This window comes from Propionibacterium freudenreichii subsp. freudenreichii (assembly GCF_000940845.1).
Lineage (GTDB): Bacteria > Actinomycetota > Actinomycetes > Propionibacteriales > Propionibacteriaceae > Propionibacterium > Propionibacterium freudenreichii.
Map to the genome: position 1 here is coordinate 919,346 of NZ_CP010341.1, position 115,343 is coordinate 1,034,688.

Genomic DNA, 115,343 nt, shown 5'->3' on the forward strand with positions numbered 1-115,343 from the left:
CCTATGCTTGACCGGTGAGTCCTTCCCAACCCCTGACGTTGCATGTGAGGGCCCTGGTGCTCGACATGGACGACACCATCAACCAGACGACGCCGGCCATGCGGGTGGCATTGCGCACGGCCGCCGTCGGGCTGTGGCCGCAGGTCCCCGAGGAGCGGCTGCACGCCGCTGTCGAACGCTATGCATTTGATGGCGCCGGATGGTTCCAGCGCTTCTCCTCGGGCCAGATCGACTTCGAGACGATGCGCCGCGGCCGGCTGGCAGACATGGCCGCCCAGCTCGACAACCAGCTCTCGGATCAGCAGTACGAGAGCTTCGAGGAGAGCTATCGCGCGGTGTTCATCGACTCGTGTCGGGCCTTCGACGACGCGCTGCGCCTGCTTGACCGGGCCCGTGCCGCGCAGGTGCCCGTGGCCGTGTTGTCGAACTCCGCACACCACATGACGCGCAGGAAGATCCACCGGATCGGCCTGGACGATCGCTTCACCGCCGTACTGTGTGCCGACCAGCTCGGCGCCGGAAAGCCCGACCCGGGCGCATATCTGGCCGCCTGCCGGGCCATCGGCCACGAGCCGGGTGAGGTCGGTTACGTGGACGACCTGTTCCGCGACGCCCACGGCGGGGCGCAGGCGGGCCTCAAGGCGGTGTGGCTTGACCGCATCGGTGAGGACGGAACCCCGGACAGTGAACACCAGGTGCGCTCGGGTGACCAGGCCGTGCCGATGATCGGCGGGCTGGACCAGCTCGACGTCCGCCTGCCCTGACCGTTCGCGGCGTCGGATCACTGCCGTTCGGGTGATAACCGCTGGCTGAACGCCGCAGGGGGCGGACCCAACCACCTGGTCGGGCCCGCCCCCTGCGGGTGGAGCGTCAGTTCTTCTTTTTCTTCACCGGCGGCTCGCCCAGGGTGATCTGGGCGCCCACCTCGTCGCCGGCCTCCTGCCAGGCGATGTCGGTCTCGATATGGCCGACCGCGCTCAGGTCGGCGGCTGCCGACTTCAGGTGGGCCACCGCGGTGGCGGGGCCACTGAGCGTGATGTCGATCACCGGGGTCTTCATCGAGACCTTGGCGTCCGACTTGGCGCCACGCACCAGGATGAGCGCTGCGGCCACGTCGGTGACCAGCTGCGGGTCACCCGTGGAGGGCAACTCGTCGACGGTGGGCCAGCTCGCAGTGTGCACCGAGCCAGGCTTCCACCAGCTCCAGACCTCCTCGGTGACGAAGGGCATGAAGGGTGCCAGCAAGCGCAGGATCACCGACAGGGCCAGCTGCAGTGACGCATTGGCCGAAGCCGCGGCCCGGGGTCCCTGGGCGCCGTAGGCGCGTTCCTTCACCAGTTCGAGGTAATCGTCGCAGAAGCTCCAGAAGAACTCCTCGGTGACTTCCAGGGCGCTGGTGTAGTCGAACGCCTCGAGGTCCTTGGTCGCCTTGGCCACCACGGCGCGCAGGGCGGTCATCTCGGCGACGTCCACCGGCACGGTGATCTCTTCGGGATCAGTGGCCTCTCCCATGCCCAGCACGAAGCGGCTGGCGTTGAGCACCTTCATGGCCAGGCGACGCCCGACCTTCATCTGGCGCTCGTCGAAGGGGGAGTCGAGTCCGGGACGGGCCATGGCGGCGCGCCAGCGCACGGCGTCGGCACCGTACTTGTCGAGGATGTCGGTGGGAACCACCACATTGCCCTTCGACTTGCTCATCTTCTTGCGATCGGGATCCATCACGAAGCCCGAGATCATCGCGCGTGCCCACGGCACCTCGTTGAACTCAAAGTGCGCCCGCACCACCCGGCTGAACAGCCAGGTGCGGATGATGTCATGGGCCTGGGGCGCCAGGTCCATCGGGAAGGTGAGCTTGAACAGCTCCGGGTCACGCTCCCAGCCGGTCACGATCTCGGGGGTCAGGGAGCTGGTTGCCCAGGTGTCCATCACATCGGGGTCGGCCATGAAGCCGTTCGGCTTGCCGCGCTGGGCCTCCGAATAGCCATCGGGCACGTCGGAGGTCGGGTCGATCGGCAACTCGGCGGCGCTGGCCATCAGCGGCTCGTCATAGTCGGGGTCGCCGTTGGCATCCAGCCGGTACCAGATGGGGAAGGGGATGCCGAAGAAGCGCTGGCGACTGACCAGCCAGTCCCCGTTGAGGCCCTCGACCCAGTTGGTGTAGCGGTGGCGCATGTACTCCGGCACGAAGTCGATGTCATCGCCGCAGTTGATGAGCGTCTGCTTCAACTCGTCATCGCGTCCGCCATTGCGGATGTACCACTGGCGCGTCGAGACGATTTCCAGCGGCTTGTCGCCCTTCTCATAGAAGTTCGCCTTGCGCTGGGTCGGCTCGGGTTCCCCGATCATCTCACCGGACGCCTTGAGCGCCTCCACCATGGCCGCGCGGGCCGAGAAGACCGTCTTGCCGGCCAGCTTGTCGTCGTAGAAGGTCGGATCGGGCAGCCAGTCGGGGATCTCGCGGGTGAAGCGCCCGTCACGACCGATCACGGTGCGCGTGGGAAGGCGCAGTTCACGCCACCACAGCACGTCGGTGAGGTCACCGAAGGTGCAGCACATGGCGATGCCGGCGCCCTTGTCCATCTCGGCGGCCGGATGGGCCAACACGGGCACCTCGACGCCGAAGATCGGGGTCTTCACCATCGTGCCGAACAGGTGCTGGTAGCGGGTGTCGTCGGGGTGGGCGATCAGTGCGCAACAACTGACCACCAGCTCGGGACGCGTCGTCTCGATGAAGACGTCCTCACCGTCGGGGCGGTGGAAGGCGAGCCGATGGTAGGCGCCCGGGTAGTCCCGAGCCGCGAGCTCGGCCTGGGCCACGGCGGTCTGGAAGGTGACATCCCACATGGTGGGTGCCTCGGCCATGTAGGCCTCGCCGCGCTCGTAGTTGCGCAGGAACGCGAGCTGCGAGATGCGCTGGGTCTCCTCGCCGATCGTCGTGTAGAGCTGCTTCCAGTCCACGGACAGCCCCACCTGGTGCCACAACTGCTCGAAGGCCTTCTCGTCCACCTTGGTGAGCTGACGGCACAGGTCGATGAAGTTGCGGCGGCTGATGGGGATCTGGTGCTTCGCATCGGGCTTGGCCGGCGGCTGGAAGTCGGGGTCGTAGGGCACCGACGGATCACAGCGCACGCCGAAGAAGTTCTGCACGCGACGCTCGGTGGGCAGGCCGTTGTCGTCCCAGCCCATCGGGTAGAAGACCTGCTTGCCGAGCATCCGCTGGTAGCGGGCGATCACGTCAGTATGGGTATAGCTGAACACATGGCCCACGTGGAGTGAACCCGACACCGTGGGCGGAGGCGTATCGATGCTGAACACCTGGGGACGGCTCTCCGGCCGCTTGAAGGCGTAGAGCTGCTCATCCTCCCAGGCCTCGGCCCATTTGGACTCCAGGCCCTCCAGTACCGGACGATCGGGGACCTTCCAGCCCGACGATCCCGACGCGGGGGCCGAACGTGTGTCTTGTGCTGAGGAGTCAGGTGCTGCGGTCATGGCTGACATCCTATCGAGCGTGCCGAATGGCCCCCACGCCGTCGGCTGGCTCGGACGCACCCCGTGGACGTTGTGTCCTTTCCGGGTGGTCGGAGGCCTCAGACGCCCCGCACGAGCTTCATGATGTCATCCTCGGTGGGGTTGGTCTTGCGGGGCATGTCGATCTTCCTGTCATTGGCCAGGAAGGTCGGCGTGCCGTTGTATCCGTCGGCCTGGGCCTGACGGTCCACGGCGTCGACGAAGGCGTTCATCTCGCCCTTGTCGTAGCTGGACTGGAACTTGGCCAGGTCGTCGCCGGTGATTCCGGCCGCCTGCGGGAAGGCGTTGCGCAGCTGGTCATCGGTGTAACCGGTGCCCTCCTTCGCAGGCTGGTTCGAGAACACGGTGTCGTGGTACTCCTGATACTTCCCGAAGGTGTCCGCAATGGCTGCGGCCCGGGCTGCGCGCACCGAGGAATCATTCTTCAGGTTGATGTCCAGGAAATAGCGCGTGCGGTATTCCAGCCTGATCTCGCCCTTCTTGGCCAACGACTCGAACACCGGCCCGAAGACCGTCTCATATGTGTGGCAGATCGGGCACTGGAAGTCGTCGATCACGGTGAGCACCGGTGCTGAATCGTTGACATTGTCGGCGGAGAACACGCCCTTGTCGCCGGGGGAGGCATGTGGGGGACGGACACTCACCACCGTTGAGGTTGCCCCGGAACCACCCGACCGTTTCCCGAACACACCACCGGCGGCCATGGCGATCACGGCGACCAACACCGCTGCAACGACCACCGCCACGGCGACGACGGTGATGCGCTTGCGGCGGGCGGCCGCAGCCTCGCGTTCACGGGCGGCGCGCAGCTGCTCGCGGCGACTCGCCGACTTGGCGGCGTTGGATGAGGCCATGGTCAACCTTTCGTGGGATCACCGGGAATGCTCCATGTGCCCTCGTCAGGCAGGCCCGGGGCGATGTCACATGGAGACATCATCCATGAGGAATCATGCCGGATGGGGGATTTTCGGCAAGAGCGCAGGCCCGATGCGCCGCCCCGCCCACGAGACGTCCCGCCCACGAAAAGCGCGCGACGCGCTGACAGGACGCAAGCACCCCGCGTCGCTCCAGCGGGGGAACGACGCGGGGTGCGTCTCGAGAAGAGTGTCGGTGACCCTCAGGCTGCCTTCACGATCTGCATCACATAGTCCTCGGTGGGAGCCGAATTGGTGAACTTGATCTGCTTGTCGTTGGACAGGAAGGTCGGAGTCGAGTTGTAGCCGTCGGCGCTGGCGTTCTTGTCCACGGCGTCGACGAAGGCGTTCATCTCGCCCTTGTCGTAGCTGGACTGGAACTTGGCCAGGTCGTCGCCGGTGATGCCGGCTGCCTGCGGGAAGCTGTTGCGCAGCTGGTCATCGGTGTAACCGACTCCCTCCTGGCTCGGCTGATTCGAGAACACGGTGTCGTGGTACTCCTGGTACTTCCCGAAGGTGTCGGCAATGGCCGCGGCCCGGGCCGCGCGCACCGAGGAATCATTCTTCAGGTTGATGTCCAGGAAATAGCGCGTGCGGTACTCGAGCCTGATCTCGCCCTTCTTGGCCAACGACTCGAACACCGGCCCATAGACGGTTTCGTACTGGTGGCACGCGGGGCACTGGAAGTCATCGACCACGGTCAGCACGGGGGCGGAGTTGTTCGTGTTGTCGGCGGAGAACACTCCCTTGTCGCCGGGGGAGGCGTTGGGGGGCCGCACGCTGACGGTGGTGGCAGTCCCCTTCGTCGAGGAGCCTGACTTGCTGGAGAAGACGCCGGAGGCGGCCATCGCGATCACGGCAACCAGGGCGGCGATGATGACGACCACGACGGTCACGATGATGATGCGCTTGCGGCGGGCGGCCGCAGCCTCGCGTTCACGGGCGGCGCGCAGCTGCTCGCGGCGACTCGCCGACTTGGCGGCGTTGGATGAGGCCATGGTCAACCTTTCATGAGGGGTCAGTCGGGAAAGCTTCAGGAGCCCTGGTGGGGCGTCTTCTCGGCGTGGGCGGGCACATGGTCGTCGTCATCGACGGACAGCGGCCGGAACAGCCAGCCATCCACGGACAGGGCGGTGCGTGGCCGGATGACGAGCCAGACGCTGGCGGCAAGCAGGCCGATGTCGCGAATGATGTCCCACAGGTACTGGGGCTTCTGGTCCGAACTGAGGATGCCGCCCTGGCCGAAGCAGCCGCAGTCAAGGCGCAGGCCGTGCGCCCATGCCCAGGCGATGCCGAAGGTGAACACGATCATCGCCAGGCCGTTGAGCACCGAGGCGACGCGCGTGAACAGGCCAACGACCAGTAGCGCTCCGACGACGAGCTCCAGGGGCGGTTGGGCATAGCCGATCAGCGTGCTGAGCGTGTCGCCCAACCCCAACTGGTACAACTTCACCTGTTCCACGTTCAGCGGCAGGTTGCCGATCTTGGTGGCGCCCGCCCAGATCATCACGACGCCGGTCAGCAGGCGGAGCGCCAGTCCCACCCAATCGCGCCAATCCTGCGGGCGACGCAGTGCGCGCGGCGGGGTGACGCGACTCGGTTCGGAACTCACGGTGGGCAGCATACCCGGGACAATGGGGTGCATCGACCCGGATGAAGCGGCCGATATCGGGCCTGTGACCCCGCTGAGTGCCACGCGGACAAGACCGCGTGATGCGTCGGCGCCGAGCTCCACGGCCACTGGCTAGGCTTGCAGTCGATGAACAGCACCCAGGGGCTCCCCGCTGACAGCCCGCGACACAGCATTGTGACCGGCGGCTTTGATTCCGGCGATCCGCAACGTCACGCACATATCGTCTCCGAGCTCACCGGACGCTGGCCGGAGAACCGCGTGGGACCCTCCCTCGACCGCATTGCGCGACTGTGCGAGCTCCTGGGGTCGCCCCAGCGCAGCGCCCCGGTGATCCAGATCACCGGCACGAACGGCAAGGGCAGCACCGCCATCATGATCGATGCCCTGCTGCGGGCCATGGGCCTGCGCACCGGACGGTTCAGCTCACCCCACCTGCAGGACCTCACCGAACGGATCTGCATCGATGGCCAGCCCATCGCCCCCGACCGCTTCGACGAGCTGTGGGAACAGGTCGAACCGTTGGTCACGATGGTCGACGACCAACGCCTGGACGGCATCGAGATGACCTTCTTCGAGGTGATGACGGGGCTGGCCTACGCGGCGTTCGCCGACGCACCCGTTGACGTGATGATCATGGAGGTCGGCATGGGTGGGCGTTGGGACGCCACCAATGTTGCCGATGCCCAGGTGGCCGTGGTCGGTCCGGTGGCGATGGACCACATGCAGTACCTCGGGGACACGATCGCCGAGATCGCCACCGAGAAGGCGGGCATCATCAAGGCCGGTTCGACGGCCGTCATCGCGGGCCAGAGCGCCGATGCGGCACGCGTCCTGGCCCAACGCTGCCTCGAGGTGGGGGCCCCCATGGTGCGTGAGGGCATCGATTTCGGCCTGCTCGACCGTCAGCCCGCCGTGAGCGGGCAGCTGTTGCGCCTGGACACGGCCTCGGGTCCGATCGGCGACATCTTCCTTCCGTTGCTGGGTGCCCACATGGCCCACAACGCCGCACTGGCGTTGGCCAGTGTCGAGGCGTTCATGGGGGGCAAGGGCCTTGACCCGACGGTGATCGAGGCGGGATTCGGCCAGGTGGTGGCTCCGGCGCGCCTGGAGACGGTGCATTCCGAGCCCACCGTGGTGCTCGACACCGCACACAATCCCCATGGCGTGAAGGCGACCCTCGAGGCGTTGCGGGAGGCCTTCACCTTCCGTCCGCTGATCGCCGTGGTTGCAATGATGGCCGACAAGCAGGTCGACCAGGTGCTCGCCCAACTGGAGGCGGTTGCCGACATCATCGTGGTGAGCCATGTGTCGGGCAGCCGTCGCGCGATGTCGGTGGCCGAGCTTGCCGATCTGGCCACGGGAATCTTCGGTGCCAACCGGGTGCGCACCGCCGATGACGTCTCCCAGGCACTGTCCACGGCCATGGGACTGGCCGAGCAGTCCGGCGAGGGCGCCGGCGTGCTCGTGATCGGCTCGGTCTACCTGGCAGGCGAGGTCCGCGACATCCTGGTGGGCCACGACGTGACCACTGTCGGGCAGCCCCTGCGACTGGGCGCCGACGACCTGCAGGTCGGCGAACGTCGCCCGGCCATCATCGATGCCGACGACGAGGACGTCGACGACGAGGATTGAGGCGCGGCACGGCACGCCCAGCGTTGCTTGCGTCAGTCCGCGCTGAGCCGAACTCTGCCGGATACGGGCGCGCCACCGAGATCGACAGGCACATTGTTTAAGGTGTGGGAGTGAGTGAATCGCGCCACGACCCGCCCGGGGGGGTCTCCTCGCCGGAAGTCCAGTCCCCGGAGGCCCGGTCGGAACGAACGCTGGTCCTGCTGAAGCCCGATGCCGTCCGGCGTGGCTTGGTGGGAGAGATCATCGCCCGGTATGAGCGCAAGGGCCTGCGGATCCGCGCGATGCAACTGCGTCATGTGGATGCCGACTTGGCCGCCAAGCACTATGCGGAACATGTCGACGCGCCCTATTACCCGGCCGTCGAGGCATTCATCACCTGTGGCCCGGTTGTGGCCCTTGCCCTCGAGGGCGAGAATGCGATCACCATCGTGCGCGCCATGCATGGTGCCACCGATCCTTCCGAGGCACGTCCGGGCACGGTGCGTGGGGACTACTCCCTGAGCACCCGGATGAACTTGGTGCACGCCTCGGATTCACCCAAATCAGCGCAGCGCGAGCTGGCGCTGTGGTTCGGACAGGACTTATGAGCGAAAACAACCACCCCCAATCCGACGGCACGCCCGGCCCTTCACAGTGGGGTCCGCCACAACCCCGTCAGTTGCCTGAGCCAGCAGGTGTTCCTCACGGCCTCCCGGTGTCAGATTCATCGGTGTCGTCCGCGCCCGCAGGCGCCGCGCGCCTGCAATACCCGACGAGCGGATCCACCCCGGTGCCGGCTCGTGATCAGGCCGCAATGGCGTGGCAGTATGCCCCTTACCTCCCGGCCGAGCGCGATCTGCCGACAAGGCCGACCCATTACCACGGATTCTGGCGCACCGAGAAGTGGCGTTGGTGGCGGGTACTACTGGCTGCTGCAGTCACTCTGGCGGGCTTCTTCGGCACCGGGTTCGCCTTTGGGTTGTTCGGCTATGCCATTGATTTCGCGCGCACCGGAAAGATCGATGGTCCGGGAACGGGGCTGACCGCCGGACTGTTTCTGGGCAACAACCTCGCGCTCGCCAGCCTGATCCCGATTGCGCTGCTCGTCTCGCTGGTGTTCCGCCAGCCGATGCGGTGGATGTCAAGCGTCACCGGACGCTTTCGATGGCGGTGGTTCGGTGCCTGCCTGGCGTGGTGTTTGCCTTTCTGGATCGTGCTGGCAACACTCACCTCCTTGGTCGGCGAGAAGGGCGAGCTCGCAATGCACAAGGACACCGTGTTCATGATCTTCGCGGTGCTGCTGACCACGCCGCTGCAATGCGTCGGCGAGGAGTTCCTGTGCCGCGGCATCGTGAACCGTGGAGTTGCCAGCTTCTTTCCCCAAACCACGCGGCTGCTTCAGGTCCTGTCGGCGATCGCCGGCGGGGCTGTGAGCTCTGTGGTCTTCATGTTGTTGCACAACGCCGGTGATGTATGGCTCAACGTCAATTATTTCCTCTTTGCGTCGATCGGTTGTTACCTGGGCTGGGTCACCGGCGGACTCGAGGCGTCGTCCGCGATGCACATCATCAATAACCTGACAGCTATGGCGACACTGCCGTTCACCGATTTCAGCGGCATGTTCAACCGTGAGGCGGGCAGCTCAAGCCCGGCAATACTGTTGATCGACCTGACCCCGGTGGTGTTGGCCGCCATCGTGCTGACCTGGCGCGCCCATCGCAAGAAGATCACCAATGTCTCGGCGCCAGGTGCCGCCGGGCCGACGGCACCTCCAGCCCCGGCCCAACCGATCCAGCCCCCCGCTCCCTATGGCCAGCCCGGCTGGGCCACCGGTCCGCAGCAGGGCCCCTCGCAGGAATATCCCCCGCAGGGGTATTGGGGTCCCCGCCAGTTCTGCGGCAGCCCCGGGATGGTTCCCGGCAGGATCCGCTGGGGCAGCGCGTGACAGCCCCGTTTCACGGGCCTGATTACCCTGAGTGCTGGGTTGCGCCCAGATCGTGACCTCGACAGGAGTTTTCACAGTGAGCGGATATCGCCGACCCGAGCCGGCCTCGCAGTTTGAACAGCTCACCCCACTGCTCGCGCAGGTCTCCACCCCTGTGCAATATGTGGGCGGCGAGATCAATGCCCAACACAAGGCCTGGGACGACGCCCGGGTGCACTGGGCGCTGTTGTTCCCCGATACCTACGGGGTGGGCCAGCCCAACCAGGGCATGGCGATCCTCTATGAGGTGCTCAACGAACTTGACTGGGCCAGCGCGGAGCGCAGCTTCTCGGTATGGCCCGACCTGGAGCGCCTCATGCGCGCCAAGGGCGTCGGGCAGTTCACCCTGGAGAGCCATCGTCGGGTGTCGGGCTATGACGTGATCGGGGTGAGCCTGTCCACGGAGCTCAGCTACACGAACCTGCTCAATGCCCTCGACCTGGCGGGCCTGCCCATCCACTCCGCCGAGCGCGACGATGACGCGCCCCTGGTGGTGGTCGGCGGACACTGCGCCTTCAACCCCGAGCCGATCGCCGACTTCGTCGATGTCGTCGTGCTGGGGGATGGCGAGGAGGCTTCCCTCGAGCTGTCACGCATCGTGCGGGACTGGTTGGACGAGGGGCGTCCCGGCGGACGGGTGGGCGTCCTGGAACGCCTCGCGCACACCGGCATGTTCTATGTGCCCCGCTTCTACCAGGTCGACTACGCCCCTGATGCGACGATCTCCCGGATCGCCCCCGTGCGCGCCGACATCCCGGCGACCATCAACCGCTGGGTGCTCACCGGACTGGATGACTGGCCCTATCCCAAGGCACCAGTGGTGCCGATGGCCGAGACCGTGCACGAGCGCTATTCGGTCGAGATCTTCCGCGGCTGCACCCGCGGCTGTCGCTTCTGCCAGGCCGGCATGATCACCCGCCCAGTGCGGGAGCGCTCCGTGCAGACCATCGAGTCGATGGTCGACCGCGGACTGGCCGCCACCGGCCTGGAGGAGGTCGGACTACTCAGCCTGTCGAGCGCCGATCACTCCGAGATCGACCAGATCGCCGGCGGCCTGGCAGATCGCTATGCCGGCACCAACACCTCGCTGAGCCTGCCCAGCACGCGGGTTGACGCGTTCAACGTGCAGCTGGCCCAGGAACTGTCGCGCAACGGACGGCGCACCGGATTGACGATCGCGCCGGAGGCCGGCAGCGAACGGATGCGGGCGGTGATCAACAAGAATGTCTCGGAGGCCGACCTGATGGCCACCGTGACCGCGGCCTTCGAACAGGGCTGGCGTTCGGTCAAGATGTACTTCATGTGTGGGCTGCCCACCGAGACCGACGACGACGTGGCGGCAATCGCCCGCCTCGCCAAGCAGGTGGTGGCCAGGGGCCGCGAGATCTCGGGCAGCCGCGACATTCGGTGCACGGTGGGCATCGGCGGGTTCGTCCCCAAGTCGCACACGCCCTTCGAATGGGCGCCCCAGGCGACGCCCGAGGTGATCGACCACCGCATCGCCATCGTCAAGGACGCGATCCGCGAGGACCGCCAGTTCCGCAAGTCCATCACCGTGCGCTACAGCGCCGGCGAACCCGGACAGGTCGAGGGCCTGCTCGCCCGCGGTGACCGGCGCGTCGGTCGTGTCGTGGAAGCCGTGTGGCGCGCCGGCGGGCGTTTCGACGGTTGGAGCGAGTACTTCGACTACGAGCTGTGGACGCGTTGCGCGGCCGAGCAGTTGGCGCCGTTCGGCATCGACCTGGAGTGGTTCACCACCCGGGAACGTCCTCAGGTGGAGGTACTTGCCTGGGACCACCTGGATTCCGGACTCGACCGCACCTGGCTGTGGGACGAGTACCGCTCGGCGATCGCCGGCGACCAGCTGGCGGATTGCCGCTGGGACGACTGCAACGACTGCGGCGTCTGCCCGCTGTTCGGGGTGGACATCGAGCTGGCCACCGAGGGGCAGCGACCCAGCTCGCAGCAGGCCGCCTCGTAGGCCGGCGCCCCACGGACGTCACCCGGGCGCGGACCCGCGGACGTCTCGTGGGCGCCCGGATGCCTACGGGTTGGCGGCCAGGAAGATATAGGCGGCCAGGATCACCAGGTGCACTCCGCCCTGCAGGCGGGTGGCACGGCCCGGCGCGATGGTGAGCATGGCCAGCAGTACGGACATCACCAGCAACGCGATCTGGGTGGAGCCCAGGCCCAGGTAGAACTCGCCGGGGAACCAGATCATGGCCACGGCAAGGGTCGGGATCGTCAGGCCGATGCTGGCCATGGCCGATCCCAGCGCCAGGTTGAGGCTCACCTGCACCCGGTTCTGTCGCGCCGCGCGGACGGCGGCCAGCGACTCGGGTGCCAGCACCACCAGGGCGATGATCACGCCGACGAAGCCCGGCGGTAGTCCGGCGGCGGCCACACCGGCCTCGATGGTGGGGGACAGGATCTTCGCCAGTCCGACCACGGCCACCAGGGCGATCAGCAGGAAACCGAGGCTGCGCAGAGTGGCTGCGGTGGTCGGCGTCCAGGAGTCATCGTCGGTGTCGATCGGCATCCCGTCCTCGTCGATCGGCAGGAACGAACTGCGGTGCCGTCCGGTCTGGGCGGCGATGAACAAGCCGTACAACACCAGCGAGGCCACGCCGGCGAAGGCGAGCTGTGAGGGCGTGTACGAGGGGCTCGGGTCGCTCACGGTGAAGCGGGGGAGCACCAGGCAGATACCGGCCAGCGCCGTCACCGTGGCCAGGGCACCGCCACTGCCCAGGGCGCTGAAGCGCGATGTGGAATGTCGGGAGGCGCTCACGGTGAGCGACAGGCCCATGATGCCGTTGATGGTGATCATCACCGCGGCGAAGACGGTGTCACGGGCCAGCGTGGCCGAGCCCTTGCCGGAGGCCATCAGGGTGAGGATGAGCCCCACTTCGATCACCGTGACCGCGACGGCCAGGACCAGCGAGCCGAAGGGCTCACCGACCTTCTGGGCGATCACCTCGGCGTGGTGCACCGAGGCGATGATCGAGCCGATCAACAGGATCGTCAGCACCGCCAGCACGAGGGCTGCGGTGGGGTGGTAGATCCACGAGACGATCAGGGCGGCGAAGGCGAGGATCGGCAGCACCCGGGTCCAGTGCAGCCATTTGTGCTTGATCACTTTGCTCACGCGCGGCCCTCCGTCGTGCCTTCCTGGTCGTCGGAGGCCGGCGCGTCCATCGGACGCATCCCGTGCTCCTGGCGCCACCGGCCATGCACGTGCATGGCGCGGGCCACCCCGGCCTTCAATTCGGTTTCGTCACCGATGTGGTCCCGATGCTTCGGGGGGACGTCCTCCACCTGTTCGGCAGTGCGGACCAGCACGCGATAACGGTGCTCACGCTTGTCCGCTTCGGTGTCCTCGTCAAGTTTGAGGTAGCGGTCGGTCTCGGTGCGCAGCCGCGCGCCGGCGGCCTGGGCCTTGCCCGCGCCGCTCAGCAGCGAGGTGACGACCGTGATCACCAGCACGCCGATGATCACGCTCAGCGAGATGCCGGTGGTGATCTCGATCACCGGCACCGATTCGCCGTCGTTGATGAAGGGCACGGTGTTCTCGTGCAGGGCGTGCAGGATCAGCTTGATGCCGATGAAGCTCAGGATGGCACCCAACCCGTACGACAGGTAGATGAGGCGGTCCAGCAGTCCGTCGATGAGGAAGAACAGCTGACGCAGGCCCATCAGCGAGAAGGTCGTGGCGGTGAACACGATGTAGGTGCTCTGGGTGAGTCCGAAGATGGCGGGGATCGAGTCGAGTGCGAACAGGATGTCGGTACCGCCGATGGCGACCATCACCAGCAGCATCGGCGTCATCATGCGCTTGCCGTCCACCACCGTGAACAGCTTGTCATCGTCGTACTGGTCTGATGTGCGCAGCAGCTTGCGGGCCAGCCGGATCATGAGGTTGTCGGCCTCGGAGCCGTGTGACTCCTCATTGTCGGGCTTGACGGTGTGCCCGGCGGTGATCAGCAGGATCAGGCCGAACAGGTAGAAGACCCACGAGAAGCGGTTGATCAGTGCCGCGCCCAGGAAGATGAATCCGGTGCGGGCGATGATCGAGAAGACGATGCCCACCAGCAGCACCTTCTGCTGGTCCTTCCGGGGGACTGCGAAGCTGGAGATGATCAGCAGGAAGACGAACAGGTTGTCAACGCTGAGCGCCTTCTCGGTGATGTAGCCCGCGAAGTATTCACTGCCCATCTCGGTGCCACCGACGATCATCACGACGATGCCGAAGGCAATCGCGATGCCGATGTACACCGCCGACCAGACGGCGGCCTCGCGCAGCGAGGGGGAGTGCGCCTTGCGCACGTGGGCGAAGTAGTCGAACGCCAGCAAGCCGACGATCAGGATGATGGTTGCGATCCAGACGGCCGCTGGGACCATACAGGTTCCTTTCCGGTGAGTGGACAAGCCGGCGATTTGATTTGATAATACAAACCAATTGGATGTGGGCACAAGCGGGATGGCCCGTCCCAACGGCTTTTCGCGGCGCCTCCCGGGCGGCTCGTGGTGGCCCCTGGCGGGGCCGTCCCGCGGCGCACGGTGGGCCCACGGCAGGCGAACCACCCACGGCGGATGAGTCACGGAGAGGCAGTGCATGGCAACAGGGTCCGGTGTCGAGGACACCATGCTCGAGTTGGCGCGGGTCATGTCGCGCTCCTCGGTGCGTCGGCGTATCCACGGCAGCCTTGCCGACGAACTCTCGCCGACCGACACCTGGTTGTTGACCCACCTGTCCGAGGTGGGGCCCATGGCGATGACCGAGCTGGCCCAGTGGCAGGGGGTCGACCGCTCCACGATGACCGCCCAGACCCAGCACCTGGAGAAGCGCGGCTACCTGGTGCGGGAGCCGTCCCAGCGCGATCACCGGGTGATCATGGTGGGGCTGAGCGCCATGGGTGAGCGCATCGCCCAGGTGCTTCGCGCCGCCGGGCGCAGCGCCTTTGGCCGGGCCATGGGGGATTGGTCGCCCCAGGAGCGCGAGATGCTCGATCGCCTCCTGTCCCGGTTGCTCGCGGGGCTGGAGCGCTCCGCGCAGGGCGACCCGGGCTGAGCGTCGGACCCCACCCGCTGCGGCGCGGGATCTGGCAGCACCGGCTGTCCTAGGATCTTGGGCGTGCCAAAACGCGAACCACCCCGTCAGCCACCGCCGGTGCAACGCCTGCGGTTGCGCTATTCCAAGCTCGGCGTCGCCAGGTTCGCCTCGCATCGCGATTTCAGTCGGGCCTTTGAACGTGCCCTGCGCCGGGCCGAGGTGCCCATGGCCTATTCCTCGGGTTTCTCCCCCCACCCCCGCATCAGCTATGCCAACGCGGCACCCACCTCCGCGGAGTCCCACGCCGAATACCTGGACATCGCGCTGGTCGAGCAGGTGGACGCGGATCAGCTCGCCGACAAACTCAATGGGGCCCTGCCGGCCGGCTTCCGCATTGAGCAGGTGATCGAGTCGAGCAAGCCGAGCCTCACCGAGCTGCTGCAGGCCTCCGAATGGACGATCGACCTGGGCGCGGTCGATGCGGACGCCCTGCGCGCGGCCGTCGAGGCCCTGCTGGCCGCCCCCGGCCTGGAGGTGTCGCGGCGCACCAAGAAGGGCCTGCGGGTCTTCGATGTGCGCCCTGCCGTGCTGGCCGCCCACGTCGAGGGTGACCACATCTGGGTGCGGTTGCGCCATGGCGTGCCCCTGGTGCGTCCCGACGACCTGGTCACCGGCCTGCGCCAGCTTGTTCCGGGGCTGGGCGACGACCACCCGGGCCTGTTCGCCAGGCTTCGGCAGGGGCCCTTGGGTGATGATGGTTCGATCATCGATCCCCTGCTCGTCGCCGCGCCGTCCCGGGCCCCGCAGGACGAGTCCCCGACCGATCAGCCGTGACGATCGGCGTGGTCTTCAAGGCTGCGATTTTCGCTGCTCCCGCGTGGGTCGCGCTGGGCGTTATGCGTTCTGTGACATAATTGGGCTCAGGTAAGAGCGTCGTCCAGATGCTTGAACTCGCAGAACCTTGAAATCCTCACCGCGACGAGTGATCGACCGCGGGGGACTGTCGGGCGACTGCGGAATCCGCCAGCTTTTGTCACACCCCAGGTGTGATTGATCCGTGCCCGCGAGGGCGCAAGAGGAGCACTGCATGCTCGAGGAAAACCCCAGCAAGGAACCGACCGGCGCCGAAGAACAGCTTCTTCGACCCCCTGCGGGCAGGCGATCGAAGACCCGTCCCGCCGGGCCGCCCGCACCGGTGACCCAGCCACCAGCAACCCAACCACCCACGAACTCCCCGGCCACGTCAACTGCCGATGAGGCGACGACCAAGCCGAAGACCACCCGGCGAGCCACGACCCGCAAGAAGGCCGAAGCGCCCGCCACCACCCCGGACACCCAGCCCGCCGCGAAGCAGCCTGACACCACGGCCACCGCCGAGCAGGGCGAGGCCACCGCTCCGGCCGCCAAGAAGGCCCCCAGCCGCCGCAGCCGCACCACCAGGACCGCGGCCAAGGCACCTGAGGCCGAATCCACGACAAGCCCCGCCGCCGAGGGCCACGAGGGTGGATCAGACGACCCGGTCGTCGCCGCCATCGCCGCCGTGATGGCCCAGCGCGAGAAGCCGGCCCGGACCACCCGCACACGGGCATCCCGCAAGGCGGGCCCGGCCGAGCCGGTGAAGGCAGCTGCGTCCGCCGACCAGGCAACCGTCACGGAGACGACAACCGATCAGGCCACCGCCGACGAGAAGCCGAAGACCACCCGGCGTCGTCGCGCCACGGCCAAGCAGGGCCAGCCCGCGCCGGCCGCAACGTCCGAGAGCGGCGAGCAGGGCGCGTCCACCGACGAACGCCTGGACGCCGCACTGGCCAAGGCCCACAAGGCAGCGCCGCGCAACCGCCGCGGCAAGGCCACCGCCGCCCAGGACGAGGACGGTGCCTCCGACAAGAAGGCGGCCCTCGACTCGCTGACCGAGGCAATCGCCCACGGCGAGCAGGACAATGACGAGCATCACGACGATGCCCACGAGCAGGAAGCCACCCAGGAACAGCGTCCCAAGCGCCGTGGCAGGCGTGCCGAGCCGGCCAAGGCCGAAGCCGACCACGCCGAGGACGACCAGCACGACGAGGAGCACCAGGGTTCGCCGTCCGACGCCGAGGGCAATGGCGAGGACAGCTCCGAGGACGAGGGCGAGCACGGTTCGCACCGTCGCCGTCGTCGTCGCGGGGGACGTCGCCGCCGTCGCAGTTCCGAGGACTCCAACGACTCGGAGGACAACGGCGAGGACTCGAATGGTGAGTCGGGTTCGGGCCACGAGGCCGATGCCGATCATGGTTCGGACCACGGTTCGGACACCGACTCCAACGGCACCCAGCACCGCCGTCGCCGTCGTCGCCGCCGCAACGGCTCCGATGCCGACTCCGCCGAACTGCCGGTGCGCGTGCGCGAGCCGCGACACCACGGATCCGACGAGGTCACCGGCATCGAGGGCTCCACGCGACTGGAGGCCAAGCGCCAACGCCGCAAGGAGGGACGGGCCGCCGGCCGTCGCCGCGCCCCCATCCTGAGCGAGGCGGAGTTCCTGGCCCGTCGCGAGTCGGTTGATCGCAAGATGATCATTCGCCAGCGCGAGGACTACACCCAGCTCGCTGTCCTCGAGGACGGCCTGTTGGTGGAGCACTACGTCGATCGCAAGGCGTCCGCGTCGCTGATCGGCAACATCTACCTGGGCAAGGTACAGAATGTGCTGCCCAGCATGGAGGCCGCCTTCATCGACATCGGTCGTGGCCGCAATGCCGTGCTGTACGCCGGCGAGGTCAACTGGGACTCGATGGAGAAGGGCCACAAGGGCTCACGGCGCATCGAGGATGCGCTCAAGCCCGGCCAGACCGTGCTCGTGCAGGCCAGCAAGGACCCGATCGGCGCCAAGGGTGCCCGGCTCACCGGACACATCTCCCTGCCGGGCCGCTATGTCGTGTACTCGCCCGATGGGCACCTGTCGGGCATCAGCCGAAAGCTGTCTGACACCGAGCGCCATCGCCTGAAGAACATCGTCAATGACGCCATCGACGATTCGTCGTCGGTGATCGTGCGCACCGCCGCCGAGGGCGTGACCGAGGAGGCGCTGCGCCAGGATGTGGATCGCCTCAAGGCCCACTGGGATGTCATCGAGAAGAAGGTCGCCGAGGGCCATTCGCCCCAGCAGCTGTACGTGGAGCCCGACCTGACGCTGCGCATCGTGCGCGATCTGTTCACCGAGGACTTCAATGAACTCATCGTCGAGGGCGACGGCGGCCCGGAGGATGCCTTCGAGACCGTGCATGAATATGTCGAACACGTGGCCCCGAACCTGGCCGACCGGCTGGAGCACTGGGACACCACGAAGGGCGATCTGTTCACCAAGTACCGCATCGACGAGCAGATCTCCAAGGCCCTGGAACGCAAGGTCTTCCTGCCCTCCGGCGGCTCCCTGGTGATCGACCGCACCGAGGCAATGACCGTGATTGACGTCAACACCGGCAAGTTCACCGGGGCGGGCGGCAACCTCGAGGAGACGGTGACCAAGAACAACCTCGAGGCCGCCGATGAGATCGTGCGCCAGATGAGGCTGCGCGACCTCGGAGGCATGATCGTGGTCGACTTCATCGACATGGTGCTGCCCGCGAACCGCGAGTTGCTGCTGCGTCGGCTGGTCGAATGCCTCGGGCGTGACCGCACCCGCCACCAGGTCAGTGAGGTGACCAGCCTGGGCCTGGTGCAGATGACGCGCAAGCGGATCGGCACCGGCCTGGCGGAGGCCTTCACCGAGGAATGTGAGACCTGTGGGGGACGCGGCTATGTGCGCCACGACGAGCCGGTCGCCAGTCAGGCACCCGCCGATGGTGGGGAACGCCACCGTCGTGGTGGCCGACGCGGTGGGCGTTCGGGCAAGTAGTACTTCCCGGGCGGCGGTTTGACCGGGCATATCGGGGGCGAGTAATCTAGTCCCTCGGTGCTCTGTGAATGCGCCGCCCGGGTATGAGTTGGACGGCACCGATCCCAGGGATCGGGCGCCGGGCAAGGACCTGAAGGCCGGGCAAACAGGGCATTCGGGTGGAATTGGCCGATGAGAGTCGGTCGGGACAGACGTAATGCCGCAAGCTGCGGCGCGATACAGGAAGTGGGTCAGCGTGTACGCGATCGTGCGCAGTGGCGGCCGTCAGCACAAGGTTGCCGTGGGTGACGTCCTCGAGGTCGACAAGATGGTCGATGAGGTCGGTGCCAGTGTCAAGCTTGAGCCCGTTCTGGTGGTTGACGGCAAGGACGTCACCTCCGACAAGGCGGGTCTCGACAAGGTCGATGTCACCGCAGAGGTGCTCGGCCAGACCAAGGGTCCGAAGATCCACATCATGCACTACAAGAACAAGACGGGCTACAAGCGCCGCCAGGGGCATCGTCAGCAGTACACCCGTATCAAGGTCACCGGAATCAAGGCCTGAGGAGTAAACAGACATGGCACACAAGAAGGCTGGTTCCAGCTCTCGTAACGGTCGCGACTCGAACGCCCAGCGCCTCGGCGTGAAGCGCTTCGGCGGCCAGGTCGTCAACGCCGGCGAGATCATCGTCCGCCAGCGCGGCACCCACTTCCATCCCGGTGAGGGCATTGGTCGTGGCAAGGACGACACGCTCTTCGCTCTCGTGGGCGGAGCCGTGCAGTTCGGCACCCACCGCGGTCGTCGCGTCGTGAACATTCAGCCGGTGGAGACCACCGCCTGATCTCACACCCACATGCATCCTGCTCAGGGCCGGTCCTTCGGGGCCGGCCCTGAGCGCGTCCGCCGAGGGGCCTCGCCCGGCGAAGGACGTCGCATGGCGGGGCGCCAACTACACTGGAGCAATCCGCCCAACCACCGAAAGCTGATACATGGCTATCCCGTCTTTTGTCGACCGCGTCTCCCTCGAGGTGCATGCGGGTAAAGGGGGCAACGGCTGCGCCTCGGTGCTCCGCGAGAAGTTCAAGCCGCTCGGCGGTCCCGACGGCGGCAATGGCGGCCGCGGGGGATCGGTGATCCTTCGCATCGACCCCCAGCTGTCGACGCTGGTCGACTACCACCACCAGTCGCAGCGCTCCGCCACCAACGGCCAGCCCGGCCAGGGAAAGCACCGCTCGGGTGCCAACGGCGCCGATGTGGTGCTGCCCGTGCCCGAGGGCACCGTGGTCAGTGACCTGGACACCGGCGAGGTGCTGGCCGACCTCACCGGCGACGAGACCGAGTACGTCGTGGCGCGTGGCGGACGCGGCGGCCTGGGCAACGAGGCGTTGGCCTCGAAGGCCCGCAAGGCCCCCGGCTTCGCCCTGCTGGGCGAGGAGGGCGACGCCCGCAACATCCAGCTGGAACTGAAGGTGATCGCCGACATCGGCCTGGTGGGCTTCCCCTCGGCCGGAAAGTCCAGCATCATCGCCGCCATCAGCGCGGCGAAGCCCAAGATCGCCGACTACCCGTTCACCACCCTGGTGCCCAACCTCGGTGTCGTGAAGGCCGGCGACATCACCTACACGGTGGCAGACGTGCCGGGACTCATCCCGGGCGCGTCCCAGGGCAAGGGGCTCGGCTTCGACTTCCTGCGCCACATCGAGCGGTGCCAGGCCATCGTGCACGTGATCGATACGGCCACCTATGAGCCCGGCCGTGATCCGGTGCGCGACCTCGATGCCATCGAGGCCGAGCTGCACGCCCACGGCGGCCTGGACGACCGCCCCCGCCTCATCGTGCTCAACAAGGTGGACGTGCCCGACGGCAAGGTGATCGCCGACATGGTGCTGCCCGAGCTGGAGGCGCGCGGCCTGCGGGTGTTCGAGACCTCCGCCAAGACCGGCGAGGGCATGAAGCAACTCGTGTGGGCGATGGCACATCTGGTGGAGGAGCGCCGCAAGGAGCATCCCGCGCCCTCTGCCGAGCGCATCGTCATCCGTCCCCGCCCGGTGGACAAGAAACCCGCCTTCACCATCAAGAAGATGGGCGACGGCGAGGGCGGCTTCGTCTGGCGCGTGCGGGGCGAAAAGCCCGAGCTGTGGGTCAACCAGACGGACTTCGCCAATGACGAGGCGGTTGGCTACCTCGCCGACCGGCTCAACCGGCTGGGCGTGGAGGACGAACTGCTCAAGATCGGTGCCGAGCCGCACGACGCGGTGGCCATTGGCGCGGGCGCTCATCCGGTGGTCTTCGACTTCATCCCGCAACGCGAGATCGGGGCCGAGATCCTGTCGCGTCGTGGCGAGGACCAGCGGCTCAATGAGCTGCGCCCGGCCACCCAGCGTCGCCGGGCACGCGACGCCGAATACCAGGCAGCCCGCTCCGAGCTCATGGGCGACGACCGCGACGCCGACTGGCGCCGCATCCACGCCGCGGAACTCGACAAGCTGCGTGCCGGCGAGGGCGATGACGGCGAGGGGGTCGAGGTCAACTGGGTCGGTCACGACCCGAACGAGGACCTGGAGTCCTATACCGAGGGCGATGATGACTGACCAGGTTCCCTCGGTTGTTCCCGCCCTCGACACGGAGGAGAGCGTGCGCGCGGCGATCGGATCCGCACGGCGCATCGTGGTCAAGATCGGCTCCTCGTCGCTGTCGAGTGCCCGGCGTGGACTCGACGATGCCCGGTTGGCAGCACTGGTGGCCGCACTGGCCGATGTGCACGACGCGGGACGCGACATCGTGCTCATCAGCTCGGGGGCGATCGCGGCCGGACTGAAGCCATTGGGGCTCACCCGGCGTCCCCGCGACGTCGCCCACCAGCAGGCCGCCGCCGCAGTGGGCCAGGGCCTGCTCATTGAGCGATACACCGAGATGTTCGCCCATCGCGACATCCGTGTGGGCCAGGTGCTGCTGACGCCCGACGATGTGGCGGTACGCGACAATTACCACAACGCCCTGCGCGCCCTGGGCACCCTGTTGCGCATGGGCGTGCTGCCCGTGGTCAACGAGAACGACACCGTGGCCACCCAGGAGATCCGCTTCGGCGACAACGACCGGTTGGCCGCCCTGGTGGCGCAACTGGTCCGGGCCGACGCCCTGGTGATCCTGTCCGATGTGGACGCCCTGTACACCTCCCATCCCGACGATCCGGGCGCACAGGCCATCTCCTTCGTGCCGGACGTCGACGAACTGCGCGTGGACACCCACCGCATCGGCTCTGCGGTGGGAACGGGCGGCATGAACACCAAGGTGCAGGCCGCCCAGCTGGCGGCCTCGGCGGGCATCCCGGTGATGCTGGCGCGGGCCAACGCCGTCCTCGACGCCCTGCACGGCGCCCCGGTGGGCACCGCCTTCGCCCCCGTGGACCATGCCCGACCGCGCCGTCTGCTGTGGCTGGCCTATGCCTCACGGGTGAAGGGCTGCCTCAAGTTGGACGCCGGCGCGGTGCGCGCGCTGACCAACCGCAAGGCATCGCTGCTGGCGGCAGGTGTTACCGACGTGCGTGGACATTTCGTGGCCGGCGATCCGGTTGAGGTCGAGGGTCCCGAGGGCGATATCGTTGCCCGCGGACTGGTCAACTATTCAAGCGACGAGTTGCCGTCCATGTTGGGCAAGAATTCTGCCGATCTCGGTGTGGAGATGGGTGAGGGCTTCGACCGAGCCGTGGTGCACCGCGACATGCTGGTGCTGATGAACCACCCGGGGGTCTGAGCCACCGATATCGAGGGAATGGGGAACCCCTGATGGAGTGGACACTGGTCGTCGGCTACCTGGCGGCGATCATAGGGGCGTTCTATGTCCTGCCGCAGACCGTGCACGTGATCCGGGTGGGGTCGAGTGCCGGCCTGTCGCCGCTGACCTGGCAGCTCCAGGTGGGTGCCTCCACCGGCTGGACCGTGCATGGCTTCCTGACCGGGCAGCCCAATGTATGGGCGTGCAACATCGTCGTCCTGTGCTGCGCGGCGATCATCCTCATCGTGATCTGCCGCGACCGCAAGCTGTCGTGGAATGTGTGGGTGTTGTCGGTGCTGGTCGCCGGTGCGCTCGTCACGGTCGATTCGGTGTTCGGGGCGGTGGCCTACGGCATGCTCATCATCGTCCCGATGACGGTCTCGATGATGATCCAGTTCCAGGCGCTGTGGGTGGCCCCCGACTTCCGGGGCTACTCGTGGTTCTACAACGCCTTCGCCGGCTTCACCCAGATCCTGTGGCTCATCTACGCCTTCGGGAACCATGAGCAGGCAATCCAGATCGGGGCCTCGGCCACCTTCATCCTGCAGATGCTGTGCCTTGGCCTGCACATGGTCAAGCGGGCCGGCGTCCAGCTGCCGGGGGTTGCCGGCCACAAGCCCGCCGTGCCCGCCGGCTGAACGACAGATGGGCCACGGCCTGGCGCCATGGGGGCCCCTGTAGGCTTGAGCGGTGGAGGTCTACGAAATCGCCAGCCGTGCCCGCACCGCGTCGAGAACACTTGCCACGCTGACGCGTGAGCGCAAGGACGCCGGACTGAGGGCCATGGCCGCTGCGCTCGAACAGTCCAGTGACCAGTTGCTGAGTGCCAACGCACGTGATGTGGAGGCAGCCGTCGCCGCCGGCACGCCCGACGCGATGATCGATCGCCTGTCGCTCAACCCGCAACGCGTCTCCGGCATGGCCCAGGGCCTGCGCGACCTCGCCGGGCTGACCGATCCGGTGGGCCAGGTCGTCCGTGGGTGGAACCTCGCCAACGGCGTGCACGTCGACCAGCTGCGCGTGCCCTTCGGCGTGATCGGCATCATCTACGAGGCGCGCCCCAATGTCACCGCCGACGCGGCCGGCATCTGCCTGAAGTCCGGCAACGCGTCCCTGCTGCGCGGCTCCTCGAGCGCCCTGGAGTCGAACCGTGCGATCGTCACCGCGCTGCGTGAGGGGCTGGTGCGAGCCGACCTTCCCGCCGACGCCATCAACCTCGTGGAAGGTGGCCATGAGACCACCGGCCAGATGATGCGCGCCCGCGGCAGCATCGACCTGCTCATCCCGCGCGGCGGCGCCGGGCTGATCCGCACTGTCGTGGAGGGATCCACGGTGCCCGTGATCGAAACCGGCACCGGGAATGTGCATGTCTTCGTGGACCGCGCTGCCGACCAGCAGATGGCGGTCGGGGTGGTGCTCAACGCGAAGGTACAGCGTCCCACCGTGTGCAATGCGCTCGAGACCATGCTGGTACATCGCGACATCGCCGCGGAGTTCCTGCCGGTCGTCGTCGAGGCGCTGGGCGGTGTCGGGGTCACGGTGCACGGTGACGCCGACTCGGTGGCCATCGATCCGCGCATCGTGCCCGCCGGCGAGCACGAGTACGAGGCGGAGTACCTCTCACTTGACCTCGCCTGCAAGGTGGTCGACGACCTCGACAGCGCCCTGGAGCACATCCGCACCTATTCCACGGGCCACTCGGAGATGATCATCACCGATGACGGCATCGCCCAGCACCGGTTCACCACCGAGGTGGATGCGGCCTGCGTGCTGGTGAATGCCTCCAGCCGCTTCGTGGACGGCGGCGAATTCGGCTTCGGCGCCGAGATCGGCATCTCCACGCAGAAACTGCATGCGCGCGGCCCCATGGGGTTGCAGGAGATGACGACCACGAAGTACGTGCTGACCGGCCAGGGCCAGACCCGCCACTGAGGTGCTTTCCCGCGATGACGGGTCGCGACGGTAGGCTATGGCCCATGTCAGCCACGATCGTCGGGGGACAACGATGACCCAGGGACGTTCAGAATCCGCATCGGATGACGAGGAGGCAGGCCTCAACCTGGGCCTCGTGCGCGCCAACACCTGGCGGCGATATCGCCTCGGCGTCATGGGCGGCACCTTTGATCCGATCCACCATGGTCACCTGGTGGCCGCCAGCGAGGTCGCGGCGCGCTTCGACCTCGACGAGGTCGTCTTCGTGCCCACGGGCGTGCCCTGGCAGAAGGCGGGGCGTCGCGTCAGCAAGGGCGAGGACCGCTATCTGATGACGGTGGTCGCCACGGCGTCGAATCCACGGTTCACGGTCAGCCGGGTGGATATTGACCGCAAGGGCAATACGTACACCGTGGACACACTCAAGGACATCCGACGCGAGCGCGGCGGCAACCTCGACCTGTACTTCATCACCGGTGCCGATGCCCTGGCCTCGATCCTCACGTGGCGCGGTGCCAGCGAGCTGTTCGACCTGGCCCATTTCGTGGGCGTGACGCGTCCCGGGGTCAACCTCGGACAACGCGACTTCTCCCACCTGCCCTCCGACAAGGTCACCTTCCTCGAGGTGCCGGCCCTGGCGATCTCGTCAACCGAGTGCCGCAACCGCGTCGCCGAGGGACTTCCGCTGTGGTACCTGGTGCCCGATGGCGTGGTGCAGTATGTGGCCAAGCGGGGACTGTACGACGCCAACGACGGGGATGTGCTGGTGCTTGATGAACCGGTGGACGAGCGCGGATACACAACGGGCACCGACGAACCGGGCTCGGATGGGAGCAACTCTTGAGCGCCACTGAACATGCCGTCGAGATGACGCGCGTCGCCGCCGAGGCCGCGCTGGGCAAGCTGGGGGAGGACCTGGTGGCCTTCGACGTGAGCGAGCAGTTGGCCATCGCCGACGTGTTCCTCATCGTCTCGGGCCACAATGAGCGGCAGGTCGGTGCCATCGTCGACGCCATCCAGGACGCCCTGATCGACCGTGGCGAGAAGGTGCTGCGTCGCGAGGGGCAGGGCGGCAACCATTGGGTGCTGCTCGATTACGGCGATCTGGTGGTACACGTCTTCCGCACCGATGACCGCGCCAACTACGCCCTGGAGCGGTTGTGGCGCGATTGTCCGGAGATCCCGCTGCCGCAGGAGACTCCGACGGCCCGGGAGCAGAACTGATGAGCGCGCCCACCCGACTGGTGCTGTGGCGCCATGGCCAGACGGACTGGAACCTTGCCGGCCGTTTCCAGGGCCAGACCGACATGCCGCTCAATGTCGCGGGCCTGTCGCAGGCAGAGGCGGCCGCAGGCCATGTGGCGGCCCTGGGGCCGGAGGCGATCGTCAGCTCCCCGTTGCGTCGGGCGCTGGAGACCGCCGACACCCTGGCCGAACTGACCGGGCTGGCCGTCACCACCGATGATCGCCTGCAGGAGATCAACGTGGGGCAGTGGTCGGGGCTGCGGGCGGCCGAGGTCTTCGCCCAGGACGAGATCGCCCGGTTCCGGGCCACCGGACAGGACTTCCGCTATTCGCCCACGGGCGAGACGCGCTGCGAGGTGGGCGAACGGGTGGCGCCCGCGCTGCGCGAGATCGCCGCGGCCCATCCGGGCCAGACCGTGGCGGTGGTGAGCCATGGCGTGGCCATGCGCATGGGTGCGGCAAGGCTGTGCAACATCGACTATCAGGGCGCCCAGGACCTGGGCACCATGGCCAACTGTGCCTGGTCGATCCTGGAACCCGGCCAGGGACGCTGGCACATCGTCGATTGGAATGTCAGCGCGTCCTGACGACCAGGTGGGGCGCACGTCCCGGGCCCGACCCGACATCGGACACCTAGTCTGGGGCCATGACCGATTCCCGGGCCGAGATCCACGACTACCTGACCCGCTACGCGGCGTCGCTGGCCGCGTTCGATGCGCGGCGGGCCGCCGGGCTGTGGGGAACCCCCGGAATGATCCTCGACGACCGGTTCGCCGGCATGCTCGAGTCGCGCGAGGCGATGGTCAGGGGCCTGGAGCAGTCCTACCCGCTCTACCAGCAGCTCGGTCTGGACTCGGTCGGCTTTGAGCTGCTCGACCACCAGCAGCTGTCGGCCACGGTGGTGCTGGTGCATGTGCGGTGGTTGTTCCTCGATGCGACCGGTGAGCTGCTGACCGACGCGGTGAGCTACTACCTGCTGCGCGCCGACGATGACGGACTCCGCGCCTATGTGTGCATCGAGACCGACTCGGCCGAGAAGCTGGCGGAGCTGGCCGAACGGCAGGGGATCACGCTGCCCCGGTAATCCGCCGAACCGGGCCGTTGGCCGGTCACTGGACGCGACGGGCCTGCCCGTCCCCGGGGGAACGGGACGGCCGTCGTGGACCCGTGGCTTGGCGCGGCCGGGCAGGATGGACGCATGCAGACAGCGCTGGGCGCCAATGGCCAGATCGCCGAAGAACTCACCCGTGAGCTTCACCGCAATGTCACCCACGACATCCGGCTGGTCAGTCGCCATCCCCGCGCCGTGCACGAGACCGACGAGCTCGTGTCCGCCGACCTGCGGGACACCCGGGCCACCGCGGACGCCGTGGCCGGCAGCGACGTCGTCTACCTCACCGTCGGACTGCCGATGGATTCTGCGATGTGGCAGGAGCAGTTTCCCGTGATGATGGGAAATGTCATCGCCGCCTGTCGGCAACATCATTGCCGGTTGGTGTTCTTCGACAACACCTATATGTACCCCCGTACCGCGGCTCCCCAGACCGAACAGACACCCTTCGAGCCGGTGGGGCCCAAGGCCCGCGTGCGGGCCCACATCACGACGATGCTGCTTGACCAGATGGGCGCCGGCAACCTCGAGGCCCTCATCTGTCGCGCCCCGGAGTTCTATGGCCCCGGCCGCACGCAGAGCCTCACCAATTCGATGGTCTTCGGGCGGATCGCGAAGGGCAGGCGGCCCATGGTTCCCGTGAGCGCGCACACCCGCCGCACCCTGATCTGGACCCCGGACGCCAGCAGGGCCATGGCACTGCTCGGCAACACACCCGACGCCTATGCGCAGACCTGGCACCTGCCCTGTGATCCGGATCGGTTGACCTATCGCGGAATGATCGCGGTCGCCTCGGCGGCGGTGGGGCGCAGGATCGGCTACACCACGGTGCCGACGTTGGCGTTCCGCATCGGGGGATTGCTCAATCCGACCGTCCGCGAGGTGGAGGAGTTGCTGCCGCGCTACCGACAGGACAACATCTTCGACTCATCGAAGTTCATGTCACGGTTCCCGGACTTCCCCGTGACGAGCTATCGGCAGGGCATCCAGCAACTGGTGGAGGGCTGATGGTGGAACCCTCCCTGCCGCGCGGGACAATAAGACGTGGGGGACGGCAGGACGTGGGGGCGAAAAAACATGGGGACGGCAAAAGACCCCCGAACGAAGCGGGGGCCTGAGCACTGCGTCCTACTTGTGGAGCTAAGGGGATTCGAACCCCTGACCTCTTCCATGCCATGGAAGCGCGCTACCAACTGCGCCATAGCCCCAAACTGTTGGGCCGCTGCCCTTCTGCTTCGCAGCGACCCGGATAGATTACCGCGAGACGCACGGCTTGCCAAACCGGGGCGTCCACCAGGTGCCCCCGCGGCTCATGCATCCACGGTCAACGCGGTGATCTGACGGCCGTATGAGTTGGCCAGGATCACCAGGGTGGTCTGGTGCGATTTGTTGAAGTGCACCCGCCCGGTGGTCGTTCCGCCGGCCGTCACCGTTCCGGTGGCCAACGCACCGGAGGCCTTGTACTGGTTCGATCCGCCATCGGTGTCGAGGGCGAAGAAGCTGAAGCCCAGGGACCCGCTGGTGCCCTTGACCTCCACCTCGAGGTTCAGGCCGGTGGAATCCCAGGTTGACTTCGTGATGGTCCACTGGCCCTTGAAGCCTTCGTAGTCCACCGGGATGGTGTTGGAGTCCGGCAGCGCGGTCGGCGGCGTCGCCGGACTGGTCGCAGGCCGGGCGCTGGACGCTGCGGAGGGCGAGGGAGATGCCGCCTGCGCGCCCTGCTTGGGTGAGCGCACCGCGAGGGTCACCAACACCGCCACGATGATGAGTGCGACCACGACCACCAGGACCACCGGGCCGCGTGCCGAGCGCACCTGGAAGCGGTTGATGGCCGGGGGCGGGGTCTCCGGGGCCGGGGTATCCGTGCGGGAAGGCGGCGTCGCGGCGGGTGGTGGTGCCTGCCACGGGGACGGGGGAGTGGCCATGTCGGGCACATCGGGCTGATCTCCGTAGGGATCAATGCCCTGGGGCGGGCCCTGCACGGGCGGCGCGTCCGGTCCGGTGTCCTGCTCGTGGTCGCCGCGGGGATCGTGTGTCGGAGGTTCGCTCATGGTGGCCTCAGACTATGCCAGCGTGCCGGGGGGACGCCTGCGGCCGGGCCGGTCCCCGGATGCCGGCACACACCCCGGTCCCCGATGTCAGGCGACACGGGATGCCAGACCACACGGGATGCCAGACCACACGGGATCTGTGGGCGGTGCGCATCGGATCATCCACAGATGGCCGAGACGCTGCCCGGCGATGGTCGCGCGGCACATACAGCAGGCATGAATGATCATGAAGTTCACCTGCACATCACCACGCCCGACGAGCTGGTCGCGCTGATTCCCTACTGGTTGGGCTACCACCCGCATGACAACGTGGTGATCCTCGCCCAGCGCCACGGACGCGTCGAACTCGGCTGCGCGCTCACCACCGACCAGGTGGGACAGGCCGATGTACTCGCCGACCTGGCCGACATGCTGAGCACCCGGGTCGGCGACGCCATGCTCATGGTCGTCGGCTACGGACCTGCGCGCAGCACCGACGAGGCCGTGGCCTGCGTCGAGATCGCCCTGGGCGCCCAGCAGATCGACATTTCCCTGGTGGTGAGCGATCGACGCTTTTGGGTGCGCAGCGCCGGGGAACGGGTCGAGTGGTCGCCGGGCCATCGCTTCGATCCACGCGCCTCGGTGGCGGCGACCGCAGCGGTCAGCGCGGGCCTGCAGGTCCTGGGCGGCCGCGACCAGGTATCCGCCCTGGTGGCGGGGCCCGGAGCCGATGATCGCGCGATCGCCGACGCGTGGCGGACCGCCCGCCAGCAGGCCTCGGCCTGGTCGCCGGGTCAACGGGAGGAATTCCTGGACGATTGCCTGACACGAAGCGTCGACCACGCCGAGGACCTGTCGCGCGACGAACTGACGCAGTTGGGTGCCCTGGTGCAGTGCCTGGAGCTGCGTGACCGTGCATGGCTGGCCATGGACAGCGTGGGGGCCTGGCGCCATCAACAGCTCTGGTTGGCGGTGGTGGCACTCACCCCACCGTCCGCCGCGGCGCCGGTGCTGTGCCTGACCGCAGTGGCGGCCTGGCTGGGTGGGGGCGGTGCCGTCTTCACCGAATGCCTGGTGCGCTGCGAACAGGTCGATCCGGACTATTCGATGCTGGCGGTGCTGCGGGAGGTGCATGACCTCGCCGTACCTCCCAGCATGTGGAAGCGCATGGGGCGCGATCGGCGCGACCGACACCGCCGGCTGCGCCAACCAGCCCCTCCGGTGATCGCTGATCCGCAGGCCTCATGAGCGCTCACCGTCCCGCCGCCGGGCATGCGCCGCCACCGCGTCCATCGCCATCGTCGCGCAGGGGGGTTCGACGGGTGTCCTATAAGCTGGGGGCCACATGTGATTGAGCCGTTTTCCCGGCCGACCACGCTGCCGATTCCGCCCGGCACGCAGGTGATGAAGACCTGTGCACCACGGCCCCCGGGGGTCACGGGCGGAGCCGGCGCCGCGGGCTTCCCCGGTGCTGCCTGAGGGCATTGCCCTGACGAGGCATCGGGGTTTTGTGTGTCGGGAACTGCTTGATCGCTGAACAGCAGCAGCACAGGAGGCACAGCAAGTGAGCCAGGGCGAGCCGAAGCACGACGCCGCAACCGTTTCTGAAGAGCGTTCCGGATATGACGCTCCCGCGGCCGAGGCCAAGTGGCAGAAGTACTGGGCTGAGCACGAGACCTTCAAGGCCTCCGACGCGCCGGATGACAAGCGCCAGCGGCGCTATGTGCTGGACATGTTCCCCTATCCCTCGGGCGACCTGCACATGGGTCACGCCGAGGCCTACGCAATGGGTGATGTGCTCGCCCGCAGCTGGCGCATGCAGGGCTTCAATGTGATGCACCCGATCGGCTGGGACTCCTTCGGGCTGCCCGCGGAGAATGCCGCCATCAAGAACAACGAGCATCCCGCGCGCTGGACCTACGAGAACATCGCGACCCAGAAGAAGTCCTTCCAGCGCTATGGGCTGAGCCTTGACTGGAGTCGCGAGCTGCACACCAGCGACGAGGAGTACTACCACTGGACGCAGTGGCTGTTCATCCAGTTCTTCAAGAAGGGACTCGCCTACCAGAAGGACGGCTACGTCAACTGGTGCCCCAAGGACCAGACCGTGCTGGCCAACGAGCAGGTCAAGGAGGGCCGCTGCGAGCGTTGCGGCACCCTGGTGACCAAGCGCGAGCTCAAGCAGTGGTACTTCCGCATCACCGAATACGCACAGCGCCTGCTGGACGACATGGCCCAGCTCGAGGGCAAGTGGCCCGAGCGCGTGCTGGCGATGCAGCGCAATTGGATCGGACGCTCCGAGGGCGCCTGGGTGAAGTTCCACATCGACGGCCGCGATGAGCCCGTCACCGTGTTCACCACCCGACCCGACACGCTCTACGGCGCCACCTTCATGGTCGTGGCACCCGATGCGGCGCTGGCCGATGAGGTGGTCACCGACGAGCACCGGGCGGCCTTTGAGGCGTATCGCGAGAAGACCAACCACTCCACCGAGATCGAACGCCAGTCAACTGAGCACGTGAAGACCGGGGTCCCGCTGGGCGTGGAGGCCACCAACCCGGTCAACGGCGAGAAGATCCCGGTGTGGGCCGCGGACTATGTGCTGTCGGAGTACGGCTCCGGCGCGGTCATGGCAGTGCCGGCACATGACCAGCGCGACCTCGACTTCGCCCTGAAGTACGGGCTGCCGGTGCGTCAGGTGATTGACACCGGCGAGGGCGATCCGGCACAGACCGGCGTGGCCACCGCCGGCGATGGTGCCTATATGAACTCCGGGCCCCTCGACGGGCTGAAGGACAAGGAATCCGGCAAGAAGACCATTGTCGAGCAGTTGCAGGCGCAGGGCACGGGGGAGCAGACGGTCACCTACCGCCTGCGCGACTGGCTGCTGTCGCGCCAGCGCTTCTGGGGCTGCCCGATTCCGATCATCCACTGCCCCAACTGCGGTGACGTGCCGGTACCGGACGACCAGCTGCCGGTGAAGCTGCCGGACCTGCGCGGTGAGGCACTGGCTCCCAAGGGCATCTCCCCACTGGCCGCCGCCACGCAGTGGAAGTCCGTCACCTGCCCGGTGTGTGGCAAGCCCGCCGAGCGGGACACCGACACCATGGACACCTTCGTCGACTCGTCGTGGTATTTCTTCCGCTATTGCTCGCCCCATGATGACCAGGGCCCCTTCCGCGCCGAGGACGTGGCTCGTTGGGCTCCCGTGGACCAGTACATCGGCGGCGCGGAGCACGCCACCATGCACCTGCTCTATGCCCGCTTCTTCACCAAGGTGCTGAAGGACCTGGGCATGATCGACTTCGTCGAACCCTTCACCCGGCTGCTCAACCAGGGCCAGGTGATCAACCAGGGCAAGGCCATGAGCAAGTCGCTCGGCAATGGCGTCAACCTGGGTGAGCAGCTCGACAAGTACGGGGTCGATGCGGTGCGCCTGACGGTCGTCTTCGCCGGTCCGCCCGACGAGGACATCGACTGGGCCGATCTGTCGCCCAAGAGCTCACTGCGGTTCCTGCAGCGTGCCCACCGGCTCGCCGGCGAGGTCACCTCGCCGCTCGGCGCCGATCCGGCCAGTGGCGACCGCCCCCTGCGTCGCGCGACCCACAAGGCGATCTCGGAGATCACCGACCTGCTGGCCGCCGGCCGGTTCAATGTGGCCATCGCCCGCATCATGGAACTGGTGAATGCCACCCGCAAGACCGTTGACGGGCACAATGCCCCCAACTCGAATGCCGGGAGCGACGATCCGGCGGTCAGGGAGGCCGTCGAGTTCATCGCCCAGGCGCTGAGCCTGTTCGCCCCCTATGTCTCCGAGGAGATGTGGGAGGTGCTGGGACATGCCCCGTCGATCGCCGACAGCAGCTGGCCCACCGCCGATCCGGCACTGCTCGCGGCCGAGGAGGTCACGATGGTGGTGCAGGTGCAGGGCAAGGTGCGTGCCAAGCTGTCCGTGTCGCCCCAGATCACCGAGCAGCAGGCCATTGAGGCCGCCATGGCCGACTCCAATGTGCAGCGCGCGCTGAACGGACGTCCGGTGGTCAAGACGATCACGAAACTGCCCCGTATGGTGAGTCTGGTTCCCGGCAAGTAGCGCGTCCGGGCGCGTCGGCGCCCCATGGCGTGCCCGGGTGGATGGAGGAAGAACCAGTGAGTGAGCTGCTGCTCCACAACGTTGACCTGCTCGGCGAGGGCCTTGGCGACCTGTTCGTGCGCGGCGAGCGGCTGGCCGATCCGGCCGAAGCATCCTCGCAGGTGCCGACGGTGGATTGCTCGGGCCTCATTGCCCTGCCGGCGCTGGTCGACCCCCACACGCACCTGCGTGATCCCGGTCAGGGAAACGCCGAGACCATCGCCACCGGACTGCAGGCGGCGGTGCGGGGTGGCTACGGGGCCGTATTCGCCATGCCCAACACCGATCCGGTGGCCGACTCCGCCGAAGTGGTCGAATACGAGCTCGATACGGCACGGCAGGTTGGCATCTGCGACCTCTACCCCATCGGAGCGGTCACCACGGGACAGGCGGGACAGGAGCTCGCCGACCTCGAGGGGATGGCCGCCAGCGGGGCAGCAGTGCGCATGTTCAGTGACGACGGGCACTGCGTGTCGCGGTCGGACCTGATGCGTGGCGCGCTGGAACGCACCAGCCGGCTGGGCGGGTTCGTCGCCCAGCACGCCCAGGACCCGTTGCTGACGGTCGGCGCACAACTTGATGACGGCCCCCTGGCAGCTGAGCTGGGCAAGCCGGGCTGGCCGGGCATGGCCGAGTCGGTGATCATCGCGCGCGATGCGCTCATGGCCGGCTACCTGGGGGCCAGGCTCCACGTCTGCCATGTGTCGACTGCCGCCGGCGTCGAGGTGGTGCGCTGGGCCAAGCACCAGGACATCGACATCACCGCCGAGGCGACACCCCACCATCTGGCGCTCACCACCGACGAGGTGGCCAGCCAGGATCCCGACTTCAAGGTGAACCCCCCGCTGCGTGGGCCCGCGGATGTCCAGGCCGTGCGGGACGCCTTCCTGGACGGCACGCTCGATATGGTCGGCACCGACCATGCCCCCCATCCCGACGCCGCCAAGGCCTGCGGTTGGGATCAGGCCGCCAACGGCATGCTGGGGCTGGAAACCGCCCTGGCCGTGGTGGCCGACCTGTTCGTGCAGAGCGGGAGGATGACCTGGCGCCAGCTGTCCGACCGCATGAGTCAGGCCCCCGCCCGGTTGCTGGGCATCGAGGCCGAACACGGCGGGCACCTGGAGGTCGGCCGATTCGCCAACATCTGCCTGGTCGACCCCGACCACCCGTGGCGGGTTGATCCGGCGCGACTGGCGTCCATCGCCCACAACACGCCGTTCAAGGAACGCAACTACCGCACCAGTGTCGCGGCCACCCTGCTGCGGGGTCGGGCGACCTATGACCCGGGGAGACATTTCAGCTTGGCATAATGGGTAGTCAGGGCGCCATGTTGATGCCCCAACCATCGCATGGCATGGCAATGACGCCGGAAGGGGACTGCGTGTCTCAGGATTTCGAATATGTCCGCGAAGATGGCGAGGAGGTCGTGCGCATCGCCGCGCGTGGCCGTGAGGTGCTTGCCCATCCGATGATCAACTTCGGCACGGCGTTCACCCGTTCGGAGCGTGAGGAACTCGGCCTGATCGGGTTGCTGCCCCCCGGCGTCACCAACGTCTACGACCAGGTGAAGCGCATCTACCGCCAGTACAAGACAGAGCCGAATCCGATGGCCCGCTATGTCTTCCTGACAGCGCTCAAGGACCGCAACGAGGTGCTGTTCTACAGGCTGGTGTCCGAGCACATCGAAGAGATGCTGCCGATCATCTATACGCCGACCATCGGGCGGGCCATCGAGGAATTCAGCAACTGGTTCCACCGGCCCAGCGGAGTGTTCATCGACATCGACCACCCCGATGAGATCGAGAAATCGCTGCGCGCCTACAACCTGGCCTCGGACGATGTCGACCTCATCGTCGTGACCGACTCCGAGGGCATCCTGGGGATCGGCGACCAGGGAGTGGGTGGCGTGTCCATCACCGTCGGCAAGCTCGCGGTGTACACCGCTGCCGCCGGGATCCATCCCAACCGCGTGATGCCCGTCGTGCTCGACACCGGTACGAACAACCTCCAGTTGCTCAACGATGACGGCTATCTGGGGGTGCGCCATTCGCGGGTACGCGGAGAGCGCTATGACGAATTCGTCGACCAGTTCACCCGGACCGCCCATCGGCTGTTCCCCCATGCCATGGTGCACTGGGAGGATTTCGCAGCCGCCAATGCCCACCGCATCCTGGCGCGCTATCGCGATGAGCTGTGCACCTTCAACGACGACATCCAGGGCACCGCTGCCGTCGTGGCGGCCGCCGCCCTGTCTGCCGTGCGTCGCTCCGAGATCCCGTTGACCGATCAACGCATCGTCATCTTCGGTGCTGGCACGGCAGGAGTGGGAATCTCTGACCTGCTGGTGCAGATGATGGTCGACTACGGCATCGACGAGCAGGAGGCGCGCAAGCACTTCTGGGCGATCGGCAGCCACGGGCTGATCGTCGAGGGCATGAAGATGCGCGATTTCCAGCATCCCTATGCCCGCGCCGAATCGGATGTGGCCGGTTGGCGTCGCCACGACCTGGCCGAGGTGGTCAAGCGGGTGAAGCCCACCATGCTCATTGGCTCCTCCGCCCAGCCGGGCGCCTTCAGTGAGGACGTCGTGCGGGCCATGGCCGCCCAGCAGGAACGCCCCATCATCATGCCGCTGTCCAATCCCACCTCGAAGATCGAGGCCTTGCCCGCTGACCTGCTCAAGTGGACCGACGGGCGGGCCCTGATCGCCACCGGATCGCCCTTCGATCCCGTCACCTACGGCGGAACCACCCATACGATCGCCCAGGCCAACAATGCGCTGGTCTTCCCGGGCATCGGGCTCGGCGTCATCGCGGTGCGGGCCACCAAGGTTTCGGATGGCATGATCCTGGCCGCTGCGAAGGCCGTTGCCCGCGCCGGACTGAGCCGCTACTCGGGCGCCTCGCTGTTGCCACCGGTCAGTGAGTTGCGCTCGGTGTCGGCCAAGGTCGGCTTCGACGTCGCGCAGCGGGCCATCACCGAGGGCTTGGCGGAAGTGATTCCCGACGACCTCGTGCAGGCCATCTCCGATCACATGTGGCATCCCACCTACCCGCGCGTGGAAGTCGTCGACGAGGTCTGAACCGCCATCGGCCCCTGAGCCGCCGGGCGCCCATCCACAGGGCCGTCGCCCGGCGGGTTGGCCGTCCCCAGCCATGGGTTGATGGGTTGATCGCCCGCGGCGCGCACACAGTGGGTGCGTGCAGCTCTCCCCACGTGGTCGGATCCCGGATTCCGAAGCACTGGCCCATCGCCTTCGCGAGGTGATGGCGGGCCAGCGTATCGGCCCGCCCATTCCCGGTGCCGAGGAGGCGGGGGAGGGACAACCGCAGGCCCACGACCTGGCTGACGAGCTGCCCCAGCTGACGGTGGGCCGCGATGCCGGGTGGCGCGACGACTGGGGCGGGACCTCCGGGGGACCGGTCGAACCGGACCCGGACCCCGACCGGGCAGTGGACCGGACAGGTGAACCCTACGAGGAGTTCGCCCCCGCACCAGGTGGACGCTGGTCCACCATGGTCACTCGACTGGGTTCGTTCGGGCGTGCCCATTTCGGGGTCATCGCCGTGGTCTGCGTGGTCTTCATGGTGCTCGCCGGCGGTCAGCTCCTCAAGGCACGCAGCACCCGGGTCCCCGCTGCCACGGCGGTGCCGGTGGCGGGGTCGATGTCGCCATCGTCGCCGTCGGTGACCCCCACGCCCACGCCGCAGCTGCGCGTCCACGTGACCGGGGCCGTGCAGAATCCCGCCGTGCAATCCCTGCCGGCCCAGGCCCGCGTCGCCGACGCCATCGCGGCCGCCGGGGGACTGCGCGGGGACGCCGACGCGGGCGAACTCAACATGGCGGCACCAGTGTGCGACGGATGCCAACTCATCATCGGCACGAAGGGCTCACCCCGTGGCGAGCTGAAGAACCCCGACGGGGCTGGAACCGACTCCGGCCCGGCCGCCGGGGCCGGTGGTGGGGCGGGCGGGTCGCGCCCGGGGACGGTGAACATCAACACGGCGAACGCCGCGGCGCTCGATCAGCTGCCCGGGGTCGGACCGGTCACCGCCGAGAAGATCATCGCCTGGCGCACCCAGCACGGGAAGTTCACCCGGGTGGACCAGCTGCGGGAGGTCGACGGCATCGGGGCCAAGTCCTATGAACGGATGAAGGACAGTGTCACGGTGGGCTGATCAGCGCCGCAATCCATCTGCCGGACGCTCGGCGCAATCCATCCGCCGGCGGGCGAACCACCGGCGGGGGAGGCGAGGCATCCCTGACGGCGACGAACCCAGCCGGGCCCACCTGCGGGTGATCGACCTGCGGCTGGTCGCGCCAGCCCTCGTCGCCTGGGCCACGGCATGGATCGTGCTCGCTGACAGTGCGATGGCGACCACGATCATGGCGGTCGGCGTCGTGGTGGCATTCGGGGTGTTGCTGGCGATGCGGCGTTGGCGGGTCGCAGCGTGCGGATTGGTCGCGCTGTCAGCCCTGGCCTGTACGACGGCACATCTGCAGGCCGCCTCGCAGGGGCCCCTTGCCCAGGCCGGACGTGACCGCAGCGTCGTCGCCATCCAGGGCCAGGTGCGCAGTGATCCACGTGAGCTGCCCTCCCGATTCGGGTCCGCGTCCCATGTGGTGCGCATCGACGTGAGCCGGGTCGATATCGCCGGCGTCGGGTGGAACGTGGGATGTCGCGTGGAACTGAGCGGCCATGGGGACCCGGGCGACGCCATCGCCGGCCTGCAGGTGGGCCAGGCAGTGCGCCTGGGTGGACGTGCCGACCAGCCGCGTCAGGCCTCGCAGGGATTGTGCGCCCGCGTCGCCCTGTCGGCATCCCCGCAGGTGATCGCCCCGCCCGGCCCGATGGACTCCACCATCAACCGGATGCGGAGCGGATTGCGTGACGCCATGGGGTGGAACAGCCGGGAACAGGCCGGCCTCGTGCCGTCCCTGGTGGTGGGTGACACCGCCGGCCTTCCCGCCGACCTGGTCGACGACTTCAAGGCCTCAAGCCTCACCCATCTCACCGCCGTCTCGGGCACGAACCTGACGCTCATGCTGGTCTTCTTCATGGCCGTGGCACGCACGGCGGGAGTACGCGGCTGGTGGCTGCGCGGACTCGGGGTCGTGGTGGTGGCATTCTTCGTGGTGATCTGTCGGGCCGAGGCCAGCGTCGTCCGGGCCGCAGCCATGGGCCTGGTGGCGTTGGCCGCAACCGGACGACGCGGAACCGGAGTTGCGGGCCTGCGACAGTTGTCGGTGGCGGTCTGGCTTGTCGTACTCGTCGACCCGTGGTTGGCGCGCAGCTGGGGCTTCGCCCTGTCGGCGACGGCCACGGCCGGGATCCTGTGGTGGGCCGGGCCCTGGCAGGCAAGGATGCGGCGTTGGGCTCCCGGATGGCTCGCCGAATCGCTGTGCGTTCCGGCCGCCGCGCAACTGGCCACGCAGCCCCTCATCACGATCCTGTCCGGCGAGATCTCGGTGGTGGGGCTGGGCGCCAACATGGCCGCGGCACCCTTCGTCGGTCCCGTGACGGTCCTGGGGCTCGTGGCGGCCCTGATCTCGCCGGTGCTCGGCCCGCTGGCGCAGGTGATGGGTTGGCTCGCCGGGTGTTGCGTCCAACCGATCATTCTCATTGCCCATCTGGCGGCATCGGCGCCGATGGCCACCATGACGTGGCCCGTGTCGCCCGGCTCCATCACCTTGTTGATCATCTTCTGCCTGATGATCGCGCTCATCCTGGGGCGCCTGGTCGGACGCCGTCTGGGTTGCCTCGCGTTGGCCGGCGTCATGGTGATCGCCTGCCTGTGGCGACCGCCCCTGCCCGGGTGGCCGCGCGACTGGCAGGTCGTCAGCTGCGATGTGGGCCAGGGCGATGCCACACTCATCCGCACCGGGCCACGGGCGGCGATTGTCGTGGACACCGGACCGGAGCCGGACGCGATGGCCGCCTGCCTGACCACTGCCGGCGTCGACACGGTGCCGCTCCTGGTGCTCACGCATTTCCATGCCGATCACATCGATGGCACCGCGGGAGTGCTCGGTTCCGCGCGGGTGGGTCAGGCGCTGGTCAGCCCACTGGCATCCCCCGCCTCGGGGGCGGCCCGGGTGCGCAGCCAGCTGGAGCGCGCCGGGGTGGAGATCGCCACGGCGTCACCGGGGCAGGAATGGGCCATCGGTGAGGGGCACTGGCGGACCCTGCAGGCCGGTTCCGGGGATGTCCCCGGGCAGCCGACGTCGCCGGGGGCGGGTTCGGAATCGGCCGAGAATGACGCAAGCATCCTCGGGCTCGCGGGCAACGGGGACCTCAATGTGCTGGTCACCGGCGACCTCGAGCCGGACGGCCAGCGCAACGCCCTGCGGGAGGTTCCCCCGCAGTTGCTCCGCGCCGACATCGTCAAGGTGCCCCACCATGGTTCGGCGCGCCAGAGCGAGGACTTCCTGGCGGCCACCGGGGCCAGGGTGGCGCTGGTCAGCGTCGGCAAGAAGAACGGCTACGGCCACCCCGCGGCCGCAACCCTGGAGCTCCTCATGCGCCAGCAGATGACCATCATGCGCACTGATGAGCAGGGGGCGCTGGCGGTGGCCCGTCACAGTGACCGATCCCTGCAGGTGGTCAGCCAGCGGTGAGCGACCGGTCGGGCGGTGGTTCGATGTTGGGGGTGCTCGATGGCACGATGAAGGGGTGAGCGCAAAAACCAGCAGCAAGCCAGTGTTCGGGTCGGTGACCCTGGTCCATGGTTCCGAACAGCTGTTGTCGGAACGGGCGGTGGCTGCATTGCGCAAGCGCGCCATGGCGGAGGAGCCCGGCCTGCAATTGGTCGAACTCGTGGGTGGTGACATGAGCCCGGCCGACTTCGTCGAGGCGAGTGGTGGCTCGCTGTTCGCCGATCACAGCCTGGTGATCATCACGGGGGCCGAGTCGATGGTACCCGAGTCGGTCGACGCCCTCGTCGCATTCGCGGGGGCCCCCAGCCCGGAGGTCGGCGTCATCGTGGTGCACCCGGGAGGGAACAAGGGCCGCGGACTGGTCGACAAGTTGCGCAAGGCGAAGGCCGGTGTGGTCGAAGTGGTCGCCCCCAAGGCGTGGGAACTGCCGAAGTTCGTGCAGGCGGAGGCGCGCGCCGCCCGGGTGGGCATGGAATCCGACGCGGCCCAGACCCTGGTCGATGCCGTCGGCAACGACCTGCGGGCACTTGCCGGGGCGGTCAGCCAGCTGGCCAGCGATTGGGCGGGGGAGAGATTGTCCTCCGAGATGATCTCACGCTATTTCCAGGGACGTGCCGAGGTCACCAGCTTCGCAGTCAGCGATGCAGTCCTGGCGGGCCAGACCGGCCAGGCCCTGGAGCGCCTGCGCTGGGCACTGGACCTGGGCGTGGCACCGGTGCTCGTCACCAGCGCGCTGGCCAACGGCCTGCGTTCCCTGGGGCGCTATCTCGACGTGCGGGCAGAGCGGATGTCCGACATCGAGATGTCGCGCATCGTCGGCGTCCCCCCCTGGAAGGTGAAGACACTGGCGCGCCAGTCCCGGCTGTGGAGCGAGACGGCAGTGGCCCGGGGGCTCATCGCCCTGTCCCGCGCCGATGCCGCCGTGAAGGGCGCCGCAACCGACGCGGGATTCGCCCTTGAGCAGCTGATCCTCGCGCTGGACCATGCCCGGCGCGACGATGCGTCGGGACATCGTCGCAGTGCCGGTGTGCGGCGTCGTTGATGCGCCGTCGCGATCACGGGTGCAAGCGTGCACCCCGCTGGCGGGTGCCGGCCCCCGGACGCGACCTGCGGGCCGGCGGCAGGTGCCGTAGTCCGCGGTAGGTGGGATTTGCCCTGCGGAGTGCCATGTCAACGCGGCGTGCCCTCCGGTTGCCCAGGCCCACCATCAGGCGTACCGCGCGGTAGCCCTCGTCGGCCGCGGGGGATTCGTAGTCGGCCAGCTCCGGGTGCCGCGTGTCGAATCCGGCGGGCTGGTCGAGGGGTTGGCATTCCAGCCACACGCGGGTGCGGGGCAACACCCACCACAGTCGGTCGGGCTGCACCACCGTGCGAACCACGCCCAGTTCCGACCAGGGCAGGGCCAACGTGGGCAGCCTGCGTGCCTGCAGGGTGATCCCGCCGCGGTTCCAGCGAATGGTGCGGCGGGGGAGGTCGCGGACCTCGAGCAGTGCCAGGACCACGCAGATGGCAGCAAGCACGAGCCCGACAATGGTCACGGGTCGCACGGGACGCGACAGGCCACCCACGGCGATCAACAGCCACGCCAGGCACAGCCCCAGGAAGGATGGAAGGAAGGCCGAGAGATATTCGCCGGGTGTGGCACCGAGTCTCACAATGCCCCCGTCGGCGGTGACGGGATCAGGTCCGCTGGTGGACCCGGTCGGGTGCGTGCGCATGCGGGCAGCCTTTCATGCCCGGGGCCGATGTCGGCCCGGTCCGGGCGATGACCTGTTTGTGGACGCAGGACAACGCCCCGACCACCCAGTGGGATCGGGGCGTTGGAAAAGAACTACGCCGTGGGGCGAAAAGTCAGAGTGACTCGACCTTGACGGAGATGGCCGACTTGCGGTTGGCGGCCTGATTGGTGTGGATGACACCCTTCGAGGCGGCCTTGTCGAGGGCGCGGTTGGCAACCTTGGCCAGGTCAGTGGCCTTGTCCTTGTCGCCCGCCGCAGCAGCCTCACGGAAGTTGCGCACATGAGTACGCAGAGCGGACTTCACGGCCTTGTTGCGCTGGCGCGCCTTCTCGTTGGTCTTGTTCCGCTTCTTCTGTGACTTGATGTTTGCCACTGGCCCAACCTTCGTGTTCGTCGTTACTGGGTGGTGTGCCCACAGGACACAGCGATCGAGACTATCACCGGGTCCGTGTCTGCGACAAAAATCGGGGATCTCGGTGCTCCTGCTGACCGCCGCGCACGCAGGTCATGGCGTCCGCTGACGCCCGTGGTGAAAAACAGACTCACCCAAACGAAAACGGGTCTTCTCAGATGAGGGTGTAGGTCGGCCGGGCGCGTCGGTCCGCAGATAGACGTCGAGGTCTCCCGACGATGGAGGTTCCTACGCCATCCATCCGAAAGACCTCGACGTGTCCGACGCTACCCCGCCGGCCGGCTTCGGCCGCCCTGACCTGACCGCCTTCGCTCGACTCGACGGCCTCGGTCTGAGCGTGACCGGACAACGACTTGAACCGGATCGTGCGGTCCTCGCGTGCCGCGTGGTGGAACCAGATCAGTGGTGCCGACGGTGCGGCAGCGAAGGCGCTGCTCGTGACACCGTGATCCGGCGGTTGGCCCACGAGCCGCTGGGCTGGCGACCGACCGTGCTGGAAGTTGTAGTGCGCCGCTACCGCTGTGCCGACTGCGGACACGTGTGGCGCCAAGACACCAGCGCCGCGGCGGAGCCACGCGCGAAGCTCTCGCGCACCGGGCTGCGGTGGGCGCTGGAAGGGATCGTGGTCGCACACCTCACCGTCGCCCGTGTCGCCGAGGGACTCGGGGTCGCGTGGGACACCGCCAACAACGCGGTCCTGGCTGAAGGCAAGCGGCTGCTGATCAACGACCCCACGCGGTTTGAGGGCGTGAAGGTCATTGGCGTCGATGAGCACGTCTGGCGCCACACCAGGCGTGGCGACAAGTACGTCACCGTGATCATCGACCTCACCCCGGTCCGCGATGGCGCCGGCCCAGCAAGGCTGCTGGACATGGTCGAGGGCCGGTCGAAGGCGGCGTTCAAGACCTGGCTCGCCGACCGCGACGACGCCTTCCGTGACGCGGTCGAGGTGGTCGCGATGGACGGCTTCACCGGGTTCAAGACCGCCGCTGCAGAGGAGATCCCGGACGCGGTCACGGTGATGGATCCCTTCCACGTCGTGCGCCTGGCCGGTGACGCCCTCGACAGGTGCCGGCGCCGGGTCCAACTCGCGATCCACGGGCACCGTGGGTTCAGGGACGACCCGCTCTACAAGTCGCGGCGCACGCTGCACACCGGCGCGGACCTGCTCACCGACAAGCAGAGCGACAGGCTACGCGCGCTGTTCGTTGATGACGCTCACGTCGAGGTCGAGGCGACCTGGGGTGTCTACCAGCGCATGATCGCCGCCTATCGCCACGAGGACCGGCAACGTGGCCGCGAGCTCATGGAGAAGCTGATCACCGACCTCAGCGCCGGCGTCCCCAAGGTGCTCACCGAGCTCACCACCCTGGGCCGGACCCTGAAGAAGCGAGCCGCTGACGTGCTCGCCTACTTCGAACGACCCGGCACCAGCAACGGGCCGACCGAGGCGCTCAACGGACGGCTCGAACACCTGCGCGGCTCCGCACTCGGGTTCCGCAACCTGACCAACTACATCGCCCGAAGCCTGCTCGAGACCGGCGGCTTCAGACCCCAACTCCTACACCCCCGATTGGGATGAGCCACGAAAACGGAGTACCATCGAATTAGGTCAATGAGGATTCAACTACTTTCCTCCCATACTTCAAAGGCTGGTGCACTGTGAACCGCTCCGTCTATCGCACGTTGCTGCGAATCGTCGGTATCGTGCTTGCCCTGGTCGGCGTCGCTGCCGTCTTCGGGGGAGTTTTCGCCCACAACAATGTCACTGATCAACTCAAGAAAGAGGCGATCAGCATGCCCACGGCAGATCAGGTGACGAACCTGCCGCAGGCATCCCAGGACGCCCTGAAACCCTTCTTCAACAAGGAGATGACCACTGGCACCGAGGCCAGGGCCTTCGCTGACCACTACATCTGGAACCACATGCAGGCCTCCTGCAAGACGGTCAAGGCCGCCGATGGAACGGCCCTTGATGCCGTGCCGGCCGAGCAGTGCAACTATGCCGGCGTCGGCGACGTGGCCACGGCCAACAAGTCCGACCAGACCAAGTACACGGCCTACACGACCCTGCGCGGCACCCTGCTCACCGGTGAGACCCTGCGAGGCATGCTCCTCACCTCCTACGCCTTCTGGCTGATCGGCACCATCGCCGTCTTCGCCGGCTGGGCCCTGGTGGCGATCGGCATCGTGCTGGCCCTGGTCGGCTTCGTCGGCCTACGTGGTCCCGGCAAGTCCGCCGGGGGTGCTGCCACGCCTGCCGGGCAGACGGCCACTGCATGACCACAACCACACGGGCATGACCACCCACGTGCCATCACATGGGTGCAAGGAGGTCCTGACGGCCTGATCACCGTCGGAACCTGACATCACGGGCGAGAAGTGGGCCGTGGTCACGGGCGGGGCAAGGGTGCCCCCTGTGGCCACGGCCCTCCCCATGTCATCGGGGCGCATCTGTCATCGGGGCGCATCGGGCCATCGGGGCCCTTCGGGCAGCGGCAAATCCGCGTGCGGCAAATTCGCATGAGACAATGGGCGGCGGCGCGTTCACCATGCGCCCTCGATCAAGGAGAACCTTCAGCTTTGTCCGCCACTCCCGGAGCCACCGACCCGGCCATCATCCGGAACTTCAGCATCATCGCCCACGTCGACCACGGAAAGTCGACGCTGGCCGACCGCATGCTCCAACTCACCGGGGTCGTGGATCCCCGCGAGATGCGCGCCCAATACCTGGACAAGATGGATATCGAGCGCGAGCGCGGCATCACGATCAAGTCCCAGGCCGTGCGCATGCCGTGGCACGCCGGCGACCACGACTATGTGCTCAACATGATCGACACACCCGGCCACGTCGATTTCAGCTACGAGGTCTCCCGGTCCCTGGAAGCCTGCGAGGGTGCGGTGCTGCTGGTGGATGCCGCGCAGGGGATCCAGGCCCAGACCCTGGCCAACCTCTACTTGGCGTTGGACGCCGACCTGACCATCATTCCGGTGCTCAACAAGATAGACCTGCCCAGCGCCCAGCCCGACAAGTTCGCCGCCGAGATCGCCGGCATCATCGGAGGCAGGGCCAGCGACGTGTTGCGGGTCTCCGCCAAGACCGGCGACGGCGTGGCCGAACTGCTGGACGCGATCGTCGAGCAGGTGCCCACTCCGCAGGGAGATCCGAAGGCGCCGCTGCGTGCCCTCATCTTCGATTCCGTCTATGACACCTACCGTGGCGTGGTCACCTATGTGCGCGTCGTGGACGGGAAGCTGTCCGACCGTGAACGGGTGCAGATGATGTCCACCGGCAGCGTGCACGAAGTGCTCGAGGTCGGCGTCCATTCCCCGGAGCCGGTCGAATCCCCGGCGTTGGGCGTCGGAGAGGTCGGCTACCTCATCACCGGCGTCAAGGACGTGCGGCAGAGCCGGGTCGGTGACACCGTGACCACGGCCAACCATCCCGCGACCGGGGCCCTGGCCGGGTACAAGCACCCCAAGCCCATGGTCTTCGCCGGCATCTACCCGATCGACGGCGACGACTTCCCCGAATTGCGCGAGGCACTGGAGAAGCTGCAACTCAACGACGCCGCGCTCACCTACGAGCCGGAGACCTCGGCCGCGCTGGGCTTCGGTTTCCGCGTCGGCTTCCTGGGCCTGCTCCACATGGAAGTGGTGCAGGAACGCCTGGAACGCGAATTCGACCTCGACCTGATCAGCACCGCCCCGAGCGTGAACTACCGCGTGGTGATGGAGGACGGATCGGAGCACATGGTCACCAATCCCTCGGAGTTTCCCGAGGGCAAGGTCGAGACCGTCTACGAGCCGGTGGTGCGCGCCACGGTACTGTGCCCGGCGACATATATCGGCGCCGTGATGGAGCTGTGCCAGGCCCGACGTGGCGAACAGATCGGCATGGACTACCTGTCGGAGGACCGCGTCGAGCTGCGCTACAAGCTCCCCCTGGGCGAGATCGTCTTTGACTTCTTCGACGCCCTGAAGTCCAGCACGCGCGGCTATGCCTCATTGGACTACGAGGAGGACGGCGAGCGGGCCAGCGACATGGTCAAGGTCGACATCCTGCTCAACGGCGAACCGGTCGATGCCTTCAGCGCGATCGTGCACCGCGACAAGGCGTTCAGCTACGGCGTGGAGATGACCAACCGCCTGCGCAAGCTCATTCCGCGCCAGCAGTTCGAGGTGCCCGTCCAGGCTGCCATCGGCGCCCGGGTGATTGCCCGCGAGACCATCAGGGCGATCCGCAAGGACGTGCTGGCCAAGTGCTACGGCGGGGACATCTCCCGCAAGCGCAAGCTGCTCGAGAAGCAGAAGCAGGGCAAGAAGCGGATGAAGATGGTGGGCCGCGTGGAGGTACCCCAGGAGGCCTTCGTGGCCGCCCTGACGAACAACGAACTGACCAAGAAGAAGTAGCCATGTCCGACGCGGCGGCCCCGGGACCATTCCCCGGGGGGCACCTGTTTCCTCACGAGGAGCTGCGCGCCCCGACCACACGGCCCTTGTCGGTCTACGTCCACATCCCGTTCTGCGCGGTGCGATGCGGCTATTGCGACTTCAACACCTACACGCCCAGCCAGCTCGCCGGCATGAACATGGACGACTACCTGGCGGCCGTACACGCCGAGATCGCTGCTGCGGCCCGGGCCCTGGGTACCGGGCGCGCCGTGTCCACCGTCTTCTTCGGCGGCGGCACACCGACGATGGCCACGCCTGCGCAGCTGGGTGAGGTGCTGGCCGACCTGCGGGACACCTTCGGCCTTGTTCCGGGTGCGGAGGTGACCACGGAGGCCAATCCCGAGACGCTCGACCGCGCCCGGCTGGAGACCTTGCTGGGGTCCGGGTTCAACCGGCTCAGCCTGGGCATGCAGTCGGCCGATGAGCAGGTGCTCGCCCGGCTGGACCGGCACCACACCCCGGGGCGGGCCCTCCAGGTGGCGCGGTGGGCGCACGAGGTCGGATTCCCCGATGTCTCTTTGGACCTGATCTACGGCACCCCCGGGGAATCGCTGGACAGCTGGCGGGCCACCCTGGACGCGGCCCTGGGCGTCGCACCCGAGCACCTGAGCGCCTACAGCCTGATCGTCGAGGAGGGCACGGCCCTTGCGCGACGCATCCGCCATGGCGAGCTCGCCATGCCCGACGAGGACGCCGAGGCCGACGAGTACCTGCTGGCCGAACGCATGCTCAGCACCGCAGGCCTGGCCAACTATGAGATCAGCAACTGGGCGCTGCCCGGACACGAGGCCCGCCACAACCTGGCGTACTGGCGTTCCGACGACTGGTGGGGCTTCGGTCCCGGGGCGCACAGCCATGTCCATGGCGTGCGCTGGTGGAATGTCAGGCACCCGCGGCGCTATGCGGCACTGCTCGGCGAGGGTGCCCGTCCCCGCGAGGACTTCGAGGTGATCGACGCGCCCACCCGCCATGAGGAGCGCGTGCTGCTGGAGCTGCGGATCGCCGATGGGCTGCCGGTCGGCGAACTCACCGGCACCGAGCGGGCGCGCCTGGCGGAGCCGCTGTCGCGCGGACTGGTCACGGTGGTGGGCGACCGGGTCCACCTCACCCTGCAGGGCCGCCTGCTTGCCGATGCGGTCACCCGCGACCTGCTGGACTGAGCGCGCGGGATTAATCCCGGGTCGCCGTGGTCGTCCCGCCCACCGGTGCGCGCGGGACGACAGGGTGCACCGGGGGTCATTAGGCTTGTGCCGCGTGAGCGCACACGATCGTTACGGACACGACGTGCTGTCGGGGGACTGGCGTCATGCCGGCAAGCCCCGCACCACCGACATGCCCCTGAGCCTTGGCCTGATCGTCGAGGTCGGATCAGATGGCTATTGCGGCGAGGTGGTCGGCTGGGAGAACGGCATGATCGTGCTGGAGGACCGCAACCAACGACGACGCACCTTCCCCGTCGGCGAATACGGCTACCTGGTGGAGGGGCGTCCCGTAGCGCTGCGCATCCCGCCGCGACGCGGTGCGAGCCAATCGCTGCGCACCCCCTCCGGTTCGCGCACCGACAGCCACGAGCAACCCCATGTGGCGCTGGGTTCGCGCATCTATGTGGAGGGACGCCACGATGCCGAGCTGGTGGAGAAGATCTGGGGTGACGACCTGCGCCACGTCGGCGTGGTGGTCGAGTACATGGGCGGCATGGATGACCTGCTGGGGATCGTCGCGGAGTTCGAACCGGCCAGGGGCCGGCGCCTCGGCGTCCTCATCGACCATCTCGTGGCGAACACGAAGGAGTCCCGGGTTGCCGCCCAGGTGCGCCATGCCGGATACGGCGACTATGTGAAGATCACGGGTCACCGATTCATCGACGTGTGGCAGACGATCAGGCCCGACGTCCTGGGTATCAAGGCCTGGCCCGACGTGCCGATGGACCGGGACTTCAAGAAGGGCACGCTCGCCGCCCTTGGCATTCCCCGCCACAAGCCGTACGCCAGGATCGACCAGGCAGACGTCGGCCGGGCCTGGCAGGCCATGCTCGCCAGGGTTTCCACATATCGTGACCTCGACATGGATTTCGTCCGGGAAGTCGAGAAGCTGATCGATTTCGTCACCCAGGACCACATCGACCAGGACAGCTGACAACCGCAGGACGCAACCGATTGCCCACACGACCATGGCAAGAGCGCTCGTGGGGGCGGTGAACAGGAGTGATGACGATGGACACCGATCAGGTGTTGGGCATCATCAAGCAGGTCAGTGCTGACATCGTCGAGCCTCGCTTCCGTGCCCTGCACGAGGACGAGATCGATTCAAAGGCACCCGGCGACTATGTGACGGTGGCCGACCGGGAGGCCGAGCGCGCACTGTCGCAGCAGTTGCGGGCCGGCGCCCGCGATGCGGTGGTGGTCGGCGAGGAGGGGTCCTTCGTCGATCCCGGCCAGTTGGACGCCATCGGCGTGGCGCCGCACTGCTTCGTGGTGGACCCGTTGGACGGCACCAACAACTTCGTGCGCGGCTCGGAGGACTTCGCCGTGATGGTGGCCGAGCTGCGCGGGGTGGAGACCGTCGGCGCCTGGATCTACCAGCCGCGCGCGGGCAAGGCCTATGTGGCCACCCGGGGCGGCGGGGTCTACTGCAATGGCGAACGGATCAGCGCGGCACCCATCCACGTTCCGCCCCAGGGGGCCAGCACCTTCCGGGCCTGGCGCGGCTTTGACGAGGAGGGGCGAATCGCCCCGGTGATCCCCGCCAGCGGCTCGGCCGGGATCGACTACCCGCATGTGGTCACCGCAGCCATCGACTTCGTCGTCTACCGCTTCCCCAAGCCGTGGGATCACCTGCCCGGCCAGCTCATGCTGCAGGAGCTCGGCGGCGACGTCGTGCACCTGGACGGACGCCTCTACCGACCGGGCAGCGGCAGGATGGCGATCCTGTCATGTCGTGACCTGGCGACGGGCCGTCGCGTGGCCAGCGGCTGGCCGCGCCGCGACTGAGCCGCGCGTCACTGCGTCCGGCCTGCCGCGCGGGGCCTACTTTCCGGGACCCACCGCGTCGGGTCCACCGCGGGCAGGCGGGCCCGTCCGCGTGCGTGGCCGGCACTGGCGGCCGAGGAGTAAACTGGCACTCTAGGGCATGGATTGCCAAGCGACGTAGACAGCCAGTGGAACATGGCCTTCGGGGCCGGGCGGGCCATGTCGTTGGGTCGTGCCCCCGCAGACCGGGCCCATCAGAGCACGCGACAGAGGAAACGATGATCGACGATCGCAAATTGGATGTGCTGCGAGCCATCGTGACCGACTATGTCGCCAGCCGCGAGCCCGTGGGCAGCAAGGCCCTGGTGGAACGCCATCACCTTGACGTCTCGCCGGCCACGGTGCGCAACGACATGGCAGCGCTGGAGGAGGAGGGCTATCTCACCCAGCCCCACACGAGCGCGGGACGGATCCCCACGGACAAGGGCTACCGGCTCTTCGTCGATCGCATCGCCCAGGTGAAGCCCCTGTCGCCGGCCGAGCGCCGCGCCGTGTCCACCTTCCTGGAAGGGGCGGTGGACCTGGAGGACGTGGTGCGTCGCACCGTGCGACTGCTGGCCGTGATCACCCACCAGGTGGCGATCGTGCAGTACCCCGAGTCGAACGCGGCCCGGTTGCGCCACGTCGAGGTGGTGACCCTGTCGCCCGAAATGGCCATCGTCATCGTGGTGAACAGTGCCGGCACCGTCTACCAGCGCAGCATCCGCGTGCCCGAACACAGCGATGATGACCTGCAGTTCGTCCGCGACGCCGTCAATGCCGCCGTCGACGGCGAGCCGCCGGCCGGCGCCATCGAGGCGCTCAATGCCCTGGCCGAGCAACCGCTGCCGCGGTTGGGATCCAGCGTCGTCGCGTCAGTGCTCGACATGTTGGCCACCGACGAGGCCCCGCGCGTGGCCGTGGGCGGAGTGCCGAACCTCACGCGGTTCGGCGCCGAGTTCGAGACCACCGTCAAGCCGGTGCTCGAGGCCCTTGAGGAACAGATGGTCCTGTTGCGCCTCGTGGGCGAGGCGGCAGCGGATCATCCCGGTGACGTGGCGGTGCGCATCGGCCAGGAGAATCCCTTCGCACCCCTGAAGACCACTTCGGTGGTGGCCTCCAGCTATGGATCCTTTGAGGCCAGTGCCAATCTGGGCATTGTGGGTCCCACCCGGATGGACTATCCGTCCACCATGGCGGCGGTTCGCGCCGTCGCTCGTTACGTCGGCCAGTTCCTGGCGGAAGGTTGATTTCACCTACTCATGAGCAGTGATTACTACGAGGTGCTGGGCATCGGACGTGATGCCTCCGCCGAGCAGATCAAGCGGGCCTATCGCAAGAAGGCCATGCAGGTCCACCCCGATGTGACCAGCGATCCTGATGCCGAGGAGAAGTTCAAGCAGGTCAATGAGGCCTACGAGGTGCTCTCCGACCCGCAGAAGAAGTCGATCTACGATCGTGGTGGCGATCCGGCCCATGCCGGTGCCGGCGCCGGCGGCGGCTTCGACCCCTTCGGAGGGTTCGGCGGATTCAACGGCGGCGGCCAGATGGGCTTCGACGTGGGTGACCTGCTCGGGGCCATGTTCGGTGCCGGCGGCACCACGCGTGGGCCACGCTCGCGGGTGCGCCAGGGCTCCGACCAACTCGTGCGCCTCGACCTCACGCTCGCCCAGGCAGCCTTCGGCACCGAGGCGCCGCTGACGCTGGACACCTATGTGGTCTGTCCCCACTGCCACGGCCAGGGCTCGGCCAACGGTGAGGAGCCCGTGACCTGCACCCAGTGCCACGGTTCGGGATCAATCACCCAGATCCAGCACTCCTTCCTCGGCGATATCCGGTCCACCGCCACCTGCCCCACCTGTCAGGGCTACGGCTCGGTCATCACCGATCCCTGCCCCGAGTGCTCGGGTGAGGGTCGGGTACGGGCCCGTCGCGACATCACCGTCAAGGTGCCTGCCGGGGTGAGCACCGGCAACCGCATCCAGCTGCGCAGCCAGGCCGAGGTCGGCACCGGCGGGGGACCGGCCGGGGACCTCTACGTCGAGGTGAACGTGCAGCCCCACGAGGTGTTCACCAGGGACGGTGACAACCTCGAGATGATGCTGACCATCCCGATGACCGCTGCGGCGCTCGGCTGCAAGGTGCCCATCAAGACCCTTGAGTCCGAACTGGCCGATGCCGACCCCAAGAAGTCCACTGTGGAACTCGCCATTCCCGCCGGCACCCAATCGGGGGCGCGGATTGCGATCAAGGGTCGCGGCGTCACGAAACTGCGTGGTCGCGACAGCAAGCAGCGTGGTGACCTCGGCGTGACCATCGTGGTGCAGACGCCCACCAAGCTCGACGAATCACAACGCAAGCTGTTGGAGGAACTGGCGGACGCGCGGGGCGAAGTCGGCGACGGCATCGCCAAGACCCATGCCGACGACAAGGGCTTCTTCGAGAAGCTGCGCAAGGCCTTCACCGGATGACCGACCCGCTCTTCCTGGCCGATATCGCCGGTGCCGGACCGGGCGATGTGGTGCTCATCGAGGGGCCGGAGGGTCGTCACGCCGCGACCGTGAAGCGCATGCGCGTCGGCGAGTCGGTCCTGGTGGCCGACGGTGCCGGCGCGGGCCTGCGCGGCGTCATCGACTCGGTGGCCAAGAACTCGGTCTCGGTGCGCGTCGGGGAGCTGATCGCCCGAAGGCCCGCGGCGCTGCACACGGTGGCCGTCCAGGCACTGGCCAAGGGCGAGCGCTCCGATATCGCCGTGGAGGCCATGACCGAGCTCGGCGTTGACGAGATCATCGCCTGGCAGGCCTCCCGCAGCATCGTGCGCTGGGAGGCCAAGGCCGAGAAGGGCCTGGCCAAGTGGCGTTCGTCGGCGCGCGCTGCCACCAAGCAGTCGCGGCGCTTCCGGATCCCGCAGGTCTCCACGGCCGGTACCCCGGGCGTTGTCGAGCGCCTGGCCCGGGCCGACCTGGCCCTGGTGCTGCACGAGGAGGCCACGACGCCACTGTCGGGGCTGAGCGTGCCGTCCGCGGGGGAGTGCGTCTTCGTGATCGGACCCGAGGGCGGCATCAGTCCCGAGGAACTTGAGGCCTTCCGGGGCGCGGGCGCACGGCTCGTCAGCCTGTCGGACGCGGTCCTGCGCGCATCCACTGCCGGAGTCGTCGCCCTGGCCCAGCTCCAGGCACTCGCCGCACGCGGCGGGCCCAACGGCTCAGACCTGTAGCTCCAGCGGAACCGGCTTGCCGCTGCTGTGCAGGCCCGACAGGTCCTTGAGCACCACGTGGTTGCGGTCGTTGGTCGTGCCCAGGGTGAGCTGGGGCATGAGGCCCATGACCTGCCAGCGGCTGCGGAACAGCCATTCCTCGGCGGCGTGGGTGGCGATGCGCCAGAAGTTGAGCAGGTAGCCGCCCTCGTAGAGGTGGAGTAGTGCGTAGCCGCCGGGGTAGGCGGCGCAGGCCGCGTTCTCGAAATATTCGGTGTGGGAGCCCTGCACGTCGGCCTTGCCGCGGCGCATCCGGTGGGTGTGTCCGGTGTGGTGCAGGAAGACCCCCTTGGCGCGCCGTTCGAGGCTCTGCACGGCGAGGCGGTCACGCCACCGCAACATGAATTGGGGCCCGGCCGGTGAGGTGAGGGCCGCGTCGTGGGTGACGGGGTGGTGACTGGTCACCAGGGTGGGGCGGTCGGGTTCGTCGGCCAGGCAGGCGCGGATGTGGTCGAGTTGGTCGGGCAGGATCCATCCGCCGCCCCCGCCGCGGGTGGTGTCGATGCCCAGTATCCGCAGTCCCTCGGGGGTCTGGTTGGCGCACATGTGTTGGTAGGCGACGAAGGCGTCGCCGAAGGGGTCGGTGCCGTCGCGGCGTGGCCGGTCGTGGTTGCCGCGCACGGCAAGCCAGTCGTCCTGGCTGGTGCCGTAGCCGGCGAGCAGCTGCCGGGCCAGCGCGACCTGGTCGCTGGTGCCGTCGTAGGTGATGTCGCCGCCCAGCACGAGGAAGGGGTGGTCGTGGGTGGTGTCGAGTTCGTCGAGCATGGCGGTGAACATCATCCGGGGGTAGCCGGCCTGACCGCGGGCGGGTGCCACCGAGGTGGGCAGTGCCCCCAGCACGATGCCCTGGCGCTTCTCGCCCAGGTGCATGTCGTTGGCCAGGGCGATGGTGGTCAGGTAGCGCCCCGGTGGGGGGATGAGGGTGACGAAGCGGTGGACGCGTTCGGGGCTGGTGTGGCGGTTGGTGGTGTACAGGCCGGGCAGGGGCTGGATTCCTCCCGAGCGGGCGCGGAATCCGTATTCGCGGCCGGGTTCCAGTCCGGTGACGGTGACCTGGTGGAAGGCCCGTGGCGTGGGGTCGTCGTGGACGAGCCGCAGGGTGGAGTCGGCGTCGCCCACCCATAGTTGGGTGTCGGTGAACGCGGGTTGGGGTAGCAGGGACCGTCCGCGGTGGCTGCGGGTGATCCAACTGATCACGGCGCTGGTGGGCGTGATCGTCAACACCTCAAGGTCAGTTGCCACGAACGGCTTGTGCACGGAATTCAACCTACCGTGCATCGCAGACGTCCAGCCATCCGCGATCCTGATGCGGGCACAGTGGCCCTGACAAGGCCCTTTGCGGTAGTGGCGGCGGCTGGATCGGCCCGGATTTCACCTCGCCTGTCACAATCGAGGGCGTGTGCGCCGCCAAGTCCTGCGATTTCTCCTTCTCCGTCGACCATGTGCTGCCCAATGGATTGGGGCGGTCCGGCACGATCACCACGCCGCATGGCCCGATCAGCACCCCGGCCTTCGTGGTGGTGGGCACCAAGGCGACCGTCAAGACCGTCACCCCCGAGCAGATGGACCAGGCGGGCGCCCAGGCCGTGTTGGCCAATGCCTTCCACCTCTACCTGCAGCCCGGCCCCGACATCGTGGACGAGGCCGGTGGGCTCGGTCGGTTCATGAACTGGCCCGGCCCCAGCTTCACCGATTCGGGTGGCTTCCAGGTGATGAGCCTCGGCGTCGGCTTCAAGAAGGTGCTCGCCATGGACGTCACCGGCATGCAGAACGACGATGTGATCGCCGAGGGCAAGCAGCGCGACGCCCAGGTGGACGAGGACGGGGTCACCTTCAAGAGCCCGCTGGACGGATCGACCCATCGGTTCACCGCCGAGGTGAGCATGGGCGTGCAGCACCAGCTCGGTGCCGACATCATGTTCGCCTTCGATGAACTCACCACGTTGATGAACACCAGGGGCTACCAGGAGGATTCGGTGCGGCGCACGCAGCGGTGGGCACAGCGCTGCGTCGACGAGCACTTCCGACTCACCGACGCCCGCTCCGGGCACCCCTACCAGGCACTGTTCGGCGTGGTGCAGGGCGCCCAGTACGAGGACCTGCGCCGTGAGGCCTGCCGCGGGTTGCGCCAGACCCGGGCACAGGTCCCGGGCCACGAGCACGAGGGCTTCGACGGCTACGGCATCGGTGGTGCCATCGAGAAGCAGCACTTGGGCGACATCGTGGGGTGGTGTGCCGAGGAACTGCCCGATGACAAGCCCCGTCACCTGTTGGGCATCAGCGAACCCGACGACCTGTTCGCGGCCTGCGCGGCCGGGGCGGACACCTTCGACTGCGTCAATCCCAGTCGCACCGCGCGCAATGGCGCGATCTACACCGCCCGCGGCAGGTACAACGTCACCACCGCCGCGAACCGGCGCGCCTTCGTTGCGCTTGAGGAGGGTTGCGATTGCTACACCTGCACCCACTACACGCGCGCCTACCTGCACCACATGTTCAAGGCCCATGAGTTCCTGGGCAAGACGCTGGCCACCATCCACAATGAGCGGTTCACCATCAGGCTGGTGGATTCGATCCGCCATGCCGTCCGGGGTGGCGAGTTCGACGCCCTGCGCACCGAATTCCTCGGTTCGTTCTACGGGGGCGCCACGCCCGGACGTGCCTGAGTGGCCGGGGCCGGGCGAACGCGTCCCTAGCAGTGGGTGCACCCATGCCATGTCAATCCCCAACTGGCGAGGCTGGCCGCATGCGGGGCCGGGTTCGTGGCAAGATCGAAACATGAGTGACACCGACGAAGCGATACCCAACGATGGCGTCGAGAACGACGAGAACACGGAGCTGGCCCAGCTGAGTCCGGCAGATTCGCTGATTGATCGCGGCGTCGCTGATCCGTTGGACGAGGGCTACATCCCTCCGGACCACTGGTCGCCGGCGCAGGGGTTCGGCAACACCGCCTCGGAGATGGCCCGCAACGAGACGATTGACCAGCGCCTCACCCAGGAGGAGCCCGAGCCCGATCCCAACGCCCCCGAACACCACTGGAACCCCGATCACGAGCCACGCCAGGTGGGCAGCAAGCGCGCCGGCCGACTGGTGGCCGCGGGCGGTGGCATCGATGCCGAGGACACCGAATCGGAATCCGTGGCCTCTGATGTCGGGATTTCCGGCGGTGCTGCCAGCGCCGAGGAAGCTGCCATGCACATCATCGAGACCGACGACGAGTCCGACGATGATGATGACGATGTGCAGACCGATGACGCCACCGTGAGCAACGATCCCGCGACGGACGGGTCGGGCACCGCCGAGAAGTTGGACGAGGACCAGTCCTGATCCATGGGGCTGGCACGGGCCGCTCGTCGCGCCTGTGCCGCATCCCCCGGGCCTGCGTGATCTGACAACGAAGGAGCAACTGTGTCCAGTCCCCAGCGGTCGACGCTGTCCCCGGTGGCATCGGGCGCCGACCATGATGTGACCGCCGGCGCGGTGGTGCGTCCCCAGCGGGTGCGCTATCCCGATATCGAGCCCTATGACGAGCGGATGCTCGACGTGGGTGACGGCCAGTCGCTGCACGTGGAGCAGAGTGGCAATCCCGACGGCATCCCCGTGGTGTTCGTGCACGGCGGTCCCGGTGGGGGCATTGGCCGCGACTACCGCGGATTCTTCGACCCCGAGTTGTTCCGCATCATCGGCTTCGACCAGCGCGGTTGCGGGCTGTCCACCCCGCATGTGTCCCAGTTGCACGATGCCGCGCAGATGGCGTCCAACACCACTGCCCACCTGGTGGGTGACATGGAGCGCCTGCGCACCGAACTGGGCATTGAGCTGTGGGGCGTGTTCGGCGGATCCTGGGGCAGCACCCTGTCGCTGGCCTATGCCGAGCAGTTCCCCGAACGGGTGAACTGGCTCGTCCTGCGGGGAATCTTCACCCTGCGTCGCAGCGAACTGGACTGGTACTACAACGGCGGGGCCTCCATGGTCTACCCCGAGCACTGGCAGCACTTCCTGGCGCCGCTGCGCCGCGCCGGCTTCGACCTCGATGGCGACAACATCGTCGGCTACCACCGCCTGTTGTGGAGCGAGGACCATGAGCTCGCCCGGGCGGCCGGACTCGCCTGGACGCGGTGGGAGGCCGCCACGTCGAGCCTGCTGTACAGCGCCGAGCACGTCGAGGAATCCAGCGATCCGGACGCCGCACTGGCGTTCGCGCGCATCGAGAACCACTACTTTGCCCACCACGGATTCCTGCGCGAGAACCAGCTGATCGAACAGGCGGGCCGGCTCGGCGACATCGACGGGGTGATCGTGCAGGGCCGCTATGACATGTGCTGCCCCGCGGCCACCAGCCATGAGCTGCACAAGGCCTGGCCACGCGCCGACTACCGCGTCGTGATGGCGGGCCATTCGGCCTTCGAACCCAACATCACCTCCGAGTTGGTGTTGGCCACCGATCGCCTGGCCGCCCGCGGCTAGTTCCCCGACACCATTGATCGCGCCGCTGCGGCGGTGATCCCAGGGGGTGGACCAGATGACCACAAGTAGCGAAGATCTCAGTTCCCAGGGCCCGGCCCGCATGGTCCCGGAGCAGTCGACCACCGCCCTCGTCGCGCGGGCCCTGCGGCGTCCGAAGGTCGTCGGCGTGGTGCTTCTCGCGGCCGAGGTCGTCCTGCGGCTTGCATCGCTGCTCGGCGGTCGCGGTGGGAACGCCGACTACCACGACGTGGACTTCTTCGGCGCCGCAGCGCTGGCCGTCATCGTCATGGCCATGGCGCGCCGGCACCCCACGGCGCAGAACCAATACGCCTGCGGGGCCCTGTTGATCATCGTCATGCTGATCGGATCGACGCACTACCTACGGTTCACCGGCCGCAAGATGTGGGACGACACCTTCAACGTGCTCGACTTCACCGGGTCCATCGCGCTGCTGGTGGTGGGTGTGATCATCATGGGCCGCACCAGGAGGATCAGGAAGGCCGCGCACCCGGCCCCGAACGGGGGAGCTGCTCGCCTCGCGCAGTGAGCGTTCCGCGGCCCCTCGGCAGCCCCGTGCGGTTCGCCGGTAACGCACAAATCACCCAATCGTCTCAGTGGGCGGGATTCTGGGTCTCATGGCGTGAGATTGTCACGTACCGTCTTCGTCGTGACGCAAACACATGCTGAAGACCCCGCCCACCCGGGTCCTGCCCCGGTGAACCACAAGGGCCGCATCATCGTCTCCTCCCTGGTGGGAACGACGATTGAGTTCTACGACTTCTACATCTACGCAACGGCCGCCATCTCGGTGTTCCCGCTGCTGTTCTTCCACTCCTCGGGTGGCAATGGCGCCCTGCTGGCCTCGCTGGCCACCTTCGGCGTCGCCTTCGTGGCGCGCCCCCTCGGATCGGTGCTGTTCGGCCACTTCGGTGACCGCGCCGGACGCAAGGCGACCCTGTTGGCGTCGCTGCTCACCATGGGGGTGGCGACCGTGCTCATCGGGCTGCTGCCCACCTACACGTCCATCGGGATCGTCGCGCCGATGCTGCTCGCCCTGATGCGCTTCTGCCAGGGCCTCGGCCTGGGCGGCGAATGGTCGGGCGCGTCGCTGCTCGCGGGGGAGAACTCGCGCGCCGGCAAGCGTGGCTTCGACTCCATGTGGCCGCAGCTGGGTGCCCCGTTCGGGTTCCTGCTGGCCAACGGATTCTTCTTCATGCTCACCATGACGATGAACTACGACTCCACCCAGGCCACCACCAACCATGCCTTCCTGGCCTGGGGTTGGCGCCTGCCCTTCCTCTTCTCGGCCGTCATCGTCGCGTTGGGCCTGTACGTGCGCTTCAAGCTGCACGAGACCCCGTCGTTCCAGCGCACCAAGGATCGCGGCGAGGTGGTGAAGGCCCCGGTGCTGGAGGTCTTCCGCAGCTCGTGGCGCGACCTGATCCGTGGCACCTTCATCATGCTGGCCACCTACACGCTGTTCTACCTGATGACCACCTGGATCCTCTCCTACGCCATCGGCAAGGTGGCGCTCGGCTACCTGGGCATCAGCTACCACTCGTTCCTGGTGGTGCAGCTGATCACCATCTGCGCCTTTGCCCTGACCATTCCGATCTCGGGCCTGCTCGGCGACAAGCTTGGGCGCAAGCGCTTCCTGCTCGTGGTCACGGTGGCCATCATCGCCTTCGGCCTGAGCTTCGGGTTCTTCCTCGATCCCGCCAGGATGGGCACCGGCAGCTCGGCCAACCTGGTGCTCATGACGGTCTTCATGCTCATCGGCATGACCCTGATGGGCCTCACCTTCGGCATCCAGTCCGCGCTGCTGCCCGAGCTGTTCCCCACCAATGTGCGCTACACCGGTTCGGCGATCTCCTACAACGTGTCGTCGATCCTCGGTGCCGCGGTGGCGCCGTTCATCGCGGCCTGGCTCGCGGCGCGCTTCGGGCCCGGCAGCGTCGGCCTCTACCTGGTCGCCATGGCCGTGTTGACGCTCATCGCCCTGATCACCACCCACGAGACGCGCGACCTCGACCTTGACGCCATCGGCCGCGACAAGCTCGCCGGCGAGGTGCCCGAATCGGTACTCGTCGACGCCTGAGGACACCCGCATCGTGCTGGTCCCGATCCCCACCGTGGTCGGGGCCAGCACCGCGTAGACTTGGGGACAACCGGAGCCTCCGGTTGATCGTTCTTTTTGCGCAGAGATGAGGGACAACCGCCCTGACTAGCATGCATGTGCAACGCGCCGATGCCGGCGATTCCGACTCGGTACGCACGCTGACCGTTCCCGCGTCGGTGGAGATGGTCAATGTGCTCGGCCCCAGCGACACCTTCCTCCGACTGCTGGAATCGCAGTTGGACGCCGACATCCTGGTGCGCGGAAATCGCATCACGTTGACCGGCACTGATGCCGACGTCGAGCTCGCCTCGGACGTGTTCACCGAGATGATCACGATCACCCGCACCGGGCAGGGCCTCACCACCGATGCGGTCGAACGCATCGTGTCCATGGAGAGCGCCGACCCCGAGGTGGCCCCCTCCCAGGTGCTCACCCAGAACATCCTGTCCAGCCGTGGGCGGACCATCCGGCCCAAGACGCTGAACCAGAAGCGCTATGTCGACGCGATCGACAACCACACGCTGACCTTCGGCATCGGCCCGGCCGGTACCGGCAAGACCTACCTAGCCATGGCCAAGGCCGTCCAGGCGCTGCAGTCCAAGAAGGTCAATCGCATCATCCTGACCCGTCCGGCCATCGAGGCCGGCGAGAGCCTCGGCTTCCTGCCCGGAACGCTGAACGAGAAGATCGACCCCTATCTGCGTCCCCTGTATGACGCATTGCACGACATGGTCGAGCCCGAGCGCGTTCCCAAGCTGCTGACCGGCGGGGTCATTGAGGTGGCGCCCCTGGCCTATATGCGTGGACGCACCCTCAATGACGCCTTCATCGTGCTCGACGAGGCGCAGAACACCAGCCCGGAGCAGATGAAGATGTTCCTCACCCGGTTGGGCTTCGGCTCGAAGATCGTCGTCACCGGCGATGTGACCCAGGTGGACCTGCCCGGGGGAGCGCCGAGCGGCCTGCGACAGGTCGAGAGCATCCTCGACGGCGTCGGCGATATCGCCTTCTGCCAGCTGACGAATCGCGACGTGGTGCGTCATCGCCTGGTGGGTCGCATCGTGGCTGCCTATGACCGCTTCGATTCCCGTCGCAACGCCGCTTCGCGCGAGCGGTGAGCGGACCGCGCGTGGCTGTGGCGTCGCTAGGCTGTGTCCATGATTGACCTGAGCAATGAGTCCGGTGAAGAGGTCGACACCCAGGCGCTGATCCGACTGGCCCGCTTCGCGCTCGACAAGTTGCGCATCCACCCGCAGGCGGACCTGTCGATCCTGCTGGTGGACGTGGACACCATGACGGCCTATCACAAGCAGTTCATGAACCTCGACGGGCCCACCGACGTGATGAGCTTCCCCATGGACGAGCTGCGCGAGCCGGCCGACGGCGAGGCACCACCGCGTGGCCTGCTCGGCGACATCGTGATCTGTCCGGCCTTCACCAGCGCCCAGGCCCCCGGGAACGGGCGCACCAACCAGGAAGAGATCGAGTACCTGCTCATCCATGGGCTGCTGCACTTGTTGGGCCACGATCACGCCGAGCCCGACGAGAAGGCTGTGATGTTCGGGCTGAACGATCGGATCATTGCCGATTGGCGGGCCGAGCAGGGTTCGGACTGAGCCGGACGCGTCGGTGGGTGCCCGCTGCGGTGTGCCCGGGGCCCCGAACCATGCACGCACGGCGCCATATCACCGGGCACGGGCGTGCCATAGACTCAACTCACCTCCGGGTTCGGTCCTGAACCCCGAACAGATGGGTGTTGACTCTTCATCGTGACGCAGACGGACTGGATTTTCATCATTGTCGCGGTGGTGCTCACCGTCTTCGGCAGCATGCTCGCCGCTGGTGAGACCGCCCTGCAGACCGTCTCGCGCAAGCGCGCGGAGCGCATGGTGGCCGACGGCATCCGGGGCGCTGACCGGGTGCTCGACATCGAGGCCGATCCGGCCCCGACCATCAACACCGCCATGTTGCTGCGCATCGTCTGCGAGACCGGTGCCGTGATCCTGGGCTGCCTGGTGGTCTTCGACAATTTCGATCATGACTGGGAACGCATCGGCATCCCACTGCTGGTGTTGTCCATCATCGACTTCATCGTGTGGGGCGTCATGCCCCGCACCTTGGGCCGTCAGCGTGCCGAACAGACGGCCGTCCGTGCCGCCCGGCCCCTCGGGGCCCTCACCTCGCTCTTCGGCTGGCTGACCAGCGGACTCATCCTGGTGGGCAATGCCCTGACACCCGGGCGTGGCTATGCCGACGGCCCGTTCAGCTCCGAGGCCGAGTTGCGCGAGATGGTCGACATCGCCGAGAAGGCCGAGGTGATCGAACACGGCGAACGCGACATGATCCACTCCGTGTTCGAGCTCGGCGACACCCTTGTGCGCGAGGTGATGGTGCCCCGCACCGATGTGGTGTTCATCGAATCCGGCAAGACACTTCGCCAGGGCATGAGCCTGGCGTTGCGTTCCGGATTCAGTCGCATTCCAGTGATCGGGGACAATCTCGATGACGTGCGCGGCATCGTCTACCTGAAGGACCTCACCAAGCGGGTCTTCGACAATCCCGAGGCCGACCAGAAGGAAACCGTCGACCAGATCATGCGTGCGGCTGTCTTCTGCCCCGACTCCAAGCCCGTCGACGACCTGCTGACCGAGATGCAGGCCACCCGCAACCACATGGTCGTGATCGTCGACGAATTCGGTGGCTCGGCCGGCGTGGCCACCATCGAGGACCTGGTGGAGGAAATCGTCGGTGAGATCACCGACGAATATGACGCAGAACCCGATCTTGCTGAACAATTGGACGATGGTCGCTGGCGTATCTCGGCACGGATGCCGCTCGATGAGGTCGGTGACCTGTTCGACCTCGAGCTGGACGACGAGGACGTGGAGACTGCCGGTGGCCTCATGGCCAAGCAGCTGAACCGGGTGCCGATCATCGGCTCCGAGGTGGTGTGGAAGGGCCTGCGCTTCGTGGCCGAGAAGGCCACCGGGCGCCGCCACCAGATCGACACCATCGTGGTGAGCCGCGAACCCGAACCTGAGCCATCCCCCGATCAGAAGGATGATGATGACTGACCAACAGCCCGCGGGCAGCCAGGAATTCCGCAGCGGATTCGTCTGCTTCGTCGGACGCCCGAATGCCGGGAAGTCGACGCTCACCAATGCCTTGGTGGGTTCGAAGATCGCCATCACCAGCAGCAAGCCGCAGACCACGCGCCATGCCGTGCGGGGCGTGCTCCACCGTGCCGATGGCCAGCTGATCATCATCGACACCCCCGGGCTGAGCAAGCCGCGCTCCCTGCTGCAACAGCGTCTCAATGATCTGGTGCGTTCCACCTGGTCGGAGGTCGATGTGGTTGCGCTCGTGTTCCCTGCCGATGAGCACATCGGTCCCGGCGACATCTACCTGGCAACCCAGCTCGCCGAACTCGCCAAGCCGCCGACCCTGGTGGCGATCGTGACCAAGACCGATCTGGTCAGTCCCGAACGGCTGGCCAAACACCTGCTGCGCGTCGCCAGGTTGCAGGACGACCTGGCCATCACCTTCGCCCACATCCTGCCCTGCTCGGCCCGGTCGGGCTCCCAGGTGGGGGAGGTGGCCGATGTGCTCCTCAGCCTGATGCCCCCGGGTCCCGACTACTATCCCGACGGTGAGATCACCGATGAGCCCGACGAGACCCTCGTGGCCGAGCTCATCCGCGAGGCGGCACTGGAGGAGGTCCGTGACGAGCTTCCCCACTCGATCGCCGTGGAGGTGGACGAGATGATGCTGCGCGACGGTCGCCCGATCGACCGTCCACTGGTCGACATCTTCGCTTCGATGATCGTCGAGCGCGATTCGCAGCGCGGGATCATGGTGGGCCATGCCGGTGAGCGCATCAAGCGCATCGGCGTGCGGGCCCGACGCCAGATTCGGGCGCTGCTGGGCACCCAAGTGCACCTTGACCTGCGCGTCAAGGTGGTCAAGGACTGGCAACGCGATGCAAAGCAGTTGAACCGCCTCGGTTTCTGAGCGTCCATAATGGCTGCAGGCGGTTGATGGCGGAAAGGTCGTGCGCAAGATGACGCTATTCGGACGCAGCCGTAGGCAGGCATGGGGCACCAAGGTGGTCTATGAACGCGTCGATGATGCCCGGGGCAACAAGGTGGGCGCGGCCGTCCATGACATCGGCTCCACCAATGTGTTGACGCTGCTGGTGGTTCCCACCCCGCAGGGCGGTATTCATGAGGTCAGTTCGCGGATCGAGTGCCAGAATTCGAATCCGTTCACATGGACCCACAGTTTCCACATCGTCGACGGCACCCTGCTCGACGTGGGGCGCACCGACCAGATGCCTGCATTCTGCGTTCCCATGTGGGCTGAATTCGCCGTGGCCAGCTACCTGGCCGAGCATGACAAGCATGAGCCCGTCGAATGCTCGATGATCGACGAATCGAGCGGGGATGCGCATCCCGCCGCCTTCGCATGGTCCGGGCACGATAGCGTGGTGTGGAGCGTCGATGGTGCCGTGCGGTGCCGTCATGGCGTGACCGATGGGGAGATCACTGTGAGCGAGTGGCCCGGATTCACCAGCGTGCGCGTGAGTGATGAGGACGAGCTGCTCCGCGGCATCTCGGCACAGATCCGCTATCGGGTTGTTGATTTTGTGAGGGGCATCGAGTCGCGCTGATAACAGTGCGCTCAGCGTCCGCGGCGATGGCAATTGCCATGGTCTTCACAAAGTGGTTGCAAGAATGTGGATGCAGTTTCAGCGGCGTCACACCAAGGAGAGGAAGAACAATGGCAAAGAAGTCACAAGAGGTAACCGGTAAGAAGAAGCACAAGCTGCTGCGTTGCCTGCTGTGGTGCACCGCGTTGAGTGGCGCGGTCGTCGCAGCCGTCATCTACCTGGGTCGTCCCGGAACGGGCGAATAGGTCACGCACTGAAGGGCAAGGGGGCGGGCAGAACCAGCAATGGTCCTGCCCGCCCCCCTTGCATGCCGCAGTGATTGCCGCCCGGGATGGCCCCACGAGGTCCGGGCCGCGGCCCGGGTGCGGGGGAGGTCAGGCGTCGGCGCGATGGGTGATGCGGCCGCGCGACATCGTCAGATAGGGGCGCATTCCGGCCAGTGCCTCTGGCTGGATGGTGAAGGGATCATCGTCGAGCACCACCAGGTCGGCGCGCCCGCCGGGGACCAACTGGTTGATGCCGGAGGTCGAGGCGCGCAGTGCCTGCCCGACGCTGAGTGTCTCGTCGGGCTGCCAGGCGCCGTCGGACGATCCGGGTTCCCTGCCCGTGACCGCCACCGAAATCGCCAGCCATGGGTCGAGTGGGGCCACCGGGGCGTCCGAGCCGAAGACCAACCGGATGCGGGCCGCTGCCATCGAGGCCAGGGCGTGCACATGGCGGGGACGCTCGGTCCACACCTCGGCGAACCCGAGTCGGTCGGCGATGATCTGGGCGGGCTGCACGCTGGCGGTCAACCCGAGGTCCGCCATGCGGGCCAGGTCGCCGTCGTGCATCACGGTGGCGTGTTCGACCGTTCCGTGCGCGCCAGTCTCGGCAAAGCACTCCAGGACCCTGGCCACGGTGGCATCCCCGATGGCATGCACCGCCACCTCGATGCCGCTGCGTTCGGCCAGGCTCATCAGCCTGCTCAGCTCCGCGGCACTGATGTCGGCCGTGCCGTGCGGGTCGATGCCGGGGGCGGGGCGACGATAGCTCTCCGTGCACCAGGCGGTGCGGGCCGATACCGAGCCGTCGGCGATCACCTTGAGTGGCCCGGCGGTGAGCCACTGGTCGTCGTCGAGCAGTGCTCCCGTGGCCAGTCCGGTGGCCACCCAGTCATCCACCGTGTCCGGCCAACAGGCGATGCGCACCTGCAGCCGCTGGTCGGGGGAGGCGGCCCGGTTGCGCCATGCGTCGATGCGATGGCCCCCCGTCTGCATGTCGACGATGCCGACCACCCCGCGGGCCGCCGCCTCGGACTGGGCGTCGATCAGTGCCCGGCTGCGGGCAGCCCGGTCCACCTCGTCGAGCCGGTCCTCCAGGGCGAAGGCGTCCTGTTCCCGCAGCACGCCGCTACTGGCGGTGCCGGTCACCCGGTCGCGGAAGCCCCACTGTTGCAGGCCCCGGCTGTTCACCCACACCGAGTGCAGGTCGTTCATGTACACCGCCACGGGATGGTTACCGCTGATCGCGTCCAGCTCACGGGTGTCGGGCCGGTCGGGCCACTGTGAATCGCGGGCGCCCACGGCGATGAGGGCCGCTCCCGCGGGCAGTCGGGTGATGGAGGCAGCCAGCCGGCTCAGGGTGTCATTGGCCGAGACGCATCCGGAGACGTCCAGGCGGGTCTTGGAGGCTGCCCACAGGTCGAAGTGCACGTGGTAGTCCCACAGTCCCGGCATGACGATGCGGCCCTCCAGGTCGATCACCTCGTCGTCGGGAGCGATCATGGCTGGCCCGCCTCGCCTGACTTGGTTGCCGCTGACCAACACGTCGTGGGGAAGTCCGACCCGACCGGTGGTGAGGTCGAGCAGACGGGCGTGTCGAAACATCATGCGCCCCATCAAAGCCGACGCCCACCCCGGTGCGCGCCACGGACGATAACTGGACATTGCCATCGGCACGCGGCAAGCGACTACAGTAATTCTCGTGACATTTGCGGCGTGCCCGATGGGTCTCCTCCTTGGTTGCCGCAGCGAGGGCCGTTTCTTCTAGCTGGCCATCCTCGCTGCGGAGTTCTGACGCGTCGGCGCCCGGGCGACCCCGGGTCTTCCATATCCGTGAAGAGGATTCGGATGTCCACCACCTTTCAACCTTCCAAGAGCTTCGCCGCCCCGCACGTCTGTGGGCTCTCCCAGCCCATCGCGACGCCCAGCGGCATGAACTACGAGCGCTACCAGCCCTTCCATCCGATGAGCCTGCCCGACCGCACATGGCCGGACCAGCGGATCACCAAGGCGCCCCGGTGGCTGTCCACCGACTTGCGCGACGGCAACCAGGCCCTGATCGATCCGATGACCCCGGCCCGCAAGCGCAAGATGTTCGACCTGCTGGTCAAGATGGGGTACAAGGAGATCGAGATCGGCTTCCCGTCCGCGTCACAGACCGAATGGGACTTCGTCCGCTCCCTCATCGAGGACCCCGAGGCGATTCCCGATGACGTGGTGATCTCGGTTCTGACGCAGGCCCGTGAGGACCTGATCGATCGCACGGTGCAGTCGCTGGTCGGCGCCAAGCGCGCCACCGTCCACATGTACAACGCGACGGCCGAGCTGTTCCGCCGCGTCGTCTTCCACACCACCCAACAGGGCACCATCGACCTGGCCCAACAGGGCACCCGATGGGTGATCGACGCCATCGAGAAGTACCTGCCCGACACACCCATCGGCTACGAGTACAGCCCCGAGATCTTCACCCAGACGCCCACCGACTACGCCATTGAGGTGTGCGATCGCGTCATGGACGTATGGCAGCCCGACGATGAACGCGAAATCATCCTGAACCTGCCGGCGACCGTCGAGATGTCGACGCCGAACACCTACGCCGACCAGATCGAGTACTTCTCGCGTAATATCTCGCACCGTGACAATGTGTGCATCTCAATGCACTGCCACAACGACCGGGGCTGCGCCGTGGCAGCCTCCGAGCTGGGCCAGATGGCCGGCGCCCAACGCGTCGAGGGTTGCCTGTTCGGCCACGGCGAGCGTACCGGCAATGTCGACCTGGTGACCCTGGGCATGAACCTGTTCAGCCAGGGCATCGATCCGATGATCGACTTCTCCGACATGGACACCATCCGGCGCACCGTCGAGTACTGCACCGGGATGCCGGTGCCGGCCCGTTCCCCCTATGCCGGCGACCTGGTCTACACGGCGTTCTCGGGATCGCATCAGGATGCGATCAAGAAGGGCCTGGAAGACCTGGAGACCCGGGCCAGGGCAGAGGGCACCTCGATCCACAAGATCCGTTGGGAGGCCCCCTACCTGCCGGTTGATCCCCAGGACGTGGGGCGCACCTATGAGGCCGTGATCCGCGTCAACAGCCAGTCGGGCAAGGGCGGCATGGCCTACCTGATGAAGGCGGATCACCACCTGGAGCTGCCCCGTCGCCTGCAGATGGAGTTCAGTGGCGTGGTGCAGGCCCAGGCGGATGATTCCGGCCACGAGGTCACCAGCCCGGTGCTGTGGGACATCTTTGATTCCGAGTACCTCCGCCGCGATACCCCCTTCAAGCTGGGTGAATTCACCGTCGGTGCAGCCCACGGCCAGACGCAGATCACTGCCGACCTCGATGTGCGGGGCAAGCAGACCACGGTGACCGGGGAGGGCAACGGCCCGCTGTCGGCATTCATCGACGCGCTGGGCCAGGTGGGCGCCCACGTGCGCGTGCTCGACTACACCGAGCACGCCCTGACCTCCGGCGGCGACGCCTATGCGGCCGCCTATGTGGAATGTGAGGTGGGCGAGGGCGACAACACCCAGGTGCTGTGGGGCGTGGGCATCGATCCCGACATCACCACCGCCACCCTGAAGGCGGCATTGAGCGCGCTCGACCGGGCCTGATCCGGCTTCGCGCTGCAGTGGGCTGGTCGCGGGATCCACGACCAGCCCACTGCAGCGATGTGCTCAGCGCTCATGCGCCATCGGCGCGGTGCCCCCGGGGGCTGCGGACGATGGCTATTTCGACTGCAAGCCATTCAGGTAGTCGCGCAGCACCACCGCCTGATTGTCCTTCTGGTCCTTGGCGCCGTAGACCAGCGTCAGCTTCGACTTGCCTGACTCCTCGGCGCGTTTCAGCAGGGCGGCGGGCTCACTGGATGCGTCCAGCTCGGCGCGATAGCGCGTGGTGAACTCACCGAACAACTCTTCCTGGTGGTTGAACCACTTGCGCAGGTCCGTGCTCGGCGCGACGTCCTTGCACCATTCGTCGAGCTCGGCGCGCACCTTCGACTCCCCACGGGGCCACAGTCGGTCGACCAAAGCGCGATAGCCATCATCGGGTGAGGCGGGTTCATAGACGCGTTTGATAGCGATATCCATACTTCGAGTCAAGCACGGGCCATTAACCCGTTCCAGTCATCTCAACCTGCCGGCAACCGGCTATGCGCCCTGAGTGCTGGAATCCGTACCCCCATAGCGGCGATCGCGATGGACATACCGGTTGACGGCGTCCCACAGGTCGCGGCGGTCCCAGTCGGGCCACAGCTTCTGCGAGAAGACCAGCTCGGCATAGGCGCTCTGCCAGATGAGGAAGTTGCTCAGCCGCTGTTCTCCCGAGCTGCGCACGAACAGGTCCACGTCGGGCATGTCCGGCTCATCCAGGTAGCGGTGGAAGCTCTTCTCGGTGAGGTGGGCCGGATCCAGCCGTCCGGCCGCCGCGGCGGCCGCGATCTTGCGGGCGGCGTCCACGATCTCGGCACGTCCGCCATAGTTCACGCAGAACTGCATCTGCAGCGTGTCGTTGTGCCGGGTGCGTTCCTCGGCCTGCTCGAGCTCCGTGATGACGCTGCGCCACAGGCGGGGACGGCGACCCGCCCAGCGCACCCGCACCCCCCAGGCATCCAGCTCGTCGAGGCGGCGATGGATCACCGAACGGCTGAAGCCCATCAGGAAGCGGACCTCCTCGGGGGAGCGCTTCCAGTTCTCGGTGCTGAACGCGTAGACCGACAGGCAGTCAATTCCCATCTCGATGGCGCCCGCGATCACATCGAACAACGCCGACTCCCCGGCCTCATGTCCCTTGGTGCGGGGCAATCCACGCTGGGTTGCCCACCGCCCATTGCCGTCCATCACCACGGCGACGTGGCGGGGCAGCGCCTTGGCGGGCAGGGCGGGTGGGCGCGCCCCACTGGGATGCGGGTCGGGCGCCCGATGGGCTGGATGAGGAGTGCTCGTTGCCACGATCCGACACTAGTGCGTGGTCGACCGACGTGGCGCGACGATCCGTTTGGGCGGGCAACGCACAATGAAGACGTGCCCACCTATCGTGATGAAGCCGTCGTGCTGCGAACCCACAAGCTGGGCGAGGCCGACCGCATCATCACCCTGCTGAGCCGCACGCACGGCAAGGTGCGGGCCGTGGCGCGCGGGGTGCGACGCACATCCAGCAAGTTCGGCGGCAGGCTCGAGCCGTGCAACCACGTGGACGTGCAGTTCGCGGTGGGCCGCAGCCTTGACATCGTGACGCAGGTGGAATGCCTGCATCCCTATGGTGATCCCCTCACCAGGGACTATGTGCTCTATACCACCGGCGAGACGATGCTCGAGGTGGCCGACCGCCTGGTCGCGGTGGAGAACGAGCCCTCGCTGCAGCAGTACCGACTGCTCGTGGGGGCCCTGCGGGTGCTCGGACAGGGCACCAGCGATGGACCGCGCCCAGCGACGATGGTGCTGGATTCCTATCTGTTGCGATCCCTGGCGGTGGCCGGCTACGCCCCCGTGCTGGATTCCTGCGCCAGGTGCGGCGTGATGGGGCAGCAGGAGTGGTTCTCGCCCTCCATCGGGGGCATGGTCTGCTCGGGTTGCCGTCCACCCGGCTCGGCGCGCCCGGAGCCCGAATCGTGGCAGTTCCTCGGGGCCCTCATGAGCGGGGACTGGCCCGCCACGCGCACCGTCGGTGAGGGCACCCAACGCGAGGTGTCCGGGCTGATCGCGGCCTTCTCGTCATGGCACCTGGAGCACCAGCTGCGCTCGCTGCCCCTCATTCCCCGCGGCTGAGAACGCCGAAACTAGTCCTCACCGCCATGCCGTCCGGGTCATCCGCCGGCGCCGAATCGCCGCCCATATTCCGCATGATGGGAGATGCTTAGAGTCACCTTCGAACCGCGCCGGCCGTGCTGTTAGTATCAAGGCAACTTGGACAAGGACGTCAGGGGCCCCGATGACTCTGAAGCGCATGGTCGACCTGATGGATGTCGCCGCCCTCGCGAAGACCCTGGAAGACTTCTCCGAGGCCACTGGCTTCGCCACGGTCGCCGTCGATGCCCAGGGCGTGCCGGTCACCGAGATGTGCGCATTCACCGACTTCTGTCGCGCAATCCGCCAAGATCCCGTGCGTCGCACACTGTGCCACGGCTGTGATGCCTATGGCGGCCTCCAGTCTCTGGCTCACGGCACCACGCAGATCTATCGCTGCCATGCCGGATTGGTCGATTTTTCGGTGCCGATCACCAGCCAGAACAGCTACGTCGGGGCGATCCTGTGTGGTCAGGCCAGGGTCCCTGAGCTGGAACAGCCTGATTTCCTGATGGGTGATTCACCATGGCGGGGCGATCCCACGCTGGAGCAGTACTACGAGCAGGTACCCGTGGTGGGGCGCCGTAGGGTACAGGCCGCCGCCCAGACCCTGCTCGGCCTGCGTGCCGGGGTCGAGGGCTATTCGGGAAAGCTGCGGTTGTTCCTGTCCGATGATCAGGCCAGCGGGGGAGTGGCCCAGAGCCAGGCCCGGGGGGCCGCCCTGCGCGGACTGAGCGTGGTTCCCACCGATATTGTCGCGGGGTTCACACCCAACCCGAACACGTCGTCGGCCCGGGCCGCGGATGATGAGGCCGATTCCGACGCTCCTGCGAGCGACAGTGCGGACATCCTTCGAACGGCTCTGTTGGCCGAGGACTTTGCGGGCACGGTCGCCGAGATCTCGGTGCAGTTGCAGGCCGCCTTCGATCCGGTTCCGGGCACCGATGTGCTGGAGGGGGTGCAGGCACTGGACGAGGCCCTCCTGGCCGTGGCCCGTGACATCGCGCCACGCCTCGCGCCACACTTGGAGGAGACCATCGTGCGGCACCGACGCGGTGCCGGCGCCCATCCGGGCCGCTACACGAGCCAGCTGCACGCCGAACGGCTGGCCACCCTGATCCTCGATGAGGTGCTCCGCACCCGTCCGCAACGGCAGCACAACCTGCGCGATCTCATCAATGACATCGCCCGCAACCCCGCCCGCGCGCTGTCGCTGACCGAGGCAGCCCGAAAGCTCCACTGGTCCCCGGGGCACCTGTCGAAGTTGTTCAAATCGGTCACGGGCGACACATTCGTGTCATATGTGATGTCACGGCGGCTGGAACGGGCCGAGCTGATGCTAGCGTCCACCCAGATGCCGGTGGGTGAAATCGCGACCACCCTGGATTTCAGCCAGGTGAACTACTTCTCCAGGGTCTTCCGTTCCCGAACGGGGATGTCGCCCAGCGAATACCGGCGACAGCATTCATCGTTCGACCGGAGACCGCTCCATGAAGCAATTCCAACTGGCCACTTCTCTCGCCTGCGGGCCTGACGCACTCACCGCGCTGGACAGGCTCGGCGGACGCCGCGTCTTGGTCATCACGGACGCCTTCATGGCCTCCTCGGCACTGATGGACACCGTGCGCGGCCACCTCGGCAGCGCCGAGATCACGGTCTTCGACCAGGTGCAGCCCAATCCCGACGTCCAGGCCGTCGCGCGCGGCCTGCGGGCCTTCCTTGACTGCGCCCCCGAGGCCCTGCTGGCCCTGGGCGGGGGATCGCCGATCGACACCGCCAAGGCGGTGCGCAAGATTGCCCTCGAGCAGGGCCAGCCACTGTCGGCGGGCTTCTATGTGGTGCCCACCACCTCGGGAACCGGGTCGGAGGTCAGCTCGTTCGCGGTGGTCACCGATCCCGAGCACGACGCCAAGCTCCCCATGACCTCACCCGACATGGTGGCAGATGTGGCCATCCTCGACCCTGACGCGGTGCGCACCTGCCCGCCCACGCTCACCGCCGACTCCGGGATGGACGCGCTCAGCCACGCGGTGGAGGCCTATGTTGCGCTGGACCACAACGACATCACGGACGCACTGGCCGAGAAGGCGCTGCGACTGATCAGCGCGAACCTGGTGGCCAGCTTCCGCGACGGGAACGACCTTGCGGCCAGGGAACACCAGCAGAATGCGGCGACGATGGCCGGCATCGCCTTCGAGAACTCCGGACTGGGCATCGTGCACGGGTTGTCCCATGCCATCGGCGGCAGCTTCCATGTGGCGCACGGCAGGCTCAACGGCATCCTGATGCCGCATGTGATCGGCTTCAACGCCGGCGAGCTGGGCTTCGGGGCTGCCACGTTGTCGCCCATCGCCGAGCGCTATGCACAGCTCGCGGCGGCCATCGGCATCGACGCGGCCACCCGACGCGGACTGGTGACGGGGCTCGTCGACTTCATCACCGCCATACGTCGTGACCTTGACATGCCGGCCTCGCTCACCGACGCCGGCGTCGACCGCGCCGCCTTCCGGGCTGCCATTCCACAGCTGTCCCAGACCGCATTGCGCGACTTCTGCACATCGGGAAACCCCCGGCCGGTGACCGCTCATGAGCTCGCCGGGCTGTTGGCCCACGCCCTCTAGTCCCCGCCGACCCGTACGGTCCACCCCGGAGGGCGCCGGGAGGGTGCCGGGACTAGGCCAGACGGGCTGCGAGCCGATCGATTCCGGCCCCGGTCATGGCAGACACGGGGAAGATCTGCGTCACGCCGGCCATCTGCAGGTGTGACGTGGCGATGTCGATCGCCACCTGGTCGGCAAGGTCGATCTTCGTCACGACGCCCACCGACGGTGGCATGAAGAAGCTGGTGAACCCGGGTGGGAACTTCGCCTCCGACACCTGCGCGGAGGCGAGCAGCACCACCAGGTCCACCTCGAAGGAAGCCATCCGCAGGGCATGCTTGTAGAACGGCATCTCCAGGTATTCGCCCGGCGTGTCCACGATGGTGCCGTCGGTGTAGATCGTCTCGGTCTTTGCGTAGCTGGGTTCGCGCTCGTGCAGGCACTGCAAAAGGGTCGTCTTCCCGGCACCGACCGAGCCGACCAACAGGATCTTCTTCATGAACGCGTGATGGGTGGGCGGGCAAAGCCGAGCTCATCGCACAGCACCGCCACCACGTTCTCAATCGCCGATTCGACGTCCGACAGCTGGCCGAGCACGACTAGGGAACCCGAGAAGCGGTCCACGAAACCCAACGACACCGCCGAGGCCTTCGTGGCCACATCGGCGGCGATGATCGACGCTTCGCTGGGGGTGATCGTCATGATGCCGAGTGCCTCGGTGCCCGCGGGCAGGCCGATCTTCGGGTAGAGGCCGGGATCCGGATTGGCGGCTCTTCACGAACGAGGGTGTAGCGGGTTGAGCGTGTCGGTGGCCGGGTAGGGGTCGAGGTCTCCCTGAGGATGGAAGTTCTCACACTCGCCATCTGCCGGAAGACCTCGACGTGTCACACCCTACTTTCACTACACCTTGCCTGACCACGTTCTGCGGTCTCGACGAGCTCGGCCTGGAGGCTGTCGGGCAGCGTCTGGACCCGGATCGGGCGGTGATCGAGTGCCGTGTCGTGGAGCCGGACCGGTGGTGCCGCGAGTGTGGATGCGAGGGCGCCCCGCGCGACACGGTGATCCGTCGGCTCGCGCATGAGCCGTTCGGGCATCGGCCCACGACCCTGCTGATCCGGGTCCGGCGCTACAAATGCTGCGGGTGTGGGCGGGTCTGGCGGCAGGACACCACGGCCGCCGCGCCGGTACGGGTGAAGATCTCCCGCGGTGGGTTGGCGTGGGGGCTGGCGGGCTTGGTCCTCGATCATCTCTCGGTCACGCGTGTCGCGGCAGGGCTGGGGGTGTCCTGGTCCGCCGCGAACGACGCGATCCTCGCCGAGGGCCGCCGGCGGCTGATCGATGACCCGGCGCGGTTCGAGGGCGTGACCACGATCGGCGTCGACGAGCACGTGTGGCGACACACCCGCCACGGCGACACGTACGTGACCGTGATCATCGACCTGACCCCGGTGCGCGACAAGACCGGCCCGGCACGGCTGCTGGACATGGTCGCCGGACGCTCGAAAGCCGTGTTCAAGACCTGGCTCGCCGCCAGACCGAAGCCCTGGCGAGAGGGGATCGAGGTCGTCGCCATGGACGGATTCACCGGGTTCAAGACCGCCGCCGCCGAAGAACTGCCCGACGCGGCCCCGGTCATGGATCCGTTCCACGTGATCCGGCTCGCCGGTGACGCGCTGGAGAACTGCCGACGCCGGGTACAGCACGACGTCTTCGGCCGGCGGGGCATGAAGGGCGATCCGCTCTACCAGGCCAGACGGACCCTGCTCACCGGTGCCGGTCTGCTCACCGACAAGCAGCAGGCGCGGCTAGATGCCCTGTTCGCCGAGGACAGGCACGTCGAGGTCGAAGCGACGTGGGGCATCTACCAAGACATGATCACCGCCTACCGGGACAAGGACCGCGGCCTGGGCAGATTCTTCCTCGCGCACACGATCGACAAGATCAGCGCCAGCGTCCCGGAGCAGCTCGTCGAGATCCGCAAACTCGCCCGCACCCTCACACAGCGCGCTTCGGACGTGCTCGGCTACTTCGACCGCCCCGGCACCAGCAACGGCCCCACCGAAGCGATCAACGGCCGACTCGAACACCTCCGCGGCACGGCCCTCGGCTTCCGCAACCTCAGCCACTACATCGCTCGGTCGCTGCTCGAAGCCGGCGGATTCAGACCCGCGCTACACCCTCGTTCGTGAAGAGCCACTTCAGGTGGGAATGTGGCACGGTTCCCGGGCTCGGGGTCCCGGGTGCGGACACGACGATGGCCCGCGACTCCGGGGAGCCACGGGCCATCATCCTCGATCCCGGAACACCGGGATGGTGCCCAATTCAGGCCAGGCGGGCCGCGATCGCATCGCCGATCTCAACGGTGCTGCGCTTGGCAATTCCACGCTCGGAAATATCGGCACTCACGGCGTCATTCACCCGCTGTGCCTCCTTCTCGTATCCCAGGTGCGTGAGCAGGAGCGCCATCGAGCTGATGGCGGCTGTCGGGTCGGCGATGCCCTTGCCGGCGATATCGGGCGCCGAACCATGCACGGGCTCGAACATCGAGGGATAGGTGCGTGCCGTGTTGATATTGGCGCTCGGCGCCAGTCCGATGCCGCCGGTCACTGCAGCGGCCTCATCGGTCAGGATGTCACCGAACAGGTTGTCGGTGACGATCACGTCAAAGCGCTGGGGATCAACGGCCAGGTTGATCGTCGCCGCGTCAACGTGCAGGTAGTCATGCTCCACCGAGGGATATTCGGTGGCGACCTGGTCAACGATGCGACGCCACAGGCCCCCGGCATTCACCAGGACGTTGTGCTTGTGCACGAGGGTGACCTTGTTGCTGCGCTTCGTGGCGAGCTCAAATGCATAGCGCACGACGCGTTCCACGCCGAACGCGGTATTGATGCTGACCTCCGTGGCCACCTCGTTGGGCGTCCCCTGGCGCAGGGTCCCGCCATTGCCCACGTACATGCCCTCCGTGCCCTCGCGCACGACCACGAAGTCCACCGGACCCTGGTCGAGTACAGCCTGGGACAGGGGGGTCACGACACCGGGATAGATCTTCGACGGGCGCAGGTTCACGTCCTGATCGAATTCAAAGCGCAGCTTGAGCAGCAGGCCGCGTTCCAGCAGTCCGGAGGGAATGGTGCTGCTGCCGGGCGCAGCGCCCACGGCACCGAGGATGATCGCGTCACGGGTGGCCAGATCGGCGAGGGTCTCGTCGGAAAGCACCTCACCGGTATCGAGCCAGTGCTGGGCCCCGAGTTCGTACTGGGAGAACTCGAAGGTGTCCTCACCCGCCGCTGCGATAAGGACCTTGACGGCTTGGGCCACCACTTCGGGGCCGATTCCGTCGCCCGGGATGACTGCAATGACTGGCTTGTGCGAAGACTTACTCATGGTTGTCACACTAAGTGTCCCCGCAGGAGGACCATGCGCGGTCTCAGCCCTGACGAAACAGCGAACTACGGCGTTGCAGATGGCTAATCAGCGCAACCTCGACACCCTCCAACCGACAGATGAACGGCCGGTTGTCGGGCCGTGGGCGCGCAGTAGCCTGAAGTCATGGCACTGAAGTTCAACGCACCGTCCGACCCCACGTATCGTACTGAGGCGGACATCGCAAAGATCAACGAGGACCCCGGCTTCGGGGTGCACTTCACCGATCACATGGCTCGCATTGACTGGAGCGAGGATGAGGGCTGGGTTGACCCCCGACTCATTGAGTACGGGCCCATCCCGATGGACCCCGCCGGTGCCGTATTCCATTACGCCCAGGAGGCCTTTGAGGGGCTCAAGGCGTACCACCGCGAGGATGGCTCCATCTGGCTGTTCCGTCCCGAGCGCAACGCGGCGCGCTTCTTCAATTCCAGCAAGCGCCTGGCGTTGCCGCAGCTGCCGGTGGACGACTTCGTGCAGGCCGTTCGTGAGCTCACCCGCCTCGATGCCCGCTGGGTTCCCAAGGAGGGCGAGAAGAGCCTCTACCTGCGTCCCTTCTCGATCGCGACCGAGAGCTTCCTGGGTGTGCGGCCCAGCAAGACGGTTGCCTTCTGCGTGATCGCCTCCCCGGTGGGGGCCTACTTCTCCGGCGGCGTCAAGCCGGTCGACATCTGGGTCGAGTCCCACCTGAGCCGCGTGTCCAACGGTGGCACCGGCGACGCCAAGTGTGGTGGCAACTATGCCGCCAGCCTCGTGCCGGAGGAGACCGCCTTCGCCCATGGCTGCAACCAGGTGATGTTCGTCGACAACGCCGAGCACCGCTGGGTTGAGGAACTGGGTGGCATGAACTTCCTCATGATCACCAAGAACGACGAGCTGGTCACGCCGCCGCTGAACGGGAACATCCTGCCCGGCGTCACCAGGGATTCCCTGCTCACCATCGCCCCGGAGATGGGACTGAAGCCCGTCGAGCGTCCCATCGACATCGCCGAGGTGTACGCCGGCATGGACGATGGCACCATTTCGGAGCTCTTCGCCTGCGGCACGGCCGCAGTGGTCACGCCGATCGGCTCGCTGACCAACGAACAGGGTCGTCACGATATGGCGGTCCCCGCCGATGGTGGGCGAACCATTGCGCTGCGCAACTACCTGTTGGATGTGCAGTACGGACGTCGCGAGGACACCCGCGGCTGGACCCAGCGCGTCGTCTGAGCCGCGCGGTCGGGCAGAGGGGATCACACACATGACCATGAATCCAGTGCGCCCGGAGAAGCTGCACATCTACGACACCACCTTGCGGGACGGGGCCCAGCAGGCCGGCATGCACCTGTCCCTGGATGACAAGTTGGCCATTGCCCTGCAGGCCGACGCCATGGGCGTCGACTTCATTGAGGGCGGCTGGCCGGGCGCCAATCCGATTGACACCGAGTTCTATGCGCGCGCGCCCGAACTGGGCCTGCGCACGGCGAAGCTCGTGGCCTTCGGATCGACGCGCCGCGCCGGTTCACGGGCGAGCGAGGATCCGTTGCTCGAGGCGCTGTGTACGGCCGGTACGGATTATGTGTGCATCGTGGCAAAGGCCCACGACGTCCACGTGACCCAGGCGCTGCGCACCACCCTGGACGAGAACCTGGCGATGGTGGCCGACTCGGTGCGCTTCCTGGTGGGGCACGGCAAGCGGGTGCTCGTCGACGCCGAGCACTATTTCGACGGTTTCCGCACGAACCCCGCCTATGCCCTGGAGGTCGTGCGTACCGCGGCCGAGGCCGGTGCCGAGACCGTGGTGCTGTGCGACACCAATGGCGGCATGCTGCCCCACTGGATGGGTGACATCATCTCGGCGACCTCGTCGATCGGCGTCGAGCTGGGGGTCCATTGCCACAACGACAGTGGATGTGCGCTGGCCAATTCGTTGGCCGCCATGGACGCCGGCGTCACCCACATCCAGGGCACCATCAACGGATATGGCGAGCGGACCGGCAACACCGACCTGACCACGCTCATCGCGGACCTCCAACTGAAATATGAGTGGCCCGTGGTGACCCCCGAGCAACTGGGGAACATGACCAGCGTCAGCCGCACGGTGGCCGAGATCGCCAACCAGCCGGTCTCCGCGCGGCAGCCGTATGTGGGGGAGTCGGCATTCGCCCACAAGGCGGGCCTGCACGCCAGCGCCCTCAAGGTGAACAACGACCTCTACCAGCACATCGATCCCACCGCGGTGGGCAACGACATGCACATGCTCATCTCCGACATGGCCGGCCGCGCGAACATCCAGATCAAGGGCGAACAGCTGGGCATGGACCTCTCGGACCGCGACCTTGCCGGGCAGGTGGCCTCGTTGGTCAAGCAGCGCGAGGCCCACGGCTACGCCTATGAGGCCGCCGACGCCAGCTTTGAGCTGCTCGTGCGCGATACGTGCGGCGAGCTCAATGACCGTCCCTTCTCGATGACCAGTTGGCGGGTGTTCATCGAGCAGCGTGGTTCCTCCGAGGACGACGCCTACACCGAGGCGACGGTGAAGCTCGAGGCCCAGGGTTCACCGCAGATCTTCGTCGGCGAGGGCAACGGCCCGGTGAATGCCCTCGACCAGGCCCTTCGCCGGGCCCTGCGACCCGCCTATCCGCAGGTGCGCGACTACGAGCTCACCGATTACCGGGTGCGAATCCTCGACGAGGACCGCGGCACCGACGCCACCGTCAGGGTGCAGATCGGTACCACCTGGCAGCACGACACCTGGACCACCGTCGGGGTCGGCGCGAACATCATCGAGGCGAGCTGGGAAGCGCTGTCGGACGCCTACCTGTTCGGCTTGTTGAAGGGCTTCGGCGCCGACGAATAGTCCCCGGGGCTGCCCGGAACGCCGAGGCCCCCGGGCGGCCCGACAGGTAGGTTTGGCTCATGCGTATTGCTCGTTATGCCAGCCCGGGAACTGATCCGGCCTATGGCCTCGTGGAACTCGTCGATGACGGGGGAGATCACCCCGATACGGTCGCAACACTCACCGGTGATCCCCTGGCGGGGCCCGTCAACCTCACCGGAGAACGGCACCCCCTGGCCGAGGTGCGACTGCTCGCCCCCGTGATCCCGCGCAGCAAGATCGTGGGCGTGGGACGCAACTATGCCGCCCATGCCGCCGAGCTGGGCAACACCGTCGACGCCAACCCGTTGGTCTTCCTCAAGCCCAATACGAGTGTGATCGGTCCCGACGACCCCATCATCAAGCCGGTGGAGACCGACGACCTGCAGTTCGAGGGCGAATTGGCCGTGGTGATCGGGCGCATCTGTCGGCTGGTGCCCGTCGACCGCGTCGCCGAGGTGATCTTCGGCTACACCGTGGCCAACGATGTCACCGCGCGGGATGTCCAGAAGACCGACAAGCAATGGACCCGCGCGAAGGGCTGGGACAGTTTCTGCCCCCTCGGTCCGTGGATCGTCAGCCACCTGAGCCTGGACGAGGCGGCAGCACTGGACGTCACCACCACACTGGATGGCGAGGTCAAGCAGCACGGATCCACCGCCGACATGGTCCACTCCATCCCGGAGCTGGTCTCCTATATTTCCGGATTCACCACCCTGCTGCCCGGCGACGTGATCCTCACCGGCACGCCGGCGGGCGTTGCCCGCATGGTGCCCGGCCAGCGGGTGAGCATCGAGATCGGCTCGATCGGAGCCCTGTCGAATCCCATCGTCGACGGGGCGCAGACGCTCGGTTACGGCGACGAGGAATCCCCGGCGGGGCAGTGATCACACAGTGAGCCAGAAGAAGCGCAAGCAGGCCCGGACGTCCCCGAAGGCATCGGGTTCGCCCCGTCCCGGGACATCACAGGGAGCACGCCAGGCCCCGCGCAGTGGAAGCGCGAGCGCCTCGCGGGTGGGGAGCGCTGGGCGCGGATCGGGGCGGTTGCAGCCCGACTACCCCTATCAGCCGATGTTCACGATGCCCGCCAGTGAGCCGATGCCGGGCGTCGACTATGCGTTGGTGATGCGCTCGCCCGCGCCCGGGGGAGCGATGAGGGCCATTACGGGCCTGGCGCTCGTGGCGGCGGGGTACCTGCTGATCACCCAGATCCTGCTCTACCTGGGCGCCTGGCTGTCATGGCTGGCACGGGGACAACACGGCAGCATGCAGGACGGCTATGCCGCCGTGGCCGGCTATCAGGTGCCCGAGGGCATCGTGATCGTGAACCTGGCCCTGGCCGCGGCGATCATCGTCGTGCTCGTGATTGCCCGCTGGTGCAATGGCCGTCAACCGGGCTGGTTGGTCTCGGTGCGCCCGGGGATGCGCTGGGGATTCCTGGCATGTGCCGTCGTGGTGGGCCTGGTGGTGCTCAATGGCATCTACCTACTGGCGCCCGCGCGGGCGGCCCTGCACTGGAACCCGCCATCCAATGCCTGGCTGTTGATGGTGCTGGTCGTGGTCACCTCGCCCCTGCAGGCCGCCGGCGAGGAGTTCCTCTTCCGGGGCTACCTGCAACAGGCCCTCGGTGCCCTGACCGGTAGGTCCTGGGTAGCACTGATCGTCTCGGCGCTCGTCTTCGCCGCGATGCATGGTTCGCAGAACCTTCCGCTGTTCATCGACCGCTTCGGCTTCGGACTGATCGCGGGCGGCATGGTGCTGGCCACCGGAGGACTTGAGGCATCGATCGCGGCGCACGCGGCGAACAACGTCAGCAGTTTCGGCTACGCGATCGCCGGTGGCACCCTCGCCCAGACCCGACAGATCTCGGCAAGCAACTGGGCCACCACCGGGAGCAATGTGGTCGGTTATCTCGTCACCGGAGTGGCGATGGTCGCCGTCGCGCGCCTGCTGCGCCTGCGCCGGGTCACCCCGGATACCCCAAGTTGATAGTTCCGAACCGATTCTGTAGAGTTTGTGGGCGTTGTCACCGCGGAAACGCCAAGGGTGACGATGGGGTATGGGGTAATTGGCAGCCCGCCGGATTCTGGTTCCGTCAGTCCAGGTTCGAGTCCTGGTACCCCAGCGCATGTGGGATTCGGAGCAGTTGTGGTCCGGTCCGCATACGCTGGAACGACAAGTGAATAGCTAAGCGTCCGAATCACTTCGGACAAGACTTGGCCCCGTTGTGTAGCGGCCTAGCACGCGGCCCTCTCAAGGCTGAAACGGCGGTTCGAATCCGCTCGGGGCTACAAGTGAGTGAAGGCTCCCACCTGATCAGGTGGGAGCCTTCACTGCGTTGTCGTCGGGGGTGAATGTTGCCGGAGTGGATCGCCTGGCGCCGAAGCCGCTCAGCCCTCCGAGACCGCGGCCCTGCGCAGTACCTCGGAAAGGTGCTCCGCAGCGGCGATCACCGCCGGGGCATGGAGTCGGCCGGGCTGGCGGGTCAGGCGCTCAATCGGTCCGGACACCGACACGGCGGCCAGTACCTTTCCGGCGGGGGCCCGCACGGGCGCCGACACCGACGCCACGCCGGGTTCACGCTCCCCAACCGATTGTGCCCAACCGCGGCGACGCACCGTGTTCAGTGCCACCGCGGAGAAGCTCGCAGAGGCCAGGCCGGCCTGGATGCGGTCGGGATCGTCCCAGGCCAACAGCACCTGCGCGGCGGAACCGGCGTTCATGGTGAGTTGGGCACCCACCGGGATGGTGTCGCGCAGTCCCGACGGGCGCTCGGCGGCCGCCACGCAGATGCGCACATCGCCCTGCCGGCGATAGAGCTGGGCCGACTCCCCGGTGACGTCACGAAGCCGGGCAAGGATCGGTCCGGCGGTGGCCAACAGGCGGTCCTCGCCGGCCGCGGCCGCCAATTCCACCAGTCTGGGTCCCAGCACGAAGCGGCCCTGCAGGTCGCGTCCGACCAGCCGGTGATGCTCCAGTGCGACGGCAAGACGATGCGCCGTCGGACGGGCCAGTCCCGTAGACTGGACCAGGCCAGCCAATGTCGTCGGTCCCTGTTCCAGGGCACCCAGCACGAGCGCCGCCTTGTCGAGGACGCCCACCCCACTCGAATTGTCCATAGAGTGAGATTATCATCTCGTATTCTGGTATGGCAAGGGCATAATGACTGTCATGGCATCAACACTCGTGGAAAAAATCTGGAACGATCATGTGGTTCGCAGCACCGCGGGCGAGCCCGACCTGCTCTACATCGATCTTCAGCTCGCCCACGAGGTGACGAGCCCACAGGCTTTCGAGGGGCTGCGTCTGGCGAACCGCAGGGTGCGTCATCCCGAACTGACGGTGGCCACCGAGGACCACAACATCCCCACTACAAACGTCTTCAAGCCGATCGCCGACCCCGTCTCGCGCACGCAGGTGGAGACCCTGCGGGCCAATTGCGCCGAGTTCGGGGTGCCGATCCACTCCATGGGCGACCGTGAGCAGGGCATCGTGCACGTCATGGGGCCCCAGCTCGGCCTCACCCAGCCGGGGATGACCATCGTCTGCGGGGATTCGCACACCGCCACCCATGGCGCCTTCGGAGCCCTGGCCTTCGGCATCGGCACCAGCGAAGTGGAACACGTACTGGCCACCCAGACCCTGCCCCAGGCCCGGCCCAAGACCATGGCGGTCAACGTCGTGGGCGACCTGCCGGACGGCGTGGGGCCCAAGGACCTCATCCTGGCGCTGATCTCCCAGGTGGGGACCGGCGGCGGTCAGGGGCACGTGGCGGAATACCGCGGCAAGGCCATCGAGGACATGTCGATGGAGGGTCGGATGACCATCTGCAATATGTCCATTGAATGGGGTGCCAAGGCGGGCCTGATCGCTCCCGACCAGACCACCTTCGACTACGTCAAGGGCCGTGAGCATGCGCCCAAGGGCGCTGATTGGGACGCTGCGGTCGAGTACTGGAAGGGCCTGCGCACCGACGACGACGCGACCTTCGACGTCGAGGTGACCCTGGACGTCAGCAAGCTGACCCCGTTCGTCACCTGGGGAACCAATCCCGGCCAGGGCGTTCCGCTGGGCGCCAATGTGCCCGATCCGGCTGCCTTCGATACCGAGGTCGAGCGCGCGGCCGCGACCCGGGCCCTGGAGTACATGGGGCTGAAGGCCGGCACGCCGATGCGTGACATCGCCGTCCAGACGGTCTTCATCGGGTCGTGCACGAACGGTCGCATGGAGGACCTGCGGGCAGCCGCCTCGGTGATGAAGGGACACAAGGTCTCCGATTCGGTGCGCGTATTGGTTGTCCCCGGTTCGGATGCCGTGCGCGAGCAGGCCATGGCCGAGGGACTCGACAAGGTGTTCACCGATGCCGGAGCCGAATGGCGCCATGCCGGGTGCTCGATGTGCCTGGCCATGAACCCGGACAAGCTGGCCCCCGGCGAGCGCGCCGCGTCGACCTCAAACCGGAACTTCGAGGGCCGACAGGGCAAGGGTGGACGTACCCACCTGGTGAGCCCGGTCGTTGCCGCCGCCACCGCCATCGCCGGTCATCTGGCCGCCCCCGCCGACCTGTCATAAAGAGGAAACCATCATGGATAAGTTCACCACCCACAGCGGCGTCACCGTTCCGCTGCGACGCAGCAATGTCGACACCGACCAGATCATCCCGGCCGTCTACCTGAAGCGGGTCACGCGCAGTGGCTTCGAGGACGGGCTGTTCAAGAGCTGGCGCGACGACCCCGATTTCGTGCTCAACCAGGACGCCTACAAGAACGGCACGGTGCTGGTGGTCGGGCCTGATTTCGGCACCGGCAGCTCACGCGAGCACGCGGTGTGGGCGCTTCAGAACTATGGCTTCAAGGCGGTCATCGGCTCACGCTTCGGCGACATCTTCCGGGGTAATGCGGGCAAGGCCGGCCTTCTGCTGGCCACCGTCCCCCCGGAGGTCGTCGAGGAGCTGTGGACCTATGCCGAGGACAATCCCGGTGCCAGGGTGACCGTCGACCTCGAGGCTCGTCGGCTCACTGCCGGCGACAAGTCATATCCCTTCGATGTCGACGACTACACCCGTCACCGCCTGCTCGAGGGCCTGGACGATATCTCGCTCACCCTGCGCCACGAGGATGACATCAAGGCTTATGAGGACAAGCGTCCGAGCTTCAAGCCGGTGACCACCGAGGTCGCCTGACCCGACATCCGGTCACAATTCGTCCGCACGGCCCGGCTGCCACTCCTTGCGGGGGCAGCCGGGCCGTCGGCATGTCAACGGCCGGACCAGCCCCGGTACCCCCCCGCGGTCCGGCGCCGGGGCTGTCAGAATGGTGGCCATGAACAGCGATGTCGCTCCGGATAGGCGCCTGTACCTGGGCAGGTTGGGACGGGCGAACCACGAGCCGGCAAATCGCACGTTCCGCTTCGCGGCCCGCCTGGCAGGGGTCATCCTCAGGCCCATTGCCCGGCTGCACCTTTCGGGTCAGGAGAACCTGCCGACAACCGGTGCCGCGATCATCGTGCCGAACCACCTGTGTGACCTGGACCCCCTCGTGGTGGGCTACTTCCTCGTCTGGGGTGGTCGATGGCCGCACTTCCTGGCGCGGGCCAATCTGTTCACCATGCCGGTGCTCGGCCGCCTGCTGAGGGCCCTGGAACAAATCCCCGTCGAAAGGGGCTCGGTGAGTGCTGCCGGGTCCCTGGCCGAAGCCCAGCACGAGTTGGAGGCGGGCAAGGTCGTGATCGTGTATCCGGAGGGGACCTTCACCTACGATCCCGATGAGTGGCCGATGGCCGGCCACACCGGCGCCGCGCGGTTGGCGCTGCGGACCGGGGCACCCGTGGTCCCCATCGGCCAGTGGGGCGCAAACTTCATCATTCCGCCGCGCCACAAGCGTCGACCGAAGCTCCTGGGGCGAAGCGATGTCACAGTGCATGCCGGCGCCCGGCTCGACCTGGCCGACCTCGTGGCGCGGGGCGAGTCGGATCGACATGCCGTCCATGACGCCACGGTGCGCATCATGGACGCCATCACCCATGAGGTCAGCGCCGTCCGGGACCTGCCGGCGCCACATGGACGTTGGCACCCGGGCCGCAAGAAGCGGGTCGATCCGGCGCAGGCGGTGCTCTAGCGCCAGCGTTTCCGCTCGCCCCGGACCCGTGGGGGATCGCTACTCTTTGCAAGAGCACTTCGGAAGGAAGCCCATGGCCTCGGATACTGCAGACCTGATCAATGTGGCCGTCATCTTCGGCGGCCAGTCGAACGAGCACGAGGTGTCGTGCCTCACGGCCGCCGGCGTCCTCGGCGCCATCGACCAGACCCGCTACCGGGTTCACGGGATCGGCATCGACAAGTCAGGTCTGTGGCACCGCTACTCGGTCGACGAGATTCGTGCCCTGCAGATCGTCGACGGCGTGATGCCCTCAATTGGCGCGGACCATCCGCTCGCGGAACTCTTCCGCGACGCCGGGGGAGTCCACCTGGCGACCCTGGATGAGGATCGGCTCACTGCCCGCGAGCCCATCGACGTCGCTTTTCCCCTCATGCACGGCGCCTACGCCGAGGACGGAACCGTCCAGGGGAAGCTGGAAATGCTCGGCCTGAAGTATGTGGGCTGCGGCGTCACCAGCAGCGCCCTGGGGATGGACAAGGAGTACACCCACACCGTCCTCGAGGCGGCGGGAGTCCCCGCGGCTGCCTGGGTGCGCGTGGGACGCGACGAATGGATGCGTGATCCGGATGCCATCGTGGCCCGGATCGGCAGCCAGCTCGGCTATCCGGTGTTCGTCAAGCCCGCGCGGGGAGGATCCTCGGTGGGCATCAGCCGCGTCACCGGGCCGGACTCGCTGGCCGCCGCCATCGACGCAGCGCGCCTGGTTGATCCGAAGGTGCTCGTGGAACAGGCAGTGGTCGGTGCCCGTGAGGTGGAGTGCGGGATCCTCGGCGGGGATGGCACGGCCCCCCGCGCGTCGCACACCGGCGAGATCGTCATGCATACCGAGGACCGCTTCTACGACTACCGGGCGAAGTACCTGCCCGAGGAACAAGTCGACCTGCGGGTGCCGGCCGGACTCGAGCCCCAGGTGGAACGGCGGGTCCAGGAACTGGCACTGCAGTGCTTCACGGCCCTGGACTGCGAGGGGCTGGCCCGCGTGGACACCTTCGTCCTGCCCGATGGGCAGGTGCTGATCAATGAGATCAACACCATGCCCGGATTCACCAAGTTCTCGATGTATCCGAATATGTGGCGGGCCAGCGGAATCGACTACCCCGAGCTGATCGACCAGCTCATCGCCCTGGCGCTGTCACGCCCGGCCACGGTGCTGCGCTAGGTGTACTTCCCCGGGAGGTTGTGAACGGGTGAGGTAGCGAAGACCTCCGGGCAGGATGTGGGTTACCACACTCACTCTCCTGACCACGGAGGTCTTCGTGACTCACGCTAACGCACCCTTGACACCGGAAGGGCGTCGTCGTCTTGCTGTTCTCGTCGTGGAACAGGGCTGGTCGTTGCGGCGGGCGGCGGAACGGTTCCAGTGCTCGCCCGCGACGGTGAAGCGGTGGGCCGACAGGTACCGGGCAGGGCTGCCGTTGATCGACCGTAGTTCGAGGCCCACCTCGTCACCGAACCGGCTTCCGCGTAAGACGGAGCATCGGATCGTCGCGTTGCGGTTCACTCGCCGGTGGGGTCCGCACCGGATCGCGTATCACCTGCGGTTGCACCGTTCCACGGTCGGTCGGGTGCTCGCCCGATACAAGATGCCGAAGCTGATCAACATCGACCAGGCCACCGGGCTGCCGGTTCGCCGCCCGAAGCCGAAACGGTACGAGGTCGCCGCGCCGGGCGAGCTCGTGCACGTAGATATCAAGAAACAAGGCCGGATCCCCGACGGCGGCGGGTGGCGTGCCCACGGTCGCGGATCCATGCAGGACCGTCACGCGGGAGTGGCCCGCGACAAGGCAGCCCGTGCCGGGGCAGCCGGCTCTCGCGGCTACCGGTATCTGCACCACGCCGTGGACGACCACTCCCGGATCGCGTACTCAGAGATCCTTGACGACGAGCGCAAAGAGACCGCAGCGGGGTTCTGGACCCGCGCGAACGCGTTCTTCGCAGGCCTGGGCGTCACAGTCACCGCGGTGATGACCGACAACGGTTCCTGCTACCGGTCAGGCGCCTTCGCTGACGCGCTCGGCGACGAGGTGAAGCACAAGTGGACCCGGCCATACCGGCCGCAGACCAACGGCAAGGTCGAGCGGTTCAACCGAACCCTCGCCGTCGAGTGGGCCTACGCGAAGCCCTACGCCAGCGAAGCCGAGCGCGCCGCAGCCTACGAGACCTGGCTCCATCACTACAATCACCACAGACCCCACACCGGGATCGGCGGCCAGACTCCCTCAGCCCGCGTTCACAACGTCACGGGGAAGTACAGCTAGGGGCAGTCACCGCGGCGGGCGCCACAGCGGGGATTGCTCAGGAGCGTGCGGTTGCCGGCTGCGGGTGCGCCACCGGCCCGGCGACCTCGCGAGGGCCACGATTCTGCGCAACGACCTGCTGGAATGCCGGAAGCTGGGTGTACAGCTCATCGGTCAGCGGATTGCGTCGACGCCTGATGATGGTGCGCAGCTGGTAGGCCGCCACGGCGACATTCGCCAGCAGCGCCACCGCCGACACGGTGAACAACGCCACCGGGCTTCCCGAGGCGTCCACCGAGAACCGGGAATCGGTCACGAAGGCCGGCACGGCCATGGTGAACATCATCCACAGGGCAAGGGTTCCGGCCCGGTGCTGCAGCCATGCGCCCTTCTTGATGAAGAAGGCGGGAATCGTGCATGAAATGAGCAGCGCCGCACCCGCATAGAAGGAATGGTCACCCACGCAGTTGTAGACATAGGCAAAGTTCCACAGGTCGTAGGCGATGATCCAGAACCACAACATGTCGGGCCAGATCATGTCCTTCGACTTGTCGCGGGAGATGAAGATGCCGAACCAACCGCAGATGGTGAGCAGGTTGAGCAGCCCGGCGACGCCGTTCATCCAGTTCCACGGCCCCGACAGCATGTAGACACCATCGACCATCCCGTTGGCATGCATACCGCCCACCTGGAAGTCACGGATGCAGGCCTCGAGGATGTTGATCGCGAGGATGAGGGGCGGGAAGCACAGCGCCCACTTCCGCGCCGCGAGCCGGGGGTGGTAGCGCAGTGCCATGAACCCCAGTACGCCGGCCAATGCCGAATAGACCTTCACCCAGTGGAACCAGGTACCCGTTGAGGATCCGGCGCCGGCCGAGGTGGGCCACACGAAGATCGTCAGGATGATGGGAAGCGCCACGAAAATGGCGAGTCCCGCCCAGCGGAACCATCGGGTGAGTTCATTGAGCCCGATGAGGGCTCCCAGCACGACGAACCATGCCACCCATGAGTACCAGGGGATGGAAGCGAATAGGAACACGTCTCTGTCCTCCATCGTCACGAGGCCCCTCCCCAACGAGCGGCCCCTGTAGGCGGCACGTTACGGTGGGCGTGCGCGCCGCGCGATGGACAGATTTACGAAAGTGTCCAGTGGAGGACCGACCATGGTGGACCCACCCCGCACCGATGCCTTCCGGCCGGGCCCGAGCGGGCCGATTGAACCCCCGGAGGATCCCCCGGCCCCCGAGTCGCCGGCCCGACGCCCGGCGCGCGACGCGCTGGGAGAAGCCCTCAAGCAGACCCTGGCAACCACCCCGCTCGACAAGGTGACCGTTGCGGGGCTCAGCCGCAGTGCGGGCATCACCCGTCAGGCCTTCTACTACCACTTCCTCGATGTGAGTGACCTGGCAGTGTGGGTATTCACCAACGAGGTGGCCAGCCACATCATGAAATATCGGTCGCGTGCGGAGTGGGCGGACGGATTCCTCAAGCTGTTGCTCTACATGCAGGAACACCGCGAACAGAGCTATTCAGTGATTCGCGCCCTCTCGTCGGTTTCCCTCGAGCAGTTCTTCTTCCGGCACCTGCGGAAGATGATGACGGCGATCGTCCACGAGGTGGAGCAAACCCTCCCCTTCCACGCGGGCCAGCCCCTCGCCCGCCGCGATCGGGACTTCGTGATCGACCACTACACGCTCAGCGTCGTGGGGCACCTGCTGCACTGGCTGGCCACCGACATGCAACAACCGCCGGGGGAGTTGGTACGGAACCTGCGCGACATCCTCGACGGCAGCGTTCGCGCCTCACTGGAGCGCTTTGGCCACCACGATGCCGACGGACCCACGACCGGTGACCCGGACCGGTGCGTTGAGGGGACGGTCGGCCCCCGGGCAGGCTAGCGTTTAGCCCATGGCGTCCGAGACAACAGGGCAGAACCCGCAGACCGCGTCCGAGGTCGGCGAATTCGGGATCATCGCGACGATCATCAAGGGCCTTGGTCGTCCGCCCGCGGTCTCGGTGGGCCCCGGCGATGATGCCGCGGTGTTCCTGGTGAATGGCTCGGCCGTCACCAGCACGGACATGCTCGTCGAAGGCGTGGAATTTCGTCGTGACTGGTCCAGTGCGGCAGAAGTCGGTCGCAAGTCGGTGGCGGTGAACGTGGCGGACCTGGAGGCCATGGGTGCCAAGCCGGTGGCCATGGTGATCGGGTTCGGGATCCCCGCGGACCTGCCCGCCGAGTGGGTTCGTGAATTCGCCAAGGGGGTTCGGGCCGAGGCCGACCTGGCGGGTATCGCCCTGGTCGGTGGCGACATCACCGAGGCTGACAAGGTCACCATCGGGGTGACGGTGATCGGCGAGACCGCAGGGCTGGACCCGGTGTTGCGCAATGGCGCCGAACCCGGGGAGATCGTGGCGGTGTGTGGCCGACTTGGTTGGGCGGCTGCCGGACTGGCCGCTCTCGAACGTGGCTTCCGCAGTCCCCGCGCCGCCGTCGACGCCCAGCGTGTCCCGTCAGTGCCCTATGGGGCGGGACGGATGGCGGCACGGGCGGGCGCAACGGCGATGCTGGACGTCTCCGACGGCCTGTTGGCCGACCTGAACCACATCGCCCAGGCCTCGGGAGTCTGGATCGACCTCGATTCCGGGGCGTTCGAGATCCCGGAACCCGTTGCGGTGGTTGCCGCAGCGGTGAACAAGGATCCGCTTGACTTCGTGTTGACCGGCGGGGAGGACCATGCCCTGGCGGCGTGTTTCCCCCCCGGTGAACTACCCGAGGGCTTCACCGCGGTCGGAGTGGTGCATGCGCCCGGGCAGGACGGGCCCGGTGTCACTGTCGACGGTCGTCCCCATGAGGGCCATGGCGGGTGGGAACACTTCCAGCACGGTCAGTGACAGGCGGGGGTGTGCCGCCCGGCGGCGTGCCCCAGGGGCGCCGGAGCCGGCCTCCGAGTAGTCTGCGGAATATGGCGACCCGCGCGTCTTCCCCGTCGCGGCCTCGCAGCAAGAGCGGCTCGAAGAACTCACGCCGCCCTGCGAGTGCGCGAAGCGGTGGGAGCAAGAAGAACAATCACAGTCGGGGTTCGGCGTCACGCCGTCCCCGGCCGACCGCGCCACGCCCAAATCCGGTGCTCCGTGCCGTGGTGTTCGCGTGGCAGGGCATCGCCCATGGACTCGGGGCCGCCGTGCGCCGTATCGGCGGATCGGCCCGTGAGATCGACCCAGCGGTGCGTCGCGATGGCATGGGGCTGTTCCTGGTGGCCCTTGCGGTTGTCGTGGCGGCCGAGTTCTGGGTCGGCCTGCCCGGAGTGGTCGGGAAGATCCTGCAGGCGTGCGTCGCGACGATCTTCGGTATGGCGAGCTATTTGCTGCCGGTGCTGTTGTTCGTGCTGGCCTGGCGGACCCTGCGCAATCCCGATTCGAACGGCCCCGTCGGGCGCCAGGCGCTCGGCTGGACCGTGCTGGCATTCGGCCTGCTCGGGCTGATCAATGTCACCGAATGGCCCCTGCCCAGTCCGGCCGATCCGGCGCGCATGCGGGCCATGGGCGGGATCATCGGCTACATCTCCAGCTCGATGCTCACCCAGCTGGTGCCGCGCTGGCTCAGCGCCGTGCTGCTGGTCATCGTCGCCGTATTGGGCACCATCCTCATCACGGGTCGTCCCGTCCACGAGATGTGGGCCCAGATCCGGCAGCTGGCCAGCGGGGCATCGTCCTGGGCGGCCGACAACCGTGCCAAGAAGGCCGAACGCAAGCTGAAGTTCGGCGTCGACGAGGCCTACGACACCCCGGTGGAGGACGAGGACCAACATCCCGCATCCACCGAGCCACATGCGGACCCCGTGGCGCCACGTCCCGACCCGGCGCACCCGGCCGCGGCGGTGGTGGCCCCCGACGACCTGGAGCCCCCCGAGCACCTTCCGGCGACGAGCAGGGTGGAACAACTGCAGCTTTCCGGGGACGTGCAGTATTCGTTGCCCGAGCTCAGCCTGCTGAAACCCGGATCGGCTCCCAAGGTGCACACCGATGCGGCCGATCACACCGTGAACTCCCTGCAGGACGTGTTCACCGAGTTCAACATCGATGCCCAGGTGACCCGCTACACGCGCGGACCCACCGTGACGCAGTACGAGGTGGAACTCGGTTCCGGCGTCAAGGTCGAAAAGGTCACCGCCCTGCAACGCAACATCGCCTATGCGGTGGCGTCGCCCGATGTGCGCATCCTGTCGCCGATCCCCGGTAAGTCGGCGATCGGTATCGAGATCCCCAACAAGGAGAAGGAAGTCGTCTCCCTGGGCGATGTCTTGCGCAGCCCGCGGGCGCGCAGCAACACCAAGCCGCTGGTGGTCGGACTCGGCAAGGACGTCGAAGGTCGGGTGGTGCTTGCCAACATCGCCAAGATGCCGCACCTGTTGGTTGCCGGTGCCACCGGATCGGGCAAGTCGAGCTTCGTGAATTCGATGATCACCTCGATCATGCTGAGGGCAACTCCCGACGAGGTGCGGATGATCCTGGTGGATCCCAAGCGCGTCGAACTCAACCAGTATGAGGGCATCCCGCATCTGGTGACGCCCATCATCACGAGCCCGAAGAAGGCGGCCCAGGCGTTGGAATGGGTGGTCCAGGAGATGGACCGCCGCTACGACGACCTGGCGGCCTTCGGGTTCCGCCACATTGATGACTTCAACAAGGCGGTGCGGGCCGGCCAGGTGCAACTACCGCCCGGCTCCGAACGTGAGCTGACGCCGTATCCGTACCTGGTCGTCGTGGTCGACGAGTTGAGCGATCTCATGATGGTTGCCCCACGCGACGTCGAGGATTCCATCGTGCGCATCACGCAGCTGGCCCGGGCCGCCGGCATCCACCTTGTGCTGGCAACCCAGCGCCCCTCCGTTGATGTGGTCACCGGACTCATCAAGGCGAACATCCCGTCGCGCCTGGCCTTTGCCACCAGTTCGGCCACGGACTCCCGGGTGATCCTCGACCAGGCCGGCGCTGAGCGCCTGCTCGGTCAGGGCGATGGGCTGTTCCTGCCCATGGGGGCGGCCAACCCGAAGCGTGTCCAGGGCAGCTGGGTCACCGAGGCCGAGATCCGCGAGGTCGTCGACCATGTGAAGGAACAGCTCAAGCCCCAGTACCGCGACGACGTCACGGCCGTGGCCAGCGCCGAGAAGAAGGTGGCCGAGGACATCGGCGACGATCTCGACCTGGTGCTGGAGGCGGCCACGAATGTGGTCAACCTGCAGCTGGGTTCCACCTCGATGCTCCAGCGCAAGCTGCGGATCGGCTTTGCGAAGGCGGGCCGCATCATGGACATCCTGGAGACCAGGGGCGTCGTGGGACCGAGCGAGGGCAGCAAGCCCCGCGACGTCTATGTCAAGCCCGATGACCTCGACACGGTGCTCGCCCAGCTGTCGGGCGAACCACAACCGGAATCGGCCACCCAGTAGTCGGCATTGACCCGACCGGCAGGCGCATCTGTGGTGCGGACTGGGGTTGACGCCTTCGGGCGGGGATACTTGAGGCATCATGGCGAATAAGAAGGTTCATCTCATCAGTCTCGGCTGCGCCCGCAACGACGTGGATTCCGAGGAATTGGCAGGACGGCTGGAAGCCGGGGGCTTCAGCCTGGTGGATGAGCCCGACAGTGCTGATGCACTGATCGTCAACACCTGTGGCTTCGTCGAGCAGGCCAAGAAGGATTCCATCGACACGATCCTGGCGGCGGCGGACCTCAAGGACAGTGGCGGCCCCAGGACCGTGGTGGCGGTCGGTTGCCTGGCCCAGCGCTACGGCGCCGAACTGGCCGATTCCCTGCCGGAGGCCGACGCCGTGCTGGGCTTCGACGATTACACCGATATCGCCGAGCGGCTGCGCACCGTGATGGCCGGGGGCACGGTGCAACCACCGACCGTCATGGACCGACGCACCCTGTTGCCGATCGCCCCGATTGAGCGCCACCGGCGCCGGGCGGTGCCCGGACACCAGGGAGAACTGCCCACCGGCATCGCCCCCGCCTCCGGCCCGCGCGTTCCACGCCGCCGGCTGGACAATGCGCCCTGGGCCCCCCTGAAGATTGCCTCCGGGTGTGACAGGCGCTGTGCCTTTTGCGCCATCCCCAGCTTCCGCGGCGCATATCTGTCGCGGGACGCGGACGAGATCGTCGAGGAGGCCGGGTGGCTCGTCGGGCAGGGCGTGCGCGAGATCATGCTCGTCTCGGAGAACTCATCGAGCTATGGCAAGGACCTGGCCGACCTGCGGGCCCTGGAATCCCTGCTGAAGCGGCTGTCGGCCCTGGACGGGCTCGACTGGATCCGCGTGAGCTACCTGCAACCGGCCGAGCTGCGTTCGAGCCTGGTGGACGTGATGACCAGCACGCCCAAGGTGCTGCCCTACTTTGACCTGAGCTTCCAGCACGCTTCGGCCCCGCTGCTGCGACGCATGCGTCGCTTCGGCGATCCGGAATCATTCCTGGGACTCATCGATTCCATCCGCCAACGGGCGCCACAGGCAGGTATCCGCAGCAATGTGATCGTCGGTTTCCCGGGGGAGACCAGCAACGACGTGGACGTGCTTGCCGATTTCCTTGCGCGTGCCCGCCTCGACGCAGTGGGTGTCTTCAGCTACTCGGACGAGGATGGTACGGCTGCTGCCGAGTTGCCGGACCACGTCGCCGCCGAGGAGATCGAGGCCCGCCACGAGCGCATCGCCGACCTGGCGAATGTGTTGTGTGACGAACGGGCGGCGCAACGCGTCGGGCAGAGGGTGCAGGTGCTCGTGGAGGGGGTCGAGGGATCCCAGGTCACCGGTCGCGCGGCCCACCAGGGACCCGATGTGGACGGCACGACCACCGTGCTGGTCGGGCAGGGGCGTCACATGCCGACACCAGGCGATATGGTTTCCGCGTCGGTGATCGACACGGTCGGAGTGGATCTCACTGCCGAAATCGACGAGGAAGGCTAGGCCGATGAGCGCGCCCGCAGGTAGGAAACCGGATGAGGCCACCCTCGCATTCGCCTGGAACCTGCCCAACATCCTCACCATCACCCGCATGGTGCTGGTGCCGGTCTTTGCCGTGGTGCTCCTCAGCCATCCCGATCAGGAGGGGTGGCGCATCGGTGCGACGCTCGTCTTCGCCGTGGCAATCCTCACCGACTTTGCGGACGGACGCATCGCCCGCAAGTACAACATGGTCACGAATTTCGGCAAGATCTGGGATTCGATCGCCGACAAGGCCCTCACCGGTATGGCCTTCATCGGCCTGTCAATCATCGGCGAGCTTCCCTGGTGGCTCACCATCATCGTGCTCGTGCGGGAATGGGGCATCACCCTGATGCGCTTCCAGGTGCTCAAGTACGGAGTGATGGCCGCCAAGCAGGGCGGCAAGCTCAAGACCTTCCTCCAGAGCATCGCCCTGATCCTGTTCCTGCTGTGGCTGCCCGGCCTGGGGGCCTGGTATGTGGTGATCAGCTGGATCGTCATGGGGGTCGCCTTCCTGCTCACCGTCGTGACGGGTCTCGACTATGTCGTCGATGCCATCAAGCTGCGCCGCGCATCACTGCAGGTGGGACATCCCGTCGACTACGCCGAGATCCTGCGGGCCCGCAAGGCCCATGAGTGACTCCACCGCCGCTGACGGGGCTCGGGGTCTCGCCGAGCAGGTGATCCATCGGTACCGTGACCGCTCGCTGAGCCTGGCGACGTGCGAGTCGATCACCGGCGGCGGCATCGGCTGGACCCTCACGATGGTGCCCGGTAGCTCCGAGGTCTTCCGCGGGGGGCTCATCACCTATGCAAGCTCCCTGAAGGCCCAGCTGGCCGGGGTGGATGCTGGTTTCATCGCGCGCCACGGGGTCATCAACGAGCAGACGGCCCGTCAGATGGCGGCGGGCGCGGCCCGTGCGTGTGCTGCCGATGTGGCCGTGTCGGTGACCGGTACGGCCGGTCCCACCGGTGAGGACGGGGTTGCTCCCGGGGTCGTGTGGTTGGGCCTGTCATGGCTCGGCACGGTACGAGCCCGACAGCTGCGGCTCGAAGGCGGGCGCGACGCGATCCGGCAGGCCACCATCGAGGAATCCCTGGGCTATCTGCTCAAGGCATTGACCTGGCCGCAGTGAGCCGGGTCATCCCGGTGCGGGACCTGCCCCGGTAGCAGGTGAATCACGCTCAGCACTGGTTGAAATGTCCACTATGCGAGATGATCGGATCCACCAGGGAATTAATCCCATGCGGATCAGGTTTGAATGGGCAGATACTCCATTGCGGAGCGCGATCGGAGGGCAACGTGAAGCCACCTTTGCTGAGAGTCCTACTAGGTCAAACGCTGCGGGAACAGCGGATTCATGACCGCCGCACCCTGCGCGATGTCTCGCTGGCTGCGCGCGTGAGCCTGGGCTACCTCTCGGAGGTTGAACGCGGGCAGAAGGAGGCGTCCAGCGAGCTGCTGTTCTCCATCTGCCAGGCGCTCAATGTGCCCCTGTCCGAGATCCTGCGTGAGGTGAGCGAGAAGATGCTGGTGGTCGAGGCCGGCCAGCTGCAGGCTTCGCGCATCGGCCTCGAGGCAGCTGCTCCGTCGGTCATCGCCGCCTGAACCTGTCGCCTGCGCTGCCGCAGGTGGCAGCGCAGGCGCCGGCATCGCGGCGCAGGACCCACCGCAGAGGTGGGGAACCTGTGACGGCGAGCCGCTGTCCGCCATGGCGTGCGGCGCGTTGTGCGGACGCGCCGTTGAAGACCCGGACCACCAGGCTGGTGGTCCGGGTCTTCACGCTCTGCGGCCGCTGGTTCCCAAGGGTCTGCGGCCGGCTGTCCGGTTCATTCCTGGCGGTTGCTCCCCGGCGTCCTGCGGCGTCGGGTGTATCCCCGGGGAACCATCACGAAACCTGCGGCATTGAGCTCGTCGCCGATGTCGGCCTGCAGGGCGGGACTGCCATCGATCTTGTCGATCGTGAGGCGACCGATCTGCCCTGCGTCCACGGCGGCACCGATTGCACGCAGTGCCTCCGCCAATCGGGGCCGGTCGGTGGAGGTGAAGGTCAACAGGGTCCGGGCCCCCCTCTCGACGTAGCAGACGGGCTTCGCGTCATCGAGAACCACCAGGGCGCCCGCCTTGCGAGCCGGACGATGTCCATTGGTCGCGGGCCACTCCAGGGCAGCACCGTAGGGGTTCACCGGATCGCAGGCAGCGAGAAGTCGCATGGGGGCAGCCGGAGCGGTGCGGAGCCGGTCGACTGCGCCGGGGGTCGCGAACTGTGCTCCCCCCAGGCCGGTCACGAAATAGCCGCGGCGGGTGGCGCCGGACTCCTCCATCCTGGACAGCAGGCGGTAGGCGTCGGCGAAGCTCGGTGTCTGTGGCTCGGTCATGACGCTGCCCCGGGTGAGGACGCCATATCGGGCCAGTTCCAGCTCCAGGGCGTCCAGGAGCCGGGTGCTCTCGTCGCCGGGCTCGGGTGGGGCGGCCCAGCGGGCCCCGCCCACGGGCAGCGGGCGGGCAACCCGGACCCGCATGGGGCGACGGCGTGCGCGCGGGGTGGTGGGGGTCTTCAGGGCCCCGCGTCCCGCGCACAGGTCACGCACCGGCGCGAAGGTGTCAGTGGTCGCACGTCCCTGCCACGCAAGCTCCCACAGGGCATCGAGCACGGCCGAGGGCCCGGCCGACTCGTCGGTCAGGTCGGTGACCCGCCAACCGCCACCGGCATCCAGTCGTTGCGCCAGTCGGGTGGCGAGGGGCGTCAGTTCTGTCGACTTCCGGGGAGGGACCGGGCCGATGTCTGCCGGCCACAGGCAGATCCAGCCATCCCGCTGGCCAATGGCCCTGGTTCCAGTCCAGACCATCTCTCCGGTGGCGAGTGCCTCATCGAGCAGGGACGGGCGGTAGCCGGGAAGTCGCGCCGGCAGCACCACCGACTCCAGCATGGATGCGGGAATCGGATAGCCCGCGATCAGGTCGACGACGGCCAGCAGGTCGTCGGGGGTGGGGGCGCTGTGACTTGCCGGGCGTTGGGGCACCTGGGCCCCGGCCGGGGGCAGCTGCTGCCAGGCGTCCAGGAAGCGGCCGAACTGCTGCTGGTCGACGGCCTCCACCTGGTTGCGCAGCTGCGCGAGGGTGCGACGCTTGATCAGCGCGAGCACCTGCTCATGACAGTACTGGTCGGCGTCGGGCTCCCCGACCAGCGCGCCCAGACGGTATTCGGTCGAATCCTCGCCGGGCGTCGGCGGAACCGCGATGAGCGCTCCCCGGATGACCAGGCCCTCATCGATCAGCCCGTCGAGTGCCGATTGGGCGGTGGCAACGGCCATGCCGTAGCGCTGCCGGATTGACTCGGTGGTGACCGCCGCATGGCGTCGCACCCAGCGCAGCACCAGATCACGGACCGCAAGGTGCCGCTCACGCGGCGGTGGCGCGGGCATGGCCGCAGGGATCGGGATTCCGAGCGCATCGCGCAGCAGACCGACATCGGTGTCGGCGCACCAGGCCGGACGACCATTGATCTGGACCCGCGCAATCCGGTGTTCTGCCGACAGGGTTCGCAGCCAGGCCGCGGCGTCCGGGGTACTGCGATCACGGCATTCGTCGTCGGTCAGGGGCCCGATCGTGCGAATCACCTCCCACAGGCGTTCGGGGGTTGTCGCACGACGATCCGCCACCACCGACTGGAGGCCGGCCTCCACCCGGGTGGCCACCCCGACGTCCAGCATCTGGCGGCCGGCCTCGGTGCCCAACAGTTCGGCCAGCATGCCCGAATCCAGGCTCATGGCCGCCAGGGTGCGTTCGGCAAGGGGCTGATCGGTGTCGTAGACGAATTCGCCGACATAGCCGAACAGCAGGTTGCGGGCGAAGGGGGAGGGTTGTTGGGTCTCCACGTCAACCAGTCGTACGCGCCGTGAGGCGATGGCCGACATCAGGGATGTCAGGCCGGGCAGGTCAAAGACGTCCTGGAGGCACTCGCGCATCGTCTCCACGACGATCGGGAAATCGCGGTATCCCGCCGCCACGGCAAGCAGCTGTGCCGATTTGATGCGTTGCTGCCACAGCGGTGCGCGCGTGCCCGGATTGCGGCGCGGCAGGAGCAGCGCGCGGGCGGCACACTCGCGGAACCGCGCGGCGAACAATGCTGAACCGAAGACCTGCTCTGACACCAGCGACTCGACGTCATCGGCCGCGAAGGACAGCAGCCCTGCGTCGGGAGCGTCGGCATCGACGTCGGGTAGCTGGATGATGATGCCGTCATTGGTGGCAGTGACGTGGACGTCGACGCCGTAGCGCTCGCGGCCGGCGTGCTCAATGATCAATGCCCACGGCTGCAGCACCGCGGCCCCCAGGGCACAGTGCACGCACAGGCGCCAATCGCCGATCTCGTCACGGAAGCGCTCGACCAGGATGGTGCGATCATCGGGGAGCTGTCCGGTGGCCTCACGCTGCTCGGTCAGATAGGCCAGCAGATTCCGGGAGGCCATCTCATCCAGCCCCCCATGGGCCAGCCGGGCGAGGGCATCCCCGGGATCTGCCGCCGCCAGCTCCCTGACACTGGCGCCGATGGCGGCTCCGAGCTCACGCGGCCTGGACGGGGAATCCCCGCGCCAGAAGGGCAATCGACCCGGATGGCCCGGAGCAGGACTGACCATCACCTGCGAGTGGGTGATGTCCTCGATCCGCCAACTCGAGGTGCCCAGGGTGAAGACATCGCCCACCCGTGACTCGTAGACCATCTCCTCGTCGAGCTCGCCCACCCGCCGGCCGGGCTCGTGCTTCCCCGAGGCGGTTTGCTCGCCGACCAGGAACACGCCGAACAGGCCCCGGTCGGGGATCGTGCCACCACTGGTGGTCACCAGGCGCCGGGCACCGGGACGTGCGCTCAGCATGTCGGTGCGGCGGTCCCAGACCAGCCTGGGGCGCAGTTCGGCGAAGTCCTCACTGGGATAGTGGCCGGTGAGCATGTCGAGCACCCCGTCGAAGACGGAGCGCGGCAGCTGCCGGAAGGCATCGCAATGCCTGACGATCGTGAAGAGCTCGCTGGCCGAATGCGGGGCGTTGACGCACATCGACACGAGCTGTTGGGCCAGCACGTCGAGCGGATTGCGCAGGGTGTGGACGGCCTCGATCTGCCCGTCGGCCATCCTTCGGGCGACGACCGCCGATTCCAGCATGTCCCCCCGCGCCGTGGGGAACAGCACCCCCTGCGAGATGGCGCCCACCTGGTGGCCGGCACGGCCCACGCGCTGCAGGCCGCTGGACACCGAGGGGGGCGATTGCACCTGGATCACCAGGTCCACGGCACCCATGTCGATGCCCAGTTCCAACGAGCTGGTCGCCACCACGCACGGCAGTCGCCCACTCTTCAGGTCATCCTCGATCTGCGCCCGACGCTGTTTGCTCACCGAACCGTGGTGGGCACTCGCAACGATGGGGACCTCGGTGCCGTCCCGGCCCTTCGTGGCCGCCGACGGCTCCATCACCTGGGCCGGCAGCGGCTGCGGTTCATCGCTGACGCCCAGATCGTGGGCATGCAATTCGTTGAGGTGGGCGGTGAGGCGCTCTGCCACCCGACGTGAATTCACGAAGCAGATGGTCGAGCGGTGGGACGTGATGAGGTCGAGGATCCGTCGTTCGATCGGCGGCCACATCGAGGGTTGGCGTCCGGTGCCGTCCTGCTCGGCTGCATCCCGCCCGGCGTCGGGCTCGGTCATGTCCTCCACGGGCACCACGACGCTGAGATCCCAGGTCTTGGCTGCCGGGGGGCTGATCACCGCGATGTCGCGGTCTCCTGCCAGAAAGCCAGCGACCCGTTCCGGTGGACGCACGGTGGCCGACAGTCCGATCCGTTGGAATCCGCCGCGTTGGCTCAGCGCGGCCACCCGCTCCAGGCTGACCATCAGGTGCGCGCCGCGCTTCGTGCCTGCCAGCGCATGGACCTCGTCGACGATGACCGTCTCGACGTTGCGCAGGGTCTCGGCGGCCTTGCTCGACAACATGAGGAACAGCGATTCGGGGGTGGTGATGAGGATGTCAGGGGGATGGGTGGCGATGCGTCGGCGCTGTGCTGCCGTGGTGTCGCCGGAGCGCACCGCAACGCTGACCCGCGGTTCGGGTAGCCCAAGTCGCTCCGCAGTCGCCGTCATGCCGCGCAGGGGGGCCTGCAGGTTCCGCTCGATGTCCACGGCGAGGGCCTTCAGGGGGGAGATGTACAACACGCGGACGCCCTTGACGTGCGCGGCGGGCTCCTGCGTCGGTGCGGCCCCCTCGGAGGCTCCGATCAGGGCGGGCTGTGTCGCACGGGATGCCAGCCGGTCCAGGCTCTGCAGGAAGGCGGCCAGGGTCTTACCCGAACCGGTTGGTGCGATGACCAACGCGTTGTTGCCCGAGCCGATGGCCTGCCAGGCGGCGATCTGCACCGGCGTCGGGGCGGCAAACACATCGGTGAACCACGTGCGGGCGATGGGCCCGAAGCCGGCCATCGCCGCATCGTTCGCGGGCGCCGTTGCGTCGGATGTCATGGGAGCCAGTCTGACGCGGGGCACTGACATTTTCGAATGGGCGACGCCGCGCACCCGGCGCGGGGGGGCCAGCGGGATGACGGCGGAGGGCACGGGCAGGCCGACTACCGATCGCGTTCGGGAAGCTCAAGGAACTTCCACACGGCGCGCCACGCCACCTTGAACGGCACGCCATCGTCCAGTGCCTCACGCACCGTGCGATTGTCCAGCTCCGACAACACGATCTGGTCTGCCCATACGCGCGCGTAGTTGCCACCAAGATGGTGATCCATCCGCCGCCAGAACTCGGTTTCTCGCACGGGTCGAGCTTAGGTCGCCGGGCCGATGGGTCGCCGGCAGGTGCCGGTGAGGGGATCATGGGGCGTGTCGCTTCGCTTCGAACGCTTGTTCGCATATTGTGAATAGTGCTTGGCGCTACGTCCACAGCTTCCCGGTGGGGCGGGAAATGTCAGAGGCCGGTCCTACAGTCAACACAAGACGGCGCAAGATGGCGCACCACACGTGACACAGCTTGAAACAGACGAAGAGAACCACGCACATTCCGTTGGCCACCGTGCCGACACGAGGAGAGGATCGGGACATGGCCGTAGCAGATCGAAACAAGGCTCTGGACGCAGCGCTTGCCCAAATCGAGAAGGCCCATGGCAAGGGCTCGGTGATGCGCCTTGGCGACCAGGCCTATGCGCAGATCGAGAGCATCCCCACCGGGTCGGTGGCGCTCGACATCGCCCTGGGAATCGGGGGACTGCCGCGAGGTCGCATCGTGGAGGTCTACGGTCCCGAGTCATCCGGTAAGACCACCGTGGCCCTGCACGCCATCGCGAACGCCCAGGCAGAAGGTGGCATCTGTGCCTTCATCGACGCGGAGCATGCGCTGGACCCGAGCTATGCCCATGCGCTGGGCGTCAACACCGACGAACTGTTGGTGAGCCAGCCCGACAACGGTGAGCAGGCCCTGGAGATCGCTGACACCCTGGTCCGCTCCGGTGCCCTGGAGCTGTTGGTGATCGACTCGGTGGCCGCATTGACGCCCCGCGCCGAGATCGAGGGCGAGATGGGTGACAGCCACGTGGGCCTGCAGGCGAGGCTCATGAGCCAGGCGCTGCGCAAGATGACGGGCGCCATCAAGTCGGCGAACACCACGGTGATCTTCATCAACCAGCTTCGCGAGAAGATCGGCGTGATGTTCGGCTCGCCCGAGACCACGACTGGTGGCCGAGCCCTGAAGTTCTATTCGTCGGTGCGCTTGGACGTCCGGCGCATCGAATCCCTCAAGAACGGCAATGAGATCGTGGGAAACCGCACCCGGGTGAAGGTTGCCAAGAACAAGGTTGCGCCGCCGTTCAAGCAGGCCGAATTCGACATTCTCTATGGCAAGGGCATCAGTCGTGAGGGAAGCCTCATCGATATGGGTGTGGACGCCGGGATCGTGCGCAAGGCCGGGGCATGGTTCACCTATGGTGATGACCAGCTCGGGCAGGGCAAGGAGAATGCCCGCACCTTCCTGATCACCCATCCTGAGGTCGCCAGTGATATCGAGCACAAGATCCGGGTGAAGCTCGGGCTGGACGCCAGTGATGAGGTACCTGAGGGGATCGATCCCAGGACCGGGGAGGTCGTGGATTCCCCGGCGAGCGAGCTGGTGGATGCCAAGGCGGGCAAGCAGTCAGCGTCGAAGTCCGGTAAGGCCACGGTCTGATCGTGGTGGGTGACAGTGGTTCCGCCGCGGCGAAGATTGATGAGCTTGCACGGCTCATCAGCGACGTCGCGGCGCGAACCCCTGCCGAGCACGACGCATCACCGACAGCTTCGGGCAAGCGCGGGGCAGCCCCGTCAGGACGTGCCTCCGAGGTGGCCAGCGCCAAGGAGATCGCGCTGCGACGGGTGGACCGGCGTGACTACTCGCGCGGCGAGCTCACTGATTACCTGGTGCGCAAGCGTCAGCTCGATCCCGGGATCGTTGCCGAGATCCTCGACCGGTTCGTCGAGGTCGGCATCGTTGATGATGCCCGGTTCGCACGCAACTGGGCACAGGAACGCGCACGCACCCGCAGGCTCTCCCGGCGGGCCATCAGTCGCGAGCTGAGCGTCCGCGGAGTCAGCGAGGAGCTCATCGAGATCGCCCTGGACCAGATCTCGCCCGACGATGAGCGGCAGGCGGCGCTCGAGTTGTGCCGCATCAAGGCCAGACGCCTTCATGGGGTCGACCGGCAGGTTGCGCTGCGTCGTCTGTCGGGACAACTCGCACGACGGGGCTACTCCACGGGCGTCGCCATGCCGGTGATATTCCAGGTACTTGACGAGCTGGCCGAGTAGGTTCCGCCCGGTTCTTCTTGTCCGGCGGGGTGATCCGGCACGGCCTGCGGGCCCGCGGCCTAGGACAAAGCGCGGGAATGCGAGACAATCGGGCAAGGTGTGAATGCCTCGCCCATTTCCATGCCTGTGACCCCGACTGGCGATGACCGCAAGGAGGCGGGATGGGGACCTTCTGGTTGCTGCTGTTCGTGGTGTTGATCGTGCTGCTGGTCGTCATCGTGGCGATGGGCGTGGTGGCCATCCGCCGATTGCGACGCGGGCCACTCGAGGACAATGGGCATTCCGGCTCGTCCCTGTCGGAGCCCCCACGCGATGACCCCCACCCACAGGGCCCAGAGCCGTCATCGGCCGCCGAGGAGAAGCAGTCCCAGATGCTGGCTGCCCTGGAACAGCGAAGTGGCGTCTTGCATGAGCGTTCCCTGGCGTTGGATGAGCGCGAGACCCGCCTGGAACTCGAACGCGGACGACTGCGCAAGTTGTCCGATGAACTCGAATCGCGCAGCGAACGATTGCAGGCCCGCAGCGACGCCGTGGAGGATGCCCGCACCGCGGCGGAAGAGGAGCTGAGCAGGGTCGCGGCCATGAGCGAGGAGCAGGCGCGTCAGGAATTGCTGGACCGCGTGGAGCGCTCCAGCCGACGCCTCAGTGCCGCGAGGGCCCGCGAGATCGAGAATGCCGCCAAGCGGGACGCGGATCGGGTGGCCCGGGGCATTGTGCTGTCCACGATCCAGCGCATCGCCACCGATCAGACCGCCGAAGCGGTGGTCTCCACCGTTGACCTGCCCAGTGACGAGATGAAGGGGCGGGTGATCGGACGCGAGGGCCGCAATATCCGCTCCTTCGAGCAGGTGACGGGCGTTGACGTGCTGGTCGACGACACCCCGGGCTCCATCCTGCTGAGCAGCTTCGATCCCGTGCGTCGCGAGATAGCCCGACTGGCCATGCAGGAGCTCGTGGGTGACGGTCGCATTCACCCGGCGCGGATCGAGCAGGCATATTCGCGCGCCGTGGACAAGGTGCATGACAAGTGCCAGGAGGCGGCCCAGAGCGCGATCATGGAGCTGGGGCTGGTAGGGATCAATCCGGGCCTGTACCAGTACATCGGGGCCCTGCAGTACCGCACCAGTTACGGGCAGGTGGTGCTCGAGCACCTGAAGGAATGCGGACGGATCGCCGGTGCGATCGCCTCGGAGATCGGACTTCCCCCGGATTCCTGCAAGCGGGCGGCCTTCCTGCACGACATCGGCAAGGCCGTCATCACCCAGGGCGACGGATCCCATGCCGCAGAGGGCGCGGAACTCGCACGCCGCTTCGGTGAGAGCGATGCCGTGGTGAACGCCATCGCGTCCCACCACGACGAGGTGCCGGCGGATTCCGCTGAGGCGGTCATCACCCAGGTCGCGGATGCCATCTCGGCCTCGCGGCCGGGCGCTCGTCGCGAAAGCATGGAGGCGTATGTGCACCGGCTCACCCGACTGGAACAGATCGCGACCGCGCATGAGGGCGTCGACAAGGCCTTCGCCATGCAGGCGGGGCGGGAGGTACGCGTCATGGTGCTGCCGGACGTCGTGGATGATGCGGGCAGTGAGCGGCTGGCCCACGAGATCGCCCATGAAGTCGAGAGTGAGTTGAGCTATCCGGGCAATATCCGCATCACCGTGGTGCGCGAATCGGTGGCCACCCAATTGGCGCACTGATCGCGTGGGCTACAGGACGGAGGCAAGGAACTCCTGGGCCCGTGATGTGGCCGGATGCTCGAAGAACTCGGCGGGCGGGGACTGCTCCAGGATGCGGCCATCGGCCATGAAGACGATCTGATCGGCGACATGTCGTGCGAAGCCCATCTCATGGGTGACGCAGATCATGGTGCGGTGCTCCTCCGAGAGGCTCTGCATGATCGCCAGCACCTCGGCGACCATCTCGGGGTCCAGTGCCGATGTCGGCTCATCAAACAACATGATCGTGGGATCCATGGCCATGCAGCGCGCAATCGCCACACGTTGCTGTTGGCCACCGGACAACTCAGCGGGCAGCTTCGGCGCCTGATCGGCCACTCCCACACGGCGCAGGAGATCCATCGCCCGATCACGGGCGATCTCGGGGGACTGATGCCGTACGGCGCGGGGCCCGTAGGTGACATTGTCAAGGACGGTCATCTGGGGGAACAGGTTGAAATCCTGGAAGACCATCCCGACGTCGGCACGCAGCGCCGGCAGTTCCTTGCCCCCGGTCGGCTGTGGTGTGCCGCCGATGAGGATCTGACCGGTGTCGGGCACCTCAAGGCGATTGATCGTGCGGCACAGCGTCGACTTGCCGGAACCGGAGGGTCCGATCACCACCGCCGTCTGGCCGTTGGCCACCGACAGGTCGATGTCGATCAGCGCTGCCTTGGCACCAAAGGACTTGTTGACCCCACGCATCTGCACGGCGGGTGTGCCCGCGGGCCCCTGCGCGGCGTTGACGGATTCGTGCGCAGCGCCGGCAGCTGCCTGTGCGGCGTTGTTGTCACTCGGCTCGGCCATGTGTGAACGATAACGCCACCGTCACGATGGGGCGCGCACAACGGGGTGAACGCAGATTGCGCGTCGGGATTCCCCGGGGCCGCTGGACTACGATGGAGCGGCCATGTTGAAGCCCGAATACACACCAGCCGTCGATGCCCCCAGCGCGCCCGCGCGCAGCTATCGGGTGATCACCTACGGATGCCAGATGAACGCCCATGACTCCGAGCGGATCGCCGGCCTGCTCGACCAGGCCGGATATGTGGCGCTGCCTGCGCACGAGCACACCGAGATCGGCCCGGCCGACGTGGTGGTCTTCAACACCTGCGCCGTGCGGGAGAACGCCGACAACCGGCTGTACGGGAACCTCGGCCGGATGGCCACCTTCAAGAAGGAGCACCCCGGCATGCAGATCGCCGTGGGTGGTTGCATGGCCCAGAAGGACCGTGACCTCATCGTGTCCAAGGCCCCCTGGGTCGACGTGGTCTTCGGCACGAACAACGTGGGTTCGTTGCCCATCCTGTTGGAACGCGCCCGCATCGAGCAGGCCAGTCAGGTGGAGATCACCGAGGCATTGCAGACCTTTCCGTCGAACCTGCCCACGCATCGTGAGTTGGACTACGCCGCCTGGGTGTCGATCAGCGTCGGCTGCAACAACACCTGCACCTATTGCATCGTCCCGGCCCTGCGCGGCAAGGAGACGGATCGGCGACCCGGCGACATCCTGGCCGAGATCCAGATGCTCGTGGACCAGGGCGTCCAGGAGATCACCCTGCTCGGGCAGAACGTCAACACCTACGGCGTCGAGTTCGGCGATCGAGGCGCCTTCGCCAAGCTCCTGCGGGCGTGCGGCGACATCACCGGCCTGGAGCGCGTGCGCTTCACCAGTCCGCACCCCGCTGCCTTCACCGACGACGTGATCGAGGCGATGGCCGAGACACCGAATGTGATGCACCAGTTGCACATGCCGCTCCAGTCCGGCTCGGACCATGTGCTGCGTGCCATGCGCCGCAGCTATCGCTCGGAACGTTTCCACGGCATCCTGGAGCGCGTCCGGGCGGCCATGCCCGATGCGGCGATCAGCACCGACATCATCGTCGGCTTCCCCGGCGAGACCGACGAGGACTTCGAGCAGACGCTGCAGGCGGTCCGGCGATCCCGCTTCACCAACGCCTACACATTCCAGTACTCGATCCGCCCCGGCACTCCTGCCGGCGAGATGGCCAACCAGGTGCCCCACGACGTGGTGCAGGAGCGCTATGAGCGGCTCGTGGCCGTGCAGGACGAGATCTCGTGGGAGGAGAACAAGCTCCTGCTGGGGGCCAACGTGGAAGTGATGTTCACCACCGGTGACGGGCGCAAGGACCAGGCCACCGACCGGATCTCGGGACGTGCTCGCGACAACCGGCTGGTCCACGTCCGCGTGCCGTCCGACCCTGCCGACCGACCTCGTCCCGGCGACATCGGGGAGGTCACGATCACCTACGCCGCACCACACCACCTGGTGGCGGATTCGCCGATCCGCAACCTTCGGCGCACGCGCGGCGGCGACGCCTGGCAGGCGCATCAGGACCAGCCGGACGTCACCTCGCGGGCGGTGGGACTGGGGATCCCTGCGCTGGCCCCACGCTCCCGATGACATCACCGCTTTCTCCGGCGACGACGGGCGCGTCGGCCGATGGTGCACGCCCGGTGCCGCCGCTCGTGGTGCTCATCGGCCCCACGGCGTCAGGTAAGTCATCGCTGGCCATCCAGTTGGCCCGATCGTTGGATGCCAGTGGGCATCCGGCCGAGATCGTCAATGGGGACTCCATGGCCATCTACGCCGGGATGGACATCGGCACCGCCAAGCCCAGCGCGTCAGATCGCGCGCTGGTGCCGCATCACCTGGTCGATGTGCTCGAGGTGACCCAGACCTCAACGGTGGCCGACTTCCAGCAGCTGGCACGTGAGGTGATTGCACGCCTGCGCTCCAGTGGACGGATCCCCATCCTGGTGGGGGGATCGTCCCTGTACGTGCGAGCGGTCATCGACGACTTCGAGTTCCCCGGGACCGATCCGCAGGTGCGCGCCCGGTGGGAGCGCGAGCTGGCCGCCCACGGCGCTGCCGCACTGTACGAGGAGCTGGTTCGTCGCGCCCCCCAGGCCAGGGGAGCGATCGAGCCCGCGAACAGCCGGCGCATCGTGCGTGCGCTGGAGGTGTTGGAACTCACCGGCCACTACAGTCCGCACCTGCCGCCACCCCATTACCTGCTCGTCAATGTGCATCAATTCGGACTGGTGGTCGATCGGGAGGAGATGGACCGCCGGATCGAGGAGCGGGTGCACGCCATGTTCGATGCGGGGTTGGTCGACGAGGTGCGCCGCCTGGAGGGCCGGGGACTGCGTCGGGGGGTCACTGCCGCCAGGGCCCTGGGCTATCAGCAGGTGCTGGCAATGCTCGACGGCCAACTCGACCAGCAGGGCGCCATCCGGGCCACGATCGACGGCACGCGCAGATTCGCGCGCAAGCAACTCGGCTGGTTCCGACGTGACCCGCGCATCGAATGGCTGCCCGCTGATGGCACGGACCTTCCGCAACGAATCGCCGCGCGGCTGTTCGCGCCCGACGGGGGCCATTGAACGCCGGTGCCACAATGGCGTTCATGAGGAACTGGGAGTTTGCCAAGGGCCACGGCACCATGAATGACTTCGTGCTGCTCAAGGATCGGACCAACAGCACCGAGTTGAGCCCCCAGGACGTTCGCTATCTGTGTGACCGGCGCGCCGGGATCGGCGGCGACGGGGTGATCAGGGCCGTGTGGGCCAAGTACATGCCCAGCTGGACCGGCGATCCCAACATGTGGTTCATGGACTATCGCAACTCCGACGGCTCGGTCGCCGAGATGTGCGGCAACGGATTGCGGGTGTTCGGCCACTTCCTGCTTGATGAGAACCTCGCCGACGGACCCGACATCCAGGTTGCCACCAGGGCGGGGCAGCGCGATGTGGCAGAGATGAACGACGAGCTCTTCCGGGCCGGCATCGGTCACGTGCAGGTTGCCTCGCAGCCCACGCATGTGTCCCTGGATGGCGTGGAATACGAGGCCACCACCGTGGATGTCGGCAATCCGCACGCCGTGGTCTTCCTCCCCGCCGACGTCGACCTGGAATCCCTGGACCTCAGTCACCCACCGCGCTTCGACACCCGTGTCTACCCGGCCGGTACGAACATCGAATTCGTGAGGGTGCACTCCGACCGCTCCCTGTCGATGCGCGTCTTCGAGCGTGGCTCGGGGGAGACGATGTCGTGTGGCACCGGGGTCGTGGCAACGGCCGCTGCTCAGGGTGCCCGGCTGGGTGAGCAGGGACGTTTCGGGGTGGACGTGCCCGGTGGTCACCTCGAGGTGGAGCTCGACGACTCGATGGCCCACCTCACCGGCCCGGCGGTCATCGTCGCGCACGGCTCAGTGGTGCTGCCCGATGAGGCGGCACGCTGAGCGGCTTGGTCCTGCGTGCCGGGCGTGTCACCCTTGAGGCACGATGACAGATGAGCACATGACGGCGGGCGTTCCCGAACCCCACGAGCGCGACAACGAAGCGCGCCATGACGTGACCGACGAACTGCTGGACCTCGAGGAGCGCCACTCGCTGACCAGGGTGGCCGGGATGTCGACCGAGCTCCAGGACGAGAGCGAGGTCGAGTACCGACAGCTGCGCCTGGAACGCGTGGTCCTGGTGAGCGTGTGGACCACGGGCACCCAGGCCGACGCCGACAACGCCATGCAGGAGCTGCGTGCCCTGGCCGAGACGGCCGGCTCCCAGGTGCTTGAGGGGCTGGTGCAACGTCGTTCCCGCCCCGACGCCGCCACCTACATCGGCGAGGGCAAGGTCACCGAGCTGCGCGAGGCCGTGGTGGCCACGGGCGCCGATACCGTCATCGCCGATGGCGAATTGAGCCCGGCGCAGCTGAGGAACCTGGAGGACCGGGTCGGGGTGAAGGTCGTGGATCGCACGGCCCTGATCCTCGACATCTTTGCCCAGCACGCCAAGAGCACCGAGGGCAAGACACAGGTGGAACTGGCCCAGCTGAACTACATGAAGCAACGCCTGCGCGGCTGGGGCGAGAGCTTGTCGCGGCAGGTCGGCGGACGGGCGGCCTCCGGTGTGGGAATCGGTGGCCGTGGTCCCGGTGAGACGAAGCTGGAGACGGATCGACGTCGCATCAACACGCGCATCGCCACGCTCCGCAAGAAGTTGCGGGCCATGGATGCCTCGCGTGCCCTCCAGCGCGAGGAGCGGGTACGCCACCGGATCCCCTCCGTGGCCCTGGTCGGATACACCAACGCCGGCAAGAGCTCGCTGCTGAATCGCCTCACCGGGGCCGGTGTGCTCGTGGAGGATGCCCTGTTCGCCACGCTGGATCCCACGACCCGGCGTTGCCGCACCACTGATGGACGCGTCTACACGCTGACCGACACCGTCGGGTTCGTCCGCCATCTGCCCACCGACCTGGTGGCGGCCTTTCGCTCCACCCTCGAGGAGTCGGTACGCGCTGACCTGTTGCTGCACGTCGTGGATGGTTCGGACCCCGATCCCGAAGGCCAGATCACGGCCGTCCACGAGGTCCTGCGCGACATCGGCGCGGGGGAGCGCCCGGAGCAGATCGTGGTCAACAAGGTCGACCTGGCCTCCAGCCAGAGCCTGCTCGAATTGCGGCACAACCACCCCGACGCCGTGTTTGTCAGCGCCGTGACCGGCGAGGGGCTGGAGGAACTGCGCACCCGCACCGAGTCGCGCCTGCCGACGCCGCAGACCAGTGTGGACGTGGTGGTGCCCTGGGATCGCGGCGACCTGGTGGACAAGGTGCACCGCTTCGGTGAGATCAGCCAGGACGAATACCTCGCGGAGGGCACGCACCTGGTGGCGCGTGTCTATCCCGACCTGGCCGGTGAACTCAAGCCCTATGAGCGGGCGTGAGCGATTCCCGTCGACACCCCTGCCAGACGTTCCGCCTCGCCGGACCTACCGGGTCGCCGGCCGTACCGGGCGAGTTCCGGGGCCGGTGTTGCCGGCGCATTAGGGTGTCCGGGTGACATCGGATCGGATTGAGCAGACGTCGGCAGCCCCACAGGGCGCCGACGACATGGAGGACCCCGCATCCGAGGCAGCGAACGACCCGGGCGACGAACACGAACTGTGCACCAGCGTGCTGGATGCGACGGTGGCGGCAATCGGGGGGCAGGCTCGTCCGGGACAGCGTCGGATGGTCGAGGCAGTCACCGGGGCCATGGCTGCCGATGATGCCCTGCTGGTGCAGGCCGGTACGGGCACGGGCAAGTCCCTGGGATACCTGGTCCCGGCCCTGGTGCATGCCCAGCATTCAGCGTCGAAGGTCGTGGTCGCCACGGCCACCCTCGCCCTGCAGAACCAATTGGCCACCAAGGACGGGCCCAGTGTGGCCGCCACATTGGCCTCGGTCACCGGGCGAACTCCCACCATTGCCGTGCTCAAGGGGCGCGCCAACTACGCCTGCCTGGTGAAGGCCCAGGAGGGGACCGGCTCGGAACAGGACACCCTGCTGTCCGGTGCAGAGCTGGCCGAGGCCGCCCACGCCTCGGGCGCGGACGCCGACACGGCCCTGGGCGCCGAGGTGGTTGCCCTGCGCGAATGGGTCGCCGAGCAGGCCCGTGATCACGAGCTGGCAGATCGCGACGACGCACCGGCACACACCGGCCGGGCATGGGCGCAGGTGAGCATTTCAGCGCGCCAATGCCCCGGATCGCGTTGTCCCCTGTACAACGAATGCTTCGTCGAGATGGCACGGGCCAGGGCGCGCGCGGCCGACCTGATCATCACCAACCATGCACTGCTCGCCATTGACGCGATGAGCGATCGCGACATCCTGCCCGAGCATGCCGCCGTGATCATCGACGAGGCCCACGAGCTGACCGCGCGCGTGACGGGAGCGGCCTCACAGGAATTGAGTCCCCAACAGATCGAGCGGTTGAGCCGCAGCGCCTCCGACTGGATCGACGATGATCTGGCCGTCGAACTGCTCGATGTTGCCGATGCACTGACGGGGGCCATCGCCGAGGCGGAGGTCGGGCGCCTCACCAATCCCCACAGCACGGCCGTCGCGGCCATAGCCCGCGTGCGCGATGTCGCCCGCAAGGCGGTCAGTGCGCTGTCCCCGGGGTCGTCAAAGGGCGGGATCGACGCCGCCCGTGCCGCTGCCCAGGGGGACGCCCGCGAGGTCCACGAGACGGCACAACGCATAGCGGACCTCTCCGACGCCGACGTCGTGTGGGTCAGTGAGCGGGAACGCTTCGGGCGCCAGCTCAATGTCGCCCCCCTGTCGGTGGCCGGCCTGCTGCGTCATCGGGTGATCGCCGGGAAGGCAGCGGTCCTCACGTCGGCGACACTGACGGTGGGGGGATCCTTCGGTCCGATGGCCGGTCAACTCGGCCTGCGCCGCGAGGAGGAACTGACCGACGATTCCGGCGTGCGTGAGCCGGCGGCCGACCCGGAGGCCGTCGCCTGGCGGGGGATCGACGTGGGGACGCCCTTCGACTATCCCCATCAGGGGATCCTCTACACGGCCGCGCGGCTGCCGCGTCCGGGGCGAGAGGGCCTGTCTGACGAGGTGCTGGCCCAGATCGCCGAGCTGGTCTGGGCTGCCGGGGGACGGACACTGGGACTGTTCTCATCCCAACGCAATGCCGAGGCGGCCGTGCGCCACCTGCGCGCCGAGCTACCCGCCCTGACGGTGATGTGCCAGGGGGAGGCCCAACTGCCCGAGCTCACCAGGCGGTTTGCCGCCGATCCGAAGTCGAGCCTGTTCGGCACCCTGTCGTTGTGGCAGGGCATCGACCTGCCCGGCGAGACCTGCCAGCTGGTGATCATCGACCGGATCCCCTTCCCGCGTCCCGATGATCCGGTGATGCAGGCACGGCAGGAGGCCATTGCCAAGGCCGGCGGCAACGGGTTCATGCGGATCGCGGCGACCCATGCCGGACTGCTGTTGGCACAGGGCGCAGGCCGGCTGATCCGCACCTCCGAGGACCGGGGCGTCGTTGCCATCCTCGACTCGAGGTTGGTGACGGCCCGCTATGGGAGCTTCCTGCGGGCATCGCTGCCGGCGTTCTGGGAAACGAAGAACCTCGACGTGGCGGTGAACGCGCTGCGCAGATTGCGCGGGGAGCAGTAGGGCCTACATCCGGCGCAGCACGGCGACGACCTTGCCGACGAGCGTCGCCTGATCGCCGTTGATGGGCTCATAGGCCTGGTTGTGGGGCATCAGCCACACATGGCCATCGCGGCGCTGGAGTTCCTTCACGGTGGCCTCATCGTCGAGCAGGGCCGCCACGAAATCACCATTGTCGGCCGTGCTCTGTTGCCGGATCACGACATAGTCGCCGTCGCAGATCGCGGCCTCGATCATGGAGTCACCGCGAACCTCCAGCATGAACACGGTGCCATCACCGACCAGCTCGCGTGGCATCGGCATCACCTGCTCCACCTGTTCGCTGGCCAGGATCGGGGCGCCGGCCGCGATCCGCCCGATCACGGGCACATTGATCGCCTCGGGAAATGCATCACCGAAGCCGGTGATGTCCATCGTCTCGGCGGGATCCGCGTCCGCACGGCGCGCCGGGGGCATGAAGACCTCCAGCGCGCGAGGGCGCTTCGGGTCGCGACGCACAAAGCCCTTGTCCTCAAGTACCTCGAGCTGATGGGACACGCTGGAGGGACTGGTCAGTCCCACGGCCTTGCCGATCTCGCGAATGCTGGGGGGATAACCGATGGCCTCCACGCTGGCCTGCACGAATTCAAGGATGCGGCGCTGCCGGGGACTCAGGTCACTGATGGCACCGGGTGCCTCGCCGGAGCGCTGAAGGGTCTTCACTGCGTCGCGCCGCGGCTGGCTGGCCGCCAGCTCCTGGTTGATGCGCGCCCGACTGGGGCGGCCCGCCTTTCGTGAACCTCCGTCCGAAGGTTCCGGGGCATCCTGCTCGGCGCTGGAGGAATCAGTGCGGGACGCGGGACCAGTCATGGAGTCAGGATACCGGGCAGGGGGACAATCATACGGTTGTTCGATGATGGCGTGTCGCGGGGTGATCCGTTTTTGTCAGTGGCGGGTGCTTGGTTTGGAACATGTGTTCGACCGGTCCGGAATCGCGCAGGGTGGCACAAGCCTTGCGATCGAACAGATGTCCTAATATGTTGTTCGAACAGGTGTTCGACATGCGGCGGGCTGGCATTCAGCGTCCCGGTTGCGTGGGTGGTCCGGATGGGGCGGGATGGCGCAGGAGGTCTGCGGCCATGTCGGTCACGGTGGGGCGCACGGAGCACTCGATCAGAGAGCAGGTATCACGCATGAGTCAGATCCAGATCCTTTCCCCGGAGCCGGACGGCATCGTTGGCCGCGACGTGTGGCCCCCGACCGCCGCCGGCCGCCCCACCCTGACCCTGTTGCCGGGTGGTGCCGGATTCTCGGGTGATGCTGGGTCCTCGGATGATGCGGGGTTCTCGGGTGATGCTGGGTCCTCGGGTGATGCGGGGTCCGGGGACGGCGGGGCGGCGCGCGGCACCGGTTCGACGGGCACTGTGTCCCGCGGCGGTCGCCTGGGCGAGCCGGTGGTGCGCTCCCGTGTCGCCACCGGCTCTGCGGTGCCATCGGCGCCGCGGGCTGGCACGGTGTCTGTGGCGCCGCGGGCTGGCTCGGTGTCTGTGGCGCTGCGGGCTGGCACGGTGGCCACGGCTGCCCCCGGGGTCGGTCCCAGCCTGGTTCCCCTTGACCTGGCGGGATCCCAACGATCCGGCGAGGGTGCGCCGCGCATCACCAAGGGGCTCGTGCACGTGACCCGCTCGGAGGCGCGCGTGACGCGCCCTGCCGCGACCAGCGGCGCCCGTGCCGCCAGTGCGGGCTCCGCCGTGGTGTCGGTGCGGACGGCGGGTGGCTGGCGGTTGACGACCCGGGGAATGGCCGTGGTGATCTGTGGTTTCGTGGTGACGATGGCTCTGGGCGTGGGGGTCATCCTCGGGTCATTGGTGGGAACCGCCCGTGCGGACGCGGCCATGGCGCGGTCGGCTGCTGGCGCTCCGATGGCCGTCCCCGCGGGCTGATAGGTTCGGGGCCGGCTGCGGGATCCCCGGATGGCGGGTCGCCGTCCGGGCGTGGGTTGCCAGCTGCCCCTGTGCCCACTGCCGGTCAGGGATGCATGCGGTCCGGGATGCATGCGGTCCGGGATGCATGCGGTCGGGGATGCATGGCGCAATGTCCGCGGCGTTCACGGATGGACACTGAATGTGGGGTCTGACGCCAACAGGTGTACTATATGTAGTGGTTGCACCGATAGGATTCGTCCATGGGTTGTGGCCGTGATGTATCGGATGTTCACCTCCCCAGCCGCCTGATGAGGGGCCGGCCGGGGGACCGGACCAGGCTCGAGGAGAAGGCATGCATTGTCCTTATTGTCACCACAGTGACTCCCGGGTGCTGGATTCGCGTGTCACCGAAGACGGTGCGAGCATTCGTCGCCGCCGCCAGTGCCTCAGCTGCCAGCGTCGCTTCACCACGGTGGAGCAGATGCAGCTCATGGTGGTGAAGAAGGGCGATGTGGTGGAGCCCTTCAGTCGCGACAAGGTGATCAATGGGGTACGGAAGGCCTGCAAGGGACGCCCCGTCACCGACAAGCAGCTCGCCCGGCTCGGGCAGACGGTGGAGGACACCGTGCGTGCCACCGGACAGGCGGAAGTCTGCTCCGAGGACGTGGGCGTTGCGATCCTCAAGCCCCTCAGCGAACTTGATGCCGTGGCCTATCTGCGCTTCGCCAGCGTCTACAAGCACTATCAGTGCGTGGATGATTTCCTGGCGGAGATTGCGAGGATGAAGGCCGAGCAGCTCACCGATTCCGACGAACTCGTTGACTCGGCCACCCCAGCCACCACCTCCTGACCACCGGGAGCCCGGGGACCACTGCGGTTCCGGGGCCATCCCGTCACGACGCATGACCAAGTAATTCCCCATCAGGACAACACCGCCTTCGGACCAGTGCGGCCCGGAGCATCCGGTGGATATGCATTTACCCCCACAGGGTTCCCCTCGCGGGCGGACCGTCGAAGAGAGCAAGAGAGGCCAC

99 protein-coding genes and 3 tRNA genes are annotated in these 115,343 nt (G+C 67.2%); 79 read left to right on the plus strand and 23 right to left on the minus strand.

Annotation, left to right across the window (positions count from 1 at the left end; all coding sequences use genetic code 11):
• The first annotated feature begins 14 nt into the window (after positions 1-14).
• Complete coding sequence (locus tag RM25_RS03885) at positions 15-764, plus strand: HAD family hydrolase (RefSeq protein ID WP_013160739.1); 750 nt, start codon at positions 15-17, stop codon at positions 762-764.
• A gap of 106 nt (positions 765-870) precedes the next feature.
• On the opposite strand, the gene valS is transcribed toward RM25_RS03885, so the two are convergent.
• The 4 genes from valS to RM25_RS03905 form a co-directional block, all read right to left on the minus strand.
• Entirely contained in the window at positions 871-3,498 is a 2,628-nt protein-coding gene (gene valS / locus RM25_RS03890; RefSeq protein ID WP_044636084.1) for a valine--tRNA ligase, read from the minus strand.
• Between the two features lie 89 nt (positions 3,499-3,587).
• Complete coding sequence (locus RM25_RS03895) at positions 3,588-4,382, minus strand: DsbA family protein (RefSeq protein WP_036939431.1); 795 nt, start codon at positions 4,380-4,382, stop codon at positions 3,588-3,590.
• A 263-nt stretch (positions 4,383-4,645) separates the two neighbouring features.
• Positions 4,646-5,440, minus strand: a complete 795-nt coding sequence (locus RM25_RS03900) for a DsbA family protein (protein WP_013160742.1) — start codon at positions 5,438-5,440, stop codon at positions 4,646-4,648.
• 35 nt (positions 5,441-5,475) lie between these two features.
• On the minus strand, positions 5,476-6,054 hold the full coding sequence (locus RM25_RS03905; protein WP_013160743.1) for a DoxX family protein: 579 nt from the start codon (positions 6,052-6,054) through the stop codon (positions 5,476-5,478).
• A gap of 147 nt (positions 6,055-6,201) precedes the next feature.
• Between RM25_RS03905 and RM25_RS03910 the strand changes: the two genes are divergently transcribed.
• From RM25_RS03910 to RM25_RS03925, 4 genes are all read left to right on the plus strand, one after another.
• A complete protein-coding gene (locus RM25_RS03910; RefSeq protein ID WP_013160744.1) occupies positions 6,202-7,707 on the plus strand; it encodes a bifunctional folylpolyglutamate synthase/dihydrofolate synthase in 1,506 nt (501 codons plus the stop codon).
• A 110-nt stretch (positions 7,708-7,817) separates the two neighbouring features.
• Entirely contained in the window at positions 7,818-8,294 is a 477-nt protein-coding gene (ndk, locus tag RM25_RS03915) for a nucleoside-diphosphate kinase (protein WP_013160745.1), read from the plus strand.
• A gap of 122 nt (positions 8,295-8,416) precedes the next feature.
• Complete coding sequence (locus RM25_RS03920; protein WP_158487047.1) at positions 8,417-9,631, plus strand: CPBP family intramembrane glutamic endopeptidase; 1,215 nt, start codon at positions 8,417-8,419, stop codon at positions 9,629-9,631.
• Between the two features lie 76 nt (positions 9,632-9,707).
• Positions 9,708-11,651: a TIGR03960 family B12-binding radical SAM protein gene (locus RM25_RS03925; RefSeq protein WP_044636086.1), complete on the plus strand. Its 1,944-nt coding sequence runs from the start codon at positions 9,708-9,710 to the stop codon at positions 11,649-11,651.
• Positions 11,652-11,714: 63 nt separating this feature from the next.
• Here RM25_RS03925 and RM25_RS03930 read toward each other — a convergent pair whose 3' ends face one another.
• Positions 11,715-12,815: a calcium:cation antiporter gene (locus RM25_RS03930; RefSeq protein ID WP_173425124.1), complete on the minus strand. Its 1,101-nt coding sequence runs from the start codon at positions 12,813-12,815 to the stop codon at positions 11,715-11,717.
• Positions 12,812-14,068 (minus strand): TerC family protein, encoded by a 1,257-nt coding sequence (locus tag RM25_RS03935; protein WP_013160749.1) that lies wholly within the window; start codon positions 14,066-14,068, stop codon positions 12,812-12,814. The genes RM25_RS03930 and RM25_RS03935 overlap by 4 nt, the downstream gene beginning before the upstream one ends.
• Positions 14,069-14,282: 214 nt before the next feature.
• Between RM25_RS03935 and RM25_RS03940 the strand changes: the two genes are divergently transcribed.
• From RM25_RS03940 to RM25_RS04005, 14 genes are all read left to right on the plus strand, one after another.
• A complete protein-coding gene (locus RM25_RS03940; RefSeq protein WP_013160750.1) occupies positions 14,283-14,738 on the plus strand; it encodes a MarR family winged helix-turn-helix transcriptional regulator in 456 nt (151 codons plus the stop codon).
• Between the two features lie 63 nt (positions 14,739-14,801).
• Positions 14,802-15,554, plus strand: coding sequence for a TIGR03936 family radical SAM-associated protein (locus RM25_RS03945; RefSeq protein ID WP_013160751.1), 753 nt, complete (start codon positions 14,802-14,804; stop codon positions 15,552-15,554).
• A 253-nt stretch (positions 15,555-15,807) separates the two neighbouring features.
• Positions 15,808-18,594 (plus strand): Rne/Rng family ribonuclease, encoded by a 2,787-nt coding sequence (locus RM25_RS03950; protein ID WP_013160753.1) that lies wholly within the window; start codon positions 15,808-15,810, stop codon positions 18,592-18,594.
• 235 nt (positions 18,595-18,829) lie between these two features.
• Positions 18,830-19,138: a 50S ribosomal protein L21 gene (gene rplU, locus RM25_RS03955; RefSeq protein ID WP_013160754.1), complete on the plus strand. Its 309-nt coding sequence runs from the start codon at positions 18,830-18,832 to the stop codon at positions 19,136-19,138.
• A 13-nt stretch (positions 19,139-19,151) separates the two neighbouring features.
• Positions 19,152-19,415: a 50S ribosomal protein L27 gene (rpmA, locus tag RM25_RS03960; protein WP_013160755.1), complete on the plus strand. Its 264-nt coding sequence runs from the start codon at positions 19,152-19,154 to the stop codon at positions 19,413-19,415.
• Between the two features lie 148 nt (positions 19,416-19,563).
• Complete coding sequence (obgE, locus tag RM25_RS03965) at positions 19,564-21,165, plus strand: GTPase ObgE (protein WP_013160757.1); 1,602 nt, start codon at positions 19,564-19,566, stop codon at positions 21,163-21,165.
• The gene (proB, locus tag RM25_RS03970; RefSeq protein ID WP_013160758.1) at positions 21,155-22,327 is read left to right on the plus strand and encodes a glutamate 5-kinase; all 1,173 of its coding nucleotides are present in this window, start codon (positions 21,155-21,157) and stop codon (positions 22,325-22,327) included. The genes obgE and proB overlap by 11 nt, the downstream gene beginning before the upstream one ends.
• A 32-nt stretch (positions 22,328-22,359) precedes the next feature.
• Positions 22,360-22,986 (plus strand): SemiSWEET family sugar transporter, encoded by a 627-nt coding sequence (locus RM25_RS03975; protein WP_013160759.1) that lies wholly within the window; start codon positions 22,360-22,362, stop codon positions 22,984-22,986.
• Between the two features lie 52 nt (positions 22,987-23,038).
• Positions 23,039-24,280, plus strand: coding sequence for a glutamate-5-semialdehyde dehydrogenase (locus RM25_RS03980; RefSeq protein ID WP_013160760.1), 1,242 nt, complete (start codon positions 23,039-23,041; stop codon positions 24,278-24,280).
• 73 nt (positions 24,281-24,353) lie between these two features.
• Positions 24,354-25,124, plus strand: coding sequence for a nicotinate-nucleotide adenylyltransferase (gene nadD / locus RM25_RS03985; protein WP_013160762.1), 771 nt, complete (start codon positions 24,354-24,356; stop codon positions 25,122-25,124).
• Complete coding sequence (gene rsfS / locus RM25_RS03990; RefSeq protein ID WP_013160763.1) at positions 25,121-25,504, plus strand: ribosome silencing factor; 384 nt, start codon at positions 25,121-25,123, stop codon at positions 25,502-25,504. The genes nadD and rsfS overlap by 4 nt, the downstream gene beginning before the upstream one ends.
• Entirely contained in the window at positions 25,504-26,112 is a 609-nt protein-coding gene (locus tag RM25_RS03995; protein WP_013160764.1) for a histidine phosphatase family protein, read from the plus strand. Before rsfS ends, RM25_RS03995 begins: the two co-directional genes overlap by 1 nt.
• Positions 26,113-26,171: 59 nt before the next feature.
• Positions 26,172-26,609 (plus strand): DUF6841 family protein, encoded by a 438-nt coding sequence (locus RM25_RS04000; protein WP_013160765.1) that lies wholly within the window; start codon positions 26,172-26,174, stop codon positions 26,607-26,609.
• Positions 26,610-26,723: 114 nt separating this feature from the next.
• Positions 26,724-27,644 (plus strand): NAD-dependent epimerase/dehydratase family protein, encoded by a 921-nt coding sequence (locus RM25_RS04005; protein WP_036939409.1) that lies wholly within the window; start codon positions 26,724-26,726, stop codon positions 27,642-27,644.
• A gap of 127 nt (positions 27,645-27,771) precedes the next feature.
• On the opposite strand, the gene RM25_RS04010 is transcribed toward RM25_RS04005, so the two are convergent.
• Both RM25_RS04010 and RM25_RS04015 read right to left on the minus strand, forming a co-directional pair.
• Positions 27,772-27,844, minus strand: a tRNA-Ala gene (locus tag RM25_RS04010).
• A gap of 102 nt (positions 27,845-27,946) precedes the next feature.
• Positions 27,947-28,687 carry a hypothetical protein gene (locus tag RM25_RS04015; RefSeq protein WP_044636087.1) on the minus strand — a complete coding sequence of 247 codons (741 nt, stop codon included), beginning with the start codon at positions 28,685-28,687 and terminating at the stop codon, positions 27,947-27,949.
• Between the two features lie 216 nt (positions 28,688-28,903).
• Here RM25_RS04015 and RM25_RS04020 point away from each other — a divergent pair, with 216 nt between their 5' ends.
• From RM25_RS04020 to holA, 7 genes are all read left to right on the plus strand, one after another.
• Positions 28,904-29,914 carry a DUF4192 domain-containing protein gene (locus RM25_RS04020; RefSeq protein ID WP_013160768.1) on the plus strand — a complete coding sequence of 337 codons (1,011 nt, stop codon included), beginning with the start codon at positions 28,904-28,906 and terminating at the stop codon, positions 29,912-29,914.
• A gap of 316 nt (positions 29,915-30,230) precedes the next feature.
• Positions 30,231-32,759 (plus strand): leucine--tRNA ligase, encoded by a 2,529-nt coding sequence (gene leuS, locus RM25_RS04025; RefSeq protein ID WP_013160769.1) that lies wholly within the window; start codon positions 30,231-30,233, stop codon positions 32,757-32,759.
• Between the two features lie 56 nt (positions 32,760-32,815).
• Positions 32,816-34,108, plus strand: a complete 1,293-nt coding sequence (locus tag RM25_RS04030; protein ID WP_013160770.1) for a dihydroorotase — start codon at positions 32,816-32,818, stop codon at positions 34,106-34,108.
• A 71-nt stretch (positions 34,109-34,179) separates the two neighbouring features.
• Positions 34,180-35,880 carry an NAD-dependent malic enzyme gene (locus tag RM25_RS04035; protein WP_036939399.1) on the plus strand — a complete coding sequence of 567 codons (1,701 nt, stop codon included), beginning with the start codon at positions 34,180-34,182 and terminating at the stop codon, positions 35,878-35,880.
• 118 nt (positions 35,881-35,998) lie between these two features.
• Entirely contained in the window at positions 35,999-36,976 is a 978-nt protein-coding gene (locus tag RM25_RS11815) for a ComEA family DNA-binding protein (protein ID WP_060759121.1), read from the plus strand.
• A 118-nt stretch (positions 36,977-37,094) separates the two neighbouring features.
• Positions 37,095-39,416, plus strand: coding sequence for a ComEC/Rec2 family competence protein (locus tag RM25_RS04045; protein WP_013160773.1), 2,322 nt, complete (start codon positions 37,095-37,097; stop codon positions 39,414-39,416).
• 55 nt (positions 39,417-39,471) lie between these two features.
• Positions 39,472-40,497, plus strand: a complete 1,026-nt coding sequence (gene holA / locus RM25_RS04050) for a DNA polymerase III subunit delta (protein WP_013160774.1) — start codon at positions 39,472-39,474, stop codon at positions 40,495-40,497.
• 13 nt (positions 40,498-40,510) lie between these two features.
• On the opposite strand, the gene RM25_RS04055 is transcribed toward holA, so the two are convergent.
• Together RM25_RS04055 and rpsT are read right to left on the minus strand one after the other, a co-directional pair.
• Entirely contained in the window at positions 40,511-41,173 is a 663-nt protein-coding gene (locus RM25_RS04055; RefSeq protein WP_013160775.1) for a hypothetical protein, read from the minus strand.
• A 133-nt stretch (positions 41,174-41,306) separates the two neighbouring features.
• Positions 41,307-41,567: a 30S ribosomal protein S20 gene (gene rpsT / locus RM25_RS04060; RefSeq protein ID WP_013160776.1), complete on the minus strand. Its 261-nt coding sequence runs from the start codon at positions 41,565-41,567 to the stop codon at positions 41,307-41,309.
• 295 nt (positions 41,568-41,862) lie between these two features.
• Here rpsT and RM25_RS04065 point away from each other — a divergent pair, with 295 nt between their 5' ends.
• The 9 genes from RM25_RS04065 to RM25_RS04105 all read left to right on the plus strand — a co-directional run bounded on the left by RM25_RS04065 (position 41,863) and on the right by RM25_RS04105 (position 52,286).
• Positions 41,863-43,188, plus strand: a complete 1,326-nt coding sequence (locus RM25_RS04065; RefSeq protein ID WP_026138135.1) for an ISL3-like element ISPfr2 family transposase — start codon at positions 41,863-41,865, stop codon at positions 43,186-43,188.
• Between the two features lie 80 nt (positions 43,189-43,268).
• On the plus strand, positions 43,269-43,889 hold the full coding sequence (locus RM25_RS04070) for a hypothetical protein (protein ID WP_048769601.1): 621 nt from the start codon (positions 43,269-43,271) through the stop codon (positions 43,887-43,889).
• Between the two features lie 300 nt (positions 43,890-44,189).
• Positions 44,190-46,019 carry a translation elongation factor 4 gene (gene lepA / locus RM25_RS04075; RefSeq protein ID WP_013160779.1) on the plus strand — a complete coding sequence of 610 codons (1,830 nt, stop codon included), beginning with the start codon at positions 44,190-44,192 and terminating at the stop codon, positions 46,017-46,019.
• 2 nt (positions 46,020-46,021) lie between these two features.
• Positions 46,022-47,221: a radical SAM family heme chaperone HemW gene (hemW, locus tag RM25_RS04080; RefSeq protein WP_013160780.1), complete on the plus strand. Its 1,200-nt coding sequence runs from the start codon at positions 46,022-46,024 to the stop codon at positions 47,219-47,221.
• 94 nt (positions 47,222-47,315) lie between these two features.
• Entirely contained in the window at positions 47,316-48,197 is an 882-nt protein-coding gene (locus RM25_RS04085) for a DUF3097 domain-containing protein (RefSeq protein WP_013160781.1), read from the plus strand.
• A 77-nt stretch (positions 48,198-48,274) separates the two neighbouring features.
• Entirely contained in the window at positions 48,275-49,051 is a 777-nt protein-coding gene (locus RM25_RS04090) for an inositol monophosphatase family protein (RefSeq protein ID WP_036939389.1), read from the plus strand.
• A gap of 257 nt (positions 49,052-49,308) precedes the next feature.
• The gene (hrcA, locus tag RM25_RS04095) at positions 49,309-50,319 is read left to right on the plus strand and encodes a heat-inducible transcriptional repressor HrcA (RefSeq protein WP_013160783.1); all 1,011 of its coding nucleotides are present in this window, start codon (positions 49,309-49,311) and stop codon (positions 50,317-50,319) included.
• 12 nt (positions 50,320-50,331) lie between these two features.
• The gene (gene dnaJ / locus RM25_RS04100) at positions 50,332-51,540 is read left to right on the plus strand and encodes a molecular chaperone DnaJ (protein ID WP_013160784.1); all 1,209 of its coding nucleotides are present in this window, start codon (positions 50,332-50,334) and stop codon (positions 51,538-51,540) included.
• Positions 51,537-52,286: a 16S rRNA (uracil(1498)-N(3))-methyltransferase gene (locus tag RM25_RS04105; RefSeq protein ID WP_013160785.1), complete on the plus strand. Its 750-nt coding sequence runs from the start codon at positions 51,537-51,539 to the stop codon at positions 52,284-52,286. The genes dnaJ and RM25_RS04105 overlap by 4 nt, the downstream gene beginning before the upstream one ends.
• Here RM25_RS04105 and RM25_RS04110 read toward each other — a convergent pair.
• Positions 52,275-53,567 (minus strand): metallophosphoesterase, encoded by a 1,293-nt coding sequence (locus tag RM25_RS04110; RefSeq protein ID WP_230579841.1) that lies wholly within the window; start codon positions 53,565-53,567, stop codon positions 52,275-52,277. The genes RM25_RS04105 and RM25_RS04110 overlap by 12 nt on opposite strands.
• Positions 53,568-53,722: 155 nt before the next feature.
• On the opposite strand from RM25_RS04110, the gene tgt reads away from it, so the two are divergent.
• The 11 genes from tgt (at position 53,723) to RM25_RS13195 (ending at position 63,828) form a co-directional block, all read left to right on the plus strand.
• On the plus strand, positions 53,723-54,991 hold the full coding sequence (gene tgt / locus RM25_RS04115) for a tRNA guanosine(34) transglycosylase Tgt (RefSeq protein WP_013160787.1): 1,269 nt from the start codon (positions 53,723-53,725) through the stop codon (positions 54,989-54,991).
• Positions 54,992-55,103: 112 nt separating this feature from the next.
• A complete protein-coding gene (locus RM25_RS04120) occupies positions 55,104-55,655 on the plus strand; it encodes a DUF5709 domain-containing protein (RefSeq protein ID WP_048769599.1) in 552 nt (183 codons plus the stop codon).
• Between the two features lie 138 nt (positions 55,656-55,793).
• On the plus strand, positions 55,794-56,795 hold the full coding sequence (pip, locus tag RM25_RS04125; protein ID WP_036939754.1) for a prolyl aminopeptidase: 1,002 nt from the start codon (positions 55,794-55,796) through the stop codon (positions 56,793-56,795).
• Between the two features lie 55 nt (positions 56,796-56,850).
• A complete protein-coding gene (locus RM25_RS04130) occupies positions 56,851-57,342 on the plus strand; it encodes a hypothetical protein (RefSeq protein ID WP_013160790.1) in 492 nt (163 codons plus the stop codon).
• A 120-nt stretch (positions 57,343-57,462) separates the two neighbouring features.
• The gene (locus tag RM25_RS04135) at positions 57,463-58,893 is read left to right on the plus strand and encodes an MFS transporter (RefSeq protein ID WP_044636089.1); all 1,431 of its coding nucleotides are present in this window, start codon (positions 57,463-57,465) and stop codon (positions 58,891-58,893) included.
• A 131-nt stretch (positions 58,894-59,024) separates the two neighbouring features.
• A complete protein-coding gene (locus RM25_RS04140; protein WP_048769597.1) occupies positions 59,025-60,032 on the plus strand; it encodes a PhoH family protein in 1,008 nt (335 codons plus the stop codon).
• 39 nt (positions 60,033-60,071) lie between these two features.
• Positions 60,072-60,530: an rRNA maturation RNase YbeY gene (gene ybeY / locus RM25_RS04145; protein ID WP_044636683.1), complete on the plus strand. Its 459-nt coding sequence runs from the start codon at positions 60,072-60,074 to the stop codon at positions 60,528-60,530.
• A 153-nt stretch (positions 60,531-60,683) separates the two neighbouring features.
• Positions 60,684-61,988 carry a hemolysin family protein gene (locus RM25_RS04150; protein WP_013160794.1) on the plus strand — a complete coding sequence of 435 codons (1,305 nt, stop codon included), beginning with the start codon at positions 60,684-60,686 and terminating at the stop codon, positions 61,986-61,988.
• Positions 61,975-62,925, plus strand: a complete 951-nt coding sequence (era, locus tag RM25_RS04155) for a GTPase Era (RefSeq protein ID WP_013160795.1) — start codon at positions 61,975-61,977, stop codon at positions 62,923-62,925. The genes RM25_RS04150 and era overlap by 14 nt, the downstream gene beginning before the upstream one ends.
• Positions 62,926-62,974: 49 nt before the next feature.
• Positions 62,975-63,583 (plus strand): hypothetical protein, encoded by a 609-nt coding sequence (locus tag RM25_RS04160; RefSeq protein ID WP_144406040.1) that lies wholly within the window; start codon positions 62,975-62,977, stop codon positions 63,581-63,583.
• A gap of 110 nt (positions 63,584-63,693) precedes the next feature.
• A complete protein-coding gene (locus tag RM25_RS13195; RefSeq protein ID WP_013160798.1) occupies positions 63,694-63,828 on the plus strand; it encodes a hypothetical protein in 135 nt (44 codons plus the stop codon).
• 129 nt (positions 63,829-63,957) lie between these two features.
• Here the strand turns inward: RM25_RS13195 and RM25_RS04165 are convergent, their stop codons facing one another.
• Positions 63,958-65,349 carry an amidohydrolase gene (locus tag RM25_RS04165; RefSeq protein ID WP_044636684.1) on the minus strand — a complete coding sequence of 464 codons (1,392 nt, stop codon included), beginning with the start codon at positions 65,347-65,349 and terminating at the stop codon, positions 63,958-63,960.
• A gap of 345 nt (positions 65,350-65,694) precedes the next feature.
• Between RM25_RS04165 and leuA the strand changes: the two genes are divergently transcribed.
• Positions 65,695-67,461 (plus strand): 2-isopropylmalate synthase, encoded by a 1,767-nt coding sequence (gene leuA / locus RM25_RS04170; RefSeq protein WP_013160800.1) that lies wholly within the window; start codon positions 65,695-65,697, stop codon positions 67,459-67,461.
• A gap of 114 nt (positions 67,462-67,575) precedes the next feature.
• Here leuA and RM25_RS04175 read toward each other — a convergent pair whose 3' ends face one another.
• Together RM25_RS04175 and RM25_RS04180 are read right to left on the minus strand one after the other, a co-directional pair.
• Entirely contained in the window at positions 67,576-67,938 is a 363-nt protein-coding gene (locus tag RM25_RS04175) for a DUF488 domain-containing protein (RefSeq protein WP_036939361.1), read from the minus strand.
• 60 nt (positions 67,939-67,998) lie between these two features.
• Entirely contained in the window at positions 67,999-68,799 is an 801-nt protein-coding gene (locus RM25_RS04180) for an isoprenyl transferase (RefSeq protein ID WP_013160802.1), read from the minus strand.
• Positions 68,800-68,871: 72 nt separating this feature from the next.
• Here RM25_RS04180 and recO point away from each other — a divergent pair, with 72 nt between their 5' ends.
• The 3 genes from recO (at position 68,872) to RM25_RS04195 (ending at position 72,254) form a co-directional block, all read left to right on the plus strand.
• Complete coding sequence (gene recO / locus RM25_RS04185) at positions 68,872-69,615, plus strand: DNA repair protein RecO (protein ID WP_044636092.1); 744 nt, start codon at positions 68,872-68,874, stop codon at positions 69,613-69,615.
• Positions 69,616-69,778: 163 nt separating this feature from the next.
• Positions 69,779-71,167 carry an AraC family transcriptional regulator gene (locus RM25_RS11820; RefSeq protein ID WP_048735019.1) on the plus strand — a complete coding sequence of 463 codons (1,389 nt, stop codon included), beginning with the start codon at positions 69,779-69,781 and terminating at the stop codon, positions 71,165-71,167.
• Positions 71,124-72,254, plus strand: coding sequence for a 1-propanol dehydrogenase PduQ (locus RM25_RS04195; protein ID WP_013160805.1), 1,131 nt, complete (start codon positions 71,124-71,126; stop codon positions 72,252-72,254). Before RM25_RS11820 ends, RM25_RS04195 begins: the two co-directional genes overlap by 44 nt.
• Positions 72,255-72,306: 52 nt before the next feature.
• Here RM25_RS04195 and RM25_RS04200 read toward each other — a convergent pair whose 3' ends face one another.
• Both RM25_RS04200 and RM25_RS04205 read right to left on the minus strand, forming a co-directional pair.
• Positions 72,307-72,732, minus strand: a complete 426-nt coding sequence (locus RM25_RS04200) for a EutP/PduV family microcompartment system protein (RefSeq protein ID WP_036942012.1) — start codon at positions 72,730-72,732, stop codon at positions 72,307-72,309.
• Entirely contained in the window at positions 72,729-72,935 is a 207-nt protein-coding gene (locus tag RM25_RS04205) for a BMC domain-containing protein (RefSeq protein ID WP_080774479.1), read from the minus strand. Before RM25_RS04205 ends, RM25_RS04200 begins: the two co-directional genes overlap by 4 nt.
• A gap of 179 nt (positions 72,936-73,114) precedes the next feature.
• On the opposite strand from RM25_RS04205, the gene RM25_RS04210 reads away from it, so the two are divergent.
• Positions 73,115-74,422 carry an ISL3-like element ISPfr1 family transposase gene (locus RM25_RS04210; protein WP_044636093.1) on the plus strand — a complete coding sequence of 436 codons (1,308 nt, stop codon included), beginning with the start codon at positions 73,115-73,117 and terminating at the stop codon, positions 74,420-74,422.
• Between the two features lie 133 nt (positions 74,423-74,555).
• Here the strand turns inward: RM25_RS04210 and RM25_RS04215 are convergent, their stop codons facing one another.
• Positions 74,556-75,620: a 3-isopropylmalate dehydrogenase gene (locus tag RM25_RS04215; protein WP_036941266.1), complete on the minus strand. Its 1,065-nt coding sequence runs from the start codon at positions 75,618-75,620 to the stop codon at positions 74,556-74,558.
• 165 nt (positions 75,621-75,785) lie between these two features.
• Here RM25_RS04215 and RM25_RS04220 point away from each other — a divergent pair, with 165 nt between their 5' ends.
• The 6 genes from RM25_RS04220 (at position 75,786) to RM25_RS04245 (ending at position 80,810) form a co-directional block, all read left to right on the plus strand.
• Complete coding sequence (locus tag RM25_RS04220) at positions 75,786-76,871, plus strand: branched-chain amino acid aminotransferase (protein ID WP_013161219.1); 1,086 nt, start codon at positions 75,786-75,788, stop codon at positions 76,869-76,871.
• A gap of 31 nt (positions 76,872-76,902) precedes the next feature.
• Positions 76,903-78,501, plus strand: coding sequence for a citramalate synthase (gene cimA, locus RM25_RS04225; RefSeq protein WP_013161218.1), 1,599 nt, complete (start codon positions 76,903-76,905; stop codon positions 78,499-78,501).
• 59 nt (positions 78,502-78,560) lie between these two features.
• Positions 78,561-79,406 carry a fumarylacetoacetate hydrolase family protein gene (locus tag RM25_RS04230; RefSeq protein WP_013161217.1) on the plus strand — a complete coding sequence of 282 codons (846 nt, stop codon included), beginning with the start codon at positions 78,561-78,563 and terminating at the stop codon, positions 79,404-79,406.
• Between the two features lie 7 nt (positions 79,407-79,413).
• The gene (locus RM25_RS04235; protein ID WP_013161216.1) at positions 79,414-80,508 is read left to right on the plus strand and encodes a CPBP family intramembrane glutamic endopeptidase; all 1,095 of its coding nucleotides are present in this window, start codon (positions 79,414-79,416) and stop codon (positions 80,506-80,508) included.
• Positions 80,509-80,572: 64 nt separating this feature from the next.
• Positions 80,573-80,644, plus strand: a tRNA-Gln gene (locus RM25_RS04240).
• A 93-nt stretch (positions 80,645-80,737) separates the two neighbouring features.
• Positions 80,738-80,810 (plus strand) — tRNA-Glu (locus RM25_RS04245).
• A 99-nt stretch (positions 80,811-80,909) separates the two neighbouring features.
• Here RM25_RS04245 and RM25_RS04250 read toward each other — a convergent pair.
• Entirely contained in the window at positions 80,910-81,638 is a 729-nt protein-coding gene (locus RM25_RS04250) for an IclR family transcriptional regulator (RefSeq protein WP_044636094.1), read from the minus strand.
• 52 nt (positions 81,639-81,690) lie between these two features.
• On the opposite strand from RM25_RS04250, the gene leuC reads away from it, so the two are divergent.
• The 5 genes from leuC (at position 81,691) to RM25_RS04275 (ending at position 86,935) form a co-directional block, all read left to right on the plus strand.
• Complete coding sequence (gene leuC / locus RM25_RS04255) at positions 81,691-83,091, plus strand: 3-isopropylmalate dehydratase large subunit (protein ID WP_013161214.1); 1,401 nt, start codon at positions 81,691-81,693, stop codon at positions 83,089-83,091.
• Positions 83,092-83,104: 13 nt separating this feature from the next.
• Positions 83,105-83,701, plus strand: a complete 597-nt coding sequence (gene leuD, locus RM25_RS04260; protein ID WP_013161213.1) for a 3-isopropylmalate dehydratase small subunit — start codon at positions 83,105-83,107, stop codon at positions 83,699-83,701.
• A gap of 139 nt (positions 83,702-83,840) precedes the next feature.
• A complete protein-coding gene (locus tag RM25_RS04265; RefSeq protein ID WP_013161212.1) occupies positions 83,841-84,635 on the plus strand; it encodes a lysophospholipid acyltransferase family protein in 795 nt (264 codons plus the stop codon).
• 73 nt (positions 84,636-84,708) lie between these two features.
• Positions 84,709-85,836, plus strand: coding sequence for a D-alanine--D-alanine ligase family protein (locus RM25_RS04270; RefSeq protein ID WP_044636095.1), 1,128 nt, complete (start codon positions 84,709-84,711; stop codon positions 85,834-85,836).
• 97 nt (positions 85,837-85,933) lie between these two features.
• Positions 85,934-86,935 (plus strand): IS481-like element ISPfr17 family transposase, encoded by a 1,002-nt coding sequence (locus RM25_RS04275; protein WP_044636688.1) that lies wholly within the window; start codon positions 85,934-85,936, stop codon positions 86,933-86,935.
• A 37-nt stretch (positions 86,936-86,972) separates the two neighbouring features.
• Here RM25_RS04275 and RM25_RS04280 read toward each other — a convergent pair whose 3' ends face one another.
• Positions 86,973-87,953 (minus strand): DUF5692 family protein, encoded by a 981-nt coding sequence (locus tag RM25_RS04280; RefSeq protein WP_044636096.1) that lies wholly within the window; start codon positions 87,951-87,953, stop codon positions 86,973-86,975.
• A 124-nt stretch (positions 87,954-88,077) separates the two neighbouring features.
• On the opposite strand from RM25_RS04280, the gene RM25_RS04285 reads away from it, so the two are divergent.
• From RM25_RS04285 to RM25_RS04315, 7 genes are all read left to right on the plus strand, one after another.
• Positions 88,078-88,812 (plus strand): TetR-like C-terminal domain-containing protein, encoded by a 735-nt coding sequence (locus tag RM25_RS04285; RefSeq protein ID WP_013161209.1) that lies wholly within the window; start codon positions 88,078-88,080, stop codon positions 88,810-88,812.
• A 10-nt stretch (positions 88,813-88,822) separates the two neighbouring features.
• Positions 88,823-89,806 (plus strand): thiamine-phosphate kinase, encoded by a 984-nt coding sequence (locus RM25_RS04290; RefSeq protein WP_013161208.1) that lies wholly within the window; start codon positions 88,823-88,825, stop codon positions 89,804-89,806.
• A gap of 71 nt (positions 89,807-89,877) precedes the next feature.
• Positions 89,878-92,361 (plus strand): FtsK/SpoIIIE family DNA translocase, encoded by a 2,484-nt coding sequence (locus RM25_RS04295; RefSeq protein ID WP_173425125.1) that lies wholly within the window; start codon positions 89,878-89,880, stop codon positions 92,359-92,361.
• 79 nt (positions 92,362-92,440) lie between these two features.
• A complete protein-coding gene (gene rimO, locus RM25_RS04300; RefSeq protein ID WP_013161206.1) occupies positions 92,441-93,874 on the plus strand; it encodes a 30S ribosomal protein S12 methylthiotransferase RimO in 1,434 nt (477 codons plus the stop codon).
• A gap of 4 nt (positions 93,875-93,878) precedes the next feature.
• The gene (gene pgsA, locus RM25_RS04305; protein WP_013161205.1) at positions 93,879-94,532 is read left to right on the plus strand and encodes a CDP-diacylglycerol--glycerol-3-phosphate 3-phosphatidyltransferase; all 654 of its coding nucleotides are present in this window, start codon (positions 93,879-93,881) and stop codon (positions 94,530-94,532) included.
• Positions 94,525-95,028 (plus strand): CinA family protein, encoded by a 504-nt coding sequence (locus RM25_RS04310; RefSeq protein WP_044636098.1) that lies wholly within the window; start codon positions 94,525-94,527, stop codon positions 95,026-95,028. The genes pgsA and RM25_RS04310 overlap by 8 nt, the downstream gene beginning before the upstream one ends.
• A gap of 167 nt (positions 95,029-95,195) precedes the next feature.
• Positions 95,196-95,501, plus strand: a complete 306-nt coding sequence (locus RM25_RS04315; RefSeq protein WP_080516100.1) for a helix-turn-helix domain-containing protein — start codon at positions 95,196-95,198, stop codon at positions 95,499-95,501.
• Between the two features lie 221 nt (positions 95,502-95,722).
• Here the strand turns inward: RM25_RS04315 and RM25_RS04320 are convergent, their stop codons facing one another.
• Positions 95,723-100,402, minus strand: a complete 4,680-nt coding sequence (locus tag RM25_RS04320) for a DEAD/DEAH box helicase (protein ID WP_052809108.1) — start codon at positions 100,400-100,402, stop codon at positions 95,723-95,725.
• 104 nt (positions 100,403-100,506) lie between these two features.
• The gene (locus tag RM25_RS04325) at positions 100,507-100,701 is read right to left on the minus strand and encodes a DUF3046 domain-containing protein (RefSeq protein ID WP_013161200.1); all 195 of its coding nucleotides are present in this window, start codon (positions 100,699-100,701) and stop codon (positions 100,507-100,509) included.
• 281 nt (positions 100,702-100,982) lie between these two features.
• Here RM25_RS04325 and recA point away from each other — a divergent pair, with 281 nt between their 5' ends.
• The 3 genes from recA to rny all read left to right on the plus strand — a co-directional run bounded on the left by recA (position 100,983) and on the right by rny (position 104,415).
• Positions 100,983-102,101, plus strand: coding sequence for a recombinase RecA (gene recA / locus RM25_RS04330; protein WP_013161199.1), 1,119 nt, complete (start codon positions 100,983-100,985; stop codon positions 102,099-102,101).
• A 2-nt stretch (positions 102,102-102,103) separates the two neighbouring features.
• Positions 102,104-102,718, plus strand: coding sequence for a regulatory protein RecX (locus RM25_RS04335; protein ID WP_013161198.1), 615 nt, complete (start codon positions 102,104-102,106; stop codon positions 102,716-102,718).
• Between the two features lie 161 nt (positions 102,719-102,879).
• Positions 102,880-104,415: a ribonuclease Y gene (rny, locus tag RM25_RS04340; protein ID WP_036941241.1), complete on the plus strand. Its 1,536-nt coding sequence runs from the start codon at positions 102,880-102,882 to the stop codon at positions 104,413-104,415.
• Positions 104,416-104,424: 9 nt separating this feature from the next.
• On the opposite strand, the gene RM25_RS04345 is transcribed toward rny, so the two are convergent.
• A complete protein-coding gene (locus tag RM25_RS04345; protein ID WP_013161196.1) occupies positions 104,425-105,240 on the minus strand; it encodes an amino acid ABC transporter ATP-binding protein in 816 nt (271 codons plus the stop codon).
• A gap of 103 nt (positions 105,241-105,343) precedes the next feature.
• Between RM25_RS04345 and miaB the strand changes: the two genes are divergently transcribed.
• The 5 genes from miaB (at position 105,344) to RM25_RS04370 (ending at position 112,408) form a co-directional block, all read left to right on the plus strand.
• On the plus strand, positions 105,344-106,858 hold the full coding sequence (miaB, locus tag RM25_RS04350; RefSeq protein ID WP_013161195.1) for a tRNA (N6-isopentenyl adenosine(37)-C2)-methylthiotransferase MiaB: 1,515 nt from the start codon (positions 105,344-105,346) through the stop codon (positions 106,856-106,858).
• Complete coding sequence (miaA, locus tag RM25_RS04355; RefSeq protein WP_013161194.1) at positions 106,855-107,841, plus strand: tRNA (adenosine(37)-N6)-dimethylallyltransferase MiaA; 987 nt, start codon at positions 106,855-106,857, stop codon at positions 107,839-107,841. The genes miaB and miaA overlap by 4 nt, the downstream gene beginning before the upstream one ends.
• 23 nt (positions 107,842-107,864) lie before the next feature.
• Positions 107,865-108,698 carry a diaminopimelate epimerase gene (gene dapF, locus RM25_RS04360; protein WP_013161193.1) on the plus strand — a complete coding sequence of 278 codons (834 nt, stop codon included), beginning with the start codon at positions 107,865-107,867 and terminating at the stop codon, positions 108,696-108,698.
• Positions 108,699-108,741: 43 nt separating this feature from the next.
• Positions 108,742-110,178, plus strand: a complete 1,437-nt coding sequence (hflX, locus tag RM25_RS04365) for a GTPase HflX (protein WP_112317726.1) — start codon at positions 108,742-108,744, stop codon at positions 110,176-110,178.
• Positions 110,179-110,344: 166 nt separating this feature from the next.
• Positions 110,345-112,408, plus strand: coding sequence for an ATP-dependent DNA helicase (locus tag RM25_RS04370; RefSeq protein ID WP_044636100.1), 2,064 nt, complete (start codon positions 110,345-110,347; stop codon positions 112,406-112,408).
• A 3-nt stretch (positions 112,409-112,411) separates the two neighbouring features.
• On the opposite strand, the gene lexA is transcribed toward RM25_RS04370, so the two are convergent.
• Positions 112,412-113,254 (minus strand): transcriptional repressor LexA, encoded by an 843-nt coding sequence (gene lexA, locus RM25_RS04375; RefSeq protein WP_036941235.1) that lies wholly within the window; start codon positions 113,252-113,254, stop codon positions 112,412-112,414.
• A gap of 323 nt (positions 113,255-113,577) precedes the next feature.
• Here lexA and RM25_RS04380 point away from each other — a divergent pair, with 323 nt between their 5' ends.
• On the plus strand, positions 113,578-114,327 hold the full coding sequence (locus RM25_RS04380) for a hypothetical protein (protein ID WP_144406041.1): 750 nt from the start codon (positions 113,578-113,580) through the stop codon (positions 114,325-114,327).
• 334 nt (positions 114,328-114,661) lie between these two features.
• Positions 114,662-115,159 (plus strand): transcriptional regulator NrdR, encoded by a 498-nt coding sequence (gene nrdR / locus RM25_RS04385; protein ID WP_013161188.1) that lies wholly within the window; start codon positions 114,662-114,664, stop codon positions 115,157-115,159.
• The last annotated feature ends 184 nt before the right edge of the window (positions 115,160-115,343 follow it).

Coding starts and splice junctions, on each gene's coding strand:
- RM25_RS04250 (WP_044636094.1), bottom strand. CDS start 81,638: ATGGACAATTCGAGTGGGGTGGGCGTCCTCGACAAGGCGGCGCTCGTG.
- RM25_RS04020 (WP_013160768.1), top strand. CDS start 28,904: ATGAATGATCATGAAGTTCACCTGCACATCACCACGCCCGACGAGCTG.
- lexA (WP_036941235.1), bottom strand. CDS start 113,254: ATGACTGGTCCCGCGTCCCGCACTGATTCCTCCAGCGCCGAGCAGGAT.
- RM25_RS04105 (WP_013160785.1), top strand. CDS start 51,537: ATGACCGACCCGCTCTTCCTGGCCGATATCGCCGGTGCCGGACCGGGC.
- hrcA (WP_013160783.1), top strand. CDS start 49,309: ATGATCGACGATCGCAAATTGGATGTGCTGCGAGCCATCGTGACCGAC.
- hemW (WP_013160780.1), top strand. CDS start 46,022: ATGTCCGACGCGGCGGCCCCGGGACCATTCCCCGGGGGGCACCTGTTT.
- dapF (WP_013161193.1), top strand. CDS start 107,865: ATGAGGAACTGGGAGTTTGCCAAGGGCCACGGCACCATGAATGACTTC.
- RM25_RS04090 (WP_036939389.1), top strand. CDS start 48,275: ATGGACACCGATCAGGTGTTGGGCATCATCAAGCAGGTCAGTGCTGAC.
- RM25_RS04055 (WP_013160775.1), bottom strand. CDS start 41,173: ATGCGCACGCACCCGACCGGGTCCACCAGCGGACCTGATCCCGTCACC.
- ybeY (WP_044636683.1), top strand. CDS start 60,072: ATGATTGACCTGAGCAATGAGTCCGGTGAAGAGGTCGACACCCAGGCG.
- rpmA (WP_013160755.1), top strand. CDS start 19,152: ATGGCACACAAGAAGGCTGGTTCCAGCTCTCGTAACGGTCGCGACTCG.
- era (WP_013160795.1), top strand. CDS start 61,975: ATGATGATGACTGACCAACAGCCCGCGGGCAGCCAGGAATTCCGCAGC.
- RM25_RS04175 (WP_036939361.1), bottom strand. CDS start 67,938: ATGGATATCGCTATCAAACGCGTCTATGAACCCGCCTCACCCGATGAT.
- RM25_RS04230 (WP_013161217.1), top strand. CDS start 78,561: ATGCGTATTGCTCGTTATGCCAGCCCGGGAACTGATCCGGCCTATGGC.
- RM25_RS04200 (WP_036942012.1), bottom strand. CDS start 72,732: ATGAAGAAGATCCTGTTGGTCGGCTCGGTCGGTGCCGGGAAGACGACC.
- leuD (WP_013161213.1), top strand. CDS start 83,105: ATGGATAAGTTCACCACCCACAGCGGCGTCACCGTTCCGCTGCGACGC.
- RM25_RS04345 (WP_013161196.1), bottom strand. CDS start 105,240: ATGGCCGAGCCGAGTGACAACAACGCCGCACAGGCAGCTGCCGGCGCT.
- RM25_RS04120 (WP_048769599.1), top strand. CDS start 55,104: ATGAGTGACACCGACGAAGCGATACCCAACGATGGCGTCGAGAACGAC.
- RM25_RS04320 (WP_052809108.1), bottom strand. CDS start 100,402: ATGACATCCGACGCAACGGCGCCCGCGAACGATGCGGCGATGGCCGGC.
- RM25_RS04160 (WP_144406040.1), top strand. CDS start 62,975: ATGACGCTATTCGGACGCAGCCGTAGGCAGGCATGGGGCACCAAGGTG.
- miaA (WP_013161194.1), top strand. CDS start 106,855: ATGACATCACCGCTTTCTCCGGCGACGACGGGCGCGTCGGCCGATGGT.
- RM25_RS04000 (WP_013160765.1), top strand. CDS start 26,172: ATGACCGATTCCCGGGCCGAGATCCACGACTACCTGACCCGCTACGCG.
- pgsA (WP_013161205.1), top strand. CDS start 93,879: ATGAGCGCGCCCGCAGGTAGGAAACCGGATGAGGCCACCCTCGCATTC.
- RM25_RS04215 (WP_036941266.1), bottom strand. CDS start 75,620: ATGAGTAAGTCTTCGCACAAGCCAGTCATTGCAGTCATCCCGGGCGAC.
- valS (WP_044636084.1), bottom strand. CDS start 3,498: ATGTCAGCCATGACCGCAGCACCTGACTCCTCAGCACAAGACACACGT.
- RM25_RS04205 (WP_080774479.1), bottom strand. CDS start 72,935: ATGACGATCACCCCCAGCGAAGCGTCGATCATCGCCGCCGATGTGGCC.
- RM25_RS04370 (WP_044636100.1), top strand. CDS start 110,345: ATGGAGGACCCCGCATCCGAGGCAGCGAACGACCCGGGCGACGAACAC.
- hflX (WP_112317726.1), top strand. CDS start 108,742: ATGACAGATGAGCACATGACGGCGGGCGTTCCCGAACCCCACGAGCGC.
- nadD (WP_013160762.1), top strand. CDS start 24,354: ATGACCCAGGGACGTTCAGAATCCGCATCGGATGACGAGGAGGCAGGC.
- rimO (WP_013161206.1), top strand. CDS start 92,441: ATGGCGAATAAGAAGGTTCATCTCATCAGTCTCGGCTGCGCCCGCAAC.
- RM25_RS04285 (WP_013161209.1), top strand. CDS start 88,078: ATGGTGGACCCACCCCGCACCGATGCCTTCCGGCCGGGCCCGAGCGGG.
- RM25_RS13195 (WP_013160798.1), top strand. CDS start 63,694: ATGGCAAAGAAGTCACAAGAGGTAACCGGTAAGAAGAAGCACAAGCTG.
- RM25_RS03895 (WP_036939431.1), bottom strand. CDS start 4,382: ATGGCCTCATCCAACGCCGCCAAGTCGGCGAGTCGCCGCGAGCAGCTG.
- RM25_RS03940 (WP_013160750.1), top strand. CDS start 14,283: ATGGCAACAGGGTCCGGTGTCGAGGACACCATGCTCGAGTTGGCGCGG.
- RM25_RS04295 (WP_173425125.1), top strand. CDS start 89,878: ATGGCGACCCGCGCGTCTTCCCCGTCGCGGCCTCGCAGCAAGAGCGGC.
- RM25_RS03950 (WP_013160753.1), top strand. CDS start 15,808: ATGCTCGAGGAAAACCCCAGCAAGGAACCGACCGGCGCCGAAGAACAG.
- RM25_RS04380 (WP_144406041.1), top strand. CDS start 113,578: ATGAGTCAGATCCAGATCCTTTCCCCGGAGCCGGACGGCATCGTTGGC.
- RM25_RS04290 (WP_013161208.1), top strand. CDS start 88,823: ATGGCGTCCGAGACAACAGGGCAGAACCCGCAGACCGCGTCCGAGGTC.
- recA (WP_013161199.1), top strand. CDS start 100,983: ATGGCCGTAGCAGATCGAAACAAGGCTCTGGACGCAGCGCTTGCCCAA.
- RM25_RS04310 (WP_044636098.1), top strand. CDS start 94,525: ATGAGTGACTCCACCGCCGCTGACGGGGCTCGGGGTCTCGCCGAGCAG.
- RM25_RS04140 (WP_048769597.1), top strand. CDS start 59,025: ATGCATGTGCAACGCGCCGATGCCGGCGATTCCGACTCGGTACGCACG.
- RM25_RS11820 (WP_048735019.1), top strand. CDS start 69,779: ATGACTCTGAAGCGCATGGTCGACCTGATGGATGTCGCCGCCCTCGCG.
- dnaJ (WP_013160784.1), top strand. CDS start 50,332: ATGAGCAGTGATTACTACGAGGTGCTGGGCATCGGACGTGATGCCTCC.
- RM25_RS03975 (WP_013160759.1), top strand. CDS start 22,360: ATGGAGTGGACACTGGTCGTCGGCTACCTGGCGGCGATCATAGGGGCG.
- miaB (WP_013161195.1), top strand. CDS start 105,344: ATGTTGAAGCCCGAATACACACCAGCCGTCGATGCCCCCAGCGCGCCC.
- RM25_RS04195 (WP_013160805.1), top strand. CDS start 71,124: ATGAAGCAATTCCAACTGGCCACTTCTCTCGCCTGCGGGCCTGACGCA.
- RM25_RS03910 (WP_013160744.1), top strand. CDS start 6,202: ATGAACAGCACCCAGGGGCTCCCCGCTGACAGCCCGCGACACAGCATT.
- nrdR (WP_013161188.1), top strand. CDS start 114,662: ATGCATTGTCCTTATTGTCACCACAGTGACTCCCGGGTGCTGGATTCG.
- RM25_RS04220 (WP_013161219.1), top strand. CDS start 75,786: ATGGCACTGAAGTTCAACGCACCGTCCGACCCCACGTATCGTACTGAG.
- rny (WP_036941241.1), top strand. CDS start 102,880: ATGGGGACCTTCTGGTTGCTGCTGTTCGTGGTGTTGATCGTGCTGCTG.
- RM25_RS03995 (WP_013160764.1), top strand. CDS start 25,504: ATGAGCGCGCCCACCCGACTGGTGCTGTGGCGCCATGGCCAGACGGAC.
- RM25_RS04265 (WP_013161212.1), top strand. CDS start 83,841: ATGAACAGCGATGTCGCTCCGGATAGGCGCCTGTACCTGGGCAGGTTG.
- RM25_RS04015 (WP_044636087.1), bottom strand. CDS start 28,687: ATGAGCGAACCTCCGACACACGATCCCCGCGGCGACCACGAGCAGGAC.
- cimA (WP_013161218.1), top strand. CDS start 76,903: ATGACCATGAATCCAGTGCGCCCGGAGAAGCTGCACATCTACGACACC.
- RM25_RS04270 (WP_044636095.1), top strand. CDS start 84,709: ATGGCCTCGGATACTGCAGACCTGATCAATGTGGCCGTCATCTTCGGC.
- RM25_RS03900 (WP_013160742.1), bottom strand. CDS start 5,440: ATGGCCTCATCCAACGCCGCCAAGTCGGCGAGTCGCCGCGAGCAGCTG.
- RM25_RS04130 (WP_013160790.1), top strand. CDS start 56,851: ATGACCACAAGTAGCGAAGATCTCAGTTCCCAGGGCCCGGCCCGCATG.
- leuC (WP_013161214.1), top strand. CDS start 81,691: ATGGCATCAACACTCGTGGAAAAAATCTGGAACGATCATGTGGTTCGC.
- RM25_RS03935 (WP_013160749.1), bottom strand. CDS start 14,068: ATGGTCCCAGCGGCCGTCTGGATCGCAACCATCATCCTGATCGTCGGC.
- RM25_RS04165 (WP_044636684.1), bottom strand. CDS start 65,349: ATGATCGCTCCCGACGACGAGGTGATCGACCTGGAGGGCCGCATCGTC.
- leuA (WP_013160800.1), top strand. CDS start 65,695: ATGTCCACCACCTTTCAACCTTCCAAGAGCTTCGCCGCCCCGCACGTC.
- proB (WP_013160758.1), top strand. CDS start 21,155: ATGATGACTGACCAGGTTCCCTCGGTTGTTCCCGCCCTCGACACGGAG.
- obgE (WP_013160757.1), top strand. CDS start 19,564: ATGGCTATCCCGTCTTTTGTCGACCGCGTCTCCCTCGAGGTGCATGCG.
- RM25_RS04005 (WP_036939409.1), top strand. CDS start 26,724: ATGCAGACAGCGCTGGGCGCCAATGGCCAGATCGCCGAAGAACTCACC.